General features: G+C 60.8%; 112 protein-coding genes and 1 pseudogene (2 of these 113 only partly in view). 61 read left to right on the top strand and 52 right to left on the bottom strand.

Going from position 1 to position 111,009, the window contains the following annotated elements; genetic code table 11:
- Positions 1-153: the 5' portion of a DUF2790 domain-containing protein gene (locus tag F8N62_RS01970; protein WP_150709374.1), read on the bottom strand. The gene continues 108 nt to the left of window position 1, outside the view; only the first 153 of its 261 coding nucleotides appear in the window; its start codon is at positions 151-153; the stop codon falls past the left edge of the window.
- A 306-nt stretch (positions 154-459) separates the two neighbouring features.
- Here F8N62_RS01970 and F8N62_RS01965 point away from each other — a divergent pair, with 306 nt between their 5' ends.
- From F8N62_RS01965 to F8N62_RS01945, 5 genes are all read left to right on the top strand, one after another.
- Positions 460-1,200: a response regulator gene (locus F8N62_RS01965; protein ID WP_150709373.1), complete on the top strand. Its 741-nt coding sequence runs from the start codon at positions 460-462 to the stop codon at positions 1,198-1,200.
- A complete protein-coding gene (locus F8N62_RS01960) occupies positions 1,197-2,504 on the top strand; it encodes a sensor histidine kinase (RefSeq protein WP_150709372.1) in 1,308 nt (435 codons plus the stop codon). Before F8N62_RS01965 ends, F8N62_RS01960 begins: the two co-directional genes overlap by 4 nt.
- A 144-nt stretch (positions 2,505-2,648) precedes the next feature.
- On the top strand, positions 2,649-3,281 hold the full coding sequence (locus F8N62_RS01955; RefSeq protein WP_150709371.1) for a CDP-alcohol phosphatidyltransferase family protein: 633 nt from the start codon (positions 2,649-2,651) through the stop codon (positions 3,279-3,281).
- Entirely contained in the window at positions 3,268-3,867 is a 600-nt protein-coding gene (locus F8N62_RS01950) for a lysophospholipid acyltransferase family protein (RefSeq protein WP_150709370.1), read from the top strand. Before F8N62_RS01955 ends, F8N62_RS01950 begins: the two co-directional genes overlap by 14 nt.
- Positions 3,864-4,811 (top strand): phosphatidate cytidylyltransferase, encoded by a 948-nt coding sequence (locus F8N62_RS01945; RefSeq protein WP_150709369.1) that lies wholly within the window; start codon positions 3,864-3,866, stop codon positions 4,809-4,811. The genes F8N62_RS01950 and F8N62_RS01945 overlap by 4 nt, the downstream gene beginning before the upstream one ends.
- A 142-nt stretch (positions 4,812-4,953) precedes the next feature.
- Here the strand turns inward: F8N62_RS01945 and F8N62_RS01935 are convergent, their stop codons facing one another.
- The 3 genes from F8N62_RS01935 to F8N62_RS01925 form a co-directional block, all read right to left on the bottom strand.
- The gene (locus F8N62_RS01935) at positions 4,954-5,712 is read right to left on the bottom strand and encodes a DUF2063 domain-containing protein (protein ID WP_150709367.1); all 759 of its coding nucleotides are present in this window, start codon (positions 5,710-5,712) and stop codon (positions 4,954-4,956) included.
- The gene (locus F8N62_RS01930; protein ID WP_150709366.1) at positions 5,705-6,544 is read right to left on the bottom strand and encodes a DUF692 domain-containing protein; all 840 of its coding nucleotides are present in this window, start codon (positions 6,542-6,544) and stop codon (positions 5,705-5,707) included. Before F8N62_RS01930 ends, F8N62_RS01935 begins: the two co-directional genes overlap by 8 nt.
- Before the next feature lie 143 nt (positions 6,545-6,687).
- The gene (locus F8N62_RS01925; protein WP_150709365.1) at positions 6,688-8,016 is read right to left on the bottom strand and encodes an acetamidase/formamidase family protein; all 1,329 of its coding nucleotides are present in this window, start codon (positions 8,014-8,016) and stop codon (positions 6,688-6,690) included.
- A 421-nt stretch (positions 8,017-8,437) separates the two neighbouring features.
- Here F8N62_RS01925 and F8N62_RS01915 point away from each other — a divergent pair, with 421 nt between their 5' ends.
- A complete protein-coding gene (locus tag F8N62_RS01915; RefSeq protein WP_150709364.1) occupies positions 8,438-9,484 on the top strand; it encodes a class I SAM-dependent methyltransferase in 1,047 nt (348 codons plus the stop codon).
- Between the two features lie 157 nt (positions 9,485-9,641).
- Positions 9,642-10,484, top strand: a complete 843-nt coding sequence (locus tag F8N62_RS01910) for an NAD-dependent protein deacetylase (RefSeq protein ID WP_150709363.1) — start codon at positions 9,642-9,644, stop codon at positions 10,482-10,484.
- Here F8N62_RS01910 and thpR read toward each other — a convergent pair.
- Positions 10,466-11,020 (bottom strand): RNA 2',3'-cyclic phosphodiesterase, encoded by a 555-nt coding sequence (gene thpR / locus F8N62_RS01905; RefSeq protein ID WP_150709362.1) that lies wholly within the window; start codon positions 11,018-11,020, stop codon positions 10,466-10,468. The two genes, F8N62_RS01910 and thpR, sit on opposite strands and share 19 nt — an antisense overlap.
- Positions 11,021-11,080: 60 nt before the next feature.
- Here thpR and F8N62_RS01900 point away from each other — a divergent pair, with 60 nt between their 5' ends.
- The gene (locus F8N62_RS01900; protein WP_150709361.1) at positions 11,081-11,275 is read left to right on the top strand and encodes a hypothetical protein; all 195 of its coding nucleotides are present in this window, start codon (positions 11,081-11,083) and stop codon (positions 11,273-11,275) included.
- A gap of 14 nt (positions 11,276-11,289) precedes the next feature.
- Here F8N62_RS01900 and F8N62_RS01895 read toward each other — a convergent pair whose 3' ends face one another.
- On the bottom strand, positions 11,290-11,643 hold the full coding sequence (locus F8N62_RS01895) for a DUF1428 domain-containing protein (protein WP_150709360.1): 354 nt from the start codon (positions 11,641-11,643) through the stop codon (positions 11,290-11,292).
- 18 nt (positions 11,644-11,661) lie between these two features.
- A complete protein-coding gene (locus F8N62_RS01890; protein ID WP_150709359.1) occupies positions 11,662-12,729 on the bottom strand; it encodes a hypothetical protein in 1,068 nt (355 codons plus the stop codon).
- Between the two features lie 437 nt (positions 12,730-13,166).
- On the opposite strand from F8N62_RS01890, the gene F8N62_RS01885 reads away from it, so the two are divergent.
- Positions 13,167-13,427 (top strand): hypothetical protein, encoded by a 261-nt coding sequence (locus tag F8N62_RS01885; RefSeq protein WP_150709358.1) that lies wholly within the window; start codon positions 13,167-13,169, stop codon positions 13,425-13,427.
- Between the two features lie 50 nt (positions 13,428-13,477).
- Here F8N62_RS01885 and F8N62_RS01880 read toward each other — a convergent pair whose 3' ends face one another.
- From F8N62_RS01880 to F8N62_RS01860, 5 genes are all read right to left on the bottom strand, one after another.
- Positions 13,478-14,593: an HlyD family secretion protein gene (locus F8N62_RS01880; RefSeq protein WP_150709357.1), complete on the bottom strand. Its 1,116-nt coding sequence runs from the start codon at positions 14,591-14,593 to the stop codon at positions 13,478-13,480.
- Positions 14,594-14,599: 6 nt separating this feature from the next.
- Positions 14,600-15,403 carry a hypothetical protein gene (locus F8N62_RS01875; RefSeq protein WP_191632333.1) on the bottom strand — a complete coding sequence of 268 codons (804 nt, stop codon included), beginning with the start codon at positions 15,401-15,403 and terminating at the stop codon, positions 14,600-14,602.
- Positions 15,404-15,431: 28 nt separating this feature from the next.
- Positions 15,432-16,760 (bottom strand): glycosyltransferase family 2 protein, encoded by a 1,329-nt coding sequence (locus F8N62_RS01870; protein WP_150709355.1) that lies wholly within the window; start codon positions 16,758-16,760, stop codon positions 15,432-15,434.
- A gap of 3 nt (positions 16,761-16,763) precedes the next feature.
- Positions 16,764-18,152, bottom strand: coding sequence for a diguanylate cyclase domain-containing protein (locus tag F8N62_RS01865; RefSeq protein ID WP_150709354.1), 1,389 nt, complete (start codon positions 18,150-18,152; stop codon positions 16,764-16,766).
- A gap of 464 nt (positions 18,153-18,616) precedes the next feature.
- Positions 18,617-19,513 (bottom strand): LysR family transcriptional regulator, encoded by an 897-nt coding sequence (locus F8N62_RS01860; RefSeq protein WP_150709353.1) that lies wholly within the window; start codon positions 19,511-19,513, stop codon positions 18,617-18,619.
- 136 nt (positions 19,514-19,649) lie between these two features.
- Between F8N62_RS01860 and F8N62_RS01855 the strand changes: the two genes are divergently transcribed.
- The gene (locus F8N62_RS01855) at positions 19,650-21,068 is read left to right on the top strand and encodes an MFS transporter (RefSeq protein WP_150709352.1); all 1,419 of its coding nucleotides are present in this window, start codon (positions 19,650-19,652) and stop codon (positions 21,066-21,068) included.
- A 124-nt stretch (positions 21,069-21,192) separates the two neighbouring features.
- Here the strand turns inward: F8N62_RS01855 and F8N62_RS01850 are convergent, their stop codons facing one another.
- Positions 21,193-21,642, bottom strand: a complete 450-nt coding sequence (locus tag F8N62_RS01850) for a cupin domain-containing protein (RefSeq protein WP_150709351.1) — start codon at positions 21,640-21,642, stop codon at positions 21,193-21,195.
- Positions 21,643-21,935: 293 nt separating this feature from the next.
- Here F8N62_RS01850 and F8N62_RS01845 point away from each other — a divergent pair, with 293 nt between their 5' ends.
- Positions 21,936-23,312: a pyridoxal-phosphate dependent enzyme gene (locus tag F8N62_RS01845; protein ID WP_150709350.1), complete on the top strand. Its 1,377-nt coding sequence runs from the start codon at positions 21,936-21,938 to the stop codon at positions 23,310-23,312.
- Positions 23,309-24,487, top strand: a complete 1,179-nt coding sequence (locus F8N62_RS01840) for a cystathionine gamma-synthase (RefSeq protein WP_150709349.1) — start codon at positions 23,309-23,311, stop codon at positions 24,485-24,487. Before F8N62_RS01845 ends, F8N62_RS01840 begins: the two co-directional genes overlap by 4 nt.
- Before the next feature lie 139 nt (positions 24,488-24,626).
- Here F8N62_RS01840 and F8N62_RS01835 read toward each other — a convergent pair whose 3' ends face one another.
- The gene (locus tag F8N62_RS01835) at positions 24,627-25,730 is read right to left on the bottom strand and encodes a polyamine ABC transporter substrate-binding protein (protein WP_150709348.1); all 1,104 of its coding nucleotides are present in this window, start codon (positions 25,728-25,730) and stop codon (positions 24,627-24,629) included.
- A 723-nt stretch (positions 25,731-26,453) separates the two neighbouring features.
- Between F8N62_RS01835 and F8N62_RS01830 the strand changes: the two genes are divergently transcribed.
- The 8 genes from F8N62_RS01830 to F8N62_RS01785 all read left to right on the top strand — a co-directional run bounded on the left by F8N62_RS01830 (position 26,454) and on the right by F8N62_RS01785 (position 35,982).
- Positions 26,454-26,882, top strand: coding sequence for a nuclear transport factor 2 family protein (locus F8N62_RS01830; protein WP_150709347.1), 429 nt, complete (start codon positions 26,454-26,456; stop codon positions 26,880-26,882).
- A gap of 232 nt (positions 26,883-27,114) precedes the next feature.
- Complete coding sequence (locus tag F8N62_RS01825; protein ID WP_150709346.1) at positions 27,115-28,245, top strand: PAS domain-containing protein; 1,131 nt, start codon at positions 27,115-27,117, stop codon at positions 28,243-28,245.
- Positions 28,242-29,669 carry a sigma-54 interaction domain-containing protein gene (locus F8N62_RS01820; RefSeq protein ID WP_150709345.1) on the top strand — a complete coding sequence of 476 codons (1,428 nt, stop codon included), beginning with the start codon at positions 28,242-28,244 and terminating at the stop codon, positions 29,667-29,669. Before F8N62_RS01825 ends, F8N62_RS01820 begins: the two co-directional genes overlap by 4 nt.
- A 350-nt stretch (positions 29,670-30,019) precedes the next feature.
- A complete protein-coding gene (locus F8N62_RS01815; protein WP_150709344.1) occupies positions 30,020-30,622 on the top strand; it encodes a dimethylamine monooxygenase subunit DmmA family protein in 603 nt (200 codons plus the stop codon).
- On the top strand, positions 30,619-31,587 hold the full coding sequence (locus F8N62_RS01810) for a PDR/VanB family oxidoreductase (RefSeq protein WP_150709343.1): 969 nt from the start codon (positions 30,619-30,621) through the stop codon (positions 31,585-31,587). The genes F8N62_RS01815 and F8N62_RS01810 overlap by 4 nt, the downstream gene beginning before the upstream one ends.
- A gap of 17 nt (positions 31,588-31,604) precedes the next feature.
- Positions 31,605-32,645 (top strand): heme-dependent oxidative N-demethylase family protein, encoded by a 1,041-nt coding sequence (locus tag F8N62_RS01805; protein WP_150709342.1) that lies wholly within the window; start codon positions 31,605-31,607, stop codon positions 32,643-32,645.
- A gap of 211 nt (positions 32,646-32,856) precedes the next feature.
- Positions 32,857-34,395, top strand: a complete 1,539-nt coding sequence (locus F8N62_RS01795) for an APC family permease (protein ID WP_150709340.1) — start codon at positions 32,857-32,859, stop codon at positions 34,393-34,395.
- A 162-nt stretch (positions 34,396-34,557) separates the two neighbouring features.
- Positions 34,558-35,982: a gamma-aminobutyraldehyde dehydrogenase gene (locus F8N62_RS01785; RefSeq protein ID WP_150709339.1), complete on the top strand. Its 1,425-nt coding sequence runs from the start codon at positions 34,558-34,560 to the stop codon at positions 35,980-35,982.
- 89 nt (positions 35,983-36,071) lie between these two features.
- Here F8N62_RS01785 and F8N62_RS01780 read toward each other — a convergent pair whose 3' ends face one another.
- Positions 36,072-36,308, bottom strand: a complete 237-nt coding sequence (locus F8N62_RS01780; RefSeq protein WP_150709338.1) for a hypothetical protein — start codon at positions 36,306-36,308, stop codon at positions 36,072-36,074.
- A gap of 179 nt (positions 36,309-36,487) precedes the next feature.
- Between F8N62_RS01780 and F8N62_RS01775 the strand changes: the two genes are divergently transcribed.
- The 6 genes from F8N62_RS01775 to yghX all read left to right on the top strand — a co-directional run bounded on the left by F8N62_RS01775 (position 36,488) and on the right by yghX (position 43,717).
- Complete coding sequence (locus F8N62_RS01775; RefSeq protein WP_150709337.1) at positions 36,488-38,251, top strand: L-lactate permease; 1,764 nt, start codon at positions 36,488-36,490, stop codon at positions 38,249-38,251.
- 282 nt (positions 38,252-38,533) lie between these two features.
- Entirely contained in the window at positions 38,534-40,033 is a 1,500-nt protein-coding gene (gene glcD / locus F8N62_RS01770) for a glycolate oxidase subunit GlcD (RefSeq protein ID WP_150709336.1), read from the top strand.
- Positions 40,033-41,097 carry a glycolate oxidase subunit GlcE gene (glcE, locus tag F8N62_RS01765; RefSeq protein ID WP_150709335.1) on the top strand — a complete coding sequence of 355 codons (1,065 nt, stop codon included), beginning with the start codon at positions 40,033-40,035 and terminating at the stop codon, positions 41,095-41,097. The genes glcD and glcE overlap by 1 nt, the downstream gene beginning before the upstream one ends.
- 3 nt (positions 41,098-41,100) lie before the next feature.
- A complete protein-coding gene (gene glcF, locus F8N62_RS01760) occupies positions 41,101-42,342 on the top strand; it encodes a glycolate oxidase subunit GlcF (RefSeq protein ID WP_150709334.1) in 1,242 nt (413 codons plus the stop codon).
- The gene (locus F8N62_RS01755) at positions 42,339-42,740 is read left to right on the top strand and encodes a heme-binding protein (RefSeq protein ID WP_150709333.1); all 402 of its coding nucleotides are present in this window, start codon (positions 42,339-42,341) and stop codon (positions 42,738-42,740) included. The genes glcF and F8N62_RS01755 overlap by 4 nt, the downstream gene beginning before the upstream one ends.
- 89 nt (positions 42,741-42,829) lie before the next feature.
- The gene (gene yghX / locus F8N62_RS01750) at positions 42,830-43,717 is read left to right on the top strand and encodes a YghX family hydrolase (RefSeq protein ID WP_150709332.1); all 888 of its coding nucleotides are present in this window, start codon (positions 42,830-42,832) and stop codon (positions 43,715-43,717) included.
- Positions 43,718-43,721: 4 nt separating this feature from the next.
- On the opposite strand, the gene F8N62_RS01745 is transcribed toward yghX, so the two are convergent.
- On the bottom strand, positions 43,722-44,666 hold the full coding sequence (locus F8N62_RS01745; protein ID WP_150709331.1) for an aldo/keto reductase: 945 nt from the start codon (positions 44,664-44,666) through the stop codon (positions 43,722-43,724).
- 570 nt (positions 44,667-45,236) lie between these two features.
- On the opposite strand from F8N62_RS01745, the gene F8N62_RS01735 reads away from it, so the two are divergent.
- Positions 45,237-46,025, top strand: a complete 789-nt coding sequence (locus F8N62_RS01735; protein ID WP_150709329.1) for an alpha/beta hydrolase — start codon at positions 45,237-45,239, stop codon at positions 46,023-46,025.
- A 9-nt stretch (positions 46,026-46,034) separates the two neighbouring features.
- Here F8N62_RS01735 and F8N62_RS01730 read toward each other — a convergent pair whose 3' ends face one another.
- The 3 genes from F8N62_RS01730 to F8N62_RS01720 all read right to left on the bottom strand — a co-directional run bounded on the left by F8N62_RS01730 (position 46,035) and on the right by F8N62_RS01720 (position 47,298).
- Positions 46,035-46,364: a hypothetical protein gene (locus tag F8N62_RS01730; RefSeq protein WP_150709328.1), complete on the bottom strand. Its 330-nt coding sequence runs from the start codon at positions 46,362-46,364 to the stop codon at positions 46,035-46,037.
- A gap of 89 nt (positions 46,365-46,453) precedes the next feature.
- Positions 46,454-46,774 carry a DMT family transporter gene (locus F8N62_RS01725; protein ID WP_150709327.1) on the bottom strand — a complete coding sequence of 107 codons (321 nt, stop codon included), beginning with the start codon at positions 46,772-46,774 and terminating at the stop codon, positions 46,454-46,456.
- 68 nt (positions 46,775-46,842) lie between these two features.
- Complete coding sequence (locus F8N62_RS01720) at positions 46,843-47,298, bottom strand: carboxymuconolactone decarboxylase family protein (protein ID WP_150709326.1); 456 nt, start codon at positions 47,296-47,298, stop codon at positions 46,843-46,845.
- A 196-nt stretch (positions 47,299-47,494) separates the two neighbouring features.
- Between F8N62_RS01720 and F8N62_RS01715 the strand changes: the two genes are divergently transcribed.
- The 3 genes from F8N62_RS01715 (at position 47,495) to F8N62_RS01705 (ending at position 51,290) form a co-directional block, all read left to right on the top strand.
- Positions 47,495-48,148, top strand: coding sequence for an FMN-dependent NADH-azoreductase (locus F8N62_RS01715; protein WP_150709325.1), 654 nt, complete (start codon positions 47,495-47,497; stop codon positions 48,146-48,148).
- Positions 48,114-49,532 (top strand): PLP-dependent aminotransferase family protein, encoded by a 1,419-nt coding sequence (locus F8N62_RS01710; protein WP_150709324.1) that lies wholly within the window; start codon positions 48,114-48,116, stop codon positions 49,530-49,532. The genes F8N62_RS01715 and F8N62_RS01710 overlap by 35 nt, the downstream gene beginning before the upstream one ends.
- Positions 49,533-50,693: 1,161 nt before the next feature.
- Positions 50,694-51,290, top strand: a complete 597-nt coding sequence (locus F8N62_RS01705; protein WP_150709323.1) for a TIGR00730 family Rossman fold protein — start codon at positions 50,694-50,696, stop codon at positions 51,288-51,290.
- Between the two features lie 16 nt (positions 51,291-51,306).
- On the opposite strand, the gene F8N62_RS01700 is transcribed toward F8N62_RS01705, so the two are convergent.
- The 3 genes from F8N62_RS01700 to F8N62_RS01690 form a co-directional block, all read right to left on the bottom strand.
- The gene (locus F8N62_RS01700) at positions 51,307-52,347 is read right to left on the bottom strand and encodes a GGDEF domain-containing protein (protein WP_191632332.1); all 1,041 of its coding nucleotides are present in this window, start codon (positions 52,345-52,347) and stop codon (positions 51,307-51,309) included.
- Positions 52,348-53,401: 1,054 nt separating this feature from the next.
- Positions 53,402-54,676 carry a glucarate dehydratase family protein gene (locus F8N62_RS01695; RefSeq protein ID WP_150709321.1) on the bottom strand — a complete coding sequence of 425 codons (1,275 nt, stop codon included), beginning with the start codon at positions 54,674-54,676 and terminating at the stop codon, positions 53,402-53,404.
- Positions 54,673-56,070, bottom strand: coding sequence for an MFS transporter (locus tag F8N62_RS01690; protein WP_150709320.1), 1,398 nt, complete (start codon positions 56,068-56,070; stop codon positions 54,673-54,675). Before F8N62_RS01690 ends, F8N62_RS01695 begins: the two co-directional genes overlap by 4 nt.
- Positions 56,071-56,176: 106 nt before the next feature.
- Between F8N62_RS01690 and F8N62_RS01685 the strand changes: the two genes are divergently transcribed.
- Complete coding sequence (locus tag F8N62_RS01685) at positions 56,177-57,082, top strand: LysR substrate-binding domain-containing protein (RefSeq protein ID WP_150709319.1); 906 nt, start codon at positions 56,177-56,179, stop codon at positions 57,080-57,082.
- A gap of 160 nt (positions 57,083-57,242) precedes the next feature.
- Here the strand turns inward: F8N62_RS01685 and F8N62_RS01680 are convergent, their stop codons facing one another.
- The 3 genes from F8N62_RS01680 to F8N62_RS01670 all read right to left on the bottom strand — a co-directional run bounded on the left by F8N62_RS01680 (position 57,243) and on the right by F8N62_RS01670 (position 59,906).
- Complete coding sequence (locus tag F8N62_RS01680; RefSeq protein WP_150709318.1) at positions 57,243-57,875, bottom strand: PQQ-binding-like beta-propeller repeat protein; 633 nt, start codon at positions 57,873-57,875, stop codon at positions 57,243-57,245.
- 36 nt (positions 57,876-57,911) lie between these two features.
- Positions 57,912-59,132, bottom strand: coding sequence for a helix-turn-helix domain-containing protein (locus F8N62_RS01675; RefSeq protein WP_150709317.1), 1,221 nt, complete (start codon positions 59,130-59,132; stop codon positions 57,912-57,914).
- Between the two features lie 213 nt (positions 59,133-59,345).
- Positions 59,346-59,906, bottom strand: coding sequence for a MarR family winged helix-turn-helix transcriptional regulator (locus tag F8N62_RS01670; RefSeq protein WP_150709316.1), 561 nt, complete (start codon positions 59,904-59,906; stop codon positions 59,346-59,348).
- Positions 59,907-60,038: 132 nt separating this feature from the next.
- On the opposite strand from F8N62_RS01670, the gene F8N62_RS01665 reads away from it, so the two are divergent.
- From F8N62_RS01665 to F8N62_RS01655, 3 genes are read left to right on the top strand one after another with little or no spacing between them, the layout of a single operon-like run.
- Positions 60,039-60,782 carry a hypothetical protein gene (locus F8N62_RS01665; protein ID WP_150709315.1) on the top strand — a complete coding sequence of 248 codons (744 nt, stop codon included), beginning with the start codon at positions 60,039-60,041 and terminating at the stop codon, positions 60,780-60,782.
- Positions 60,782-61,048, top strand: a complete 267-nt coding sequence (locus F8N62_RS01660) for a DUF2024 family protein (protein WP_150709314.1) — start codon at positions 60,782-60,784, stop codon at positions 61,046-61,048. Before F8N62_RS01665 ends, F8N62_RS01660 begins: the two co-directional genes overlap by 1 nt.
- A 1-nt stretch (position 61,049) precedes the next feature.
- On the top strand, positions 61,050-61,328 hold the full coding sequence (locus F8N62_RS01655) for a Rho-binding antiterminator (RefSeq protein ID WP_150709313.1): 279 nt from the start codon (positions 61,050-61,052) through the stop codon (positions 61,326-61,328).
- Positions 61,329-61,334: 6 nt separating this feature from the next.
- Here the strand turns inward: F8N62_RS01655 and F8N62_RS01650 are convergent, their stop codons facing one another.
- Positions 61,335-61,535: a YbdD/YjiX family protein gene (locus F8N62_RS01650; protein WP_150709312.1), complete on the bottom strand. Its 201-nt coding sequence runs from the start codon at positions 61,533-61,535 to the stop codon at positions 61,335-61,337.
- A gap of 268 nt (positions 61,536-61,803) precedes the next feature.
- On the opposite strand from F8N62_RS01650, the gene F8N62_RS01645 reads away from it, so the two are divergent.
- Entirely contained in the window at positions 61,804-62,766 is a 963-nt protein-coding gene (locus tag F8N62_RS01645) for an EamA family transporter (RefSeq protein WP_150709311.1), read from the top strand.
- Between the two features lie 352 nt (positions 62,767-63,118).
- Positions 63,119-65,374, top strand: coding sequence for a catalase/peroxidase HPI (gene katG, locus F8N62_RS01640; RefSeq protein WP_150709538.1), 2,256 nt, complete (start codon positions 63,119-63,121; stop codon positions 65,372-65,374).
- Positions 65,375-65,795: 421 nt separating this feature from the next.
- Here the strand turns inward: katG and F8N62_RS01630 are convergent, their stop codons facing one another.
- Complete coding sequence (locus F8N62_RS01630; protein WP_150709309.1) at positions 65,796-66,686, bottom strand: LysR substrate-binding domain-containing protein; 891 nt, start codon at positions 66,684-66,686, stop codon at positions 65,796-65,798.
- A gap of 99 nt (positions 66,687-66,785) precedes the next feature.
- On the opposite strand from F8N62_RS01630, the gene F8N62_RS01625 reads away from it, so the two are divergent.
- Complete coding sequence (locus tag F8N62_RS01625) at positions 66,786-67,703, top strand: DMT family transporter (protein WP_150709308.1); 918 nt, start codon at positions 66,786-66,788, stop codon at positions 67,701-67,703.
- Here F8N62_RS01625 and F8N62_RS01620 read toward each other — a convergent pair.
- Positions 67,670-68,845, bottom strand: coding sequence for a carboxylate-amine ligase (locus F8N62_RS01620; protein ID WP_150709307.1), 1,176 nt, complete (start codon positions 68,843-68,845; stop codon positions 67,670-67,672). The genes F8N62_RS01625 and F8N62_RS01620 overlap by 34 nt on opposite strands.
- A gap of 124 nt (positions 68,846-68,969) precedes the next feature.
- A complete protein-coding gene (locus tag F8N62_RS01615) occupies positions 68,970-69,233 on the bottom strand; it encodes a DUF2790 domain-containing protein (RefSeq protein WP_150709306.1) in 264 nt (87 codons plus the stop codon).
- A 203-nt stretch (positions 69,234-69,436) separates the two neighbouring features.
- Here F8N62_RS01615 and F8N62_RS01610 point away from each other — a divergent pair, with 203 nt between their 5' ends.
- From F8N62_RS01610 to F8N62_RS01600, 3 genes are all read left to right on the top strand, one after another.
- Positions 69,437-70,177, top strand: a complete 741-nt coding sequence (locus tag F8N62_RS01610; RefSeq protein WP_150709305.1) for a response regulator — start codon at positions 69,437-69,439, stop codon at positions 70,175-70,177.
- Positions 70,178-70,364: 187 nt separating this feature from the next.
- Positions 70,365-70,751: a hypothetical protein gene (locus F8N62_RS01605; RefSeq protein ID WP_150709304.1), complete on the top strand. Its 387-nt coding sequence runs from the start codon at positions 70,365-70,367 to the stop codon at positions 70,749-70,751.
- A gap of 337 nt (positions 70,752-71,088) precedes the next feature.
- Positions 71,089-71,313 carry a hypothetical protein gene (locus F8N62_RS01600; RefSeq protein ID WP_150709303.1) on the top strand — a complete coding sequence of 75 codons (225 nt, stop codon included), beginning with the start codon at positions 71,089-71,091 and terminating at the stop codon, positions 71,311-71,313.
- 100 nt (positions 71,314-71,413) lie between these two features.
- Here the strand turns inward: F8N62_RS01600 and F8N62_RS01595 are convergent, their stop codons facing one another.
- From F8N62_RS01595 to F8N62_RS01590, 3 genes and pseudogenes are all read right to left on the bottom strand, one after another.
- Complete coding sequence (locus F8N62_RS01595) at positions 71,414-72,850, bottom strand: FAD/NAD(P)-binding protein (RefSeq protein WP_150709302.1); 1,437 nt, start codon at positions 72,848-72,850, stop codon at positions 71,414-71,416.
- Positions 72,851-72,904: 54 nt separating this feature from the next.
- Positions 72,905-73,004 (bottom strand): annotated as a pseudogene (locus F8N62_RS32230) (ABC transporter ATP-binding protein); the annotation flags it as partial.
- 7 nt (positions 73,005-73,011) lie between these two features.
- Entirely contained in the window at positions 73,012-73,575 is a 564-nt protein-coding gene (locus tag F8N62_RS01590) for a helix-turn-helix domain-containing protein (protein ID WP_150709301.1), read from the bottom strand.
- Between F8N62_RS01590 and F8N62_RS01585 the strand changes: the two genes are divergently transcribed.
- From F8N62_RS01585 to F8N62_RS01555, 7 genes are all read left to right on the top strand, one after another.
- Positions 73,570-74,595, top strand: coding sequence for a DMT family transporter (locus F8N62_RS01585; protein ID WP_150709300.1), 1,026 nt, complete (start codon positions 73,570-73,572; stop codon positions 74,593-74,595). The genes F8N62_RS01590 and F8N62_RS01585 overlap by 6 nt on opposite strands.
- A 256-nt stretch (positions 74,596-74,851) precedes the next feature.
- Positions 74,852-77,770: a monovalent cation/H+ antiporter subunit A gene (locus F8N62_RS01580; RefSeq protein ID WP_150709299.1), complete on the top strand. Its 2,919-nt coding sequence runs from the start codon at positions 74,852-74,854 to the stop codon at positions 77,768-77,770.
- Entirely contained in the window at positions 77,770-78,114 is a 345-nt protein-coding gene (locus tag F8N62_RS01575) for a Na+/H+ antiporter subunit C (RefSeq protein WP_003202835.1), read from the top strand. The genes F8N62_RS01580 and F8N62_RS01575 overlap by 1 nt, the downstream gene beginning before the upstream one ends.
- Complete coding sequence (locus F8N62_RS01570; protein ID WP_150709298.1) at positions 78,111-79,796, top strand: monovalent cation/H+ antiporter subunit D; 1,686 nt, start codon at positions 78,111-78,113, stop codon at positions 79,794-79,796. Before F8N62_RS01575 ends, F8N62_RS01570 begins: the two co-directional genes overlap by 4 nt.
- The gene (locus F8N62_RS01565) at positions 79,793-80,281 is read left to right on the top strand and encodes a Na+/H+ antiporter subunit E (RefSeq protein WP_150709297.1); all 489 of its coding nucleotides are present in this window, start codon (positions 79,793-79,795) and stop codon (positions 80,279-80,281) included. The genes F8N62_RS01570 and F8N62_RS01565 overlap by 4 nt, the downstream gene beginning before the upstream one ends.
- Positions 80,278-80,556 (top strand): K+/H+ antiporter subunit F, encoded by a 279-nt coding sequence (locus F8N62_RS01560; RefSeq protein ID WP_150709296.1) that lies wholly within the window; start codon positions 80,278-80,280, stop codon positions 80,554-80,556. The genes F8N62_RS01565 and F8N62_RS01560 overlap by 4 nt, the downstream gene beginning before the upstream one ends.
- On the top strand, positions 80,553-80,915 hold the full coding sequence (locus F8N62_RS01555; protein ID WP_150709295.1) for a Na+/H+ antiporter subunit G: 363 nt from the start codon (positions 80,553-80,555) through the stop codon (positions 80,913-80,915). Before F8N62_RS01560 ends, F8N62_RS01555 begins: the two co-directional genes overlap by 4 nt.
- A gap of 141 nt (positions 80,916-81,056) precedes the next feature.
- Here the strand turns inward: F8N62_RS01555 and F8N62_RS01550 are convergent, their stop codons facing one another.
- The 3 genes from F8N62_RS01550 to F8N62_RS01540 form a co-directional block, all read right to left on the bottom strand.
- Positions 81,057-81,494: a DUF3995 domain-containing protein gene (locus F8N62_RS01550; RefSeq protein WP_150709294.1), complete on the bottom strand. Its 438-nt coding sequence runs from the start codon at positions 81,492-81,494 to the stop codon at positions 81,057-81,059.
- Between the two features lie 161 nt (positions 81,495-81,655).
- A complete protein-coding gene (locus tag F8N62_RS01545) occupies positions 81,656-82,669 on the bottom strand; it encodes an ABC transporter substrate-binding protein (protein ID WP_150709293.1) in 1,014 nt (337 codons plus the stop codon).
- Positions 82,670-82,821: 152 nt separating this feature from the next.
- Complete coding sequence (locus tag F8N62_RS01540; RefSeq protein WP_150709292.1) at positions 82,822-83,292, bottom strand: hypothetical protein; 471 nt, start codon at positions 83,290-83,292, stop codon at positions 82,822-82,824.
- 808 nt (positions 83,293-84,100) lie between these two features.
- Here F8N62_RS01540 and F8N62_RS01530 point away from each other — a divergent pair.
- Positions 84,101-84,331 (top strand): hypothetical protein, encoded by a 231-nt coding sequence (locus F8N62_RS01530; RefSeq protein ID WP_150709290.1) that lies wholly within the window; start codon positions 84,101-84,103, stop codon positions 84,329-84,331.
- 131 nt (positions 84,332-84,462) lie between these two features.
- Complete coding sequence (locus F8N62_RS01525) at positions 84,463-84,702, top strand: DUF2789 domain-containing protein (protein ID WP_054052826.1); 240 nt, start codon at positions 84,463-84,465, stop codon at positions 84,700-84,702.
- Here F8N62_RS01525 and F8N62_RS01520 read toward each other — a convergent pair whose 3' ends face one another.
- From F8N62_RS01520 to F8N62_RS01500, 3 genes are all read right to left on the bottom strand, one after another.
- Positions 84,703-84,906 (bottom strand): hypothetical protein, encoded by a 204-nt coding sequence (locus F8N62_RS01520; RefSeq protein ID WP_150709289.1) that lies wholly within the window; start codon positions 84,904-84,906, stop codon positions 84,703-84,705. It lies immediately after the preceding gene.
- Between the two features lie 741 nt (positions 84,907-85,647).
- Positions 85,648-86,871, bottom strand: a complete 1,224-nt coding sequence (locus F8N62_RS01505) for a methyl-accepting chemotaxis protein (RefSeq protein WP_412071962.1) — start codon at positions 86,869-86,871, stop codon at positions 85,648-85,650.
- Positions 86,872-87,497: 626 nt separating this feature from the next.
- Positions 87,498-87,902, bottom strand: coding sequence for a TraR/DksA family transcriptional regulator (locus F8N62_RS01500; RefSeq protein ID WP_007907888.1), 405 nt, complete (start codon positions 87,900-87,902; stop codon positions 87,498-87,500).
- Positions 87,903-88,273: 371 nt separating this feature from the next.
- On the opposite strand from F8N62_RS01500, the gene F8N62_RS01495 reads away from it, so the two are divergent.
- On the top strand, positions 88,274-88,885 hold the full coding sequence (locus tag F8N62_RS01495; protein WP_150709287.1) for a glutathione S-transferase: 612 nt from the start codon (positions 88,274-88,276) through the stop codon (positions 88,883-88,885).
- A gap of 158 nt (positions 88,886-89,043) precedes the next feature.
- Here the strand turns inward: F8N62_RS01495 and F8N62_RS01490 are convergent, their stop codons facing one another.
- Entirely contained in the window at positions 89,044-89,982 is a 939-nt protein-coding gene (locus tag F8N62_RS01490; protein WP_150709286.1) for a hypothetical protein, read from the bottom strand.
- Between the two features lie 322 nt (positions 89,983-90,304).
- Here F8N62_RS01490 and F8N62_RS01485 point away from each other — a divergent pair, with 322 nt between their 5' ends.
- Together F8N62_RS01485 and F8N62_RS01480 are read left to right on the top strand one after the other, a co-directional pair.
- Positions 90,305-90,988: a response regulator transcription factor gene (locus tag F8N62_RS01485; protein WP_150709285.1), complete on the top strand. Its 684-nt coding sequence runs from the start codon at positions 90,305-90,307 to the stop codon at positions 90,986-90,988.
- The gene (locus F8N62_RS01480; RefSeq protein ID WP_150709284.1) at positions 90,966-92,372 is read left to right on the top strand and encodes a sensor histidine kinase; all 1,407 of its coding nucleotides are present in this window, start codon (positions 90,966-90,968) and stop codon (positions 92,370-92,372) included. Before F8N62_RS01485 ends, F8N62_RS01480 begins: the two co-directional genes overlap by 23 nt.
- Before the next feature lie 109 nt (positions 92,373-92,481).
- Here the strand turns inward: F8N62_RS01480 and F8N62_RS01475 are convergent, their stop codons facing one another.
- From F8N62_RS01475 to F8N62_RS01465, 3 genes are read right to left on the bottom strand one after another with little or no spacing between them, the layout of a single operon-like run.
- The gene (locus tag F8N62_RS01475; RefSeq protein WP_150709283.1) at positions 92,482-92,892 is read right to left on the bottom strand and encodes an SRPBCC family protein; all 411 of its coding nucleotides are present in this window, start codon (positions 92,890-92,892) and stop codon (positions 92,482-92,484) included.
- A gap of 27 nt (positions 92,893-92,919) precedes the next feature.
- Positions 92,920-93,717, bottom strand: a complete 798-nt coding sequence (locus tag F8N62_RS01470; RefSeq protein WP_150709282.1) for an SDR family NAD(P)-dependent oxidoreductase — start codon at positions 93,715-93,717, stop codon at positions 92,920-92,922.
- Entirely contained in the window at positions 93,707-94,765 is a 1,059-nt protein-coding gene (locus F8N62_RS01465) for an aldo/keto reductase (protein WP_150709281.1), read from the bottom strand. The genes F8N62_RS01470 and F8N62_RS01465 overlap by 11 nt, the downstream gene beginning before the upstream one ends.
- A 117-nt stretch (positions 94,766-94,882) precedes the next feature.
- Between F8N62_RS01465 and F8N62_RS01460 the strand changes: the two genes are divergently transcribed.
- From F8N62_RS01460 to F8N62_RS01450, 3 genes are all read left to right on the top strand, one after another.
- On the top strand, positions 94,883-95,782 hold the full coding sequence (locus F8N62_RS01460) for a LysR substrate-binding domain-containing protein (RefSeq protein ID WP_150709280.1): 900 nt from the start codon (positions 94,883-94,885) through the stop codon (positions 95,780-95,782).
- 493 nt (positions 95,783-96,275) lie between these two features.
- Positions 96,276-96,599 carry a DUF6124 family protein gene (locus F8N62_RS01455; RefSeq protein ID WP_150709279.1) on the top strand — a complete coding sequence of 108 codons (324 nt, stop codon included), beginning with the start codon at positions 96,276-96,278 and terminating at the stop codon, positions 96,597-96,599.
- Between the two features lie 253 nt (positions 96,600-96,852).
- Positions 96,853-97,773, top strand: coding sequence for a LysR substrate-binding domain-containing protein (locus F8N62_RS01450; protein ID WP_150709278.1), 921 nt, complete (start codon positions 96,853-96,855; stop codon positions 97,771-97,773).
- Here the strand turns inward: F8N62_RS01450 and F8N62_RS01445 are convergent.
- Entirely contained in the window at positions 97,694-98,287 is a 594-nt protein-coding gene (locus tag F8N62_RS01445; protein ID WP_150709277.1) for a DinB family protein, read from the bottom strand. The two genes, F8N62_RS01450 and F8N62_RS01445, sit on opposite strands and share 80 nt — an antisense overlap.
- 298 nt (positions 98,288-98,585) lie before the next feature.
- Here F8N62_RS01445 and F8N62_RS01440 point away from each other — a divergent pair, with 298 nt between their 5' ends.
- Entirely contained in the window at positions 98,586-98,903 is a 318-nt protein-coding gene (locus F8N62_RS01440) for a DUF2388 domain-containing protein (protein WP_150709276.1), read from the top strand.
- Between the two features lie 116 nt (positions 98,904-99,019).
- Here the strand turns inward: F8N62_RS01440 and F8N62_RS01435 are convergent, their stop codons facing one another.
- Entirely contained in the window at positions 99,020-99,814 is a 795-nt protein-coding gene (locus F8N62_RS01435; protein ID WP_150709275.1) for an SDR family NAD(P)-dependent oxidoreductase, read from the bottom strand.
- Between the two features lie 124 nt (positions 99,815-99,938).
- On the opposite strand from F8N62_RS01435, the gene F8N62_RS01430 reads away from it, so the two are divergent.
- A complete protein-coding gene (locus F8N62_RS01430) occupies positions 99,939-100,877 on the top strand; it encodes a GlxA family transcriptional regulator (RefSeq protein ID WP_150709274.1) in 939 nt (312 codons plus the stop codon).
- A gap of 90 nt (positions 100,878-100,967) precedes the next feature.
- Here the strand turns inward: F8N62_RS01430 and F8N62_RS01425 are convergent, their stop codons facing one another.
- From F8N62_RS01425 to F8N62_RS01405, 5 genes are all read right to left on the bottom strand, one after another.
- Complete coding sequence (locus F8N62_RS01425; RefSeq protein ID WP_150709273.1) at positions 100,968-101,636, bottom strand: HAD-IA family hydrolase; 669 nt, start codon at positions 101,634-101,636, stop codon at positions 100,968-100,970.
- A 144-nt stretch (positions 101,637-101,780) separates the two neighbouring features.
- Positions 101,781-102,188 carry a response regulator gene (locus F8N62_RS01420; RefSeq protein WP_150709272.1) on the bottom strand — a complete coding sequence of 136 codons (408 nt, stop codon included), beginning with the start codon at positions 102,186-102,188 and terminating at the stop codon, positions 101,781-101,783.
- A gap of 144 nt (positions 102,189-102,332) precedes the next feature.
- On the bottom strand, positions 102,333-102,614 hold the full coding sequence (locus F8N62_RS01415) for a pentapeptide MXKDX repeat protein (protein WP_150709271.1): 282 nt from the start codon (positions 102,612-102,614) through the stop codon (positions 102,333-102,335).
- 71 nt (positions 102,615-102,685) lie between these two features.
- Positions 102,686-103,465 carry a molybdopterin-dependent oxidoreductase gene (locus F8N62_RS01410; RefSeq protein WP_150709270.1) on the bottom strand — a complete coding sequence of 260 codons (780 nt, stop codon included), beginning with the start codon at positions 103,463-103,465 and terminating at the stop codon, positions 102,686-102,688.
- Complete coding sequence (locus tag F8N62_RS01405) at positions 103,462-104,082, bottom strand: cytochrome b/b6 domain-containing protein (protein ID WP_150709269.1); 621 nt, start codon at positions 104,080-104,082, stop codon at positions 103,462-103,464. Before F8N62_RS01405 ends, F8N62_RS01410 begins: the two co-directional genes overlap by 4 nt.
- Before the next feature lie 251 nt (positions 104,083-104,333).
- Between F8N62_RS01405 and F8N62_RS01400 the strand changes: the two genes are divergently transcribed.
- Positions 104,334-105,269 carry a class I SAM-dependent methyltransferase gene (locus F8N62_RS01400; protein ID WP_150709268.1) on the top strand — a complete coding sequence of 312 codons (936 nt, stop codon included), beginning with the start codon at positions 104,334-104,336 and terminating at the stop codon, positions 105,267-105,269.
- Positions 105,270-105,461: 192 nt separating this feature from the next.
- Here the strand turns inward: F8N62_RS01400 and F8N62_RS01395 are convergent, their stop codons facing one another.
- Positions 105,462-106,235 (bottom strand): helix-turn-helix transcriptional regulator, encoded by a 774-nt coding sequence (locus tag F8N62_RS01395; protein ID WP_150709267.1) that lies wholly within the window; start codon positions 106,233-106,235, stop codon positions 105,462-105,464.
- 111 nt (positions 106,236-106,346) lie between these two features.
- On the opposite strand from F8N62_RS01395, the gene F8N62_RS01390 reads away from it, so the two are divergent.
- Both F8N62_RS01390 and F8N62_RS01385 read left to right on the top strand, forming a co-directional pair.
- A complete protein-coding gene (locus F8N62_RS01390) occupies positions 106,347-107,450 on the top strand; it encodes a polyamine ABC transporter substrate-binding protein (protein ID WP_150709266.1) in 1,104 nt (367 codons plus the stop codon).
- Between the two features lie 162 nt (positions 107,451-107,612).
- Positions 107,613-108,734 (top strand): P1 family peptidase, encoded by a 1,122-nt coding sequence (locus tag F8N62_RS01385; RefSeq protein ID WP_150709265.1) that lies wholly within the window; start codon positions 107,613-107,615, stop codon positions 108,732-108,734.
- A 240-nt stretch (positions 108,735-108,974) separates the two neighbouring features.
- Here the strand turns inward: F8N62_RS01385 and F8N62_RS01375 are convergent, their stop codons facing one another.
- Together F8N62_RS01375 and F8N62_RS01370 are read right to left on the bottom strand one after the other, a co-directional pair.
- Positions 108,975-109,655 (bottom strand): GNAT family N-acetyltransferase, encoded by a 681-nt coding sequence (locus tag F8N62_RS01375; RefSeq protein WP_150709263.1) that lies wholly within the window; start codon positions 109,653-109,655, stop codon positions 108,975-108,977.
- A gap of 55 nt (positions 109,656-109,710) precedes the next feature.
- Complete coding sequence (locus F8N62_RS01370) at positions 109,711-110,607, bottom strand: LysR family transcriptional regulator (protein ID WP_150709262.1); 897 nt, start codon at positions 110,605-110,607, stop codon at positions 109,711-109,713.
- Between the two features lie 239 nt (positions 110,608-110,846).
- Here F8N62_RS01370 and F8N62_RS01365 point away from each other — a divergent pair, with 239 nt between their 5' ends.
- Positions 110,847-111,009, top strand: the 5' end (the start) of a protein-coding gene (locus F8N62_RS01365) for an alpha/beta hydrolase (RefSeq protein WP_150709261.1). The gene runs 857 nt beyond the window's last position; 163 of the gene's 1,020 nt are visible here — the first part of the coding sequence; the start codon lies at positions 110,847-110,849; the stop codon falls past the right edge of the window.

The following is a 111,009-nucleotide window of genomic DNA, read 5'->3' as shown; positions in this document are numbered from 1 at the left end:
AGCGTCCTGTTTCAGCGACACCACTTTGCGGATATCCAGGTGCGAGCCGTAGGTGTAGGTTTTCGGGGTGACGTCTGCTTCGGCACGGGCCGACAGGGTGCAGATGTTCAGCGCGGCAAACAGGCAGGCGGCGTAGATGGCTTTAGTGTTCATGGCGGTTTCCTCAAGGCTTCAATGGGTCAATCGTTCTATTGAGCCGAGGCGGTTGGGTTTGCCTCGATGGAACCTATTAGAAGGCCGCGAGGTATCCCGTCTGTGTCGAAAACAGGCGCGTGTAAATCGGTACGTATCAAAGCGGCCTGTGGATACACAGCGATACAAAACCAGCGAAATTCGATGTTTTTGCGTTCATGTGTATCCCTCGACACAGCAGATACACTGCAATACAAAGGGGGGCGGGCGAGCGGGCAAAGGCTCGATAGACTGTGCGTCATTCCCCATTCACAGAGGCCTGGCCCCATGGAACACGTCGATCACATTCTCATCGTGGACGATGACCGCGAGATTCGAGAGCTGGTAGGCAACTACCTGAAGAAGAACGGCCTGCGCACCACCGTCGTCGCGGACGGCCGGCAGATGCGCGCGTTCCTGGAGACCACGCCAGTGGACCTGATCGTGCTCGACATCATGATGCCCGGCGACGATGGCCTGATGCTGTGCCGCGAGATCCGCGCCGGCAAACACAAGGCCACGCCGGTGCTGATGCTCACCGCGCGCAACGATGAAACCGACCGCATCATCGGCCTGGAAATGGGCGCCGACGATTACCTGGTCAAACCGTTCGCCGCCCGCGAATTGCTGGCGCGGATCAACGCGGTGCTGCGGCGCACGCGGATGCTGCCGCCGAACCTGGTGGTCACCGAAAGCGGTCGCCTGCTGGCGTTCGGTCGCTGGCGCCTCGACACCTCGGCCCGTCACCTGCTCGACGACGACGGCACCATGGTCGCCTTGAGCGGTGCGGAATACCGGCTGCTGCGGGTGTTCCTCGATCATCCGCAGCGCGTACTCAATCGCGACCAGTTGCTGAACCTGACCCAGGGCCGCGACGCCGACCTGTTCGACCGCTCCATCGATTTGCTGGTCAGCCGCTTGCGCCAGCGCTTGCTCGACGACGCCCGGGAACCGGCCTACATCAAGACCGTGCGCAGCGAAGGCTACGTGTTTTCCCTGCCGGTCGAAGTCCTCGGTGCGGCGTCATGACACGCTCACTGCACTGGCCTCGCACCCTCGCCTCGCGGCTGTCGCTGATCTTCCTGATCGGCCTGATCCTGGCGCAGGCGCTGTCCTTCGGCGCGCAGTATTACGAGCGTTACGAAACCGCGAAAAACACCATGCTCGGCAACCTTGAAACCGACGTCTCGACCTCCATCGCGATCCTCGACCGTTTGCCGGCCGAAGAACGTATGAGCTGGCTGAAACAGCTGGATCGGCGCAACTACCGCTACTTGCTGGATGAAGGTTCGCCCGGTACAGCCATGAACGACACGCCGATTGCGGTGACGTCGATCAAGGACGCCATCGGCAAGGATTACCCGATGACGGTGACCGACATTCCCGGCCCGATCAAACACTTCCAGGTCCATTTGAAACTCGCCGATGGCAGCCCGGTGACCATCGACGTGCGCCCGTCGATGGTGCCGTTGTCGCCCTGGTTACCCGTCGTGTTGCTCGGGCAACTGTTGCTGATGATTCTCTGCACCTGGCTGGCCGTGAGGATCGCTATCCGCCCCCTCACCCGCCTCGCGGAGGCCGTGGAAACCCTCGACCCGAACACCCACGCGGTGCTGTTGGATGAAAAAGGCCCGACCGAAGTGGCCCATGCCGCCATGGCCTTCAACGCCATGCAGGCGCGCATCGCGGCCTATCTCAAAGAGCGCATGCAACTGCTGGCGGCGATTTCCCATGACCTGCAAACCCCGATCACCCGGATGAAACTGCGCGCCGAACTGATGGACGACTGCAGCGAAAAAGACAAACTGTGGAATGACCTCAGCGAGATGGAGCACCTGGTACGTGAAGGTGTGGCGTATGCGCGCAGCGTTCATGGCGCCACCGAAGAAAGCCGCCGCACTGACCTGGATTCGTTCCTCGACAGCCTGGTATTCGACTATCAGGACATGGGCAAAGAGGTGCAGCTCAGCGGCAAAAGCGACAGCGTGATCGACACCCGGCCGCATGCCTTGCGGCGGGTATTGGTCAACCTGACCGACAACGCGCTCAAATTCGCCGGCGCAGCAGAATTGCTGGTGGAATCAAAAACCGGCGGTCATTTGTCGGTGAAAGTGATGGACCGTGGCCCCGGGATCGCCGAAGAGGAACTGGCCCATGTGATGGAGCCGTTCTACCGCGTGGAGAATTCGCGTAACCGCAGCACCGGCGGCACCGGCCTGGGCCTGGCGATTGCCCAGCAACTGGCGCTGGCCCTTGGCGGCTCATTGACCCTGAGCAACCGTGATGGCGGTGGTTTATGCGCGGAGCTAAGATTACCAACCCGCTCTTTGTAGGAGCAGCCGGTCGACGCTCGATTGCTCGCGATGGACGTCAACGATGACGCGTGTAGCCTGGATGAACGCGTTATCGTTTACGTCCATCGCGAGCAAGCTCGCTCCTACAGGAGCACACCGCATCATTTATAGGGATATTAGCGAATGGATGAAAACCGAAGACCCATCAAGTCGCGTTCTGCGGGATGGGCCAGACACGTCACCGACAGGCTGGTGAAAAGAGATATCTCCCCCAATCAGATCTCCGTCGCCAGCATCGCGTTTGCGCTGGCGGGCATCGTGGCGCTGAATATCGATAATGGCGTCATCGGATCAATCCTCTGCGCGATCGGCATTCAATTGCGCCTGCTGTGCAACCTCTTCGACGGCATGGTCGCGATTGAAGGCGGCAAGAAATCCGCCATCGGCAGCCTCTACAACGAATTCCCGGACCGGATCGCCGACAGCCTGCTGCTGGTCGGGCTCGGGTATGCCATCGGCTATTCGGACCTCGGCTGGTTGGCGGCGCTCGCAGCGGCACTGACCGCCTATGTCAGGGTGTTTGGTGGTTCCATCGGCCTTCAGCAGAGCTTCATCGGCCCGATGGCCAAGCAGCACCGGATGGCGCTGATGACCGCAGGACTTCTGCTGAACGCTGTTGAAGCCGGTTTTTACGGCAGTCATTACGTGCTGTTGACGGTGCTGATCATCATTGCCGTCGGCTCCGTCGCGACCTGCGTCACGCGAACGCTGAACATCTCGAAACAGCTCAAAGGTGCCGTCCATGTGGATCAGTAATGCACTGATTTCGGTTCTTCGCTTCCTCATCGGTGTCACCGCGAGGTGGGAGAGCCCACCGGATCTGTCACGCCAACGGATCTATTTCGCCAATCACACCAGCCACATGGACACCCTGGCAATCATTGCCGCCCTGCCCCCCGAAGCCCGGATAAATGTAAAACCGGTGGCCGCCGCCGATTACTGGGGAAAGAACCGCTTTCTGTCGTACATCTCCCAGAAGGGCCTGAATGCCGTGCTGATCGACCGCAACCCGGCGCCCGGCGTCAATGTGCTGGAGCCGATCTTCGATGTGGTGCGCGCCGGCCATTCGATCATCATTTTCCCGGAAGGCACGCGCTCCAGCCAGGCCTTGCCCGGCGAATTCAAATCGGGGCTTTATCGGCTGAGCGAGGCCTTTCCCGACGTCGACCTGGTGCCGATCTACCTGGAAAACCTGCACCGTTCCATGCCCAAGGGCAAACACGTGCCGCTGCCGATTATCTGCACGATCCGCATCGGTAACCCGCTGGAGCGAGTGGCCGGCGAGGAAAAACAGGTATTCCTGGAGCGCGCGCGTGACGCCATTGTGAGGCTGTCGAAATGAGTCTTGAAGCAAAGTTCCTGTGGTTCTTTTTTGCCATCGCCTGCCTGTTGGCGTTGGCGTCGCTGACCGGCCGCCTGCTGGCCCGGCGCGCCAAAAGCGAAAGTTCGATCTCGACCATCGACAATCTCAACCAGCGCGTGAACGCCTGGTGGGGGATGGTGATCATCTTCTTCGTGTCCTACCTGTTGGGCGGGACCGCGACCGTTGTGCTGTTTGCCTTCATTTCACTGTTCGCACTCAGGGAGTTCATCACCCTGACGCCGACCACCCGAGGCGATCACAACGCGCTGTTCTCGGCGTTTTTCGTTCTGATCCCGCTGCAATACCTGCTGATTGGCACCCATTGGTACTCGATGTTCACCCTGCTGATTCCGGTGTACGCGTTCCTGTTGCTGCCGGCGATCGCGGTGCTGAGCCAGGACACCGAGGGTTTTCTGGAGCGCACGGCGAAGATCCAGTGGGGGGTGATGATTTGCATCTATTGCATCAGCCACGCGCCGGCGCTGTTACTCCTGGATCTTGAAGGGTTTCAGGGCCAGAACGCGCTGCTGCTGTTCTATCTGGTGTTCGTCGTGCAGCTGAGTGACGTGTTGCAGTACGTGTTCGGAAAACTCTTCGGCAAGCACAAGGTTGCACCGCTGGTGAGTCCGTCGAAAACCGTGGAAGGCCTGGTCGGTGGCGGCTTGTCGGCGACGCTGATCGGCGGCTGCATGTTCTGGATGACGCCCTTCACTTTCTGGCAGTCGCTGCTGATGTCGTTGGTGATTGTGGTGATGGGTTTCCTGGGGGGCCTGGTGATGTCGGCGATCAAACGCAGCCTCAGCGCCAAGGACTGGGGCACCATGATCAAGGGCCACGGCGGCATGCTCGACCGGATGGACTCAATCTGCTTCGCGGCACCGATCTTTTTTCACCTGACGCGGTACTTCTTCTCCGCCCAGTAAGCCAAGTCACCCCAAAGCTACTGTGGGAGCGAGCTTGCTCGCGAAGGCGGACCTTCAGACAACATCAATGTTGAATGTAAGTCCCTCTTCGCGAGCAAGCTCGCTCCCACAGTGGACCTGGAGTGTCAGGGAGATATCGCAATTATGCGACTACGCCCACCACCCCTTCCCCCTGCATCTGCCGCAACAACGCCGTCCCGCTATCCATGAAATCCTGCGACCCGGCCGCTCCCGCCTCTACCGCTAATCCTTCCAATTGCTCGCGCCCGTTCAGCTCGGGAAACTCGCCAATGCGCTGCAACAACCGCCACGCCAAGGGGCTCAGCTCGGAAAACTTCACGCTCCAGTCGTCCGCCCGACGCACCAGCAGCAACGTCGGTTGGGCCGGTGGCGTGTCAGGCTGATAGTCGGGGCCCACCAACTGCACCGGCCAGGCATACGCCAGTGGCCAGGCCAGCGGTGAAACCTGCAACGGCTGATCCAGCAGAGACCCGGCATCACTCGCCGGCAAAGGCTCGGCGTCGGACTGCTGCAACGCCATCTCGACCCACTCGTAATGCGCCAGCTCCACCATGAATGTGGGCCACGCTCGATCATTCAGAGCCGGCGGTTCTGCGGCGAGAAACGCGACAAACTCCTCGGCAATCTCACCGAATTTCGGCGTGCGCGCGCGGTAGTCCCGCAGGAAAATCCGTACCAGCGCACGCCAGGGTTCATCGCCGAGAATCTTGATCAACACCGGAAAAGTGCCGCTGAGCAACGTCGACAGGTTGGCGAAAATCAAGTCGCGGTACACCTGGGCCCGGGCCACGTCCATGCCGGCCGGCGGCGCGCAATTATCCGGGTCGCGCAGGTAGAGACCGAGCGTGTTTTGCTGCTCGAACAGCGCTGATTTATCCACGGTTGACCCCCTCGGCTTGCAAGCGGCGGATGGTTTGCAATTCGCCGACCAATTCAGCGAACGCGGGGAAATTGAAATCCCGCTCCAGCAGCGTCGGTTGCGCGCCGAACCGGGCGTAAGCCTCGGCCAGCAGCGACCACACCGCCGGTTTCACCGAAGCGCCGTGGGTGTCGATTTTCAGCGTGTCGGACTCATCGAAATGCCCGGCGATGTGCATCGCCACCACCCGCCCCGAATCGATGCCGGCGAGGAACGCATGCGGATCGAAGCCGTGGTTGATCGAATTGACGTAGACATTGTTGACGTCCAGCAGCAGGTCGCAGTCGGCTTCACGCAGTACCGCGTTGGTAAAGGTCAGCTCGTCCATGTCCTGCCGGGGCGCGGCATAGTAGGAAACGTTTTCCACGGCCAGACGCCGACCGAGAATGTCCTGGGCCTGACGAATGCGGGCGGCAACGTGGTGCACCGCTTCCTCGGTAAAGGGCAGCGGCAACAGGTCATAAAGGTGACCGTCATCGCTGCAATAGCTCAGGTGCTCGCTGTACAGCGGCACGTTGTAGTGATCGAGAAAAACCCGCACCTCGTGCAGGAAACCGCTGTCCAGCGGTGCCGGCCCGCCCAGTGACAGGGACAAGCCATGACAGGACAGCGGATAGCGTTCGGCCAGGCCGCGCAACGCCGCGCCATGGGCGCCGCCGATGCCGATCCAGTTTTCCGGCGCGACTTCCAGAAAATCAAAATCACCGGTCCGGGCCGCCTGCAGGTCTTTGATTAAACCGCGACGCAGGCCGAGCCCGACGGTGGCTTTGGCTGAGGGGGTGGGAGTCTGCATGGTGTCGATCTCAAGGTGGCCGGTTCGGAATCACAGTTAACCGAAGCGGTGTATCGGCTCTGTGTTGCGCTGTGGCCGAAATTCGCAGCGGTTGTATCGTCGGCGGGTCTGTACACACTGCGGTACAGACCCGCCTGACGGCGTTACGCGAGGTCGTACTTTTCGCGTACCAGCTGGCCAATGCCGATGCGATCAAGCACGTGCATCGGGCACAGGAACGTCACGCGCACGGTGCCCGGCAAGCGGCTGATGTCGATGGAGCCGGTGATGGTCGCGCGGTTGAGCACTTCGTCATATGGCAGGCCAGTGACCGCAGCGGCGCGTTGCAGGCCGTTCTCCACGGCAACGTTGAGGTTCTCGCCGCTGCCGATGAAGGTGATCGGCCCGCTCTGCTCGATCTCGGTCTGGCCCCAGCGCTCGCCCAGTTCCCGGACCTTCTGCCGCTGCCCGGCGTTCATCGGCCGCGCCATGGGCGGCAGATCGTCGAGGTTTTGCAGGAGGATCGGCCCCTCCAGCGTGAGGTTTTTGATCACCTGCACCTGCACTTCGGTTTCCCCGGAACAATCGGTGGCATGCCCGGCGATTTCGCCGTTGCCCTGCTGGGCATGCATGTCGCCCATGTACACGCCGGCGCCCGGCACTTTTACCGGGCAGATCAGCACGCAACCTTCGCGGATCGAGTTGGTGTCCATGTGGCCGTCGGTCTTGGCCGCATGCAGTTCTTCGCGGGTCATGCCAAAACGGTGCGGCGCGCCGATCAGGTACTGGCCGAAATCGGCGCAGTTGTGCGAGTCCGGCAAATCCCGGGACGGCGTGGTGCCGATGTTGCCGAGGAACGGCCGCATGTGCGCGGCGACGCCGGGGATGTCGGCGCGGGCCAGGGACAGGATCGAATGCTGGGCGGCGAATTCCGGCAGCGCCGACATCTCACTGGCGTTCCCGGCCAGCCGGTTAGCCACGTCCTGATTGACCGTCAGGCTGACCTGATTCTGCGCGTCGAAGACAATCACGTAACCATGACTGAAGCGGAACGCGCTGACCTCGGCGCCGCAGTGGTTGCACCGAATCGAATCCTCGCCGATACCTTCAACGTGGCTGGCCGGGTGTTCGGTGCCGCACTTGCTGCAGAATTTCGCCACGAACGGGTCGCCGTTGTATCGGCCTTCGACAAAACTCATCACCCCGGACGACGTGGCCAGGGAGGTGACGCGCATGCGTTTGATCTTGATGGCCACGGCATCACCGATGTCGGCGCCGGCGATGGCCACCGGTTGCGTGACTTCATGGCCGCCCTCGAAGGCCGGGGTGATCATCGGCCCCCAGCAACCCGGTGGCGTGCCGGTGATCAGAGTGCCGCCGTCGGCCAGCGGGCCTAGCATCGGCTGGCTCGGGCCGATGAGACCGTTGGTGTATTGATCGACGCGCAGGTAATGGACGGGCGTGGGCTGGAGGTCGGATTCAGACGTGGTCATTGGTGTCCCCTTAACGATGAATAGCGTGCCAGACGGCCTTCGCAGTTCATCGCAGGTTTGTATCTGGGCTGTGTTCGGCGCAGGTCGGGAATGCAGTGGAATGTGTCGCGATGGCGTCCAGATACAGTGCGATACACGCCAATCCCTGTGGGAGCGGGCTTGCCCGCGATGGCGGTGTATCAGGCAACAAGGTCGTTGGATGTACCGGCCTCATCGCGGGCAAGCCCGCTCCCACAGGGGTTGTGGTCATTTTGAAAAATGGGCTTTCGTCGCTAAAGGCTGCGGCACACAGCCCGCCAACTAAACTTAATGCACCCAGGACGCACTCATCGTCCTGTTCATTCCCACGACCACCGCCCAGAGCTGAACACCTTTAAAACCAAAGCCTCTGGACCGTGATCCTGCACAAGGAGCACACGTGATGGACGAGGCCAGACTCAACGATTTCATGGGCAAACTGGTGAACGACATGGGCGGCGCGGCGATGCTCGCCAACGTCATCCTCGGCGAAGAGCTCGGGCTGTATCGGGCAATGGCCGACTCTCGGTTGATCACCCCGGAAACACTCGCCGACAAAACCGGCTGCAACCCCCGCCTGCTGCGCGAATGGCTCAGCGCCCACGCCGCTTCCGGCTACATGGAACACCGCGACGGCCAATTCCGCCTGCCCGAAGAGCAGGCCATGGCGCTGGCGAACGAAGACTCGCCGGTCTATATAGCGGGCGGAGTCGGGGTGGTCGCGTCGTTTTTCCATGACAAGGACAAACTGGTCAAAGCCATGCGCGGCAATGGCGCCCTGCCCTGGGGCGATCACCATCCGTGCATGTTCAATGGCACGGAACGCTTCTTCCGCCCCGGCTACAAGGCGCACCTGGTGGCCGAATGGCTGCCGGCGCTGGAAGGCGTGGTGGCCAAGCTGGAGGCCGGCGCCAAGGTGGCGGACGTTGGCTGCGGGCATGGCGCGTCAACCGTGATCATGGCCCAGGCATTTCCGGACTCGCGGTTCGTCGGCTTCGACTACCACGCACCGTCGGTCACCGTCGCTACCCAGCGGGCTGAAGCAGGTGGTGTGTCGGGTCGGGCGCGGTTCTTCCAGGGCACGGCGAAAAGCTACCCCGGCGACGACTATGACCTGATCTGCTACTTCGACTGCCTGCACGACATGGGCGACCCGGTGGGCGCGGCGCGGCACGCCTATGAGTCGCTGAAACCGGACGGCACCGTGTTGCTGGTGGAGCCGTTCGCCAACGACAGCCTCGACGACAACGTCACGCCCGTCGGACGGCTGTTCTATGCGGCTTCGACGTTTATTTGCACACCCAATTCACTGTCGCAGGAGGTCGGTCTGGGGCTGGGCGCGCAGGCGGGTGAAGCGCGGTTGCGCAAGGTGTTTACCGAAGCGGGGTTCAAGACTTTCCGTCGAGCCACCGAGACGCCGTTCAACCTGATTCTGGAGGCGCGTAAATAATCACCGATAATCGAAAATCGATTACCGTAGGAGCTGCCGAAGGCTCGGGCCGCGTTCGGACGATCTTTTGATCTTGATTTGGCGATGCTGAACCTGCTGAAGATCAAAAGATCGCAGCCTTCGGCAGCTCCTACCCGGGCCCAATGGGGGGTTGAATATGCTTGACCGTCGTTTCCGCGAACAACTCGATCGCCTCCAGCAGTTAATGGCCGACCAGCCGTTCGTGGTCCTGACTGGCGCCGGCATCAGCACCCCGTCGGGCATTCCGGATTACCGGGACAGTGAGGGCGTGCGCCGTGGCCGGCAGCCGATGATGTATCAGGAATTTCTCAGCGCCCCGCAATCCCGGCGGCGCTATTGGGCGCGGGCGATGCTCGGCTGGCCACGGGTGCGCCAGGCCCAACCGAATGAAGCGCACGAAGCGCTGGCCAGTCTGCAAAGTACGCAGCAGATCAGCGCGTTAATCACCCAGAACGTCGACACCCTGCATGATCAGGCCGGCAGCCATGACGTCATCGAACTGCATGGCAGCCTCCACCGAGTGCTGTGCCTGGACTGCGGACAGCGCAGTGAGCGCGATGCGATCCAGCACCTGATGGAAGCGCAAAACCCTTACCTGGCCGGTGTTGATGCGGTGCAGGCGCCGGACGGTGACACGCTGCTCGATCCGGCGTTCGAAGCGCGGTTCCAGGTGCCGCATTGCCCGCATTGCGCAGGGGAGCGGATGAAGCCGGACGTGGTGTTTTTTGGCGAGAACGTCGCTCAGCAGACCGCGGCCAGGGCAATGGCAGCCGTGGAAAAAGCGGCGGGCTTGTTGGTGGTCGGGTCATCGTTGATGGCGTATTCGGCATTTCGCTTGTGCCGGGCGGTGGCGGATCAGGGCAAACCGCTGATCGCGATCAATCTGGGCAAGACCCGGGCGGATGACATTCTAGATCTGAAAATCGAGGCTTCGTGCGAACAGCTGTTACCGCTGCTGGCTCAGCGCCTCTCCTCCTGAGCGGGAACGAGGGGCCATTCGGCCAGCGCCCGATAGCGGCCCTTGTGCGATTCAAACAATACAAACCGATCCGCCCGCAGATAAAACTCGGGCGGTGTCGCGGACTCTGGCACCGGCTCCCGATAATCACGCATCAACGTCAAGTGCGGGCGAAACTCCTTCGGCGCGTCCTCAGACCCGAACGGCAGCATCGCCTGCTCCAGCGCATACACCAGCCGCAGCAATTGCGCCGGCGCTTGCTCCGCCGCGAGCACCAGCGCCCCTGCCCTGCGCCATACATCCAGGCGGTCCAGCAAAACGCTCAACGCCACACCCGGCACGCGAACCTCGGCCGCCGCCGCGCAAATTTGTGCAATCTGCGCCACGTTCACCGCGCCCAGAAACAGCAAGGTCAGGTGAAAGTTTTCCACCGGCACCGGGCGGCCACTGCGCAGTTCCAGCGCGCTGCGCCACTGACCGATGGCCTTGCGTTGCTCCGGTGGGCAGCCCAAGGCAAAAAACAGCCGCTTGACCGGCTCCCGGGTTTCGTCGCTCACGCCTGGCACCTCCTGACTGGCACGTTATAGTTGAACCCACCGAATCCACGGGAGGGGGCCATGCGACAGATCATCAGCAAAGAGCCATGGTGGGCGATGCCACCGCAACCGGGGCAGGATGAGTCAGAGCTGGAATGGGGCTGGCTGGTTCACTATAGCGAAGGTGAGCCGCGTTTCGAATTCGTCCGGGAGCGACCGACGGACAGTGAGATCCACCATCGCAAAAGTTGCAGGATCACCCCGGCGTCGGAGTGATCCTGGCGGTGGGGTCAGGCTTTCACGATCATCTCGAAACCACCAAAGATGATGCGTTGTCCATCGAAGGGCATCGGGTTGACGTCCGGCTGCATCCGCGGATCGTTCATCAGTTTGTCCATGCCCGCATCACGGGTGGCTTTGTCTGGCCAAATGATCCAGCTGAATACCACGGTTTCATCGGCCTTGAGTTTCACCGCCATGGGAAACGAGGTGAGCTTGCCGTCAGGCACATCGTCGCCCCAGCATTCCGCGACGCTGAGCGCGCCGCTTTCCTTGAAAATCACGGCGGCGGTTTCGGCGTGCTTCTTGAATTTTTCGCGGTTGGCAGTGGGCACGGCCGCGACGAAGCCATCTACGTAGGACATGGTTTTTTCTCCTTGGGATTACGGGACGGTCTGCTGGTTAGTCGCTTGCGGCGGACTCCAATCGACCGCCCCACTGCCCGAACTGACCGACGGTATCTCGGCGCTCCCGCCCAAATTGCCCTCGATTTGCCCCGCCATGTACAACGTTCCTGCCATCACACCGGTCGTCGGGTTCTGCACCATTTTTATCCAGGCCTTGTCGAACGTGTTGCCCAGGCTGCTGCGAATCAGCGCCTCGCTGTCCGGCCGGTCGCTGGCCTGAATCAATGCGCGAATCCCGGCCACGCCCACGGTAATCAAGCCCCCGGCAAGCTTGCCCGCGGCGGCGGCCACAGCACTGGCGGCACCGCGCGGGGCCATTTCGGCCTCCATTCGCTGGCTGGCGCGCTTGGCCACGGGGGCCATGGCGGTGTCGGTCGAATCAACCCCCTTGTCGCCGCCAGCCTTGTGAATCTTGTCGATCAGCGCCGCGTAGGCCGGCAGCGTGTTCAGCGGTTGGGTGTGCACGACCTGATACAACGAAGCGTCCCGGGCCGACGGCGGTCCCAGGGCGATGGCGGGAATTTTCTGGATCCGGCCGTTGAGCTGGGCCATGGGCACGCCGTAGCGCTGGGAAATCTTTTGCAGTTCCTCCTGAAGAATGTCCACGTAGAACGCGGTGGCCAGGCCCAGAATCTGGTCGGGATCAATCTCGACCGCGACCGGCGCCAGCACGCGTTTCTGGTATTGCTCCAGCAGATAGGCCGCCAGGCGCTTGGCCGAGGCATCCTGTTCGCCCTGGGCGCTGAGGCTGTACCAGCTGACCTTCATCGACAGCCATTCCTGGGTCCAGTAGCTGCTGAACCAGGGGATGAAATTTTCTTCGGTCAGTTGATAGACCCGCGTGCGCCAGTAATCCATGGCCCCGCGCGAATAGATTTTTGCCTGCTCGGTGGCGGATTGGGACGCGGCAACGATGTCCCGGTCCACCTGCTGCCAGGTGCTCTGGGCAATAATTACCGGCGGCGCCGGCGCAGGGGCGCGCGTGGGCGTGACGCATCCCGCCAACAGGATCAGCACGGCGACGATCAGCGAACGCAGGTTCAAGATCGTGGTGTCCTACAGTCTTCCCCGGACCGGATATTCGGGGGTTAAAAGCATTCTGATTTGAGTATAGGCGGTCGTGGAGGGCTATTCGGATGTCGAAGGTGTGGCTGAAGGCCTCTTCGCGGGCAAGCCCGCTCCCACAGGGTTTTATGTCTTAAAGTGAATTGTGCTCCACCACTGATCACTGTGGGAGCGGGCTTGCCCGCGAAGGGGCCCTGCGGAACACCACAAAACCCGACCATCACTTTTATCGATATTCACCATCGCCGCGAATGCCTTCCGCTGAACCACCGTACGGGTAGGATCAACCTCAATCCACCACGAAACCTCGAACCGGAGGGGAATATCATGTTGATCCATCTGCTGACCTGCCTGACCCTGACAGCCGTCACCCTGAGCGTTTTTTCGTGGTATGTCCTGACTGAGGAATGCCCATCATGATCCACTCCGTCACCCTCGCCGTGAGTTTCCCGGTGTTCGGCAACAACTACTATTCGCAGCAGGTCGTCTCGCGCAAAGTGCTGTCGCTGGTGTTCGACAAATCCTTCGAAGCGCTGCTGATGCCGGCCGCCGCCAATCACTTCAGCAACGAAGTGGTCGGGCTCAATGACCAGTTCCGGTTCCTCAACGATGTGCTGACGCAACATTTGCTGGTGACCGAACTCGCCGCTAATGCTCCTCGCAATCAATACTTCTGAGCAGACGATTCAGGCTCCGCCCGTCACCAGCATTCGATCAGCAGTCATGATTAGCGGCTCTCTTGGGCAATCGCAGTCATTCGATCCACCGCGATATAGTCAACGACTTGCTCGACCCATTCGCGGGTGCCCCTGAACATTGCTTGCCAGTCAGTGGGGAAGCGCACGCTCAGCGGCAGTTGGTCGATGCGCCAGCGCGGCGGCAAGGGTTGGTCAAACCGGGCCGCGACCTGCAATCCCATTTCGCTTGCCGCAAAAGGCCCGCGCAATACCGTTGGCGTACGACCGGCGCTGTCCACTGCCTGGACCACGTGGGCAGCCAGCCACTCGCCATCCGGCATGCGTACGCGAATCTGCTGACCAATCGCGGCATAACTGATGTTCATCGGTTCCAGATAGATCCACAGCAGGGGATCATCGAGCCGCTCAACACGCATCAGCACCGTGCCGGCACCGACGTTTTCGCCGGGCGTGACCAGAACCTCCGCCACCCGGCCGCTTTGCGCGGCCTTGACCGACAACGCGGCGAGACGCGTTTTCAACCACTGTTGCTCGGCGCCCAGTTGAGCAATCTCTCGCTCGGCGCTCACCGGTGATAGACGCGCCTGTTGCTCGCGACGCTCATAGGCCAGCAGGTCCGCACGAAACGCATCAAGTTCGGACTCGGCTGCCAGCACTTCCCCCCGAGAGACGGCGCCTCGAACAACCAGCTCTTCGAGTGTTTGCACCCGTTGCTCCGCCCTGCCGATTCGGGTCCGGAGCAACTGACGCTCGCGCCCATCCAGTTTGGGGGTGCCAACGGGCGCCTTGCTCGCCGGCATCGCGGCGATTTGCGAGAGCCGGGCGCGCCATTCCGGGTTGTCCAGATTGACCAACGGCTGATCGACCTGGATCTGATCACCGGCCATGACAAATAGCTGCTCCACCCGACCGGCATCCCGCGCGCGCACCTCAAGAATCGGCAAGCGCAATTGTGCCGGCGCGTCGATCATCAACATGCCGTAAGCCAGTTTTCCGCCCAGCCAGATCAAAGGGCTTGCCACCAGTAGCAGGATCAAATACCAGCGCACGCGAAACGCCATGCGCTTTCCCGGCGCGTAGAGCACCGTCAAACCTTGTTCCTGAGTGGGGTTGAGTTCTTTACGACTGTCGAAACGAATCTTCATGACGGCTCACCGTTTTGGAAAGTCTCGCCAGGCTTGCCAGTCAATACCGGCAATTCCCAGTGGTTGCAGTTGCTCGCGCCAAACGCTGTTCTGGTGCCGCAACTGTTCAGTGGAGGCGCCAGCCCAGGACTCCGTGGCGTCCAATTGGGGCTCCGTGCTTTGCGCCAGACGAAATTGCAGCTTGGGCCAGCGCCTGGCGATCTGCTCGGCCATGCGGGCGCTGTTTTTCGGGTTGCGGGTGTAAATCATCAGACTGACCTGGCGCACACCCGCGTCGGGAAGCGCGCACGGCACACAGGTTTGGCCGGGTTTGGCGTCAGCGAACCAACGATGATGGCTGGAGATTTCCACCGGCCACGGGCTCGCGGTGGAGGCCGCTTTCAAGGAGTCGAGGAAGTCCCGCAAACGCTGATCCGGAACCGGTACGCCCAACTGCTCGACCTCAAGATCCAGGTGCAGGCTGGTGAAGGAAAGTCCCTTCAGCTTCGCCAGTAAATCGGTGAGCTGATGGCGCTCCCCGGGCTCGATCCAGGCCGGATCGCCGAGTAACAGGCTCACCTGCAACCCCTCGCCCGCTGCAGCCTGCAACAGTTGCTCAAGCTGTTCTCGCGTTTTGCCGAGGTCCTTCAACTGCGCGGACTTGAGGCCCAGGTAGATCTTGTCCATCCCCGCTGTGTGCAACGCCGCCAGTTCGCTCGCCCGATGCTCGGGGCTCAGCAGCGCCTCGCTGTCCCAGACATAACTGGCCTGAGACCAGTCACGGGTTTGCCCCTGCAATGCCGGAGCCATCAGCAGCGGTAATACCGTCATTGTCAGCCACCTTGGAATCGGGCGCATATCAAAACCTCGTGGCTCGTTTGAGTACCCACCACGGCGCCATCGATGTTTCCTCATGACCCCGACGGAACATTTCGTTGAGCATGGCCACTGCGCTCCAGCAGCGCAGGAACAGCATGAAAATAGGGAACACAGGCACGAGCAGGCCAAGCGTCATGTCCTGTCGAGGCCGATCGGACACCATCAGCAACAGGGCGCCGAACATCAACGCGGTGATCATCAGGTACAGCAAATAGATCAAGACTGACAAAAACAGCAGCGTGTTGAGCGGCAACACAAAAATCGCGATCAAGGTGTAGAAGAAGATGAGGAAAGGCAGCACCAACTGAAAAAAGAAGCCGCTGAGCAGGATCATCAGAAACGTCTTCCAGCCCAGCAGCGTGGGGCTGATGTTGCGGCTGTGCTTTCTCATATAAAGAAAAAACAGGTCGCCATCCCAGCGTAGACGCTGCATCAGAAACTGGCTGAGCGTCGCCGGTGCGTCGGTGTGGCCGATGGCTTCCGGCTCGAAGGGAATCCGCAAGTCGTGACGTTTGAAATAGCTTTTGATGCGCAACGTCAGGTCCAGATCCTCAGCGGTATGAGTGTTCCAGCCACCAATCTTGACCAGAAAACTGCGGCGAAAAGCCCCGAAGGCGCCCGAGACGTTATTGACCAGGTTCCACTCGGCAAGACCGATTTTCGACATGTGAATCGACAGCAGGTACTCCAGCGCCTGCATGGCAGTGACCCACGAGCCCCAGACATTGCGCACCCGCAGGCTACCCGCCACCGCAGGCACCGAGGGGTCCTCGAAATTGCGCACGATGGCGCTGACCATGTTGTTATCAAACGAAGTGTCACCATCGAGCGCCATCACGATTTCACCGCTGGCCAGCGACAGGCCGGCATTCAACGACGACACCCGCCCACCCCGCTGCCACTTGGCGATGGGACGCAGATGCCGTCTGGGGTACAACTGCGGGTCGACGTTAAAGCTGCGCACGGCACTGAGGGTCGGATGATTCGCCGTCGCCCCATCCACCACTGGAATCATCTCGATGTGGCCGGGGTACGTCTGCTCGCACAGGCTTAACAGCGTGGTCTGTACATCCATTCCCTCGCTGTAGCAGGTAATGATGCAAGAGACCCTCGGCCGATAAGTACTGGTCTTGGGCACCGCTGTGCGCCGACGGACAAACCAGCGCAATACGCCCAGCAGCACCATGATCATCATGGGCAGTTCAAAAATCAGGAATATCGGGAACAGCATGTAAAACAGCCGGCTCAGACCGTCGGGGCCCGTGAGGACGCCGAGTACGTAATAGAGTTGTTCGATTAATGGGCCCATGGGTTACACCAGTTCACTGGCCAGACGCGCCAAAAGCAATTCGCCGTCTTCCTTCTCGAGCAAATCGTCGGGCGCCGTGATGCTGATAACCCGTAGGGAAACGTCGCTGATCTCCGGCGCGGAAAACAGCTCGGCGACCTGACCCAAACGCTGCTTTACGCATTCCAGCCCCTTGCCTTCGGTGTGGGGAAGCATGATCCAAAAGAATTCTTCGGTGCTGCGAGAACAGCGATCCGTATCCCGAACCGATTCTTTCAAGCGTTCCGTCAGGCTATCGATCAACGCATGGCCTCGATGCTCACCCAGGCGAGCCAAGGTAGCGGCCAGGTTGACAAAGCGCAGGCCGATCAAGGAGAACGCCGGTTGCGGGTAGCGCCGCACGACCTGGATTTGCCAGCTCAGAAGCTCATAAAAATCCTTGCCGCCCAACAGACTGAGGCGACCAAAGTGCTGCACCGATCGATCATCGAATTCCTGGCGGCAGCGGAAACGCCCGGCCTCGGACAGGCGGAAATCCCTGACCTCGCGCACCCGCAATTTGTCGGGCGCGTGTGTCAGACCGCAATCCAGGCAACGCGCCTGCACCTCGGCATCGACAAAAAACGCCTGACAGGACCGACACCGATAGTTCTCCATCGGTCGATCATAATCGGTGCCGATGTGGCGCAAACGGTTCAGGCAGTTGGGGCACAACAACACGCTGTCTTTGAGAAATGTTTCCTGCGCCCCCACATGGCCGCAGGTGAAACAGTGCAACGAAGGCTGCCGTGAAATGTCCAGAGCGTGACATTCGGTGCAGACATCGATGTAGTTGAGCCGGCCCGACCCGCAGTCCGAACAGAGGCGGACGCGATCGACCAGAACGCCCTCTTCCAGCCAGTTCTGTTGAACCATCAGGCTGAGCCAGACAAACGGATTGACCGGTTCGTCATCCGCCATGGCGTCCAGCAACGGATATCGATAATGCTGAGGCACTTGCGGATCGCGCAGGGCAAAAAGCCGGGCCTTGTCGCGTAACCACAACCAGGAAAGTACCCGACTTTCGAATCGCTCGGGAACCGATCCCTGACTGAACGTGCGGAAACGCTCCTTCCACATTCCCCACAGACTTTTGATCTCGCTGGATTCCACAGGGCACGCCCCGTCACCCAAGGCTTCACACCAGTCATTCTGATCACGGCAACAAAAAATCAGGGAGTAGCGATAGGCAGGCACCGTGCGCAGCTTTCGAAGTGCGCGCCCGGCATAAGCAGCCGGCATGTCGAGCAACACGACATCAATGGCCTTGGCGGCCACTAAGCTGCCCAGATCAGAAAAATGCTCCAGCTCTCGAAGATTCAAACCTGTCACTCTATTACCTAGCACCGCAATTCTTGGATTTGGAATAGGCATGACGCTCGACCTGCAGGCAGTTAGCGTGGAGTTGCTCGAAGACATGCAACACTAGCACTGCATTGAGGAAACGCACTTTCTTTTGGCGCCTTATAATTACATACGCGACGAACGCGACAGGCCGAACATACAATCTGCTGGTTGACGATCATTCCAAACAGCCTTGAAACAGATAATTAATCGTTTTATTTCATTCACTTATGTAACTAAACACGAAGCTTTTACAATTATATAAATACTGGTTAATTGCCACCAGGAGTAGCATTGCGCCACACTCCAACGCCTGACTTGCAATAAGGTTAATTGGATCCACTACTTGGAAGGAGATACAAAATGATAAGAAATAAGTTCAGAAAGTGTTTATACCAAATAACCAGTTACCGCTCCCACCCTACAACCTCCAGACATATAGCTACGTACGCGTAACACTTTTTAGAGCGGCTTAATTGATATCAATATGATTACTAAATGCCGCCACTACAAACCTCGCGCAAACAACTGCGCAACCAGCGATGCACGGGATCGGCGTCCAGTCGCGGGTGCCAGAGCATCGCGACGGTGAACGCCGGCAATTCGAACGGCAACGCAAAGCTGTGCAGGTCCGTGCGCAGGTTTTCGGTGTGGCGTTCCGGCACGGTGGCTATCAGGTCGGTGGCCCGGGCGAGTGCCAGCGCGGTCGAGAAACCGGCGACGATAGTCACCACCTGACGTTCCAGTTCCGACGTCGCCAATGCGTCATCGACAGGCCCTTTATCGAGCCCGCGCCGGGACACGCTGATATGCCCGCCCGCCGCATAACGCGCAGGGGTGATTTCGCCTCGGCTCAGTGGGTGTTGATTTCGCACCACCCCGATAAAGCGGTCGCGAAATAAACCCTGGGTGCGCAATTCCGGGCTTGCAGCCTTGCCCACCACACCGGTTTCAAGATCAACGGTGCCGTCGCGAAGTGCGGCGCTGTCCTTGTCAGGCTTGTGCATGAAACGCAGGCGCACGCCGGGGGCTTGTCCGGCAATGCGGGCGATCAGCGGCGCACCGAAGTTCTCCACGAAACCCTCGCTGGTGCGCAACGTGAAAGTGCGGATCAGCCGTGTCAGATCAGGCTGTTCGGCCGGACGCAGCACTGCCTCCGCCTCCTGCACCAGCTGGCTGACTCGCTCGCGCAATTCCAGCGCCCGGGGCGTGGCGACGAGCCCGCGTCCGGCGCGGACCAGCAGCGGATCGCCGGTGGTTTCGCGCAATCGCGCCAACGCCCGACTCATCGCCGAGGGGCTCAGGCCCAGGCGTTTAGCGGCGTGCGCCACGCTGCCTTCGGCGAGCAATACGTCGAGGGTGACGAGCAGATTGAGATCGGGCGTAGACATTGGCGTGCCTCGAAGTAACGTGGGATGGCGTTAAACGCATGAATACAGTGCAACCCGTGCGCCTTCCGCCATGTTAGGCGCCGGCGTAGATTTCTGACAGCTCCACTTCCGGAGTGGCCTGATCAGGAAGGACCGAATGAAGTCGTCAATGACCGTTGCGACCAGCACCCCGCAGACACCCGCCGTGCGATGGGCGCTGGCCAGCCTTGCGCTGTCGATGTTGCTGTCTTCGCTCGGCACCAGCATCGCCAATGTGGGATTGCCGACGTTGGCCCAGGCGTTCGAGGCAACCTTTCAGCAGGTGCAATGGGTTGTCATCGCCTATTTGCTGGCCATCACCACGCTGATCGTCAGCGTCGGCCGCCTCGGTGACATCGTCGGTCGTCGACGGTTGCTGGCCGGCGGCATCGGCGTATTCACGCTGGCCTCGATCCTCTGCGGTCTGGCGCCAACGCTGTGGCTGTTGATTGGCGCACGGGCGCTGCAAGGCCTGGGCGCGGCGATCATGATGGCGCTGACCATGGCGTTCGTCGGCGACACGGTGGCGAAGGCCAGAACCGGCAGCGCCATGGGGTTGCTCGGGACGATGTCGGCGATTGGCACGGCGCTGGGCCCATCGCTGGGTGGGTTGCTGATTGATGGATTCGGCTGGCGCGCGATTTTTTTGATCAGTGTGCCGCTGGGGCTGTTGACGTTGCTGCTCGCCTATCGTTACTTGCCGTCCGACCGGCAACCCGCCACGACCGGGCGCGCCGGGTTCGACTCGATCGGCACGCTGCTGCTGGCGTTGACGCTCGCAGCGTATGCACTGGCCATGACCCTCGGGCGCGGGCATTTCGGGCCAATCAATATCGGTTTGCTGCTGGCGGCAGGGTTCGGCGCGGGGCTTTTCGTGTTCGTCGAATCGAAAGTCGACGCCCCGCTGATACGTTTGGCGATGCTGCGCAACCCACTGCTGAGCGCCAGCCTGGCCATGAGCACGCTAGTCGCAACGGTGATGATGGCGACGCTGGTGGTCGGGCCGTTTTATCTTGCCCAGGCACTGGGGCTGGATGCGCTCAGGGTCGGACTGGTATTGGCGGTCGGCCCCTGTGTAGCGGCATTGACTGGCGTCCCCGCTGGCAAAATCGCTGATCGTTTCGGCGCGCAACGCATGACCGTCGCCGGGCTGATCGCGATGGCCGTCGGTTGTCTCTCACTGGCGCTGTTGCCGCAATCGTTGGGCATCGCCGGTTATGCCGCGCCGATGGTCGTGCTCACCCTCGGCTATGCGCTATTCCAGACGGCCAACAACACCACAGTCATGAGCGATGTGCAGCCCGATCAACGTGGCGTTATCTCGGGCATGCTCAATCTGTCGCGCAACCTCGGTCTCATCACCGGCGCCACGGCAATGGGCGCAGTGTTTGCGTTGGCTTCGCAAGCGGCCGACATCAGCGCTGCGCAACCCGAAACCGTTGCTCACGCAATGCACGTGACCTTCGCGGTAGCGCTGGGTTTGATCGTGGTTGCACTTTACGTAGCGCCGGGCCCCGACGCCCAGAACCCCGCGTAGGAGCTGCCGCAGGCTGCGATCCCTTGATCTCGATCTTCGGCGGCTTCGAACCCGCCCAGAATCAAGGTCAAGGGATCGCAGCCTTCGGCAGCTCCTACCGGGAAATATGTGGTGTGTGTCGGCGTTACTGCTTGATCACCACCAGCGGCTCGCCTTTTTTCACGATGTACGTCGCCAGCTCGGAAGCGCTTTTGGTCCCGACGTTTTTCGCGATATGCGCGACGCCGGCCGGGATGTACAACGAGTCGCCGGCCTTGAGGGTGATGGGCGGCTGACCTTCGAGCTGGTACTCGAACGTGCCGTCGATCACGTGAGCCACTTCGACGCCGGGGTGCGAGTGGTTAGGGGAAGCGACACCCGGTTCGAAACCGACCAGCACCTGAATCACCTCGCGCCCTTCGACGTCGAGGTCCTTGCGCAGCAGATCGGTGCGGTGCAGCCCGGCCTGCCAGTTTTTCGCAGGAGTTTTCACTTCCTCGGCCTGGGACACGCCAGAGAAAGCGCTGAGCGCGGCGGCGGTTGCCACGGCGACGCCGAACATTTTTGCAGTGTGACGAGCGTTGATACGGAACATGGCATTTCTCCGGTGTGGACCGTTGGGGGTGTCACCATTAGAGCGCCCTCGTGTATCTCGCACGTGTCGCGCAGGCCATGGTTTTGTATGCGAACTTGGCCAGGGCCACCGGGGATACGTAGGGATACAAACAGGCCCGTTTTCGCCTGACTGAACCTGACCGGCTGGCCGCACAAGGTTGCGAGAGACGCAATCGCGGCCTATGGTCCAAGCGATGCCTTGCTGGCGACTGGCGCGAATGGATCGCCGCCGATTGCTGCTCACCCGTGCGAAGTTTCCCAAAGAGGTGACACATGCCGAACGATTCCCGCCCTGCCGTACTTGAACTGATCGGCAATACCCCACTGGTTCGCGTCAGCCGTTTTGACACCGGGCCCTGCACGCTGTTTCTCAAGCTCGAATCGCAGAACCCGGGCGGTTCGATCAAGGACCGCATTGGCCTGGCAATGATTGACGCCGCCGAGCGCGACGGTTCGCTCAAGCCCGGCGGCACCATCGTCGAGGCCACCGCTGGCAATACCGGCCTGGGCCTGGCGCTGGTCGGTCGCGCCAAGGGCTATCGGGTGGTGCTGGTGGTGCCGGACAAGATGTCCACCGAAAAAGTCCTGCACCTCAAGGCCATGGGCGCCGAAGTGCACATCACCCGCTCCGATGTCGGCAAGGGCCATCCCGATTATTACCAGGACGTTGCCGCGCGGCTGGCGCTGGAGATTCCCGATGCGTTTTTCGCCGACCAGTTCAACAACCCGGCCAACCCGCTCGCCCACGAGTGCAGCACCGCGCCGGAGATCTGGGCGCAGACCCAGCATGATGTGGATGCCATCGTCGTCGGTGTCGGCTCGGCGGGCACGCTGACCGGGTTGACCCGTTTTTTCAAGCGCGTGCAGCCCGATCTGGAAATGATCCTGGCCGATCCTGTCGGTTCAGTGATGGCCGAATACAGCCGCAGCGGCACCATGCAAACCCCCGGTTCGTGGGCAGTGGAAGGCATCGGCGAAGACTTCATTCCCTCGATTGCCGACCTGTCCAGCGTGCGCCACGCCTATTCGATCAGCGACGAAGAGAGCTTCGACCACGCCCGCCAACTGCTGCGCGCCGAAGGCATTCTCGGCGGCTCGTCGACCGGCACCTTGTTGGCGGCGGCCCTGCGCTATTGCCGCGAGCAAACCGAGCCCAAGCGCGTGGTCAGCTTCGTCTGCGACACCGGCACGCGTTATCTGTCGAAGGTCTACAACGATCAATGGATGAACGATCAAGGCTTGCTGGCGCGCAAACCCTATGGCGATCTGCGCGATGTGATCGCACGGCGGTTCGAGGATGGCCGGGTGATCAGCGTCGGCCCCGACGACACCCTGCTGACGGCGTTCCAGCGCATGCGCCTGGCGGATGTCTCGCAATTGCCGGTGCTGGTGGACGGCCAGCAACTGGTCGGCGTGATCGACGAATCCGACATTTTGCTGGGCATGCAGGAAGACCCTTCACACTTTCGCTTGACCGTGGCCAGCGCCATGACCGACAAAGTGGAAACCCTGCCAGCCAGCGCGAGCATGGCCAAGCTCCAGGAAGAACTCGACCGCGGGCTGGTGGCGATCATTGCCGACGACTCGGGCTTTCATGGCCTGATTACCCGCGTCGACCTGCTTAATCATTTGCGGAGATCCCTTGCATGAGTCAACACTATGAAAACGCCGCGCCACACGGCTTTGCCACCCGCGTGATTCACGCCGGGCAAGCGCCGGACCCGACCACCGGGGCGTTGATGCCACCGATCTATGCCAACTCGACCTACTTGCAACAAAGCCCCGGCGTGCACAAAGGCTTCGATTACGGACGCTCGCATAACCCGACGCGCTTTGCCTTGGAGCGTTGCGTCGCCGACCTTGAAAGCGGCACTCAGGCCTTCGCCTTCGCCTCCGGGCTGGCGGCGATTTCCACCGTGCTGGAACTGCTCGACGCCGGTTCGCACATCGTCTCCGGCAATGATTTGTACGGCGGTACGTTTCGCCTGTTCGACAAGGTGCGCAAACGCAGCGCCGGGCATCGCTTCAGCTTCGTCGACCTGACGGACCTGTCGGCGTTCGAAGCGTCGTTGCAGGACGACACGCGGATGGTCTGGGTCGAGACCCCGAGCAATCCTTTGCTGAGCCTCACCGACCTCGCCGCCGTGGCACGCATCTGCCGTGCGCGCGGCATCATCTGCGTGGCTGACAATACGTTTGCCAGCCCGTGCATCCAGCGGCCGCTGGAGCTGGGTTTCGACATCGTGCTGCACTCGACCACCAAATACCTCAACGGCCACTCCGACGTGATCGGCGGCATCGCCGTGGTCGGGCAGAACCCGGAACTGGCGGAGCGACTGGGCTTTCTACAGAACTCGATTGGCGCAATCGCCGGACCGTTCGACGCGTTCCTGACCCTGCGCGGGGTGAAGACGCTGGCGCTGCGCATGGAACGTCACTGCAGCAATGCGCTGGAACTGGCGCAATGGCTGGAACGTCAGCCGCAGGTGGCTCGCGTCTACTATCCGGGCCTGGCGTCGCACCCGCAGCATGAGCTGGCGAAACGGCAGATGCGCGGTTTCGGCGGAATGATTTCGGTTGATCTGAAAAGCGATCTGGCGGGCGCCAAACGCTTCCTTGAGAGCGTGCAGATCTTTGCGCTCGCCGAGAGCCTGGGCGGCGTGGAAAGCCTGATCGAGCACCCGGCGATCATGACCCACGCCACCATCCCTCCTGACACTCGTGCTCAGTTGGGTATCGGCGATGGCTTGGTGCGATTGTCCGTGGGCGTCGAGGATGTCGAGGACCTGCGCGCCGACCTGGCTCAGGCGCTGGCACGAATGTAAACGCACATTGTGGTGAGGGGATTTATCCCCGTTGGGTCGCGAAGCGGCCCCAGCATCCGGCAAAACCGGCTGACGACTGCTTCGCAGCCGAACGGGGATAAATCCCCTCACCACAGGAAAGACATTTCATGCGCGAGGGTTACTTGTCGGACTTGATGCTGGTCCACACCCGCGTACGAACCCGCTCAAGTTTCTGCGGCAACGGTTGCACCACGTAGAGGGTTTTCAACGCTTCGCTGGTCGGCGTCAGGTTCGGGTTGCCGGTGATTTCCTTGTTGATCAGCGCAATCGAGTCTTTGTTGGCGTTCGGGTAGCCGAGGAAGTCACTGATCGGGGCGATGACTGTCGGCTCCAGCAAAACGCTATTCAGAAATTCGTGGGCCTCTTCAACGTTTTTCGCGCTTTTCGGGATGGCGAAGGTGTCGAACCAGATCGGCGCGCCCTCTTTCGGCAAGCGCCAATCGACCACCACGCCGTTGCCCGCTTCCTTGGCGCGATTGCCGAACTGGTAGAAGCTGCCGGAGTAGCCGATGGCGACGCAAATATCGCCGTTGGCGATGTCGGTCATGTACTTGGCGGAGTTGAAGTAGGTCACGTAAGGGCGAACCTTCATCATCAGCGCCTTGGCTTTTTCATAGTCATCCGGGTTCTGGCTGTTGGGGTCCAGCCCAAGGTAGTGCAGCGCAATCGGCAGGATTTCCGACGGTGAATCAAGCATCGCCACGCCGCAGGATTTCAGCTTTTCCATGTACTCGGGTTTGAACACCAGGTCCCAACTGTCCACCGGCGCATTCTTGCCCAGCGCCGCTTCCACCTTCGCCGGGTTGAAGCCGATCAGCACGGTGCCGTACATGTAAGGCACGCCGTACTGGTTGCCGGGGTCGTTCTTGTCCAGCAACTTGAGCAGTGCCGGGTCTTGGTGCGACCAGTTGGGCAACTTGGACTTGTCCAGTTTCTGGAACACGCCGGCCTTGATCTGGGTTTCGATGAACTGATTGGACGGCACCACCAGGTCGTATCCGGAGTTGCCGGTGAGCAACTTGGCTTCCAGCGATTCATTAGTGTCGAAGGTGTCCCAGGTCAGTTTGATGCCGGTCTTGTCGGCGAAGTCCTTGGGCACGGACGGCAGGATGTAATCCGCCCAGTTATACACGCGCAATTCCCGCTGTTCGGCGTGAACGGCGCTGGCCAGCAGCGTCAACCCGCAAACGGTGGCGCCCAGTATGCTTTTCATCGTGACCATGAATGACTTCCCCAAGTGTGTACCGCTCTGGTTTTTATGTTTTGTACACGGCAGGCCTTACGAAATTGCCAAAGGTGATGCTGAGAAGATTCTAGTTGTGGTTTTGCCGGGCGTGACTGGATTGGCCATGCTGTTCTGATTCTTGCTGAGGCACTGGGTGGTTCATAGAGTGAGGTCGGCCAAAAGGGGATCTAAATGGCCAATATCGGTGTCCCTGTTGATCCGGTTGTTGGCGGATGAATCACCCGGTGTACTCCCACAAAAAAAGCCCGCCATAAGGCGGGCTTTGTGGGTTTGAGTAGGTGGCCGGTGCTGGTCTCCGGCTTACAAGGTTTATCAGGACTCTCACAGAACAGTTTTGTGCTCTTCTGCTTCACACGGCATAAGGGCTGGATCTCAGCGCGGAGATCTTTCTAACCGTGTACCCTTCGGAACGCGCCCCACGTGTCCTTGCCATCCGCTTGCGCATCAGTCTGCGTCTTCACCTACAAGTTCAAGCGTAGTACAGCGCACACACCTCGGCCCGGCGTTTTTAGATCGATTTTTCCCCCAACCGGAATTCACAGAAAGCAAACACGCTAACGGCACGCGCATACCTGAAAATCCGGCACCAATGTGTCAGCCATTGACCATTTGAATGCATCGTCATAAGCAGCCACCCGCACCTGTTGGGATACAGTCGCTGGCAACACTTGCAGAACCACAAAAAAACAGGAGTTGACCATGTCGCAACTGAACCTGCACCCCAATGCTGCCGCCTCTCTGGAGCAATGGCACAAGATGATTCACAGCGGTGAATTTCAAGACTTGCCTGCTTTGCTCGACCCGAAAGCCGTGTTCCGCTCGCCGATGGCGCATATGCCCTACTCCGGCGCTGCGGTGGTCACCATGATTCTCGGCACGGTGTTCAACGTGTTTGAGGACTTCAAGTACCACCGCGAACTGGCGACCGGCGACGGGCTGAATGTGGTTCTCGAATTCAGCGCCAAGGTCGGCGGAAAAGAGCTCAAGGGCATCGACATGATGCGCTTCGACGAGCGAGGAAAGATCGTCGAATTCGAAGTCATGGTGCGGCCGATGAGTGGGTTGCAGGCGTTGGGCGAAGAGATGGGCAAAAGGCTCGGTGCCTATCTGGCGGCCAGTAAAACCTGATCGTGATCCGGTCATTGATCGATTAACTTCAACCTCTCCCACCAGCGGACTACGCTCAGGGTAAGCGCTGCAAAAATGCACATTTCTTTGCATTATTGCAGCGCCCACCGGGGCCGCCTGTTCGCCCGTGTCCCTGTCCGCCACACATTCCAGTTGGCATGCGATATGCCCCGCATTGTCTGCCTGAGCGATTTCAGCCAGGTCCCACTAGCCAAATCGAGCCGATCCACCGATGGATATCCTGAACTTACTGGGCAATAAAGCGCAGCCGCTGTCCAGCACCCTCAGCGCCGACGGGCAACTGGTCAGTCTGTCTGCGAGCCTGAGCGATCAACTGGGCTACGCCCCCGAGACGCTGCTAAATCAGCCGATCGAGCGCCTCTACAGCGTCGAGTCGGTGCGCGCCTTGCGATCGCTGTTTGCCAATCCGCCCGCTGACGAGCAAGTCCCCAGCCTGGAGCTGAGCCTGATTCGCCGGAACGGCGGCCTGTTGCACGTGGTTGCCTGCGGACTGCTGGAATGGCGCTCGGTACAAGCGCCGCGCCTGCACCTGCTGAAAATCCCCCTTGGCGCATTGGGCTATCGACTGCGGGAAATGCACAACGCCAATGAAGTGATGAGCCAGATGTTGCAGAGCGCCAAGGTTGCCTACTGGTGCATTGAATTCGCCGAAGCGGTGGACATCAACACATCACCGGATGAAATCGTGCGCCAGGTGTTCGAAAACGACTCCCACTGGCGGCTGTGCAACCGCGCCATGGCGGATGTGTACGAGATGCCCTCGGATGTCGATTTCAACCAGCAACCGGTGCGCCTGTACTGGCCGCGCAGCCCGGCCAACGAAGAGTTTGTGCGGCGCCTGATCGAGGCCGGGTTCAGCGTCGACTGCGCGCTGTCGGTAGACCGCCGGCACGACGGCTCGCCGGCCTACGTCGAGAACGACGTGCGCGCGACCATCGTCAACGGGCACCTGTTGCGCATGTGGGGGAGCATTCGCGATGTCAGCCAGGAACTGCGTATGCAGCATGACGCCGAGCAACGGATCGATGCCTTGCGCCGGGTCTTCGATGCGGTGCCCGACGCCGTGTTGGTGATCGATGAACAGTTGCAACCGCAATGGCGCAACGCTGCCTTCGAAGAGACTTTTGGCATCACTCAGGGCGACGGCATCGCTCGGCTGTTGCTGGACAACGCCCTGCCCGAGCGCACCTGGCACAGCCTGCCGCTGCCCGACCTGAGCGGGCGCGACGTGCATTTCAAGGTGCATTGCTCGCGTATTTTGATTCGTGAAGGCGTGGCCTGGCGGGTCGCGGTGTTTCGTGAAAGTCAGGGCGTGCGCCGCGCCGAAGAGCTGCACCCATGAAAGACAAAAACCTGCCACCGACCTTGCAGATGGGCATGCGCTCTTCGGTCAACGTCAGCAGCGAAGTGCTCGGCGCACTGCTGGAAACTCCTGCGCTGCATGCGTTGCTCGACAGCTTCAGCGAGGCGCTGATCGTGACCGACGGCGAAGGTCGGGTGCGCCTGCTCAACCTGGCCGCCGAACGCGTCAATCGCCTGCCCAGGCAGCAAGCCGTCGGACTCTCTGACGGTGAGTTTTTTCAGCGCTCGGCACTCAATTATGAAGACTTTCAAGCGGCGCTGAATCGTGGCGGCAATAGTGCGTTGACCCGTTCCCGGGAAGGCCGGGTATTGCTCAGCAGCACCCACGCCATTCCCACCGGCGCCTATGAAAAACCGTTCAGGATGCTCACCCAGAAAGACTTCGACGGCAGCCAGCCGCAACGTCGAGCTTCGCTGGGCAACCGGCCGGTGGAACCCCAGGGCCTGCGCGATCCGCAGGACAATGCGCTGCACATGTCACCGCAGCTCTCGAGTATCGCTGACACAGGCGTGCGCGCCTTCCGGCGCCGGGCGCGTTTGTTATTGCTGGGAGAGCCGGGGGTGGGCAAGACCGCCATCGCCCGGCATATCCATCGCGCCGCCGGTTGGGGTGATCGCCCGTTCATTCACGTCAACTGCGGGAGCATCCCGGAGAGCCTGTTCGAGTCGGAGATGTTCGGCTACGAGCGCGGTGCGTTTACCGGCGCGTTGCAGGGCGGCAAGCAGGGCTACATCGAGGCGGCTTCGGGGGGGACACTGTTCCTCGATGAGATCGGCGAGATTCCCCTGCACGTGCAAGCCAAACTGCTGAAGTTTCTCGAAGACAGCACCATCCAGTCGGTCGGTTCACCGCTGAGCAAAACGGTGCAGGTGCAAGTCATTGCCGCCACCAACAAGGACCTGCGCCATCTGGTGAGCATCGGTGAGTTCCGCGCCGACCTCTACTATCGCCTGGCGGTTTTGCCGGTGGAGATTCCGCCGCTGCGCCAGCACCGCGACGACCTGCCGTTTCTCATCGACATCCTGCTGAGCCGCATCAATGCCGATCGCGAGCCATCGCTGAGCCTGTCGGCCGGTTGTCGCAAGCGGCTGTTGGGTTACGACTACCCCGGCAACATCCGCGAACTGGTGAACATCTTCGAACGGCTGGCGGTGCTCGCTGACGATGAAGCGCAGGAACATCATCTGCCAGCGGAACTGCTCGAACCGGTGCGGCATCAGGAACCGGTGAGACCGGTGGTGGCCGACGACGATGATTCGCAGCAAAACCTCAAGCTGCAGGTTCAGCATTTCGAGCGCCAGGTGATCCTCCGGGCCGTGCACCTGTGCGGCAGCAAACGCAAGGCGGCGGTGCATTTGGGCATCGACATCGGCACCCTCATCCGCAAACTCCAGCGCGACTGACCCCAGGAGCTGCGTAGGAGCTGCGTAGGAGCTGCGTAGGAGCTGTCGAGTGCAACGAGGCTGCGATCTTTTTGCAGCTCGATAATTTCAAGATCAAAAGATCGCAGCCTCGTTGCACTCGACAGCTCCTCCATAGCTCCTGCTTGCTGCGAACAGGCGCTGCAAAAACGCATACACACCAGGTTACTTTTGCCTGTCCCTCTCCGCCGACGAATAAATAATCCGTTTAATTTCAACAAGTTAAACAACTGGCACGACCTGTGCTCCTGCTATCTGCAACCCACTATCGATGGGCATTGCACAGGGCCGGCTTTTATCAGCCGTGCCGGTAGCCAGGAGGAATAATAAAAATGTTGATCACCGGGATCAAAAGCCGACCGGTTTATGACCAGTTGCAACCGCTGCCAGGCGGTATCCGGCACATCATTGCCGGGCAAGGCAGCGGCGGTCGCGCCATGCTGCGCTTGCTGGAGGACATGGCCGAAGTGGATCGGCCGATCACCTTGCTCTACTCACTGGAATCCTTCTCCGGCCAGGATTTTCTGACGCAGTTGCAGCAGCACCCCCAGCACCCGCTGCATGTGCATGCGACCAATCAATCACTGATCGAAGCGCTGAAAAATCTGCTCGGCGAGGCGCGCATGGGCACCCGCCTTTACCTCGCTGGATCGGAAAGTTTCCTCGGCAGCGCCATGCAAGTGGCCACCCATTTCGACCTGAACCGCGACGAAGTCCTGCGCGAGCACTCCGGCACCCTGGTACGCCGGGTCTGGTGCGTGCACTGCGACACCTACACCGAAAACGTCACTCAACGCGTTTATGACTGCCCCGGTTGCGGCGTGACGCTGGTGGTGCGCGATCATTATTCCCGGCGTCTGGCAGCTTTTCAGGCGGTCAAGGCCGATGCCGAAGTCCCGGGTGAATTGCCCGAAGCCGAGGAACTCGACACATGAGCCAGAACAACGGCACGTTGAATCTGCGGGTGGCGCGGATCGAAACGGTCACCCCGGAAATCAAGCGCTTCACCCTGGTGTCGCCGACCGGCGCGCACCTGCCGGCTTTCTCCGGCGGCAGCCACGTCGTGGTGCTGATTGGCAATCAGCAGAACACCTTGCGCAACCCGTATTCGCTGCTGAGTTCGCCCTACGACACCAGCAGTTATCAGATTGCCGTGCGTCGCGTGGACAGCGGTCGCGGTGGCTCGGTTTCGCTGCACGACACCGTCGCTGAAGGCGATCTGATCGAAGTTACGCCACCGGTCAATCTGTTCCCGCTGATCAAACAGGCGCGCCTGCACCTGTTCATCGCCGGTGGTGTCGGCATCACGCCGGTGATTTCCCAGCTTGAAGAATTGTCGCTGAGCAAGGTGCCGTTCGAGCTGCATTACGCGGTGCGCGGCGAAGCGCATGCGCAGCTCGGCAAAGAGTTGCAGGCCACCTACGGCGAGCAGGTTCACCTGTACCGCAAGGGCATTGAATCGCGCATGGAGATCGGCCAGGTGCTGGCCGACCGCCCATTGGGCAGCCACGTCTATGTCTGCGGCCCCGACAGCATGATCGACGCCACGCTGGCCTGCGCCCGCGACCTCGGCTGGACCGACAGCCACGTGCACTTCGAGCGTTTCCTCGAGCAAAGCAGTGGCGGCGAAGCCTTCAGTTTCACCCTTGGCCGCAGCGGCGCGACGATTGAAGTCTCACCCGACCAGACCATGCTCGAAGCGGTCGAAGCTGCCGGCTACAGCATGCCGTACCTGTGCCGCGGCGGCGCTTGCGGGCATTGCGAAACCCAAGTGCTGGAACTCGATGGCGAGTTGCTGCACAGCGATGACTGGCTGTCCGACGACGACAAGGTCGGCGGCAAGAAAATCATGCCCTGCGTATCCCGCGCCAAGTGCAATCGCCTGGTCATCGACCTCTGATCGACGGAGAAAAAACCATGAATATCAAATTCAATCCCGACGAAACCTATCGCGACGACTACACCTTCGCCAACAGCCCGGAAACCATCGCCCGCGCGCCCTTCCCGTTCCCCGATGACGATTACATGTATTCGATGAACCTCGAACCGCATGTGTCGGTGGGCGACGGTGCGTTTCGCGCCGCGTTCGATATCGACGAGCATTACATCAGCGAATGCCGCGACCGCGCGATCACCCTGGAGAAAGATCCGGGCATGCACTACGTCTCGGCGCCGCACATGATGGAGGCGCAATGGGATTTGCTCGAGCTGATCATGGAATCCTATGCCCGGGACTATCCGCAGTACTTCAGCCTGGCGCGTGAAGGCCGGCAGTGGCACTGGACCAACCGGCTGCTGGACATCGACGACCATTTCACCTTCGGCGATCCGGCGACCCTGCCCTACGAACCGATGGAGTACGTGACGCGCCAGGCCCAGGGCGACTGGGTGTTGCAGGAAGAACGTGACGGCACGTTGTATTGGGGTGCGGGGATCGCCACCCAGCGCGCCGATTATTCCCTGCGTTTCAACCTCGGCATGAGCTGGGAGGAGTTTCACGGGCCGGTGCCGCTGGTCAAGGAAATCGGCATGCTCGACCGCGCCCTGAAGTTCCTCCTGCGCCTGCGCACCGGCCATCCGGTGCGGCGCCTGAACTGGTCGCTGACCGTCAACCCGCGCCTCGAAGTGTCGGCCGAAAGCCTGCCGGAATGGGCGCCGGACCGGACCATCGTGACTGCAGAAAACGCCGGCAAGCTGGTTTACCTGCGCATTGAGTTGCAACCGCTGCATCGCCTGCCGCGCAGCAACGCGATTGTTTTTCCGATCCGCACTTACCTGCTCAGCCTCGAAGACATCGCCACCAACCCGGCATGGGCCCGACGCATGCACCGCGTGCTGCGGGATTTGAATCAGCAACTGGTCGATTACAAAGGCTTCAGTCGCTATCGCGATGCGGCGGTCGAGTGGCTGTCGCAGTACGACGATGGGCGCGATAGCGACACCAAAAAACAGGCGTGAACCCACAACCCCTGTGGGAGCGAGCTTGCTCGCGAAGAGGCCATTACCTTCAACATTAATGTTGGCTGATACGCCGCTATCGCGAGCAAGCTCACTCCCACATTGGGCCAGGGCAAACCTGCAAGGAACTGAAAACAACAAGCTCAAACGAGCAACGGCGGGGCAACCCGCCAGCATCACCCCCCACTGCCATTGATAATGAGGAAATAAAATGAGTGGCTCACCCAACGCGCGTGCAAGCGTCAGCGCCGATCAGGATGCGGAACAGCTCCGCGCCCTCGGCTACAGTTCGGATTTCAACCGCAGCATGAGCCTGTGGGAGAACTTCTCCCTGGGCTTTACCTACCTGTCGCCGGTCGTCGGCGTCTACACCTTGTTTGGCTTATGCCTCGCCGCAGGCGGCCCGCCGATGTTCTGGTCATACCTGCTGATCGGCGCCGGCCAATTGCTGGTGTGCCTGATCTTCGGTGAAATCGTCTCGCAGTTCCCGATTTCCGGTGGCGTCTACCCGTGGGCCCGTCGCCTGGTGGGCAAGCGCTGGGCGTGGATGGTCGGCTGGGTGTATGCCTGGGCCTTGTGCGCCACGATTGCCGGGGTTGCGGTGGGCGCGGGGCCGTATCTGGCGATCATGCTGGGCTTCAGTCCCGGACCCGAAGCCAACATCTACATTGCCCTGACAATCATCCTGCTTTCGACCGCACTCAATCTGGTGGGCACCAAGCTCCTGGCGCGGGTGGCGATGTTCGGTTTCCTGTGCGAACTGGTCGGTGCGATTCTGGTCGGCGGCTATCTGCTGATCTTCGAGCGTCATCAGCCGTTCAGCGTGCTGTTCGACACCTTCAACCTTGAGGTCAACGGCTCGTACTTGCCGGCGTTCCTCGCGGCCTCGCTGGCCGGCCTGTTCCAATACTACGGTTTCGAAGCCTGCGGCGATGTCGCTGAAGAAACCCCGAACCCGGGCAAGCGGATTCCGAAAGCGATGCGCATGACCATCTACATCGGTGGCGCGGCGGCGATGTTCGCCTGCCTGGCGCTGATCCTGTCGGTGCCGGACATGGCCAAGGTACTGGCCGGCGAAGACACCGATCCGGTGGCGACCATCCTCGCCAACGCCTTCGGCCCGGTGGGCTCGCGACTGGTGATGGCGGTGGTGATGGTGTCGTTCATCTCGTGCGTGCTGAGCTTGCAAGCGGCCGCCAGCCGTCTGTTGTTCGCCTATGCCCGTGACGAAATGATCATCGGCAGCTCGCTGCTCAAACGCCTTTCGGGCAACCACGTGCCGTCCTTTGCGTTGCTGATCAGCGGCCTGGTGCCAGCGGCGATTGTCTGCCTGGGCATGTTCATGGCAGACGCCGTGGCGACCATCGTCGGCTTTGCCGCGATCGGCATCTACGTGGCGTTCCAGTTGATCGTCGTCGCGGCCCTGATCGCCCGCGCCAAGGGCTGGCGCCCGAACGGGCAGTTCACGCTCGGCGCCTGGGGTATCTGGGTGAACCTCGCCGCGCTGATCTACGGCGTGTGCGCCATCGTCAACATGGTTTGGCCACGCGCGCCGGATGCGCCTTGGTACATCAACTACTCGATGATTTTGACCACGCTGGTGGTGATGGGCGCCGGGCTGGTCTACATGCTGCTCGGCAAGCCATACGACAAAGGCACGGCGCCGGCGGGGGATGCGTGGAAGTTTTCAAAACCGTTGGCTAAGGCCGTTGATGTCTCCGGCACAGCGGTAAACAGACCGACAATCTGATCACGATCATCCCTGTCGAAACCGAACCCTGTAGGAGCTGCCGAAGGCTGCGATCTTTTGACTTTGCTTTTGCAGATCAAGATCAAAAGATCGCAGCCTTCGGCAGCTCCTACGGGGATTCGGTTTCGATAGAAAAATAATAGCTTCGAAGAGGAGATGAACATGCAGACCCAACTCTTGATCAACGGCCAACTCATCACTGGCGATGGCCCCGCCCAACCAGTATTCAACCCGGCCCTCGGTCGTGTGCTGGTGGAAATCAACGAAGCCAGCGAAGCCCAGGTTGACGCCGCCGTGCGTGCCGCCGATGCCGCATTCAACGGCTGGTCGCAAACCCCGCCGAAAGACCGCTCGTTGCTGCTGCTCAAACTCGCCGACGCCATTGAAGCCCACGGCGAAGAGCTGGCGAAACTCGAATCGGACAACTGCGGCAAACCCTACAGCGCCGCGCTGAACGACGAGATCCCGGCGATTGCCGACGTGTTCCGCTTCTTCGCCGGCGCCAGCCGTTGCATGAGCGGTTCTGCCGGCGGTGAGTATCTGCCGGGCCACACCTCGATGATCCGCCGCGACCCGGTGGGCGTGATCGCCTCCATCGCGCCATGGAACTACCCGTTGATGATGGTCGCCTGGAAAATCGCCCCGGCCCTCGCCGCCGGTAATACCGTGGTGCTCAAGCCGTCGGAACAAACCCCGCTGACCGCGTTGCGCCTGGCCGAACTGGCGTCGGAAATCTTCCCGGCCGGCGTGCTCAACCTGGTCTTTGGTCGTGGTCCTACGGTTGGCAGCCCGCTGGTCACCCACCCGAAAGTGCGCATGGTCTCGCTGACCGGCTCCATTGCCACCGGCTCGAACATCATTTCCAGCACCGCCGACAGCGTCAAACGCATGCACATGGAACTGGGCGGCAAGGCCCCGGTGATCATCTTCGACGACGCCGACATCGATGCCGCCGTGGAAGGCATCCGCACCTTCGGTTTCTACAACGCCGGCCAAGACTGCACCGCCGCCTGCCGCATCTACGCGCAGGCCGGCATCTACGAAAAATTCGTCGAGAAACTCGGTGAGGCGGTCAGCAGCATCAAGTACGGCTTGCAGGATGATCCGGCGACCGAGCTCGGCCCGCTGATCACCGCGCAGCATCGTGACCGCGTGGCCGGGTTTGTCGAACGCGCCGTGGCGCAATCGCACATCCGCTTGATTACCGGCGGCAAGGCGGTGGAAGGCAACGGTTTCTTCTTCGAGCCGACGGTGCTGGCCGATGCGCAGCAGGATGACGAGATCGTCCGTCGCGAAGTATTCGGGCCGGTGGTCTCGGTGACGAAATTCAGCGATGAGGCGCAGGTGCTGGGTTGGGCCAACGATTCGGACTACGGCCTGGCCTCGTCGGTGTGGACCGCCGATGTCGGCCGCGCGCATCGCCTGTCGGCGCGCTTGCAGTATGGCTGCACCTGGGTGAACACCCACTTCATGCTCGTCAGTGAAATGCCCCATGGCGGTCAGAAATTGTCCGGCTACGGCAAGGACATGTCGATGTATGGGCTGGAGGACTACACCGTGGTGCGGCATGTGATGTTCAAGCATTAAAAAGCGAAAAGATCGCAGCCTTCGGCAGCTCCTACGGGATGTACGCCGTTCCTGTGTAGGAGCTGCCGCAGGCTGCGATCTTTTATGTCCTACAACGTCCGCTGCCCGTTGCCGATCTTCCGGGCTTCCTCAATCCCCCATTCCATCGCCGCCTCCATGTCGAGAAAATGCAGCGCTGGATGGTCGTTCTCTTCTATGGCCGTGTCATCAGGCAGGTAGACACCTATGAACATTCCCAACGAACCGTCCCGCAGGATCTCGGCCTTGACCTTGATGGTGCATCCGTTCGACAGCGTTTCCGTATGGAGCAAATGGCGTTCAGTCATGGTTGCGTTCCTCCAGGTATTGAAATCGGTCAACGCGTCCCGCAGCCCTTATTGTTAAGGCCAACCCCGCCCAAAGGCCTGTTTCAACGGCGACAAGACAGCGGCGCAATGCCACCTATACTACTAGCCACCGCCCCCTCGGGGTCTGCACTCCCAACAATAAAAAGCAGAGGTGGAGCATGGTCTGGCAGCAAATCTACGATCCGTTCGGCAACCCGGTCTTTTCAACCATCATGGCAGCAGTGCCGGTCGTGGTCATGCTGGCAGCCCTGGCGTTTTTCCACATCAAGGCGCATTTGGCGGCGCTGCTCGCCCTCGCCTCTGCACTGGTCATCGCCATCTTCGCCTTCGGCATGCCGGCGAACATGGCCGGTTCGGCCGCTCTGTATGGCGCCGCCAATGGCTTGCTGCCAATTGGCTGGATCGTGCTCAACATCATTTTTCTGCACCGACTGACCACCGAGAACGGCTCGTTCAAGGTACTTCAGGATTCCCTGGCGCGCATCACTGACGACCGGCGCCTGCAATTGCTGTTGATCGCCTTCTGTTTCGGCGCCTTTTTCGAAGGCGCGGCCGGTTTCGGTACGCCAGTGGCGGTGACGGGAGCAATCCTGATCGGCCTGGGCTTCTCGCCGCTCGCCGCCTCCGGCCTGGCGTTGATCGCCAACACCGCGCCGGTGGCTTTTGGTGCGCTGGGCACGCCGATCATTACTCTGGCAAAAGTCACTGGCCTGGATGAAATGGAGTTGTCGATGATGGTCGGTCGGCAACTGCCGTTTTTCTCGGTGATCGTGCCATTCTGGCTGATCTGGGCGTTTGCCGGCTGGCGCAAGATGCTGGAAATCTGGCCCGCCATCCTGGTCGCCGGCGTCAGTTTTGCGGTGCCGCAATTCGTCGTTTCCAACTACCACGGGCCGATGCTGGTGGACGTGATCGCCGCGCTGATTTCCATGGCCTGCCTCACCGGTTTCCTCAAAGTGTGGAAACCCGCGACCGTGCACACCTCGGCCGCGCTGTCCGGGCGTGTCGACAACTCCAAGATTGCCGAAGAGCATGACGAAAAACCCGTCGCCAGCGCGACGTTCGCCAGCGACGCCCAACCCGCGGTAATGCGCGCATGGATGCCGTGGATCATCCTCACGGTGTTCGTGTTCGCCTGGGGCACCCAGGGTTTCAAAAACATGTTCGATACCCGCCCGGCGATGGATCCGGTCACGCACTCGGTGAAGCTCGACCCGCAGGGCAAACCACTGCGCGAAGCCAACCCGATCTTTGCCCCGGTGATCACGTTCGGCACCATCCACCAGCAAATCGAGAAGGTTCCGCCGGTGGTGCCTGCGCCTAAAACCGAGGAAGCGGTCTACAAGTTCACCTGGCTCACCAGCACCGGCAGCGGCATCTTGCTGGCAGCGATTCTGGGCGGGTTGCTGATGGGTTATTCGATTCCGCAGTTGATCAAACAGTACCTGCGAACCATCTGGGTGGTGCGCTACTCGCTGATTACCATCGTGGCGATGCTCGCCCTCGGTTTCCTCACGCGGTATTCGGGACTCGACGCCACGATGGGTCTGGCCTTTGCGGCGACAGGGATTTTCTATCCCATGTTCGGCACGTTGCTGGGCTGGCTTGGCGTGGCGCTGACAGGTTCGGACACGGCGTCCAACGTGCTGTTTGGGGGTTTGCAAAAAGTGACCGCCGAACAATTGGGGCTCAGCCCGGTATTGATGGCCGCGGCCAACAGCTCTGGCGGGGTCATGGGCAAGATGGTCGACGCCCAGTCAATCGTGGTGGCCTCGACGGCGACGCGCTGGTATGGGCATGAAGGGGAAATCCTGCGTTATGTGTTCTTCCACTCCATCATCCTGGCGATTCTGGTGGGTGGGTTGGTGACGTTGCAGGCGTATGTGTCGCCGTTTACGCAGATGGTGGTGGGTGGGCATTAAGTGAAGCATCAAGCCGGCGCGCTTCGCTGGTTTTGTCGTGCACATATTCCGGACTGAGGAGGATTCCCTGTGGGAGCGAGCTTGCTCGCGATAGCGGAGTGTCAGTCGACATCAATATTGAGTGTGAGTCCGCCATCGCGAGCAAGCTCGCTCCCACAGGTTTCTTTGTTGGCCATCGCATGGGTATTCACCGTTCGCCGCCGAGTAACTGACTAGACTAACCGTCAGGTCGGCTCTCAGGCGCCGCCCGGCGTTCCCCGAACGGAGTATCGTAAAACGACTATGAACATCCTCTACGATGAACGCGTCGACGGTGCGCTACCCAACGTCGACAAGGCCGCACTCCTCCAAGCCCTGCAAACCCGTTTGCCGGATCTGCAAGTGCTGCATCAGCAGGAAGAGCTCAAGCCCTACGAATGCGATGGCCTCTCGGCCTATCGCACCACGCCGCTGCTGGTGGTGCTGCCGCGCCATCTCGATGAAGTGCAAGGCGTGCTCAAGCTCTGTCATGAAATGCAGGTCCCGGTGGTTGCCCGCGGCGCCGGCACCGGTTTGTCCGGCGGCGCACTGCCGCTGGAAAAAGGCGTGTTGCTGGTGATGGCGCGCTTTAACAACATTCTTCACATTGACCCTGCCGCCCGCACCGCGCGGGTCCAGCCCGGTGTGCGCAATTTGGCGATTTCCCAGGCGGCCGCGCCGTTCGGGCTGTACTACGCGCCGGACCCGTCTTCGCAAATCGCCTGTTCGATCGGCGGAAACGTCGCGGAAAACGCCGGCGGCGTGCATTGCCTGAAGTACGGCCTGACCGTGCACAACCTGCTCAAGGTCGACATTCTGACCGTCGATGGCGAGCACCTGTCACTGGGCGCAAACGCCCTCGATTCGCCCGGTTTCGATCTGCTGGCACTGTTCACCGGCTCCGAAGGCATGCTCGGGGTGATCACCGAAGTCACGGTAAAACTGCTGCCCAAACCGCAGACCGCCAAGGTGCTGCTGGCGGCATTCGATTCCGTCGAAAAAGCCGGCCGCGCCGTCGGCGACATCATTGCCGCCGGGATTATTCCGGGCGGTCTGGAAATGATGGACAACCTGGCGATCCGTGCCGCCGAAGACTTCATCCACGCCGGCTACCCGGTGGACGCCGAAGCCATTCTGCTGTGCGAACTCGATGGCGTCGAAGCCGATGTCCACGACGACTGCAACCGTGTGCGCCAGGTGCTGGAGCAGGCCGGCGCCACCGAAGTGCGCCAGGCCCGCGATGAGGCCGAGCGTGTGCGTTTCTGGGCCGGGCGCAAAAACGCGTTCCCGGCGGTGGGACGCCTGTCGCCGGATTACTACTGCATGGACGGCACGATCCCGCGCCGTGAATTGCCCGGTGTGCTGCAGGCGATTGCGGCGCTGTCGGCCGAATACGACTTGCGCGTGGCCAACGTATTCCACGCCGGCGACGGCAACATGCACCCGCTGATTCTGTTCGACGCCAATCAACCGGGCGAGCTGGATCGCGCCGAAGCATTGGGCGGAAAAATCCTCGAATTGTGCGTAAAGGTCGGCGGCAGCATTACCGGTGAACACGGTGTGGGCCGAGAGAAAATCAATCAGATGTGCGCGCAGTTCAACAGCGATGAGTTGACGCTGTTCCATGCGGTCAAAGCCGCGTTTGACCCGAGCGGTTTGCTCAACCCCGGCAAGAACATTCCGACCCTGCACCGCTGCGCCGAATTTGGCGCCATGCATGTACACATGGGCGCACTGCCCTTCCCTGAGCTGGAGCGTTTTTGATGGGCGGCGAACCGGATTTCGATGACAGCCACGCCCTGCTCGAGCAGGTCAACCGGGCATTGGAGAACGCCACGCCACTGCGCATTCAGGGCGCCAACAGCAAGGCGTTTCTGGGGCGCATTGTGCCGGGCGAAGTGCTCGACACCCGCGCCCACCGCGGCATCGTCAGTTACGACCCGACCGAACTGGTGATCACCGCCCGTTGCGGCACGCCGTTGTCCGAGTTGAACGAAGCGCTGGAGGCGGCCCAGCAAATGCTGCCCTGCGAACCGCCCTCCTTCGGTGACGACGCCACCGTCGGCGGCATGATCGCCAGTGGCCTGTCGGGGCCACGCCGCCCGTGGTCAGGCTCGGTGCGCGACTTCGTGCTTGGCACACGGGTCATCACCGGCCACGGCAAGCATCTTCGTTTCGGTGGCGAAGTGATGAAAAACGTCGCCGGCTACGACTTGTCGCGCCTGATGGCCGGCAGTTTTGGCGCGCTGGGCGTAATCACCGAGGTCTCGCTCAAGGTCCTGCCCAAACCCCGGCAATGCCTGAGCATCAGCCTGGAAATGGACACTGAACGCGCCTTGCTGCGCCTCGCGGAATGGGGCCAGCAACCGCTGCCGATCAGCGCCGCGTGCCACGACGGAGAGAATCTGCACCTGCGGCTTGAGGGTGGCGATGGCTCGGTGACGGCGGCCCATGACCGCCTGGGTGGCGAACCGCTCGACAGTGTCTACTGGGCGGACCTCAACGAACATCGCCTGAGTTTTTTCGACGAGGACCAGCCACTGTGGCGCCTGTCCGTGCCGCACAACACGCCGCGGCTTTCCCTGCCCGGCCGGCAACTGATCGACTGGGGCGGTGCCCAGCGCTGGCTCAAGTCAGACGCCGAAGCCGGGTTTATCCGCAACATCGTCGAAGAGGTCGGCGGCCACGTCACCTGCTACAGCCATGGCCTGATCGACAGCCCGTTCCAGCCGTTGCCCGCCGCCCTGTTGCGCTACCACCGCAGCTTGAAGCAACAGCTCGATCCCCGGGGCATCTTCAACCCCGCACGCCTGTACGCGGAGCTTTGAACCATGCAGACGACCCTGAGCGAAACCGCCCGCCAGCTGCCCCGCGCCGAAGAAGCCGAAAGCATTCTGCGCAGCTGTGTGCACTGTGGTTTTTGCAACGCCACGTGCCCGACGTATCAATTGCTCGGTGACGAACTGGATGGACCGAGGGGCCGCATCTACCTGATCAAACAGGTGCTGGAAGGCAACGAAGTCACCCGCAAGACCCAGGAGCATCTGGACCGCTGCCTGTCGTGCCGTAACTGCGAAACCACCTGCCCTTCCGGCGTCGACTATCACAACTTGCTCGACATCGGACGTGCGGTGGTCGATGCGGCCGTTCCGCGCTCACTGGAACAACGAATGCTGCGCGAGGGATTGCGCAGCGTCGTCCCCAATCCGGGCCTGTTCAAAGCGCTGGTCAGCAGCGGCCGGGTGTTCCGGGCGTTGCTGCCCAACACCCTGCAGGCCAAGTTACCGCGTCACGTTTCACCGGCCGGCGTCCGTCCGGTCACGCGCCACGCCCGGCAGGTGTTGATGCTCGAAGGCTGCGTGCAGCCGAGCCTGTCGCCCAATACCAATGCCGCCGCCGCGCGGGTCCTGGATCGGTTGGGCATCAGCGTCGCCGCGACCCGCGAGGCCGGGTGCTGCGGGGCCGTGGATTATCACCTCGACGCGCAGGCCGCCGGCCTCGACCGCGCCCGCCGCAACATCGATGCCTGGTGGCCGGGCATCGAGCGCGGGGCTGAAGCCATCGTGCAAACCGCCAGTGGTTGCGGCGCCTTCATCAAGGACTATGGTCATTTACTGGAACATGATCCGGCCTATGCGGACAAGGCGAAAGCCGTCAGTGCGCTGGCCAGAGACCTGGTGGAAGTGCTCGGGGTCGAACCGCTGGAAAAGCTCGGCGTGCACAGCGACCAGCGTCTGGCCTTCCATTGCCCCTGCACCTTGCAGCACGCACAAAAACTCGGCGGCGCCGTGGAAGCGATCCTGACTCGCCTCGGTTTCAACCTCACGGCCGTGCCCGACAGCCACCTGTGTTGCGGTTCGGCGGGCACCTACTCGATCACTCAACCCGTGCTGTCCCGGCAATTGCGCGACAACAAGCTCAACGCGCTGGAAAGCGGCCATCCCGACGTCATTGTCACGGCCAATATCGGCTGTCAGTCCCACCTCGACGGTGCGGGTCGAACCCCGGTCCGGCACTGGATCGAACTGGTCGAAGCCGCGCTGCCCTCACCCGTAACCGGAGAGTCCCGATGAAAAGCAAAGCCGTCCTGAGCCAGACCGAAGTCAGCCAGATCCTCGCGGCCGCACGCGCCGAAGCACAGACCAACCAGTGGGCCGTGACCATCGTGGTGGTCGACGACGGCGGCCACCCCCTCGCCCTCGAGCGTCTCGACGGCTGCGCGCCCATCGGCGCCTACATCGCCACCGAAAAAGCACGTACCTCGGCACTCGGCCGGCGCGAGTCCAAGGGCTATGAAGAGATGGTCAACGGTGGGCGTTATGCGTTTTTGTCGGCGCCGTTACTGACGTCGCTGGAAGGTGGTGTGCCGATCATCGTCGACGGTCAGGTGATCGGCGCGGTCGGCGTGTCCGGGGTCCAGGCCGAGCAGGATGCGCAAGTGGCGCGGGCGGGGGCGCAGTGTTTGGGCTGATCGATCATCGGCCAACCGGGCACCTGCCAAAACCCCGTTCATGCGCTTAACTGACAGGGACCGACCAACGCCCGACAGGAAACGCACCGATGCCCCGTCTCACTGCGAAGGACTTTGCCCCGGAGCTGCTTGAGCTCTACGACTACTACGCCCACGGCAAGATCGACCGGCGCGAGTTTCTCGACCGTGCGGCGTTGTTCACCCTGGGCGGTTTGACGGCCGGCGCATTGCTCGCGGCGCTGAGCCCGAACTATGCGTTGGCCGAGCAGGTGGAATTCACCGACCCGGAGATCGTCGCCGAGTACATCACCTACCCTTCGCCCAAGGGCAACGGAACGGTGCGCGGTTATCGGGTGCGGCCGGCGAAAACCACAGGCAAAGTCGCGGCGGTGGTGGTCGTGCATGAAAACCGTGGGCTCAACCCGTACATCGAGGACGTCGCGCGGCGTCTGGCCAAGGCCGGCTTCATCGCCCTCGCTCCCGACGGGTTGACCTCGGTGGGCGGTTACCCCGGTAACGATGACAAAGGGCGGGAACTGCAAGCCACCGTGGACCCCGAGAAGCTCATGAACGACTTTTTCGCCGCCATCGAGTGGTTGATGAAACACGACGCGACCAGCGGAAAAGTCGGCATCACCGGGTTCTGCTACGGCGGTGGCGTGACCAACGCGGCCGCCGTGGCGTATCCGGAACTGGGCGCTGCCGTGTCCTTTTATGGTCGCCAGGCTGAGGCCAAGGATGTCCCCAGCATCAAGGCACCGCTGATGCTGCACTACGGCGAACTGGACACACGGATCAATGAAGGATGGCCCGTCTACGAGCAGGCGTTGAAGGCCGCAGGCAAGACCTATGAGGCCTACGTTTATCCCGGCGCCAACCACGGCTTCCACAACGATTCCACGCCTCGATACGACGATGACGCCGCCAGACTGGCCTGGGACCGGACGCTGGGCTGGTTCCGCCGTTACCTGGTTTAGCGGGCTAGCCGACCACGTCAATCAACTGCTCGCGCTGCGCCCCCGTCAGCGTCGGGCCGAAACCTGCGCCGGCATTGTCCGCCATGTAGCGCGGGTTGCCGGTGCCGGGAATCACGCAGGTTACCGCCGAATGCGCGAGCAAGAACTTGAGCGCCAGTTGCGGCCAGCTGTTGACGCCCACTTGCGACGCCCAACCCGGCAGCGGTTTGCCCTTCAACCGGGCGAGTAAATCGCCGCCGCCGAACGGCCGGTTACAGATCACTGCCACGCCCCGCTCGCGACACAGCGGCAGAATGCGTTTCTCCACGCCGCGATCATCCATCGCATAGTTGATCTGCAAGAAATCCAGCGGCTCGGCCTTTAGTACGGCTTCGACTTCTTCGTACGCCGACGCGGTGTAATGGGTGATGCCGATGTAGCGAATGCGCCCTTCTTCCTTCCATTGGCGCAGGGTGGGCAAATGGGTTTTCCAGTCCAGCAGGTTGTGAATCTGCATCAGGTCGATGCGGTCGGTTTGCAGCAGTTTGAACGACTGCTCCATCTGCGCGATGCCTTCCTCACGACCCCGGGTCCAGACTTTGGTGGCGAGAAAGGCCGGTGAGCGCGGCCGGTGGATCGACAGCAGTTCGCCAGTGCTCTGCTCGGCGCGACCGTACATGGGCGAGCTGTCGATCACCGTGCCGCCCTTTTCGAACAATGCATCAAGGACGGCGGGCAGATTTTTGTAGGCCGGATCGGACGGTGCAACATCAAAACCGCGATAGGTGCCCAGGCCGACGATGGGCAATGGCTCGTTGCTGGAAGGAATGGCGCGGGTCAGCATGTTCTTGCCTCCTGTGTCCTTCGTCGGCGCGGTGGCAGCGAAGGCCGGATCGAAAGTGAGCACCGCCGAAGCACCGGCAGCCAGCGTGAGTATTTGTCGACGCGTGTATCCATCAGTGTGGCTCATGGTGTTGCCCTTCCACTTCTTTAACATCAGCCGAGTCAGCCCGGATCATGCCTGTACGCCGACCCCAATGTGGGAGCGAGCCCGCTCGCGAAGGACGACAACGATAACGCGTGCTGTCTGAATGAACGCGTCGTCCAGACGTTTTTCGCGAGCAGGCTCGCTCCCACAGGCGTACCAGTAATCTGCGCAAGCCCGGATCATGCCTGTACGCCGACCCAAATGTGGGAGCGAGCCCGCTCGCGAAGGACGACAACGATAACGCGTGCTGCCTGAATGAACGCGTCGTCCAGTCGTTTTTCGCGAGCAGGCTCGCTCCCACAGGCGTACCAGTAATCTGCGCAAGCCCGGATCATGGCTGTACGCCGACCCAAATGTGGGAGCGAGCCCGCTCGCGAAGGACGACAACGATAACGCGTGCTGTCTGAATGAACGTGTCGTCCAGACGTTTTTCGCGAGCAGGCTCGCTCCCACAGGCGTACCAGGAATTGTCGCAAGCCACGCGCGTCGCTGTCGCTCGACTACACTCTGAAAGCGTTCCAGCACTCGCCGCTTTCAGGCCCCGAGCAGTCAATGGCCCCCACTAACGTTAGCCGAATGTCGCGCACCCTGATGGTTATCGTCGTCATCGTCGTTGCGCTGTACCTGGCGCTGTGTGTCGCGCTGTTCGTGTTTCAGCGCGCGCTGATCTACTTCCCGCAACCCGCCGCGCTCGCGACGCCACAGACGATGCTCACGCTGGCGGTGGCCGATGCACGGGTACAGGTCAGTGTGCGGCCCCACGCCGGGCCGAATGCGTTGATTTATTTTGGGGGGAATGCCGAGGATGTTTCGCGCAATTTGCCGGAGTTTTCAGAGGCGTTTCCCGACCACGCGCTGTACTTGCTGCACTACCGGGGTTTCGGTGGCAGCAGTGGCTCGCCCTCCGAAGAGGCGATTGCTCAGGATGCGCTGACGTTGTTCGACAAGGTCTACGACACGCATCCGCAGGTGGCCGTGGTCGGTCGCAGCCTGGGGTCGGGTGTCGCCGTGCGCCTCGCCAGTCAGCGCCCGGCCGCGCGGCTGATCCTGATTACGCCCTACAACAGCCTGGAAGACCTCGCGGTGCGCCAGTACCCGGTGTTCCCGGTGAAATGGTTACTCAAGGACCGGTTCGAATCGTGGAAGTACGCCGAACATATCTCGATCCCGACCTTGCTGCTGGCGGCTGAAGACGACGAAGTGATCCCGCGTTCGAGCACGGAAGCACTCTTCGGGCATTTCGCCAAAGGCGTCGCGTCGCTCAAGGTGATCCCCGGCGTGGGGCACAATTCGATTTCCGCCAGCCCCGAGTACCTGAAGCTGATGGAAGCAGGGTTGTAAGTCACGTGTTCATTTGCGCGCCAATTTGAACCGCACGCAATCGTCGTAAAAACTCTGGCGCAAGGCCGCCGGTTTAATCCGTGACGGACTGTCGTACGTCTGCTCGGTGATGCCCATCGCCGTCATGCGCATCCACGGCTTGGTGAACTTGTAGGTCTGCAATTTCTGGCGGGCGGCGTACAGCGAAACGCCCGCCAGCTTGAGTTCCTGGGCTCTTGCTGCGGTACCTGCGCCCCAGCTGCACATATACCGGTCGTTGGTTTGCAGCTCTTTGGCCAAGGCTGGGGCGGCAATACCTGCCAGGCCCAGCGAAACCAGGGTGATCCATACAATGCGCATTTAAAGCCAGCCCTAACCGCCTGAAATTTAAGCGATTCTGGCGGTAAGTTTGAGGCTTGGGGGCCAGCAAAATGCCTTCTCGCACCGCCTCAGTTACCCGAGACCAGTTTGAGCCCGATGACTCCGCCGAGGATTACTGCGATGCACAAGATCCGCAGCAGCGTGGTGGCGTCGCCCAGCACCGCCATCCCCAGAATGGCAGTGCCCGCCGCACCAATCCCGGTCCACACCGCATAAGCCGTGCCCACCGGCAGGGTTCGCAGCGACAGTGACAGCAGGAAGACGCTCGACAAGCCCGTCGCGGCCGCCAGCAGTCCGGGGGTTAATCGGGTAAATCCGTCTGAGCCCTTCATGAAGAAGGCGAAGGCAATTTCGAGAATGCCTGCGAGGCCGAGCAGTGACCATGCCATGGTAATGACTCCTTTGGTTGACCCGCCGAGCCTGACAGCCCGGCGAGCGTAGGTGATCAAGGGGAGATTCAGGCCTTGCTGGCCGCCGCCGGTTTCGCCCGGAACGCCACGCCGAAGCGGTTGAAGGCGTTCATCAGGCCGATTGCATAGGTCAGGTCCGCGAGTTCCTTGTCGCCGAACTCGGCAGCCGCGTCGGCATAGTCCGCATCCGGAACGCCGGTCTCTGCCACGCGGGTGACAGTCTCCGCCCAGCTCAGCGCGACACGTTCGCGGCGGCTGAAGACTTCGCCGGCATCGCGCCACACCGGCACCAACACCAGTTTTTCTACGCTGACACCGAGCTTGCCCAGATCGCGGGAATGCATGTCGATGCAAAAGGCGCAGCCATTGATTTGCGACACCCGCAGGTAGACCAGATCGATCAATTCGTGGGACAGGCCACTGTTTTGCAGGTAGACGTAAACCCCGCCGAATGCCTTGTAACCTTCCGGTGAAGCCTTGGCGTAGTCGAGACGATTACTCATGATGAGTTCCTGTGTTTGTTGATTGAGGAACGTCATCGTCAGTTGTTTTGGTCTAGCTGATAAGGTCCATGATTAGCCTTTAGCACTGGGCCATAAAACACCCATCATGGCCCAGTGAATAATGCAATTCATGGCTCTTTGGCCTGGGTCATGGGCTTCATAGAATGATCCCCTCTCACATTCCATCGGGTGCATCATGAAAATCCTCCACGTCACTTGCAGCCCTCGCGGCGAAGCCTCTGAAAGCTATCGACTGTCGAGCATCATTGTCGGTTTACTGCGGGAGGCCGATCCGCAAGCCAGCGTGATCAGCCGGGTGGTCGGTGGCGACGCGCTATCCCCGATCGACGCGCCCTACGCGATTTCCCAGCAAGCGTCCGCCGACGTCAGCAGCACCGGCTCGATCGCCCGATCCGACGCATTGATCGATGAACTGCACAGTGCCGACGTGCTGGTGATTGGCACGCCGATGCATAACTTCACGATTCCCTCGACACTCAAACTATGGATTGACCATGTCGCTCGGGTACGGCGCACGTTCAATGTCGGCGCCCAAGGCAAAACCAGCCTGTTGCGCGATCGCCCGGTGTATGTTGCCGTGTCCTCGGGTGGGCGGTTTTCCGGAGTGACCCCGCGTCAGCCGGATTTTCTGACGCCCTACTTGAAAGCGGTGCTGGGTATGATCGGGCTGCACGACGTGAATTTTTTCTCTGTCGAAGGCACGGCCATGGGCCCGGAAGCCGTCGCCGCCGCCCGGCACAAGACAGACCAGGCGCTTCAAGCGCATTTTTCTGCGACCTGCACCGGTGAGGCCGATGACTCTGCACATCAAACACTTTTCACCCCTTGATCCGGCCTCCCCGGAACCGATTTACCGGCAAATCTACTGGCGGTTTCGGGGGGCGATCAGCGATGGATTGCTCGCCCCCGGAGAGCGAATTCCCGCCGCCCGGGCGCTGGCGAAAGAGCTTGGCCTGGCGCGGGGCACTATCGACACCGCGTATTCACTGCTGACGGCGGAAGGCTATCTGGTGTCGCGGGGCCAGGCGGGCACGGTGGTCGCGCCGGGGGTCAGCGTCAAAAAGGCCCCCGCTCACGCGGATCAACCTTTCAATACTGCCGCGAGCGGTTCGATCAGGCACAAGGCGCCGGTCCTGCCCTTTCAAATGGCCTTGCCGGCGCTGGACGCCTTTCCGCGAAAAATCTGGGCACAGATCGGCGCCCGCTGCGTGCGTGCCACGCGCATCCCGGACATGGCCAATCCTTCGGTGCTGGGCCTGGCATCGTTGCGCACCGCGATTGCCACTTACCTGCAAGTGGCACGGGGCATCAACTGTTCGCCGGCGCAAGTGTTCATCACGGCGGGTTACCGCAACACGCTGGCGCTGATCGCCCACTCACTGCTGCAACCCGGGGACCGCGTGCTCGTTGAAGACCCCGGCTACCTGCCGACCCGCCAGTTACTCGCGCACCTGCAAATCGAGGCAGTCCCGGTGCCGGTGGATCAGGACGGCATGCAAGTCGCGCAAGGCGTCAACAGTGCCGTGGAGGCGAGAGCGGCCGTGGTCACGCCGGCGCACCAAAGCCCCCTGTGCGTGTCGCTGTCGTTGCCGCGACGGTTGGCGTTGCTGGAGTGGGCGACCCGGCAGCAGGCCTGGATTGTCGAGGACGATTACGACGGCGAGTACCGTTACATCAGCCGTCCGCTGCCGGCGCTGAAAAGCCTGGATCGCGATGGCCGGGTGCTCTACGCCGGGACGTTCAGCAAGGTGCTGTTTCCGGGCATCCGCCTGTCGTATCTGGTCGTGCCGCCGGCGCAGGTCGAACGCTTCGAACACGTCAGCGAGACGTTCCTCGGCGGCTGCCCGGAACTGACCCAGGCCATCGTCGCGACGTTCCTCACCGAAGGCCATTTCGCGCGCCACATCCAGCGCATGCGCAAGCTCTACGGCGAACGCCGGGAAGCGACGGCGCGCGGATTGAAGAAAGCCCTCGGCGAGCGAATTCACATCGACCCCCTGCCCGGCGGCATGCACCTGATCCTGCGTCTGACGCCGCCACAGTCCGACCGTGCGCTGGTCGAGCGTTTGCTGGCAGCGGGTATCTACGCCGAAGCGCTGAGCGATTGGGGGGTTCGTGGAGAGACCGATTCGGCGCTGCTGCTGGGGTTTGCCAATGTCGAATCGGAGGACAGCGCGGAGCAGTTGGGCAAGCGGATTCTGGCGTTGATGTAGCGGCCAGATTCGAGGGCCTCTTCGCCAGCAAGCCGGCTCCCACAGGGAATCTGCTCGGCGCAGAGGTTGTACACGGTCAGATCAGCGCAGCGCGCCCGCTTGATACCCCGGTCGGCCCGCAGGCCGCCGCGGTTGTGATTTTGATTTTGACTTTGATTTTGATCTGAGGCGCCCCGTTAAACCACGCTGGCCGAACGCAGGCATTGCGCAGCGGGGAAACCGGCAAGGATGCCGGTTTAGCCGCGCTGGGCCAGGGATGGCCCTTCGCGGCGACCCGCGGAGCAATGCCGGAGTGAGGGCACACTGAGCCAGAGCGAGGTGCCGAGTGGTGGGGCAAGAGCGTTTGGTTACTTTGTGCTGTTCAAAGTGACTCGCCGTAAGGGCGAAACCATTAGCCGCCGTGGCCGCAGAAAATGGATATGTACACCCTCAAAAAACTTGTCGCCTGACACACCGCCATCGCGAGCAAGCTCGCTCCCACAGGGGGTTTGCATCAGGCCAGAGGTTGTGCACGGTCAGATCAGCGCAGCGCGCCCGCTTGATGCCTCGGTCGGCCCGAAGGCCGCCGCGGTTTTGATTTTGATTTTGATCTGAGCGCCCCATAAAACCACGCTGGCCGAACGCAGGCATTGCGCAGCGGGGAAACCGGCAAGGATGCCGGTTTAGCCGCGCTGGGCCAGGGATGGCCCTTCGCGGCGACCCGCGGAGCAATGCCGGAGTGAGGGCACACCGAGCCAGAGCGAGGTGCCGAGTGGTGGGGCAAGAGCGTTTGGGTTACTTTTGCGCTTTTCAAAAGTGACTCGCCGTAAGGGCGAAACCAATAGCCGCCGTGACCGCAGGAATGGATATGTACACCATCAAAAAACTTGTAGCCTGACACACCGTCTTCGCGGGCAAGTCGAATCGTCGCACCGCCGCTACAGGGTCTGGGTACATCTGCGGGAGATGTGTCGGCTGTGAGGTCATCTTCGCGAGCAGGCTCGCTCCCACAGGATGTACTGACGCGCACCCGAATTTGTAGGAGCCGGCTTGCTGGCGGTGGCAGCTGGAAGCCCCACACAATAGACCCATCATGGCCCACTCAAACACCTGACTCTTGGCTCTGTCTAGCCTCTGCGCAGCTCCGCATCATGGGCATTTTCCACTACGCGGAATCATCCGATGCCCACCTCCTCGCCACTGCGCAGCATTGCCGTTTTCTCCGGCTCCAACTTCGGCTTCAACCCCGACTACATCGCCGGCGCCCAGGCCCTTGGCCGCGAAATCGCCAGACGCGGCATTCGCCTGATCTACGGCGGCACCGACAAGGGTCTGATGGGCGTCATGGCCGATACCGTGCTCGCCGAGGGCGGTGAAGTGGTCGGCATCATCACTCGCCTGCTGGCCGACCTCGGGCATTTGCACCCCGGCCTGACCGAACACGAAGTGACGCCAGACATGCGCAGCCGCAAAACGCGCATGAGCGAGCGCGCAGACGCGTTCATCGCACTGCCCGGCGGGCTGGGTACTTTTGAAGAGTTGTTTGAGGCGGCGACCCTGACGCAACTGGGTGAGCATCACAAAGGCGTCGCCTGCCTGAACATCGGCGATTTTTTCAACCCGGTGCGCAACCTGCTCGATCATGCCGTGAAAGAGGGCTTCATGAAAACCGCGCACAGCGAGATGCTGGTGTTTAACGCCGACCCGGCGGCACTGATCGACGCGCTGGAACAGTGGCAAGCGCCGACCGTGGGCAAGTGGATCGGCCCGGCAGCCTGACACGCCGTTTCAGCGGTTAGCGATGCACCCGGTTGCGCCCGGTTCGCTTGGCTTGATAGAGCGCGTCGTCGGCACGGGTCAGCAGGCTGTCCTGCTGCTCACCGGCTTGCGCGAAGGCGACACCGAAGGACGCGGTGATGGTGTCGAGCACCTTGCCGTCGATCCGCGCCTTGATCCGCAAGGCCTGGACCTTCACTCGCAGTAACTCGGCGAACGCCGCGGCGCTCTCCAGGTCGGCGCAGTGTTCCAGAATCACGCAGAACTCCTCACCGCCGTAGCGTGCCGCCGTCGCGTGAGGTGGCAGCGAACTGCGCAGCACCTGCCCGACATGTTGCAGCACCCGGTCACCCAGCGGATGGCCGTATTGATCATTGAACAGCTTGAAGTGGTCGATATCGAGCATGACCAGCGCCACACCTTCGGCAGGCTTGCGCAGCGCCTGCGCCAGCAAACGGGTGAACGCGGTGCGATTGAGCAGCTCGGTCAGGCCATCGAGTGTCGCCGCCATCTGGGCGCGTTCGAGCTTGCTGCGCAGGGTTTTGATCTCGTCCTGGGCCGAGTGCAACTGAGTGAGGAAGCGCTCCTGCTGGTTCTGCATCTGCTGGGTGCTGTGTTTCAGTTCGCTCAAAATACCCGGCAGGTGGTCGTGGGTCGGCGTCTCGAGCATTTCCATGCAGCGGCCCAGGCTGTTCTGAAAATCGAGACTGCCTTCGACGCTGCGCGTGACGTCGCGCTGCATGTCGTCCACCAGGTTGATCGCCTGTTGCTGCCCGGCGCGTGCCTCGGCCAGCTCATCGCGAATGATGTAGTCGCGAAACAGGCGCGTGGCGGACTCCGGGGGAAACCCGTCGAAGTCTCTGATCACCCGGTCCAGATGACGATTGAGCTCGGGATCCTGGCCTTTGCTGTAGGTGTACCAGAGCGCGTAGTGCACCGGGTTGGGTGCAATGTTGTGACGTACCATCAGCGGGATGGCTTGTTTGAGCAGAGCCGCGGCCTCGCGGGAGTCTTCCGGGTACAGCGCCAGGGCAGTCGCACGCGTCTCTATTGGGCTCATGACATCACTGTGGTTGTTAATGATTGGCAAATGCAAAACATTGCGAGCATAACCAGACGCGTGGCAAAGGGCTATCCCCCTCCTTTACAGAAGCGAATTTGTTGTACAGGGGTGGTGAGTTGGGGTTTGGTTGGGTTGGGTTGGGTACATATCCATTTCTGCGGTAACGGCGGCTATTGGTTTCGCCCTTACGGCGAGTCACTTTGAAAAGCGCAAAGTAACCCAACGCTCTTGCCCCACCACTCGGCACCTCGCTTGGGCTCGGTGTGCCCGAACGCAGGCATTGCTCCGCGGGTCGCCGCGATGGGCCATCCCTGGCCCAGCGCGGCTAAACCGGCATCCTTGCCGGTTTACCCGCTGCGTAATGCCTGCGTTCGGCCAGCGTGGTTTAACGGGGCGCCTTAGATCAACATCAACATCAAAACCTCGGCGGCCTTCGGGCCGACCGGGGCGTCAAGCGGGCGCGCTTCGCTGGTTTTTGCCGTGCACCACTCTCGATTTGCAATAAGCCCCTGTGGGAGCGAGCCTGCTCGCGAAAAACGCCCACACGCCGCGTTGATTCAGACAGCCCGCGTCATCGTTAACGTCCATCGTCGGAACGCCGCCCGGAGCAAGCTCGCTCCTACAGTGGTGCGCGTACGATCAAAGAGCCAGGTCGGCTTTAAGGCCGCCTCGCGGGCTTTTGATTTGGCTGTTGATCTTCTTGCCCCATCGAGAGGCCGAGCGCAGGTTCTGCGCAGTGGGTAACCCGGCAAGGATGCCGGGTTAGCCGCCCTCGGCCATGGATGGCCGATGGCGGCGGGCCCACGGAGCAGGACCGGAGCGAGGGTATGCCGAGCATTAGCGAGGCACCGAACGACAGGGGCAAGAGCCCTTGGTTACTTGGGGTCGGGCGGCGTTCCGTTTTTCCAAGTGACTCGCCGTAAGGGCGAAACCAATAGCCGCCGTTACCGAAGAAACGGATATACACCCCAACTGCGCCCCAAATCGCCCCCCTCGGTGAGTCTGCTCAGCACGTGGGAACTGGCTCAGCTCGAGCGTTTGCTGAGCGCCTTCAAAAGCGCGGTTTGACCGCCTTCCAGTCAGGTTTGTAGCGCTGCATCTGTTTCACGTCATCACGCTGACGGATACCGCACGTCAGGTATTGATCGTGCAGCTTGCCCAGTTGATCGTGATCCAGCTCCAGGCCCAACCCCGGCGCACGGGTGATTTTCACGCAGCCATCGATGATCGGCAGCTTGCCACCCTTGATCACTTCTTCGTCCGGTTCCTGCCACGGGTAATGGGTGTCGCAGGCGTAATCGAGATTGGGCACCGCAGCGGCCACGTGGGCCATCGCCATCAAGCTGATGCCCAGGTGCGAGTTGGAATGCATCGATACGCCGAGGCCGAAGGTGTCGCACATTTTCGCCAGCGCCTGAGTGTCGCGCAGACCGCCCCAGTAGTGGTGATCGGCGAGGACGATTTGCACGCTATTCAATGCCACGCTGCGCCGGAACTCGTCGAAATCGGTGACCACCATGTTGGTCGCCAGCGGCAGCCCGGTGCGTTTGTGCAGCTCGGCCATGCCGTCGAGGCCCGGGGTCGGGTCTTCGTAATACTGCAGGTCATCACCGAGCAATTCGGCCATGCGAATCGAAGTTTCCAGTGACCAGTTGCCATTCGGGTCGATGCGCAGCGGGTAACCGGGGAAGGCTTTTTTCAAGGCCTTGATGCACGACACTTCGTGCTCCGGCGGCAGCGTGCCGGCCTTGAGTTTGATGCTCTTGAAGCCATAGGCCTCGATCATCCGCCGCGCTTGGGCGACGATCTGTTCTTCGTTCAGCGCCTCGCCCCAGTTGTCCGGTTTGTAGGGCGAATCGACATGCTGTGCGTATTTGAAAAACAGGTAGGCGCTGAACGGAATCTCGTCGCGAATCGCCCCGCCCAGCAGGTCTACCAACGGCACATTCAACGCGTGGGCCTGCAAATCCAGGAACGCCACTTCGAACGCCGAATACGCATTGCTCACCGCTTTGCTCGCATGGGAGCCGGGGGCCAGTTCCGCGCCGGCAATGCTCGCGGGTTTGTTCGCCGCCACAGTGGCCTGGACGATCCGGCGCAGCTCATTGAGGTTGAACGGGTCGAGGCCGATCAGTTGCGCTTGCAGCTGTTGCTGGATCAACAAGGCCGGAGCGTCGCCGTAACTTTCACCGAGGCCGAGGTAGCCGTTGTCGCTTTCGATCTCGATGATCGAGCGCAGCGCGAAGGGTTCGTGGATGCCGCTGGCGTTCAGCAGCGGCGGATCGCGAAACGCGATGGGGGTGACGGTGACGCGTATGATTTTCAAGAGGCTGCTCCCTTTGGACCTGAGCTCAAGGCGTGATGACTGACTGTTGGTTGTGGCGCCGCGACGTCGGCAGGTGTGCCGCTCAGCGCGGGAATGGGATCGCCTCGAGGTGCGGTGCGGGCGAAGAAAATCACCACTGCCGCCACCAGTGAAGTGGCCGCCAGACCATAGAGGCCGCCTTCGATGGAGCCGGTTTTCTGTTCGAGGAAACCGAAGGCCGTCGGGGCCACGAAACCGCCGAGGTTGCCGATGGAGTTGATCAAGGCGATCACCGCAGCGGCGATACGAGCGTCGAGATAGCCTTGTGGAATTGGCCAGAACAATGCCGAGGCCGCCTTGAAACCGATCGCGGCAAAACAGATGGCGACGAAGGCGAAAATCGGTCCGCCGGTGGTGGACATGAACATGCCGAACGCGGCAATCACCAGCGTCAACGCCACCCAGGCTTGCTGGTGTTTCCATTTGCCGGCCATGGCCGCAAAGCCATACATCGCGACAATGGAAATCAGCCAGGGAATGGAGTTGAACAGCCCCACCTGAAAATCGCCGAGGTTGCCCATTTTCTTGATCATGCTCGGCAGCCAGAACGTGGCACCGTAAATGGTCAGGGCGATGGAAAAGTAGATGAAGCAGAACAACGCGATCTGCTTGTCCGCCAGCAGTTTGAACATCGACGGCTTGACCGTCTGCGTGGCCTCGCGGGCCTGTTGTTCCAGGGCAATGGCGCCGATCAATGCGTCCTTTTCTTCGGCGCTGAGCCAGGTCGCCTGGCGCGGATGGGACTGCAACCAGAACCAGACAAACCCGCAGAGCACGATCGAGGCAAAGCCTTCGATCAGGAACATCCACTGCCAACCATGCAGGCTCAGACCGCTGACGTTGAGCAAGGCACCGGACACCGGTCCGGAAATCACCGAGGCAATCGCCGAGCCACTGAGGAATATCGCCATGGCCTTGCCGCGGTCGGTCGACGGCAGCCATTGGGTGAAGTAATAAATGATGCCGGGAAAGAAGCCGGCTTCGGCGGCGCCCAGGATGAAACGCAGGACATAGAAGCTGGTTTCACCCTGCACGAACGCCATCGCCATGGCCGCTGCGCCCCAAGTGAACATGATGCGTGTCAGCCAGGCGCGTGCGCCGTAGCGTTGCAGCAGCAGGTTGGAGGGCACTTCGAAGATCGCGTAACCGATGAAGAACAACCCGGCACCGAGACCGTAAGCGGCCGCGCCGATACCCAGATCGGTTTCCAGGTGACTGCGCACGAAGCCGATGTTGACCCGGTCGATGTAGTTGACGATGAACATCACCACAAACAGCGGCAACACGTGGCGTTTGACCTTGGACGCTGCGCGGGCGAGCACAGTCGGGTCCGGCGGACTCTGGAGGGTATTCAAGGGGCAACTCCCGTTCATTGTTTTTTTAGGGACGGGCCGATCATGGACGCCGACATTGATCCCGTCTAATCTAACTTGGTATTCGATTGATACCTGGATTAGATCAATGTTTGAACTGACGCAATTGCGCTGTTTCACGACGGTGGCGACCGAACTGAATTTCCGCCGCGCCGCCGAACGCCTGAACATGACGCAACCACCGCTCAGCCGACAGATTCAATTGTTGGAGCATCACCTGGGCGTCGAGCTGTTCACCCGCACCACGCGCAGCGTCGCCCTGACCGCCGCTGGGCGGGCTTTTTTCATCGAAGCGCAGAACCTGCTGGAGCGCGCCCAGCAAGCAGCGGCCACCGCACGGCGCTTTGCCGAAGGCGATATCGGCTCGGTGAACATCAGTTTTGTCGGCAGCGCGGTGTATGAATTTCTGCCCAAGGTCATCGCCGAAGCGCGGCTGAAACAGCCTCACGTCAAAATTGATTTGTCGGAAATGAACACCTATCAGCAACATGAAGCCCTGCGCGCGCGACGGATCGACCTGGGCATCGTCCGTGCGCCGTTGCTGGAACCGGGCTACGCCACCGAGTGCCTGGTGCGCGAACCCTTTGTGCTGGCGGTGCCGGGTAATCATCCGCTGGCCAGCGCGCCCACCGTGTCGGTCAACGACCTCGATGCGCAGCCGTTTCTAATGTACTCCCACGCGGCTTACCCGCCGTTCAACGAACTGCTGACCGGTATGCTGCGCTCTGCGCGAGTGGCCCCGGAGTATGTGCAGTGGCTGGGCTCGTCGCTGACCATTCTGGCCATGGTCAACGCCGGCATGGGCCTGGCGCTGGTGCCGCGCTGCGCGACCAGCGTGGTGTTCAAAAACGTGGTGTTCAGGGATATCGACCTGGGCGAAGGGGTGCAGAGCGAGTTGCATTTGATCTGGCGGGAGAACAATGACAACCCGGCGTTTGCGATGCTGCTGGAGGGGATTCGCCGGGCGGTGCGGGAGGGTTGGGGACTGATTTGATTTTGTGGGTGTCTGGACTGCCGCCTTCGCGGGCAAGCCACGCTCCCACAGGGTTGGCGGCGTTCATCAACTGCTGTTTCAACCCGGTCCTGTGGGAGCGTGGCTTGCCCGCGATGACAATCGTGCTGTCACCATCGCCAGCAAGCCTGGCTATTATTGATCATTCAGGCCGGCGCACCACCCTCACCGTCCCGCTGCCGCCCCCGCCGCAAAAGAATTGATCGCCGCCGTCGGATTCCAGCCCGGACACGCCCACTCCGGCCGGCATCGTGATGCTGTGCAACACCTCTCCGGTTTGCGCATCGACACGGCGCAACTCGCTTTCATCGCCCTCCCACGTCCCGTGCCACAGCTGCCCCTCGACCCAGGTCACGCCGGTGACAAAGCGGTTGGATTCAATCGTGCGCAAAATCGCTCCGGTCTGCGGATCGATCTGGTGAATTTTTCGGTCGCGATAACGCCCGACCCACAGTGAACCTTCGGCCCACGTCAGCCCGGAATCATTGCCGCCGCCCGGTGCCGGGATGGTGTTGAGCACCTTGCCGGTCGGCGGGTCGATTTTCTGGATGCGATCAGCGGCGATCTGGTACAGGTGCTGGCCATCGAACGCCGTGCCCGCATCGGCCGTGACATCGATTGAACGCAAGGCCTTGCCACTGGCCGGGTCAAGGGCGATCAGTCGTTCGCCACTGGCAAACCAGACGCGCTCACCGTCCCAGGTCACGCCATGCACGCTGTCGACACCGGCGAACGGGCCATATTCACGAAGAATCTCTGCGCTTGAATGTTTCATCTCGGTGTTCCTTCTCTGGGGTACGTGGCGCTCATCCTAGTCACTTGGCAGTGGCGCCGGGAGTAACAAGGTCGTCGCGAAACCCGGCACTGGCGGGGTCATCCAGCGCCGCGCCCGGCCGTGACCGAACGACTGCACCTTGCCTGCCGCCGCCAACGTGTCGAGTGCCCGTTGCACCGTGCGCTGACTGCTGCCGAGCGCCAGCGCCAACGCCGAACTCGCCCATGCTTCACCGTCCGCGAGAAAGGCAAACAGCATCGCGTGCTTTTCTTCGACCGGTTGCGCCAGCACCACCACGTCGGATGAAACCAACGCCACCAAAGCAAACCCGCGCTGGGTGGCGACGACCCCGGCCAAGGGTTTCAGCGCCGCGCGCAAGCGCCCGATTTCGACACGCAGCCGCGCCCGATGGGACTCATCCGACAGTTTCAAACGGAACGCCTGAGCGATCAGCATTTCCCTCGACACGTCACCCGGCCAGGCTTCGGCTAACACCCGAGCCAGGCGGAACAACACCGGACGGGTGGCGAGGGAAACCGACATGCCGGCGCCGCGCACCGCGTATCGACATGCGTCCACCACCAGCGAGGTTGACCCGAGCAAGGTTTCCACTTCTTCCAGCAACACCGGCCTCTGTTCGCCATAGGCAATCAGCCGCGCGGCCGGTGAATTCAGGAGCCGCGATGCGCTTTCGACTTCCGCACTGAGCGCCGGGATGCCGGCCTCAGTCGCAGCATGTGCGGCCCGGTCGAGTGCACGCTGGGCCGTTTGCGATTGCAGGCGGCGAATGGCAATGCCCGCCACCACCAATTCATGGGCGGCGCGCAACACTGGCGGCAACGGTGCGGGATCCAGCCCGGCCAGCATCACGTCGGCCTCGTCGAGGTGGCCGATCAGCAACAGCCGCCGGATCTGCAGATACCGCGCATGCGCGGCGTTGACCCGATCGCCGTGCGCCTCAAGCGTGACCCGCGCCGCTTCGAGGGTTTTCGGCGGCCAGCCCAGCTCCCGGGAAGCCAACGCGATCTCGGCTTCGGCGACCGCACAGCGCGCCCGTGCCACGACTTCTTTTGGCCCGAACGCCCGCGCCGCACGTTTCACCAGCGCCCGCGCCCGCACCAGATCGCCGAGCTGCGCCATCGCAATGCCGCGTAGCGCGAGCGCCGGCGCGTCGTCACGCAACGCCACCCGATCCAGTGCCCCCAACGGGTCACCGGCCACCAGCGCGCGCGCCGCTGCCGTAATCAACGAGTCCATAAGAGTGGCGCCACTGTCGTTGCTCCTGCCGCTGGGTAACCTTGGTGAGTCTAGTCACGGGACCGAGTGGGGACGGGGCGCGATTGTTTGCGTTTGTAAGGGCCTCTTCGCGAGCAGGCTCGCTCCCACAGGATTTGTGCAAAATGTGATCCAGCACCAATCCCCTGTGGGAGCGAGCCTGCTCGCGAAGAGGCCCTACAAACACCGCAAGACTTAAACCTCTGTGATGTCCGGCACCCCATACTCCCGACAGATCAACTCGATTTCGACCGATTCCAGTGGCTCTTGCGTCAACCCACAAAAGGCCGCCCCGTCCACCGTCTGGTGAAAGCGGCACGTTCGGCACAAGCCGAAACCCGGCACGTTTTCCCCTCGCTGAATGGTGCGTAACAGCTCCAGCAGCAAAACCTCCAGATCCTCTGCCCGCGCACCCATGCGCTGGGCGGCGGCCACCAGGAAATCTGGTGGCGTCACGGCGTCCAGAAGTGCCCGGGCCGGTGCCGTCAGTGCCAGGTGCACGCTGCGTTTATCCCGGGTGTCCGGGGTTTTGATCAGCAGGCCTTTGGCTTCCAGGGCCTTGAGCGATTGCGACACGGTGCCCTTGGTCAGCCCGAGGTATTCGGTGACCGCCAATGGCGTATTGGAGTAGCGATTACAGCGCCCGAGGTACATCAGCGCGCTCAACTGAATCGGCTGCAAATCCGTCAGCTTCGGGTGTTCGCGGAACCAGACACGCGTGAGGCTCGACAGCCTCTCTAACAGATCGAATAACACGGGTATTACCTGATCAAGAACGTTGATTAATAGTATCGAATAAAAACCATATTGACAAAGGTCGTCATTACAGTAGGATTTTACGTGTCGATTCGAAACTAGATATCAACTCACTTTGACTGGGAGACATCCATGAAAACCGCACTGGCTCTGACCGTCACCGCCCTTCTCGCTTCACAGGCTTGGGCACACGGTCCGCAAGGTATTCACAGCGAAAAAAGCAGCAAGGCAGACGCGGCGTTCGATCTCGTGCACACGCGTGTTTTCAAAGAAGGCAATAACCTGGTGTTCGAGCAATTAGTGGATGGCAAGGCCGGCAGCCGGGTGCCCGAGGCCAAGGGCTCTTTCGCGGGCGCCGAGGTTTACAGCTATGTCTGGCCGACCAGCCTGGACAGTTCGGTGGTCGGGTTTGATCCGAAGTCGGGCATTCTCGCCCTGGCGTTGACCTCGCACCCCGACTTTGACGACACCCCGCAACTGGATGAAAACAAGGACGGCAAAAAAGACAACGACGGCGGCCTGTGGCATTCCCACTGGGTGGTTCTGACCAAGGATGAAAGCTGCGGGCCCGGTGGCCTGAAAGTGCGCGACATTCCCAAGGACGCCAAACCCAAGTTACCGGCGACCTGGCCCGGCGCACCGATCTACATCGACTCCCCCGGTTACGACCTGAGCGTCGCGAAAGATTCCGCACAGATTCGTGTACCGCTGGCCGCCGTGGGTTTCCCTGAAAGCTTCAACTACGACGGCGTCACCGCGGCCCTCAAAGTCAACGCCGACCTGCACAACCCGTTGCTGTGCGTCAGCAGCGTGTACGACATCGCCTCGGGTGACCTGTCCCTGCCCGGCACCTGGAAACTGAAGGAGAGCAAATGATGAACAACGTTAAAGTGTTCGATACCCACGTGCGCACCAAAGACGGCCGCTACCTGCATTTCGATGTATTGATCGATAGCAATGACCCCGAGCTGGCGAAGGCCTACGCCCGTCGATTCCTTGATGAACAAGGCGTGCAGGAAGAAGATATTTCCCAGAATGAATGCCGCTTCTGCCACGTTGAACCGACCAATCCGGTGGTGACCGAGGCCATCAGCCAGCAAGGTCACTTCATCATCAAACTGCAAGGTTGCCAGGAGTCATGAGATGAATGCGTATCAGCCTTTGAACTGTGATCTGCACGACTATCTCGAAATTGCCTGCATGCAGGGTTATCGACTGGACGTCGAGTTGATCGACGGCGGGCGTCTGGTCGCAAAAGCGCTGACCACGCGGACGTCCAGCGACAAGGAAGAATTCCTCTGCGTGGAAACCGTCGACGGCCAACAGGAGATCCGTCTGGATCATCTGTTGGCGGTGACACCGCTGGACGACAACGCCCGGTTCGGGCGGGTCGTGTTACAGAGCGCGGCCTGTTCTTTCTAGCTTTTTTCAGCAGCAACGCGTTGTGCAGCTGCGGCTGCCGTAGCGGGCTTCCTGACGTTCGCGAAAAAACGCTGAATGACTCATGACCGGTTGGTCCGGGTGATTCAGCGCCATTTGCGCGACGTAATTATCATAATCCGGCACACCCACCATCAGGCGCGCGCTCTGGCTGAGAAACCGGACGGCGTGCTGCAATTTGCGGAACATGGCGAAAGCCTCTTTCGGGTTTGGACGCTGCCATGAAACCGCACTCATGTATCTGCAATGTGTCCGCACCCTCGGATTTTGTAAGCCTGTGTAGAACATGTCATCGTACGACCTCGCCTAGTATCACCCATCAACATTTTGCTCATAGAGGCTTCAGAGTCGCGCCTGAACAATCAAACGCCCTTGTCCGGCGATTGCAAATACGGTACAAACCCCTCAAGTTGTACGACAACATAATAAAAATCCCAAGACCGCTTGAGAACCTGCCATGACTCGCCTGTCCGCTCCACCCCCCTTCCCCCGCCACATCGCCGTGCTGATTTTGCTGTGCATGGGCTGTGCGTTTGCCGGCAACCATGTCGCGGCTCGCGTGGCGTTCGATGACGGCGCCGGGGTGCTGCTGGCGATTCTGATGCGCTCGGGCGGGACGTTGCTGGTGCTCGCAGGATTAGTCGTGTGGCAACGCCAGAGCCTGCGCCTGCCGCCAGGTGCCTGGCGTTGGCAGTTGCTGCTCGGGCTGTTGATCACGGCGCAAAGCCTGTGCCTGTATTCCGCTGTGGCTCGGGTGCCGGTGGCGCTGGCGCTGCTGGTGGCGAACGTTTTCCCGATCCTGCTGGCGCTGCTCACCTGGGCGCTGGGCGGACCGCGTCCTACCGCGCGCACCGCAACGCTGATGGGTCTGATTCTGCTGGGGCTGGTGTTTGTGCTGGACGTACCGGGGCGCCTTGCCGCCAATAGCAGCGTCGGCCCGGAATGGTTGCTGGGTGTCGCGCTGGCGTTCTGCGCAGCGAGCGTGTTTGCCGGTGCGCTGTGGATCACCGATCACAAGTTGTCGCCGGTGCGGGGTTCAGTGCGCAGCCTGCTGACCATTTTCATCGTCTTCAGCAGCGTCAACCTCGCCGGTCTGACCGGCGCCCTTCCCGGCGGCCTGAACCTGCCCGCTACCGATACCGGCTGGTGGGCCCTGGCGACTTTGGTGGTGCTCTATGGAACCGGGTTCATCGTGCTGTTCATTTCAGTGCCGCGGCTGGACATGCCGCGTAATGCTCCGGTGATGAACATCGAACCACTGGCCACGTTGTTGATGGGCTGGATCGTGCTGGACCAGATGCTCAGCGCCGGCCAGGTGATCGGCGGCGCCATCGTCGTGACTGGCATTGTGTTGCTGACTTATCGCAAGGCTGCGCCCGTGCGCGCTGAAACGCCGGAAGGATCGACACGCAGCGTTTGATAGATCGCGGGCTCGCTGCATGTCGATGGCTTCAGCGAGAGATTTTGCCTATCAGGCCCTAACACTGCCCCTATTAGCTGACTCCGACACTCGGGTCTAACCTTAGTCTGCGCTGGCGTCACAAGCCGGCCGGATTAGCGCTGAACAGGAGTCAGGAATGAGCCCGGAGCTTGACTAAGCCCGTAGACCACCGAGCAGGCCACTCGTCTGTTGTTGTCCTCAATGCCCGTGTGGTCGCCCTTCTCAGTTGATCCAGTGCTCGCTCTGCCGATGTCATTGATTCCGCTCGTCGCTATTTTTTGCCCGCATCGGGCCTGATAGCCGGATGAACACGACCGAAGGTAGCTCGCACATGGCCAATGAATCGAAATGCCCGTTCAATCACGCCGCTGGCGGTGGCACGACCAACCGCGACTGGTGGCCTGACCAACTGAATCTGAATATCCTGCACCAGCACTCGTCCCTGTCTGACCCCATGGACGAGGGCTTCAACTATGCCCAGGCGTTCAAAACGCTGGACTTTGCAGCGGTCAAGCAAGACCTGACGGCGCTGATGACCGACTCGCAGGACTGGTGGCCGGCGGATTTTGGTCACTATGGGCCACTGTTCATTCGCATGGCCTGGCACGCAGCAGGCACCTATCGCACCGGCGACGGGCGTGGCGGCGCGGGCTCCGGTCAACAGCGCTTCGCTCCGCTCAACAGCTGGCCGGACAACGTCAGCCTCGACAAGGCGCGCCGGCTGCTGTGGCCGATCAAGCAAAAATATGGGCGCAATATCTCCTGGGCTGACCTGATCGTCCTGACCGGCAACGTCGCGCTGGAATCCATGGGCTTCAAGACCTTTGGCTTTTCCGGCGGTCGTGCCGACGTTTGGGAACCGGACGAAGATGTGTATTGGGGTTCGGAAAACAAATGGCTGGGGGGTGATACCCGTTACGGCAAGGACAACGAGCCCATGCAGGAGCCCGGTGAAGGGCCGCTGGTGGCCGAGCCGGGAGAAAACGAAGAGAGCCGGACCGAACAGGGACGCAACCTGGAAAACCCGCTCGCCGCCGTGCAAATGGGCCTGATCTACGTCAACCCGGAAGGCCCTGAAGGCAATCCCGATCCGGTCGCTTCCGCCAAGGACATTCGCGAAACGTTCGGGCGCATGGCGATGAACGATGAAGAAACCGTGGCCTTGATCGCCGGCGGCCACGCCTTCGGTAAAACCCATGGCGCCGGACCCGCCGACAACGTCGGTGCCGAGCCCGAAGCGGCCGGCCTCGAAGCCCAAGGCTTCGGCTGGAAAAACAGCTTTGGCACCGGCAAAGGCCCGGACACCATCACCAGCGGCCTGGAAGTCACCTGGACCACTACGCCGACAAGGTGGAGCAACAACTACCTGGAAAACCTGTTCGGCTTCGAGTGGGAATTGAGCAAAAGCCCCGCCGGCGCCAACCAGTGGGTGGCCAAAAACGGTGCCGGTGCCGGGACCATTCCGGATGCCCACGACCCGGCTAAACGGCGCAACCCAACGATGCTGACCTCGGACCTGGCGCTGCGCTTCGATCCGATCTACGAACCGATTGCGCGGCGCTTCCTGGAGAATCCTGATCAGCTCGCCGACGCCTTCGCCCGCGCCTGGTTCAAGTTGATCCACCGCGACATGGGGCCCCTTTCACGCTACCTCGGCCCGGAAATGCCCAGCGAAGAACTGCTCTGGCAAGACCCGATTCCCGCTGTCGACCATGCACTGATCAACGACAGCGACATTGCCGAACTCAAGAGCAAAATCCTTGCCTCGGGCCTGAGCGTCTCGCAGCTGGTTTCCACCGCCTGGGCGGCGGCTTCCACCTTCCGGGGCTCGGACAAACGCGGCGGCGCCAATGGCGGGCGCCTGCGCCTGGCCCCGCAGAGATTCTGGCAAGCCAACCAGCCTGAGCAACTGGCCAATGTGCTGGCGAAACTCGAAAGCATCCAGAACGAGGTCAGCAACAGCGGCAAGCGAATCTCGCTGGCGGACCTGATCGTACTGGCCGGCAGTGCCGGGGTCGAGCAAGCCGCGAAAAACGCCGGGCACAGCGTGACGGTGCCGTTCACCCCGGGGCGGATGGACGCCTCGCAGGAACAAACCGACGTGGAATCCTTCGGCTTCCTCGAACCGATTGCCGACGGTTTCCGCAACTACAGCAAAACCCACTACCGCGTACCCGCCGAGCATCTGTTGATCGACAAGGCGCAACAGCTGACCCTCAGCGCGCCGGAAATGACCGCGTTGATTGGCGGCCTGCGGGTGTTGAACACCAATGTCGGACAAACCCGGCATGGCGTCTTCACTCAGCAGACGGAGGCATTGACCAACGACTTCTTCAAAAACTTGCTGGACATGGGCGTGGAATGGAAACCGGTCTCGGAGGCCAACGAAGCGTTTGAAGCACGCGATCGCAAAACCGGTGAAGTGAAATGGACCGGCACCCGGGTTGACCTGGTCTTCGGCTCGCATGCGCAGCTGCGTGCGCTGGCGGAGGTCTATGCCAGCAGCGACGGGAAGGACAAGTTTGTGAAGGACTTTGTGGCGGCGTGGACCAAAGTGATGAACCTGGATCGGTTTGATCTGGGGTGACAGTGGACTGCAACGCCTCCTTCGTGGAGGCGTTGTGTTTTTTGCATCAAGCGGGCCCGCTTGGCTGGTTTAATCGTGCACACACATCCGACTTGCAATGAGTACCTGTGGGAGCGAGCCTGCTCGCGAAGGCGTTGTTTCAGTCCACATCAATGCCGAATGTGAGTCCGCCTTCGCGAGCAGGCTCGCTCCCACAGGTTTTTGTCGGGCATGGCAGAGGGTTTTCACTTGAATATGTACACCCATTGAAGGCTAAACCGGCGAGATCGTCGCCAACGCACCAATCAAAAGGGTCAGCAGCAAAAAACCACCGAGGAAAATGCTCATCCTGGCCATGAGGCCTCCTGTCTTACGAATGTGGCGTCATTGTCCAGCGCCAGCGCGGTGCAATACAGCGTCAGATTGCGCAGAAAAATACGGATCAGCGATTCTCCTGAAGGGCTCCCAGCTGAAAGCCATCGCCAATCAACCCCACCAACACCTCCCCCGCTTCACTTAACTCACCCGGCGCGCGGACCAGTCGCAATTGGTGCGGCGGCAGTTGCGGAAATCCATCGGCTGCACTCAGGATGCGCATGCCTTGACGCACTTGAGCGCGGTCGACAATGCCGATGGCCAGGCCGGCTTCGATGGCAGTTTCCAGCGCCGTGACACCGGCGCTCATGATCACCGCTCGCCAGCGTCGACCCTGGCCTGTCAGCGCATCGACTGCCACGCTTCGATAAGGGCAGCCCTTGCCGTGCAACGCCAGCGGCACCGGTTTGGCGAGGTCCGGCGTGAAGTCGTGAGCAGCCACCCAGACCGGCTGGGTCAGGCCGAAGGTTTTGACACAGCGTGAGTCCGCCGGCATGCCGTCCACCGGTTCCACCAGCAGCGCCAAGTCCAGTTGCCCACGTTGCAGGCGCATTTCAAGGCGTCCACTGGAGCCCGTCTCGACCTCCAGTTCGATGTGCGGAAAATCCGCCGTCAGGCGCGGCAACGTACACCCCAGCAGCGCCCCGGCGTACTCCTCGGAAATCCCCAATCTGACCCGGCCACTCACCACCGGCGCAGTGAAACCGGCAAGCAAGCGGTCATGCAGCTGCAGCAACTCGGCACTTTGCAGCGCAAAGCGCCGGCCCAGCGGTGTCAGGTTGACGGTCTGGTTATCCCGCTCCAGCAAGCGCCCGCCGGCCAACACTTCAAGACGGCGAACATGCAGGCTGACCGCCGATGGACTTTTGTGCAGAAAACTCGAGGCGGCAAGGAATTGACCAAAGCGCACGACCGCGTGAAAGGTCCGCAGCAGTTCTATATCGAGGGTGTCAGTCATGGTTCACGAATCCTGCATCAGTTGTGCTGATCGTATCGTTTGATTGCATCATCGCTCCATCCATACCATCGAAGTCAGCCCCTTGTCAGGTGACATTCGATGAACGCACACAAAACCCGTTTATCCCTGTTGGCCAGCGCTTTTCTGCTGTTCGCCATGGTCCTCAGCTGGAGCTCCGGTTTCATCGGCTACCGCTATGTCGCCGACCAGGGCAGCGTCTACCTCGCCTCATTGTGGCGCTTCATCCTCGCCGCGGCCGTATTGCTGCCCTTCGCCTGGGCGGGCTTGCGGCAAGTGCGGCGCCGCGATGCGCTGCATCAAGGGTTGCTGGGATTGTTCGCCATCGCCGGTTACATCGGACCGATTGCCGGCGCCATTCAGTTGGGCATGACGCCCGGCACGGCCTCGCTGATTGCCAATCTGTTGCCACTGACGATTGTCGTGATGGCCGCCGCCGTGCCCGGCCAGCGCACCCGCGGCTGGCAATGGCTGGGCCTGGCGGTGTGTCTGACCGGCATGCTGGTCGCCAGCGATGCCAGTGTCGAATGGGCGGCCACCGACATTCTGGTTTACAGCTTGCCACTCCTGGCAGTGCTCTCTCTCGCGGCGGCCACGCTCTACGAAAAAGCCGCGCCCGGTGCGCCGATGCCGGCCCCAGCCGCGCTGTTCATTCAAGTCTGCGCGGTGATCCCGGTTTTTGCCGGGCTGGCGTTTCTGGAAGGCGGCATACGCCCGATCTTCAGCACTGGTTTTGCAGGCGGAGTGGTTTGGCTGGTGATGTTTTCGACGCTGGGGGGTTACGGTTTTTACTGGCTGTGCCTGCAGCGATTCAGCATTCAGCGCATCAGTGGCGCGCTGTTTCTGACGCCCCCGGTGACGATGATGTGGGCATGGTTGCAGTTTGGCGATCCGTTGACCCTGAAAGCCATGGCGGGCGTCGGATTGATCCTGCTCGGACTGCCACTGCTGGGCATCCGCCAGGCCTACGCCATACCCGCCGCGGAGGAAGTTTGCTGAATACCACCGTGGAAACACGGCGCCTGTGCGGTTTCCAGCAGCAACTGATCCACCACCTGCGCGAGCGCGGCATCGACCTCTTCGCCGTTGCGCAAGGCGCGCTGATACACCGTCCGTTGCCGCTGCGCACTGGTGCCGTCACGAAGCATCCGGCGAACATCGGAAAAAACCGACTCGACGCCCAATGCCCGTGCCGTGCCGCCGAGCATTTGCTCCGCCCTGAACAGCCACTGATCCATCGAAAACGGCCGGTCGTAGCCCTCAATAATAAACGAGGCGTGAACCCCGTGACGTTTCGCCCGCCAGCGGTTTTCCTTGAGAATCCATTGCGAGGTTTGCGAATACGCAGCACCGGGTTGCGGTTGATCGATGGCATGCGCCACCACCAATCGAAAGAAAGAAGCCAGGCATAACGCATCGTCCAGACGCGGGCAGGCATCGGTCATGCGCAGCTCCAGCGTCGGATACTTCGCGGCGGGTCGCAAACCCCACCAGATATCGCCGGCTTGGCGCACCGTGCCGGTGCGAATCAGCATCGCCAGGTAAGCATCATAAGCGGCCTGATTTTCGAGGAACTCCGGAACGCCCATGCGCGGCCATTCATCACACGCTGTTTGCCGGTAACTCATGAAGCCGCTGTCGGCGCCGTCCCAGAACGGTGATGACGCGCTCAGCGCCAATAACGGGGGCAACCACGGCAGTACCTCATTCATGACCTGAATCCGGTCGAGGTGCCCCGGCACTTCAACATGCACGTGCAGCCCGCACAGCACGCTGCGCCGGGCGACACGCTGGTGGTCTTCAAACAATTGCAGAAAGTGCGCTTGCTCGGTGGGCCGTTGTCGGCGCCAGTCAGCCAACGGATGACTGCCGACACTCAGCAGTCCGAGGCCATGAGGTTCAAGGATTTTTCGCAACGTTCCGCGAGCATGATCCAGGTACTCGGCCGCGTCCGTGAGGCAGTTGAAAACCGGGGAAGCCACTTCGATTTGCCCCTGGAACATTTCATAGGCAAAACACGGCGCCAATGCACCCGCGCACGCGTCAATCGCCGCGCCGGGAGGTTGTTCCGACAGGCGACGGGTGTTCAGGTCGGTGAGGAAGTATTCCTCTTCAATCCCGAAATTGAGCAGTGGATTCATCAAGGTCGCCTCGGCGTCCGTCGTTTCGCACCTGAGTGTTTATCTGGCAGGTGTAACGTCTGGACTGCCGGGCGACCTCGAAGTTTCGATTGTTTGCGCTGCCGTGCCATCAGGGTTCAACCGATCAGCTGCCCTGGTTGCCACAGTCGGCAAACTTGCTGTAATCGAGCACCTTTTGCACGCCGCTGGAGTCCAGGTAAGTCATCCGTGCATTGACGATCCCACAAGCGCTGCCGCCGGTTTCTACCGTGGAAATGACTTTCTTGATGTCCAGATGAGTGCCAGCGGCGTGGGTCTGCGGCGGGCTCTGTACATCGGCGTGGGCGGAAAACGCAGCGACGTTCAGGAGGGCAAAGACGCTGGCGGCGATGATTGTGTTCAGTTTCATGATGATTTCCTCAAGGTTTGAATGGGTCTTCGGTGAGAGACAAGTGCGCTTGTCTCGATGGAAGCCATTCAATCGTCCCGAGGTATCTGCGTTGTGTCGTAAAACAGTGGTTTTCAGGCGTAACGTGTCACAGCGGACTTTAGATACACTTCGATACAACCGCGGCTGAAAAAGCACTGTCCGTATAACAAGAGGCTTGAGTGATGGAACATGTGAACCACATCCTGATCGTCGACGACGATCGCGAGATTCGCGAGCTGGTGGGCAATTACCTGAAGAAGAATGGCCTGCGCACCACGGTGGTTGCCGATGGCCGGCAGATGCGCAGCTTTCTCGATGGCAACACCGTGGACCTGATCGTGCTCGACATCATGATGCCCGGCGACGATGGCCTGCTGCTGTGCCGCGAATTGCGCTCAGGCAAACATAAAGCCACACCGATCCTGATGCTCACCGCACGCAACGACGAAACCGATCGCATCCTCGGCCTGGAAATGGGTGCCGACGATTACCTGACCAAACCCTTCGCCGCCCGCGAACTGCTGGCGCGGATCAACGCCATCATGCGCCGCACGCGGATGCTGCCGCCTAACCTGCTGATCAGCGAAAGCGGCCGGTTGCTGGGGTTCGGCCGCTGGCGCCTGGACACGACGGCCCGTCATTTGCTCGACGAGGACGGCACCATGGTCGCCCTCAGTGGTGCTGAATACCGCCTGCTGCGAGTGTTTCTCGATCACCCGCAACGCGTCCTGAGCCGTGACCAGTTGCTCAACCTGACCCAGGGTCGCGACGCCGACCTGTTCGACCGTTCCATCGATTTGCTGGTGAGCCGTTTGCGCCAGCGCTTGATGGATGATTCGCGCGAGTCGACTTACATCAAAACCGTGCGCAGCGAAGGCTATGTGTTCTCTTATCCGGTGGAAATGCTCGGCGCGGAGTCGTGAAGTCTTGCCCCTGAGTTGATTGTTGACCGGGGGTTTGTATCTGTTTGTATAAGAACCCGCGACAGATACGCAGACAGCGATTTCAGGCCGTTCACACACACATCAGCGATACACCCGGGCGTTTAACTGTGATCACCGGATAGCAGCGGCTACCGACCACTCAAACTAAACGCACGGAGATTCAACCATGTTCAATTTCTCGAAAGTCTCGTCCCTGGCACTCGGTCTGGCACTGGTCGGCGGTCTCGGTCTGTCGAACCTGGCTTCGGCCAGCACCGCAAGCGCGCCATCCCACAGCCAGATCCAGCCGTTGCTGGTGGAAGGGGGTTCGGACCGTCTGCAACAGAATCGCGTGGCTGAGGGCGGTGCCGATCGTCTGCAAGAGCTGCGCGAGCGTGTGGCTGAGGGCGGCTCCGATCGCCTGATCGAAAACCGCGTCGCTGAAGGCGGTGCGGATCGTCTGCAGGAACTGCGTGAGCGTGTCGCCCTGATCAGCCCAGGCAACGCCGTGCGCGGCGGTGTGGTGGTGGCGGACAACCGTGCCGAATTCGGTTCGAAATATCAGCGGTATTGATTGCGCAGAACCTGAAACACCCAAAAGCCCGGATTGCCCGCAATGCTGTTCACTTAAGACATCTTGAGCCGAGCGAGATACCTGTGGCGAGGGAGCTTGCTCCCGCTGGACTGCGCAGCAGTCCCTTTTTTGGGGCCGCTTCGCGGCCCAGCGGGAGCAAGCTCCCTCGCCACAGAGTCAGCGTTGCGCTTATGTGAACAGCATTACGGATGGCCCGGGCTTTCTGCTGTGTGATGGATCAACGTTCTTGATATCGACTATGCGTCAGGGTGTTTTTTCATCGTGAGGCTTCAGCTCTACAGTGGACCCATCTTCTCCCCACTTCTGGAGCTACATCATGAAAAACATTATCGGTCTTGGTTTCGCCCTGTCGGTTCTTGGTGCTACATCGGCTATCGCGGCGCCCCACGCGACTTCGCAGGTTGTTGCTGCGGCGAAGGTCAGCCAGCCGGCTACGTTGAATGTGAATACGGTGGGTGTTGATCAGAAAGACGTCCAGGCGAGCAAGCTTTACGTCGCTGACAACCGCCCTGAGTTTGGTTCGAAGTATCAGCGTTATTGATTGATGCGTTCGTGTTGCTCAACACAGGAAATCCCCGGGAAGATTCGGTCTTTCCGGGGATTTTTCTTGTCTGGACAGCCATCCGTTTCCGCGGTTACGGCTATGTACTCGATTCCGAAGCCAAACGAGCAGCCAAAGCCTTGGCCTGACTCGCCACATCCGTCACCGCCGTACTCTCCCACCACATCCCCCGCAACGGCGGCCCCATCGCAAACAGTCGCGTGGCCACCTGTCCATCGCCCGCCAGTACAGCGCCTTCCACCGCCGCCGCAATCCCCAACGCCAACGGCCCCGGCCGCACCAACCCGCGCGCCAGCAACTGTTGCGGCAACGGTCGCGCCACCCGACGCCAGTCATATTCAATCCCGCTGGAATTGATCAACGCTGCACCACTGACCACCACCGTTGCCGTTTCACCACGACGACGAATGCGAATACTGACCCCGCTCGCCGCAGGCTCCAGCCCCTTGAACGATGCCGCCTGAATCCGCAACCGCCCTTCTTCGTGCAGACGCGCCACCAACTGCGCACTCAACGGCGGCGAGCGGTGGTGATGGCTCTCCCACCACGGCCGCACATGCCGCACAAACTGTCGCCGCTGCACGTCCGTTGCCTGATGCCACAAGCGCCCGATGTGCGCCCGGACGGTGTCGAGCGGCGCCTGCCAGTCGATACCCTGCGCGACCGCGTCCCGACACTGCCGCCGCAGTGCCCGCACCAACTGTCGCGGGGTACGAATGCTCTGATCGTTGGCAAGAAAATCCACCCATTCCGGTGGTTGTCGGCGCACATGCGGCAACAGCCCGTGGCGCGAAAATACCTCGATCGGCCCGCGATGCCCGGCCTGTTCCAGCGAGACCACCGCATCAACCATGGTCAAACCGGAACCGATGATCAGCACCGTCGATTGCGCATCGAGTTGACGCATGGCCGCGACGTCCCAAGGATCGAGCGCTGCGGCGTTCAAACCACTGGATTCGGTCTGCGGCGTGCGCGCCGCCGGGAACATGCCCGTCGCCAATACCGCATAAGCCCCCTGCAAGCGCTGCCCGTCACTCAAGCTCAAGCGCACCGAATCGTTGAGCGTTTCCAGGTCCACCGCTTCGGCCCGCACATGCTCGACCGTCGAGCCATTCAACGCGCCCAGCGCTTGCGCCTCGGCCAGACGCTGCTGCACGTACAGGCCGAAAATCCCCCGAGGCGGAAACAATTCGCTGACCGGCACATGCTGCTCATCGGACTCGGGCCAGCCGCCGGCCGCGATGTACGCGGTCAGCCATTGGGTCAGGTCGTCGGCGTTGTCCGGGTCGACGCTCATGCGCGCGGCGTTGCCGTTCAGCGTGTGGCCCAACTCGACCGCGCTGTACGCCTCGCCCCGGCCAAGCTCGGCGCGGGGTTCGATCACCAGCAGTGAACGTTTGCCGGGAAGACGCAACAACTGCGCCGCCAGCATGGCGCCGCTGAGGCCACCACCGATGATCAGGATGTCTGCGTGGCGGATGACGTCGGTCTCCTGTGCGCTTGGGGTTTGAGTCATGGCGCTCTCAATGATCAGTGTTTGCCTGAATGGAAGTCATGCAGATTGCCCCGCATCGCCGCGATTGAGCTGGGCGACGTTCTCGAAAAATCTCCTGGACGATAATAGGCGCCAAACCCACCGAAGGTTCATCAAGCAATACCAAAGTAGGACGGCCACAGTCAGATCACTACGTTTCTGACGAATCGAGCGGCTACCGTTCCGTCATTGCGATAGGAATGGGGCTGGTTGCTCGCAAACATGTAGAACTCGCCGGCGGCAATCTCGTGGGGCGTGTCGCCGAGGGTCAGGGTCAGGCAGCCTTCGAATACAAAGATCTGTTCGCTCCAGCCTTCGGCGTCCGGTTGCGACGGGTAAATTTCCCCCGGTTGCAGGCACCATTCCCACTGCTCCACTTCGCGAGTGGCGGTCGCCTTGGACAGCAGAACGGCCTTGCTGCCCGGAATCAATCCGGCCCAGGCCAGCTCATTGATGCGGCTCGGGTCGCGGGCATCCGGCGCCTGGATCAAGTCACTGAAGGCCACGTCCAGCGCTTCGGCGACGCGGTCGAGGGTGGTCAGGCTGACGTTCTTCTCGCCGGCCTCGATCGCCACCAACATCCGGCGGCTGACTCCGGACTTTTCCGCCAGCGCGGTCTGGCTCATGTCGGCGGCGTGGCGCAAACGTCGAACGTTCAAACTGACGTGCTGGAGGACCGAAGCCCGTGGGGGAGAATCTTTGTGCACTATATTGCTCACTTGGTGGGGTTGGGCAGTATACTGCGCAACTTTCGACGCATTGTGCGTCGCCCTCAGGTAGCGCGCAAGGTCATGACGTCGTTAAACACCTCCCCGGCTTCTTCCCGTTTCTCCCGGTTCAGCAAGGCCGAGTGCGTGCTGGTAGTGATCACCATGGTCTGGGGCGGCACCTTCTTGCTGGTGCAACACGCGATGACCGTCAGCGGCCCGATGTTCTTCGTCGGCCTGCGCTTCGCGGCGGCAGCAATTATTGTCTCGCTGTTTTCCTGGCGCCACCTGCGGCAAATGACCCTGTTCGAACTCAAGGCCGGGGCTTTTATCGGCGTGGCGATCATGCTGGGCTACGGCTTGCAGACCGTCGGCTTGCAGACGATTCCCAGCAGCCAGTCGGCGTTTATCACCGCGCTGTACGTGCCCTTCGTGCCGTTGTTGCAATGGCTGGTGCTGGGGCGGCGTCCGGGGTTGATGCCGAGCATTGGCATCATGCTGGCGTTCACCGGTTTGATGTTGCTGTCGGGGCCCGCCGGCGCCTCGTTCAATTTCAGCCCCGGTGAAATTGCCACGCTGATCAGCGCCATCGCGATTGCCGCCGAGATCATTCTGATCAGCACCTACGCCGGCCAGGTCGATGTGCGGCGGGTGACGGTGGTGCAATTGGCAACCACCTCGGTGCTGGCGTTTCTGATGGTGGTGCCGACCCGGGAAGTGATTCCCGGCTTCTCATGGTTCTTGTTGGCGAGCGCGCTGGGGCTCGGTGCGGCAAGCGCAGCGATTCAAGTGGCGATGAACTGGGCGCAGAAAAGCGTTTCACCGACCCGGGCGACGCTAATTTATGCCGGTGAGCCGGTGTGGGCCGGGATTGTCGGGCGGATCGCCGGGGAACGCTTGCCGGCGATTGCCCTGGTGGGCGCGGGGTTGATTGTGGCGGCGGTGATTGTGAGTGAGTTGAAGACTAAGGGTAAGGCTGTGGCAGCGGTGGACAGGTTGGAGCGGGAAACTCAGGGTTGAACCGCGATTACAACGGTGTTTGCTAAACAGCTATCGCGGGCAAGCCCGCTCCCACAGGGTTAGCGCAATCCTTGGGAGCGGGCATGCCCACGGCGGTATTAAGGCGAAGGGCCGGCATAGGAGAAATCACTGTTCCTGTAACAATGTGAATCAGGCTTTTTCCGTCTACCTTGTAGGATTCTGCCACAGCTTGCCGTTTGGCGATCTGGGGACTGGCACGTATGATGCTTCACAAACTTCCGCAGATTAGAAGCCTATGTCCCTGATAGTTCTACTGCTTCTGCCCTTCGTCGGCAGCTGTGTCGCGGCCTTGCTGCCGCATAACGCGCGTAACACCGAATCCTTGCTGGCTGGTGTGGTTGCCTTGATCGGCACTATCCAGGTCGCCCTCCTGTACCCGCAGATAGCCCATGGTGGCGTCATTCGCGAAGAGTTTTTCTGGTTGCCCAGCCTGGGCCTGAACTTCGTCCTGCGCATGGACGGGTTTGCCTGGCTGTTTTCGATGTTGGTGCTGGGCATCGGCACGCTGGTGTCGTTGTACGCCCGCTATTACATGTCGCCGGATGATCCGGTGCCACGGTTTTTCGCATTTTTCCTGGCGTTCATGGGCGCCATGCTCGGGTTGGTGATCTCCGGCAACTTGATCCAGATCGTGTTTTTCTGGGAGCTGACCAGTCTTTTCTCCTTCCTGCTGATCGGCTACTGGCACCACCGCGCCGATGCGCGGCGCGGCGCCTACATGGCGTTGATGGTCACAGGCGCGGGTGGTTTGTGTTTGCTGGCGGGGGTCATGATTCTCGGCCATGTGGTCGGCAGCTATGACCTGGACAAGGTCCTGGCCGCCGGCGATCTGATTCGCGCACATGCCCTTTACCCTGTTCTGCTGCCCCTGATTCTGATCGGCGCCCTGAGCAAAAGCGCGCAATTCCCCTTCCATTTCTGGCTGCCCCACGCAATGGCGGCGCCGACACCGGTCTCGGCCTATCTGCACTCGGCGACCATGGTCAAGGCCGGGGTTTTTCTGCTGGCGCGCCTGTGGCCGTCGTTGTCCGGCAGTGAAGAATGGTTCTACATCGTCAGCGGCGCCGGCGCCTGCACGCTGTTGCTCGGCGCGTACTGCGCGATGTTCCAGAACGACCTGAAAGGCCTGCTCGCCTATTCGACCATCAGTCACCTCGGCCTGATCACCCTGCTGCTGGGCCTGAACAGCCCGCTGGCTGCCGTCGCCGCGGTGTTTCACATTCTCAACCACGCAACTTTCAAGGCCTCGCTGTTCATGGCCGCGGGAATCATCGACCACGAAAGCGGCACCCGTGACATTCGCAAGCTCAGCGGCCTGATCAAACTGATCCCCTTCACCGCCACCCTGGCGATGGTCGCCAGCGCCTCTATGGCGGGCGTGCCGTTGCTCAACGGCTTCCTTTCAAAAGAAATGTTCTTCGCCGAAACCGTGTTCATCAACGCGACCGCCTGGATCGAGATGACGCTGCCGATCGTCGCGACCATCGCCGGGACATTCAGCGTCGCTTATTCGCTGCGCTTCACCGTTGACGTGTTCTTCGGTCCTACCGCCACTGACCTGCCGCACATCCCGCACGAACCGCCACGCTGGATGCGTGCGCCGGTGGAATTGCTGGTGTTCGCGTGCCTGATCGTGGGGATATTCCCGGCGCAGGTCGTCGGCCCGTTGCTCGCGGCGGCGGCCCTGCCCGTGGTCGGCGGCACGCTGCCGGAGTACAGCCTGGCGATCTGGCACGGCTGGAACGCGCCGATGATCATGAGCCTGATCGCCATGACCGGCGGCATCGTGCTTTACCTGTTGCTGCGCAATCAGCTCAAGCGCGGACGCTTCAAATATCCGCCAGTGGTCGGCCACTTCAACGGCAAGCGAATGTTCGAGCGAAGCCTGGTGATCATGATGCGCCTGGCCCGTCGCCTGGAACGGCGGACCAGCACCAAACGCCTGCAAACCCAATTGTTCCTGATGGTGCTCGCCGCCGTGCTGGCCGGGCTGACCCCGATGCTTCACAGCAGCCTGAGCTGGGGCGACCGGCCGAAAATCCCCGGCTCGATCGTGTTCGTGACCTTGTGGCTGCTGGCGATTGCCTGCGCGCTCGGTGCCGCGTGGCAAGCCAAGTATCACCGGCTCGCCGCCCTGACCATGGTCAGCGTCTGCGGCCTGATGACGTGCATCACCTTCGTCTGGTTCTCCGCGCCGGACCTGGCGTTGACGCAACTGGTGGTCGAAGTGGTGACCACGGTGCTCATCCTGCTGGGCCTGCGCTGGTTGCCGCGACGGATCGAAGAGGTCTCGCCGTTGCCGAGCACCCTGCGCAAGGCACGCATCCGCCGCCTGCGCGACTTGCTGCTGTCGGTCGCGGTGGGTGGCGGCATGGCGCTGCTGTCGTACGCGATGCTGACGCGGCAGACGCCCAACGACATTTCCTCGTTCTACCTCAGTCGCGCCTTGCCCGAAGGCGGTGGCAGCAATGTGGTCAACGTGATGCTGGTGGACTTCCGTGGCTTCGACACCCTCGGCGAAATCACCGTCCTGGCGGCGGTGGCGCTAACCGTGTTCGCGCTGTTGCGCCGCTTCCGTCCGCCCAAAGAAAGCCTGCAATTACCCGCTCAACAGCGTTTACTCGCGCCCGACGTGGTCACCGACCTGGTCAACCCGCGTTCGGCCAGCGACACCGCGCTGGGCTTCATGATGGTGCCGGCGGTGCTGGTGCGTCTGTTGTTGCCGATTGCCTTTGTAGTGTCGATCTATCTGTTCATGCGCGGGCACAATCAGCCCGGCGGCGGCTTCGTCGCGGGGCTGGTGATGTCGGTGGCGTTTATCCTGCAATACATGGTTGCGGGCACGCAGTGGGTCGAGGCACAAATGAGCCTGCGGCCGCTGCGCTGGATGGGCACCGGTTTACTGTTTGCCACCGTCACCGGGCTCGGTGCAATGGCGGTCGGTTATCCGTTCCTGACCACCCACACCTGGCATTTCTCCCTGCCGGTGTTCGGCGACATTCACATCGCCAGCGCGCTGTTCTTTGACATCGGCGTGTACGCGGTGGTCGTCGGCTCGACTTTATTGATCCTCACCGCCCTCGCCCACCAATCGGTACGCGGGCACAAAACGGCGGCCCTGCCCAAGTCCGTCGCCATGAAAGGAGCCGTCTGATGGAAGAAGTCATCGCAATCGCCATCGGCGTGCTGGCGGCATCCGGCGTCTGGCTGGTGCTGCGGCCACGGACGTTTCAGGTGGTCATGGGGCTGTGCCTGCTGTCCTATGGCGTCAACCTGTTCATCTTCAGCATGGGCAGCCTGTTCATCGGCAAGGAACCGATCATCAAGGACGGCGTGCCGCAAGACCTGCTGCATTACACCGACCCGCTGCCACAAGCGCTGGTGCTGACCGCCATCGTGATCAGCTTTGCCATGACCGCGCTGTTTCTCGTGGTGCTGCTGGCATCACGCGGCTTGACCGGTACCGACCATGTGGATGGCCGGGAGCCTAAAGAATGAATGCAATGACGCACCTGATCGCCGCGCCGATTCTGCTGCCGCTGCTGACGGCCGCCGTGATGCTGATGCTGGGCGAGAAACACCGCCCGCTGAAAGCCAAAATCAATCTGCTCTCCAGTCTGCTGGGCCTGGGAGTTTCGGTGTTGTTGCTGCAATGGACCCAGAGCACCGATGTGCCCGGCTCCATCGGCGTGTACCTGCCGGGCAATTGGCAAGTGCCGTTCGGCATCGTCCTGGTGGTCGATCGCCTGTCGGCATTGATGCTGGTGCTGACCGGAATCATCGGCGTCAGCGCCCTGCTGTTCGCCATGGCCCGCTGGGACGGCGCCGGTTCAAGTTTCCACGCGCTGTTCCAGATTCAGCTGATGGGTTTGTATGGCGCGTTCCTGACGGCGGACCTGTTTAACCTGTTCGTGTTTTTCGAGGTGCTGCTGGCCGCATCCTACGGCCTGATGCTGCACGGTTCGGGCCGGGCGCGGGTGTCGTCGGGGTTGCATTACATCTCGATCAACCTGCTGGCGTCGTCGCTGTTCCTGATTGGCGCTGCGTTGATCTACGGGGTCACCGGCACCCTGAACATGGCTGACCTGGCGCTGAAAATCCCGCTGGTGCCGGAGGCCGATCGCGGCCTGTTGCATGCTGGCGCGGCGATTCTGGCCGTGGCGTTTTTGGCCAAGGCCGGGATGTGGCCGCTGAACTTCTGGCTGGTGCCGGCCTATTCCGCAGCCAGTGCACCGGTGGCGGCGATGTTTGCGATCATGACCAAGGTCGGCGTCTACACCTTGCTGCGTCTGTGGACGTTGCTGTTTTCCGGTCAGGCCGGCGCCTCGGCGTACTTCGGTGGCGACTGGTTGATTTACGGCGGCATGGCGACCATCGTTTGCGCGGCCGTAGCGATGCTCTCCGCGCAACGGCTGGAGCGCATGGCCAGTCTGAGCATTCTGGTGTCGGCGGGGATTCTGCTGTCGGCCATCGGGTTCGCCCAACCCAACCTGATCGGGGCGGCGTTGTTTTACCTGGTCAGCTCGACCCTGGCGTTGAGCGCGCTGTTCCTGCTGTCCGAGTTGATCGAGCGTTCGCGTTCGGCCAATGAAATGCCGCTGTACGACGACGGCGATCTGATCGCGCGGCCCCTCGAATCCTTGCAACCGCCCAAAGGCATCAACCTCGATGACGAGCAGAAAGCCGTCGTCGGTCAGGTGATCCCCTGGACCATGGCGTTCCTCGGTTTGAGCTTCATTGCCTGCGCATTGCTGATCATCGGCATGCCGCCGCTGTCCGGGTTCATCGGCAAACTGGGCTTGCTCAGCGCGCTGCTTAACCCGCTGGGCCTGGGCAATGGCGCCGATGAACCGGTGTCGAACGCCGCATGGGGACTGCTGGCGTTGCTGATTCTTTCCGGGCTGACGTCGCTGATTGCTTTTTCCCGGCTGGGCGTCCAGCGCTTCTGGACCCCTGAAGAGCGGCCTTCGCCCTTGCTGCGCCGCTTTGAATGCGTGCCAATCATTGCTCTGCTCGGCCTGAGCATTGTGCTGACGTTCAAGGCTGAACCGCTGTTGCGCTATACCCAGGCCGCGGCTCAAGCCTTGAACAATCCGGAACAATACGTGATGGCCGTGCTCGGCACGCGCGCCGTTCCCGGTCCGGACGCCCAGGCCGCCGTCGCAGAGGTGCAGCCATGAAACGTCTGTTTCCCGCACCGTGGCTGTCTCTGGCGCTGTGGTTATTGTGGCTGGTGCTGAACCTGTCGATGAGCCCGGGCAATCTGCTGCTGGGCGCGGTACTCGGATTCTGCGCGCCGCTGATGATGCGCAAATTGCGACCCTTGCCGATCCGCATTCGCCGCCCCGGGGTGATCCTGCGCCTGTTCTTCATCGTCGGTCGCGACGTCTTGGCGTCCAACCTCGCCGTGGCCTGGGGCGTGCTCAACGCCGGCCGTCGCCCGCCACGCTCGCGGTTCATCAAGGTGCCACTGGATCTGCGCGACGCCAACGGCCTGGCGGCGCTGGCGATGATCTGCACAGTGGTCCCCGGTACAGTCTGGTCGGAACTGGCGCTGGACCGCAGCATTCTGTTGCTGCACGTGTTCGATCTGGATGACGAAGCGCTGTTCATCGAGCATTTCAAGGTGACCTACGAGCGCCCGTTGATGGAGATCTTTGAATGAGCCCGTTGCTGTCGAATGCGATTTTGCTGAGCCTGTTCATTTTTTCCCTGGCGATGACATTGACATTGATCCGTCTGTTCAAAGGACCGTCGGCGCAGGACCGGGTTCTGGCGCTGGACTACCTGTACATCATCGCCATGCTGATGATGCTGACCCTGGGTATTCGTTATGCCAGTGACACCTACTTCGAAGCGGCGTTGCTGATCGCGCTCTTTGGCTTTGTCGGCTCGTTTGCCCTGGCGAAATTCCTGTTGCGTGGCGAGGTGATCGAATGAACGCTGAACTGTCTCTGTGGGTGGAGATTCCTGTGGCGACGCTGCTGGTGCTTAGCAGCATTTTCGCCCTGATCGGTGCGATCGGTCTGGTGCGCATGAAGGATTATTTTCAGCGCATGCACCCGCCGGCGCTGGCCTCGACACTGGGTGCGTGGTGTGTGGCGCTGGGTTCGATCATCTATTTTTCGGCGCTCAAGTCAGGGCCGGTGCTGCATGCCTGGCTGATTCCGATTCTGCTGGCGATCACGGTGCCGGTCACCACCTTGCTACTGGCGCGGGCGGCGTTGTTTCGCAAGCGTATGGCCGGGGATGATGTGCCGGCTGAGGTGAGCAGTCGGCGCACTGAAAGCGGGAGTTAGGATCGTAAGGGTGTGTTGATTGACCGGCCCTCTTCGCGGGCAAGCCCGCTCCCACAGGATCTTCAGTGTTTACACGAACCCTGTGGGAGCGGGCTTGCCCGCGATAGCAATAGATCGGCCAACATGAAAGCTCGGTTAACCTCAAATCCAGGCAACTGCCAGTAGTCCCGCCCCCAACACCACACACAACGGCGAATACACCCAGGTGTCCAGCCGCGCAAACCTCGATCCCTTGACCTGCTTGAAAAACCCCACCAGGTTCGAATCGCCAATCGCCCGGGCGAACATCAGCATTGCGATGGCACTGATCACCCATTGCAGTGACTGATGCGGCACCGCTGGCACCCACCAGCCAACGCGCAAACATACCAGCGCAGCAATCAGCAGCAGCCCGAACGCCACGAGCAACGTCAGCCGCCCCGAAGGCTTGAACGCGGGCCGCAATGTCCCGCTACCCTCCTCTGGCAACTGCGGCACCGCCACCACGGCCGCCCAACGGCCTCCCAGCCCCCAATAGACATGCACCAGGGCAATCACCGAGAAGATCGTCACCAGCCCTTGAGCCAACACGAATGTCATGGTCGAGAATCCTTGAAAGGGATTTGAACAGAATCATCCTAGTCGGCATTTTCAAAATGGCACGCTTTGCGTTGGAGCTGCCGAAGGCTGCGATCTTTAGTTTGATGATTTCTCCCAAGATCAAAAGATCGCAGCCTTCGGCAGCTCCTACGGGGATGTGTTTATTTCAAGTCGGCGGTGACTTTATCCGCCACATCCTTCGGCACCCACGCCTGCCACACATCAGGGTGCGCCTTCATGAACGCCTCTGCAGCCTGACGCGGCGGGGTGTGTTTTTCGCTCATTTCGGCCAGTGCCTTGTTCAGCGGATCAATCGGGAAATCCACCTTGCTGAAAAAGTCGGCAATCTGCGGGTATTGTTTTTGAAACGGCGTGGACACCCCGATCGACAGCTTCGAAGCCAGCGAACGGGTGGGTTTCGGATTGGGGTTATCAGCGTCGGTCAGGGTTTTCCACGCTTCGGCGTCGAACGGCGGCTCTTCCAGCTGAATCAGTTTGAAGCGACCCAGCAAGGGTGTTGGCGACCAGTAATAGAACAGGACCGGCTTGCCGCGACGAATCGATGAACTGATTTCCGCGTCAAGCGCCGCACCCGAGCCGCTGCGGAAATTCACATAGCTGTCATTCAGTCCATAAGCGGTGAGCTTCTGCTTGTTCACCACCTCAGAGGTCCAGCCAATCGGACTGTTGAGAAAGCGCCCCTTGCCTGGCGATTCAGGATCACTGAACACGTCCTTGTATCTGGGCAGGTCAGTGACACTGCGCAAGCCGGGGGCCAGTGGCTTGATGCCTTTCGCCGGGTCGCCCTTGATCACGTACTCGGGCACCCACCAGCCTTCAGTGGCGCCCTTGACCGTATCGCCAAGGCTGACGACCTTGCCCTCGGCTTCGGCCTTGACCCAGACCGGGCTGCGACCGGCCCATTCTTCGCCAATGACCTGGATGTCATTGTTCGCCAGCGCAGTCTCCAGGGTGATGGTCGTGCCCGGCAGCGTATCGGTGGGCAGCCCATAGCCCTTCTCGACGATGATCCGCAGGATGTCAGTGATCAAACTGCCGCTTTCCCAGTTCAGGTCAGCGAAGTGGATCGGTGCCTGAGCGGCAAATACCGGGATAGGCAAAGCCAGTCCGCAGGTGACCAGGACAGCGGTCAGCAACCGTCGAAATCCGTTCATGCTTTTGCACCTCGTGCTGTTCACAGCAATAGCAGGATGGCCTGGCAGAAGACCGCAAGCCTCAAAATACTCAGTCCACTGACTGTAGTAGAGGTTCCTGCTTTCGAGGGGCGGGGATTAAATTTCGGAAAAGTCCTGCAAGCCCGAGGCCATTACTCACTGGCCTTGAAGGTCACCAGTTCACCCTTGCGCCACTTGGCTGCCTTGGCCGTCACGGCCTTCAGGGTTTTGGTCAGGCCTTCCTGCAATTGTTGGTGGGCGGCAAACACCATCACCACGCTATGCCCTTCCTTGAACACAATCGCGTGACCGTCGGCCGTTGTCACAAACGCGTAATCGCCAAGGCCGTACACCGTGAGTTTGATGTCGCGAAACTTGATTTCCAGTTTTCCGCCTTCGCGGCTGGGCAAAACAGAAGCGCTGAAATGATCGCCGACCTTGAGTTTCAGGCCCGGCTTGTCGTCCACCACCAGCGCTGATTCGGTGTCGAGTTCGGCAATGTAAATGCCTTCAGCGTTCTGTTCGGTGACATAAACAAAACGTGACTGGAACTGCTTGACCAGCTTTGCGCGCAAATCACCCAGCACGAACAAAGCATGCATATCGAGATTACTTACTGCCAAGGAAACATCCCCACATCTGAAAATGATGCTGCACGCGGACAACCCGCGCACAGCAGAAATAAGCGGCAATGCCAAAGGTGTCGCCAAATGACCCGGGTGGTAATCCTGAACAAGCAGAGGGGCTCATTCATCGCGAGGCGCAGGAAGACTAATGGAAAGTCTGACGCGTCGTCTTGCCTGGTATTCGTCAGGGCTTGAAGGAAAACGCCCTCCTGACGGCCAGAAAAAAGCGGACTACCTACCTTAGGGAAAAAACTCTCAAAAAAAAGCACTTTTCCGACATATCGCCCGCAAGAAATTGCTTTAGATGAACATCTATCACCCAACGGCCTTGGTGATTCTAGAGCAGCGATGCTCACCGAGACTACCCAAAACGACGTACACACGTCGGCAAATCCATGAAAAGGACTTCATATGTGCACCCTGACACACTTCGCACCTCACACACGCCAGCCGTCGCCACTGCTGCCGACGATGTTCCGGCCCACCGATTTCGAACCCGCAGAGCCAGCCCCGCCGCGTTTTCAGGTGTTACTGGCCGGCAATTGCTTCTTTCATATCAAAGAAATTTCGACGGGCCATGTAAGAGGTTTCCGCAGCAACCATAACGAAGCCTGCGCGCTCGCCCGTGCGCTTGAATCACGCGCCTGAACGATCCGGTTTGCACCTTCCCATAGACGTTTCGTCATGCCGACGACTTAACTCAGCCGTCGGCATGCAACTACTGCCATACTGCCGAACCCATGAAACCCGATCCCAGGCCGGACGGCGCTCATCACAACAAATATTTCCAAGGGAAGGCTGCTACGTGACGGAATTTGATATCGGTGAATTTTTTATCCGGGGCGAAGCCAGAGAAGTCGAAGGCGAATTCCAGGCGGTCATCATCATGCGCGCCAAACCGCCGCTGACCACGGTGACCTATCACCAGGTCGAGAAAGACCGCTGGTTCAAAACCTCGGACGTCGCCGCCGTCGCCGCACGTGAAGCAGCCCAGGCCTTGAAGCTTGCCGTCGATCAAGGTGCATTGAAAGCCTGATCAGCCGGTTCGCAGTCTATGCTCATTCCTGCTTTCGAACATCGCTATCGAACTCCTGAAGCGCGGCTCCCTCAGATGCTATGCAGCCGCACCTCAGATCTCGCACCCGCGCGACCAGCAAGGAGATGAAGATGGATTCACCTACGCACGACTTGAAAGGCTTGTTCGACCAGCTTGGCCTGGACTCCAGCGAAAAAGCCATCGACGATTTCATCGCCAGCCATTCCCCGCTTCCCGACGATAAAAAACTCATCGACGCCGAGTTCTGGACGCCGCAGCAAGCCGGCTTCCTGAAAGAGCAATTGCGTGAAGACGCTGATTGGGCGCGGGTGGTTGACGACCTCAATTTGCGTATGCACCAGGTTCATTGATCAATGCAGGCTGTCGGGTGCTTCGGCACTTAATTGCGCCAACCAGGCAGCCCTGCACTCCTCCGCTTCATCGCGACTGGAGAATGCCGTCCCCCGGCGTTCTCCGTTCAGTAACACCACCCAGCACACACTGCGCCCCAGCGCGCGCAAATTGGCGGGTACTCCGGTGCCGATCATCACCGCGACATCGACTTTGCTCTGCATGCTGACCTCTTGATTTCATTAGCCTGCTAACTATGTAGGTATGGTAATGAGATCAGCGGCGAGGAAACAGCGACTGTGGTGCACAGATTAATTGCTGGAAACGCAATAATGGTGAAGCCTTTGGGTTGGGTTTAGGTGCATACCCGTTGTTGCTCGCCGCAACAGCATCCGCCGCGACCTGCGAGCCTACATGGACATCAAGCGGGCGCGTTTCGCTGATCTGACCGTGCACAACCTCTGGGCTGAGCAAATTCCCTGTGGGAGCGAGCTTGCTCGCGATAGCGGTGTGTCAGCCGACATTGATGTTGGGTGATAAATAGCCATCGCGAGCAAGCTCGCTCCCACAGGGGATTGTTGTCGGCCATGGCATTGGTGTGAGCGCCGATGGTGCTGATCGAACTCACCGCCAGGTCGGCTATCAGGCCGCCTCGGTTTAGATTTTGATTTTGATCCTGAGCGCCCCATAAAACCACGCTGGCCGAACGCAGGTATTGCGCAGCGGGGAAACCGGCAAGGATGCCGGTTTAGCCGCGCTGGGCCAGGGACGGCCCTTCGCGGCGACCCGCGGAGCAATGCCGGAGTGAGGGCACACCGAGCCAGAGCGAGGTGCCGAGTGGTGGGGCAAGAGCCCTTGGTTACTTGGGGCTCTTCCAAGTGACTCGCCGTAAGGGCGAAACCAATATCCGCCATCACCCAATAACGGATATTCACGCAACCCCCAACCCCCAACCCCCAAACCAATCAGCGAGGATCCTCAGGCTTATACCCCAACCGCAAACCACCCCAATGCCGCCCCTTGACTATGATCGGCACCGAAAGGTCATGCATCAATTCCCCAGTATCGCGCGTGTAAGTCTGCAACAGCACCGCCTGCTGATGGCTCCCACAACGAATCCCGGTCCGGTCGGCAAACTTGCGTTTGGTGCGGTTCTGCAGCGTATCAACCTGCGCATCCCCCGTCAGTGGCTGGCTGAACACCTTGTTATGAGTCGGCACATACCCCTGCTGAGTACAAGCGATGGCAAACACCAACCCTTCATGGCGTGGCAACAACGGTTCCTGAATCGCCGGCAATACCTGATCGGTGTAGCGATCAAAACGCGTCTGAAACCTGGCCGGGCTGGTGTCCGGAATCGCCTGGTAATTGCGATCAAACAAGTCATCGAGGCTGACACGCCCCTCGGCAATATCCGCCTCGAAACGCGCAGAAATCTGACTCGCACCTTCACGGGCCAGGTCGTAGATCCGCTGGTGATAATCATCCAGCCCGACCTCTGCGAGACGTTCACTGATGGTTTCCGCCTGACCTTCCATTTGCACAGCCGCCTGGGCCAGACGCTGGGTCTGTTGATCGCTGATCGCCAAATCGCTGCGCATTTGCTCGATGGCGTGGAACAGGCTGTCGAGTTGCTCGCGATTGGTATCGGCGCCCCTGGCGATTTCGCCGACCTGGCTCTCGACGCTGGCCGCCAGGCGTGCAATGTTTTCCAGGTGCTGACCGGTGTGTTCGACCTGCGTGACACCCACGTCAAGGTCGCTGGACAACTGGCGTATTTGTTCCACCACTTGCGCGGTGCGGTGCTGGATGTCGGCGACCATCTCGCCGACTTCACCGGTGGCCGTCGCCGTTCGCGCGGCCAGCCCGCGAACCTCATCCGCGACCACCGCAAAACCACGGCCGTGCTCACCGGCCCGGGCCGCTTCGATCGCCGCGTTCAACGCCAGCAAATTGGTCTGGCTGGCAATCGACTGAATCACCAACGTGACTCGCTGGATATCGTCGCTGCGCAGGCTCAGGGCCTCAATCAATTCACGGCTGTTGCTCGCGCGCAGGCTGAGCTGATGCATGCGGCTGATCGACTCGCTCAACTCCGTGCGCCCTGCCGCGCTGCTCTGATGCGCTTCGCTGGCGGCACCGAGGGCGGCGCGACTGAGGGTCGACGTGGCCTGCTCGGTGGCAATCATCACTTCGGCGTTGCTGACAATTTGCGCCGCAGCGCCGAGTTGCGATTGCAGTTTATCGGCCAGTTGCTTGACCGAAAAAGCCACGCCGGCGGCGGACAGTGCATTGTGACTGGTGGTGTAGGAAAGATCGCGAGTCAGCTCGGCAATCGCGGCGGCGCTGTCGACGATGGCGGCTTCAGGAATGGCGCGGGTACGCAGGCGAGGCAGCCAGATGATGCAGACGGCCAATGGCAGGCCGACATAAAGCGACCAGCCGCCGAGCGTCATGCCGCACAACACAAGCGTCAGCGCGATGCTTTGCAGCGTGGGCGTCAGCCAAAGGTTTTTCGGTAAAAGCACGGGAGCAGGCACTGCTCCGACCAGCGATCCATCTCGCGTCATTTCGTCACCCCACGCACTTCTAATTGTTGTCCCGGCATTAAACGCCACTACATGGCCATTATCCATGGTCCATTAGTAGTGGGTGTGCAGTGGATCAATAGAAGCTTGCAGGATTTTTTGCGGACGGCCGAAAGCAAAGATCGCAGCCTTCGGCAGCTCCTACAGGTTACGCGAACCTTTGTAGGAGCTGCCGAAGGCTGCGATCTTTTCAGGCAACCCACATCAAATGGGGTTGCCTCGCAGAATCAGGCCTGACGCTGGTGCTTGTCGATCTGTTCGTGACGCTCTTGCGCTTCGATGCAGTATTTGGTGGTCGGGCTGATCAGCAGGCGTTTCAGGCCAATGGCCTCGCCGCTGTCGTCGCACCAGCCAAAGCTGTCTTCTTTGATGCGTTCCAGTGCCTGTTCCAACTGAGGCAGCATGCGCTGATCGCGGTCGATTGCATTCACCAACCAAGTGCGCTCTTCCTCGACGGAAGCCGCGTCAGCCGGATCGGCCGGGGTGTCCAGGCTCTCGATGGCGATGCGATTCTGTTCGATGCGCTCGTGGGTTTCGACTTTCATGTTCTGCAACAGCTCAGAGAAAAAAGCATGTTGCTCGGCATTCATGTAGTCATCCGCCGGCATGGCCAGCAACTTGTCCTTTGTCATTGATATCTCTATAAAAAAACGTGCATTAAGGCGAATTAGGGAGCGTTCCGGCGGACCTCGCAGGGCCATCGGAACGGCGCCGTTTATTCCAAGCGCCACCCGGCACTCAATTTACGAGGGGCGGCAGTCTAAGGCCGACTTGAGGCCCCAGCAACTGAAAAGTCAGCGAATTCGTCCGACAAAGCACCGAAAGTGCTCTATGTCAGTCTTTGTGGTGTTTATCGGAGTGCGTTTATAGCAAGAAATTCAACTGAGCGGCTGTATATAGAAGACAAACGGCCTCGGCACCGGAGTTATCGACTGCATTTGCAGGAAGGTGAGCCTCAGCTAAGGTTGTCTGTCCTCAACGGGCTATCTGAAGGAGCGGTTCAATGAAGCTGATCGGCATGCTGGATTCACCCTACGTGCGACGCGTCGCCATTTCTGCCAAATGCCTGGGCATCGACCTCGATCACCAATCGGTTTCCGTGTTTCGCCACTTCGAGCAGTTCCAGCAGATCAACTCGGTGGTCAAGGCGCCGACGCTGGTGCTCGAGGACGGTGAGGTGTTGATCGACTCAACGCTGATCATCGACTACCTGGAAGCATTGGCCGGACCGGGTAAAAGCCTGATGCCCGGCGAGCTGGATCAACGCCTGCGCTCGCTACGCCTGATCGGCCTGGCACTGGCAGCGTGTGAGAAGTCCGTGCAGCTCTATTACGAACGCAACCTGCGTCCGGCGGAGATTCAATACGAGCCTTGGGTGGAACGGGTCGAGGGGCAACTGGCGGCGGCTTATTCGGCGCTGGAGCGGGAATTGGAACTGCAACCGCTGAAGACTGACGGCTCGATCGCTCAGGACGGGATCACGCTGGCGGTGGCCTGGAGTTTTAGCAAACTGGTAGTACCTGAGCAGGTTGATACCGAGCGGTTTCCGCAGATCAGCGCGTTCACGGCGTATGCCGAGGGGCTTGCAGCGTTTGTAAGTACACCGATCGAATAAAACATCCGATTAAATGCCCCTTCAAAAAAAAACCGCTTCTACCAGAGGCAGAAGCGGCAGAGGCATTAGCCTCACGTGAATAGGGCGATCAGGATAATGATCGGGATAGGGATGCCGAGAAATAACAGCAGTAATGAGCGCATGAGGATTCTCCTGAATTAGCGGACAGGTGTTTGTGTTTGGGTCACGTAGGTGTCGGTTTCCAGATACTCCACGGCATCCCGACGACGACCGCCGAAGGTTGCGGCAAGGCTGGCGAAGAACGCACCGATCAACAGCGCGATAAACATCCACAACGCGGTCCAGGCAGCAACTTTGGCGGCGGTATCGGCAGCCTGTTTAGCGGCCAGTTTGGCGTCGGCAACGGCTTTCTGGGTGCGGGCGTAGACTTCATCGACACGACGTTCGGCGTCCGCCTGACTCAGGTTGGTCCGTTGGGCAACCATTTGCGCGAGGTAGGTGCGGTCTTCTGCAGCCAGTTGACCTTCGTTGCTCAGCGAGCGCACGAAGATGCGGGTGACGGTGCTGCGGGCAGCGTCATCACTGACAGCGGCCGGACTATCAGCGCGGAACAGACTGTCGACGAAATAGCCGTACTGGTCGCCGTCGGTATTACCGGCTGCAGTGCCAGCCGCTTGAGTCGCAGCACTTGCAGCGCCGCCGACCACGTTTGCACCGGCCTGAACACCGCCGCTGACAATACTGCTGACCGAGCCGACGACCAGCGTCGCAGTCACCAGTGTCGCGACGCACCAGGCGAGGAAGCCGTGGGCGGTATCGCGGAAGTAGACTTCATCGCCATGCATGTTGGCCCATTTGACCCGCAGACGACCGGCGATGTATCCGCCCAGTCCGGAAGCAACAATTTGCGTCGCGGCCAGCCAGATAATGGTTGAAATGCCCAGGCCCTTGGCGCTGACGCCCTCATTGGCCCAAGGGGATACTGCCGAAAAGCCCAACCCGAAACCGAGCAATACCAGGATCAGCGACAACGCCGCCGCAGCAGCGGCCCCGGCGAATATCGCGCCCCAGGAAACGCCCGACTGCGCGCTTGACTCCTCTGAGACAGGATAGAAACCATCAGGGGATCTATTCATTATTGTGTCGCTCCAGGCAGGAAAGATAATGTTACAACTCGTCAGATGAACAATTGCAGTCAGCGTGCCAGTCGCTGCTTTTAGATAAGTCGTTAAATTTCAACAGCTTATAAATTTTGAACTTCCGAAAATCATGCAAATTGCAACAAGCAGCCAATATCAGCGGGTTTTATGCATGCGTTGGAGGTAAAAAGATCGCAGCCTTCGGCAGCTCCTACGCAGGCACAGATCTGGTGCTGAAAATGAAGTTTTATTTAAAAAGCCCGCGGCCATTTATTGGCAAAATGCAGCGCACCATTGCGAACAACTGACCAGGCCTCCTATGCCCCGCATTTTGACCATCGAAGACGACGCCGTGACCGCCCGGGAAATCGTCGCGGAATTGAGCAGCCACGGCCTCGACGTGGACTGGGTCGACAACGGCCGCGAAGGACTGGAGCGCGCAGTCAGTGGCAACTACGACCTGATCACCCTCGACCGCATGCTGCCCGAGCTCGATGGTCTGGCGATCGTCACCACCCTGCGGACCATGGGCGTGGCGACGCCGATTCTGATGATCAGCGCCCTCTCCGATGTCGATGAACGCGTGCGCGGTTTGCGTGCCGGCGGTGACGACTACCTGACCAAACCCTTCGCCACCGATGAAATGGCCGCGCGCGTCGAAGTGCTGCTGCGCCGGCAGAACACCGTGACCGCCCAGGCCACCACGCTGCGGGTGGCGGACCTGGAGCTGAACCTGATCAGCCATGAAGCGAGCCGCGACGGCAAGTTGCTGACGCTGTTGCCCACCGAATACAAGCTGCTGGAATTCCTCATGCGCAACACCGGGCAGATCCTGTCGCGGATGATGATTTTCGAGGAGGTCTGGGGTTACCACTTCGACCCCGGCACCAACCTGATCGACGTGCACATCGGCCGCCTGCGCAAGAAAATCGACCCGCCCGGTAATGTCCCGTTGATCCGCACCGTGCGAGGCTCGGGCTATGTCATTGCCGAACCCCTCTAAAGGCTGGCGTTCTTCCAGTAGCCGGTTGCTGGCGCTCTACAGTTCGTTGTTCGTGCTCTGGAGCGGGATTCTCATGGGGGTCATGTACTACGAGGTGTCCGCTTACCTCGACAACCTGGCCAAGCATTCGCTGATGCAACGTCAGCATTTGTTCTCGCGGTTTTCCGGCGAACAACTGGTGGACGCCCTCGCCGTCAGCATGACCTTCGACATTCGCGGTCTCGACGCCTACGGCCTGTTCGATGCCGAGCAGCGCTACCTCAGCGGCGCTCTGCGGCACATACCCGCTGGCCTGCCGCTGGACGGCAAGATTCACATGCTCAGCGATTGCGCCGACACCGACGATCCGACCTTGCCCAGCGACAGTTGCGACGCCGTGGCGACCCAGACCGATGATGGGCGCTGGCTGATATTGCTCCGCGACAACGGTTCGCTGTTCGCCGTGACGCGGATCATTCTCCACGCGCTGCTCTGGGGCATGAGCCTGACCATTTTGCCCGGCATCATTGGCTGGCATCTGTTGCGGCGCCGCCCGCTGCGGCGCATTCGCGGGATTCAGGCCAGTGCCGAAGCCATTGTCGCCGGCGACCTCACTCGGCGTTTGCCACTGTCCAATCGCCGTGACGAACTGGACATGCTCGCCGCCATCGTCAACGCCATGCTCGAACGCATCGAACGCTTGATGAACGAGGTCAAGGGCGTGTGCGACAACATTGCCCATGACTTGCGCACCCCGCTGACCCGCTTGCGCGCGCAGTTGTACCGCATGCAGCAACAGGCGGGCGAAGGGTCCCAGGAAGCCTCGCAACTGGATTCAGTGCTCGCCGAAGCCGACACCTTGATGGCGCGCTTTCGCGGGTTGCTGCGCATTAGCGAGCTGGAAGACCGGCAGCGGCGTTCCGGTTTTGTACTGCTCGATCCGGTGCCGCTGTTGCAGGAATTGCACGACTTCTATCTGCCGCTGGCCGAGGAAGGCGAGTTGACGTTTGAGCTGCAACTGCCTGAAACCCTGCCGCCGCTGAATGGCGATCGGGCCCTATTGTTTGAGGCAGTGGCAAACCTGTTGAGCAACTCGATCAAATTCACACCGCCCGGTGGGCAGGTGATTTTGCGCGGGATCAATGAAGGTGGGCATACGCGGATCGAAGTACTCGACTCCGGCCCCGGCATTGCGCTGGCGGAACGCGAGGCGGTGTTTCAGCGCTTCTATCGTGCGGAGGGTGGGAATCAGCAAAGCGGGTTCGGGCTGGGGCTATCGATCGTTGCGGCGATTGCCGGTTTGCACGGGTTCACCCTTGAAGTCGCTGATAGCGAGTTGGGTGGTGCGCAGTTGGTGCTCGATTGTCGGCAGAGCGTAATGCCCGATCTCCAAAACACAGACTAACCCTGTGGGAGCGAGCTTGCTCGCGATGGCGGAGTGTCAGACAACAACTTTTTGCCTGTAAGACCGCTATCGCGAGCAAGCTCGCTCCCACAGTGGGTTCGTGGTGTGTTTAGGTTGGGTAGTTGGCCCGCAGCGCTTCGAGGCCGCCCTGATAAATCCCGCCAAACAACGCCACCACTTCTTCCTCACTCACCCCGACCGGCGCGAACTCTCCCGACCACGTTACCCGGGCACCGTCGCCCTGCGCCTCCACGCGAATCATCGCCAGGTAATCGGTCGCCGGAAACGGCGCCTGCACTATCGTGTAGCTGTACGTCTTCGCCGCGTCATCAAACGTCTGAAGCCGCTCAACCACTGCCGCGCCGTCCGCCGTCTGCAGACTGCGTACGCGCCCGCCTTCGCTCAGCTCGCTGTGGGTGATAATCGGCAGCCAGTTCGGCAGCGAGTTAAAGCCGCCAATCAATTGCCATACTTCTTCGGTGGACGCCGGAATATCAATAAACGCTGATGCAGTTGCCATGTAATGCTCTCTCTCAATCAGAAATGTTCAGATCGCCATGCTGTCGACAACACCGCCGTCAACCCGCAGCGCCGCGCCCGTGGTGGCCGACGACAGCGGCGAGGCGATGTAGGCCACCAGATTCGCCACCTCCTCGACATCCGCCACGCGCTGGATGATCGACGTCGGCCTCGCCTTGCGCACGAACGCGTCAGCTTCTTCACGGACGCTGCGTCCCGATTCGGCCGTGGCGTCCTTGAGCATGTGTTCCAGGCCATCGGTCAGGGTCGGGCCGGGCAAAATCGCATTCACCGTCACGCCGGTGCCCGCCAGCCGTTTGGCCAGGCCATGAGACACCGCGAGGTTAGCGCTTTTGGTGACGCCATAGTTGAGCATGTCGGCAGGAATGGCGATGCCGGATTCCGAAGACAGGAAGATCACCCGCCCCCAGCCTTGCTTGACCATGTCCGGCACGTAATGCCGCGAAAGGCGCACACCGGAGATCACGTTGACTTCGTAGAACCGCGTCCATTCGCTGTCCGGCGTGTCGAAAAAATCCACCTCGCTGAAGATGCCTAGGTTGTTGACCAGGATGTCGGCGCGCGGCTCGGCGGCGAACAACTGCTCCGCGCCTTCGGCAGTGCCCAGGTCCGCAGTCAAACCGCGCAACTGCGCGCCCGGAACGCTCTGGCGAATGCTCGCCAGCGCTTGTTCGACCTTGGCGGCTTCGCGGCCGATCACCACCACGGTGGCGCCGGACTCGGCCAGTGCCTTGCTGATGCCCAAACCAATGCCGGCGGTGCTGCCGCTGACGATGGCGAGGTTTCCAGTCAGATCAATCTTCATTTTCACCACCTTTGTAGGAGCTGCCGAAGGCTGCGATCTTTTGACCTGGCAACGGCGCCCGCTCAGAAATTAAATCAGCCTCACGCAGCGCACGCCAAAAATCTCCTGGAATAACCGCCGACAACGCAGCCACATCCTCAGCGATCCGATCCGGACGGCTGGACCCGGGAATCACCGCCGCGACAGCAGGGTTAGCCAGGGAGAACTGCAATGCAGCCGCTTTAATGTCAACACCGTGAGCCGCAGCAATGCGCTTGATCTGCTCGACTTTATGAATGATCGCCGGGCTCGCCTTCTGATATTCAAAGTGCGCACCACCCGCCAGAATCCCCGAGCTGTAGGGACCGCCAACCACGATTTCGACGTTCTGAGCCAGCGCGGCGTCCATCAAACGCTGCAAGGCACGGTCGTGATCGAGCAACGTGTAGCGCCCCGCCAACAGAAAACCGTCGGGCTGGGCTTCGGTCAGATCCAGCGTCAACTCGCACGGCTCGACCTTGTTCACACCCAAACCCCAGCCCTTGATCACGCCTTCTTCGCGTAGACGGGTCAGCACTTTGAAGGCGCCAGTGCGGGCCTGATTGAAGTACTCCAGCCACTGATCGCCGTAGAAATCCTGCGCGATGTCATGCACCCAAACGATGTCCAGACGATCGGTTTGCAGGCGCTTGAGGCTGTCTTCGATCGAGCGCATCGTTGCATCGGCGCTGTAGTCGTTGACGATCTTGTTCGGGCGGCCGTGTTCGAACACCCCGCTCTTCTCGCCCAGATCACGGGCCGCCGCGTCTTCGACTTCATCGAGAATCACCCGGCCGACCTTGCTGCTCAGCACATAGTCGTCACGCTTGTAATCGGCCAGCGCGGCGCCGAGGCGGATTTCCGACAGGCCTGAGCCGTAAAACGGCGCGGTGTCGAAATAACGAACGCCCGCCTCCCACGCGGCGTGAACGGTGGCCAGCGCCTCTTCTTCCGGAATGGCGCGGAACATGTTGCCCAACGGCGCGGTACCGAAACCCAGCGCGCCGGGCAGTTTGTCTTTCAAGCTCATGAATAAATCCTCTTGGCGTCAGTGGTCAGCTCAACTGACCGATGAGCCCATCCTAGGTTGCCGGGATCGGACCGTCCAAGACATAATCAGCAGCACTTGAGTCCCTATAGGTCTGACATGATCGACATCCGCCAATTGCGCTACTTCGTGGCCGTCGCCGAAGAAGAACACGTCGGTCGCGCTGCCGAGCGCCTGCACATTTCTCAATCACCGCTGAGCCGGCAGATTGCACAGCTCGAAGAACGCCTGGGCCTGACCCTGTTCGAGCGCAGCCAGCAACGGATTCGCCTGACCCGCGACGGCCAGACGTTTCTCGCTGAAACCCGCGCCCTGCTGACCCACGCCAACCGCCTCGAATCCCTCGGCAAACGCCTCGGTCGCGGCGAAGAAGGCGGCTTGTGCATTGGCTACATCGAGAACGCGATGCATGCCGGCGTGCTGCCCAATGCCCTTCGCGTGCTGCGAGTCGACCGGCCGAATGTGCACGTCGCGCTGTACAACCTGAGCTCCGCCGAACAACTCGAAGGCCTGCGTCAGCGTAGTCTCGATATCGCCCTGGTCAGTGAACCGCCCGTCGCCGACGATCCGGATCTGCTGGGTTTTCAGGTGCTGGACGACCCGATGCTGCTAGCCCTGCCCGAGCACCATCGCCTCGCCGACCAAGCGACACTGAGCCCGGCAGACCTCGCCGATCAGGAATGGATCGGCGTGCAACACCGTCAGAATTGCGCAAGCCGCGACGACTTCATCAGCGCCTGCATCCGCGCCGGTTTCACCCCGGACATTCGCATGGAAGCCACCGAACCCTTCACCGCTTTGGGGCTGGTGGCGTCGGGGCTGGGGATTGCGATGGTTCAGAAAGGCCTGAGCCGCAATGCGCCGCCGGGCGTGGTGCTGCGGGAAGTGCCGTGGATCTCCTTCACCACACCGCTGTGGGCGGCGTGGCATCGGGTCAATTTGCGGCCGTTGGTGGAGACGTTCAGGAAGGTGCTGACAGAGCCCGGTTCGGCCGTTTAGAGAATCATCAGCGGCGAAACGCAGTACCTGTGGGAGCGAGCCTGCTCGCGAAAGCGGTGGTTCAGTGAACTGTGATGTTGACTGACACACCGCTTTCGCGAGCAGGCTCGCTCCCACAGTTAGATTGGGGTTAAACAGTGCTTGAGGGGGTATGTTTAAAAGCGCTGCAAGTAACTTGATGAAAGCTACAGCGTCTTGCGTAACGGCCTACGGTTACTCCAGAATCCGCCGGCTTGTGCGCCTTGGGCCTGGGCTTTATCGTTTTCCGGTCGCTGAAAATCAGTGATCGGGTTTGGTAGCCCGGAGTACTGCGCACTAAGCCTCATTAAGCTGACGCCCGTTCAGGTCGTAGCTTTTATGGTGGTCGTGCGCAGGGCCTTTTCGGAGGCGCCGGTTCCAGTACTCCGGTCTACCAACCTGTGCATGGCCACCACCCTTCGTTTGGTAGCGAAAAAGTGATGGCTCCATTTAGTCAGTATTGGAGTTCTACCTAATGCCAAAAGTAACCCCCAACCCGCCGGAAAATGATCCGACATCACATTCCGAACAATCCAACTCAACCACCCCCTCCGCCGCCGATATCCAGGCCACCCCACGCACCCCGTCCACGATGTACGTCCTCAATCCGCAGGTCGATACCGAAACCCTGTTGGGCGATGCCTGCGAATCACTGGCCTCGGCCCACGTCATGACCCTCGATCTGGCAGACCGCACCCATGGCCCGAGTCGCAACACCCTGCTGGGCATCGCGCAAGTCATTATGCTGAGTGAACTGAACGTCAACCGGGCGCTGGATCAACTCGACCCGATCGCATAGCCACTGAATCCTGTGGCGAGGGAGCTTGCTCCCGCTGGGTCGCGCAGCGACCCCAAAATGGCTGCCGGTGATGATTCTGACAAACCGCGTGCCGGGGTTTTGCGACTGCTGCGCAGCCGAGCGGGAGCAAGCTCCCTCGCCACAGTGAATTCTATAATCACCGTAAAACACCACCGCATGGGGCTTCGGCTCCCACTCCAAGGGTTTGCTGCTTTACTGAACAAACCCCAAAAGCCCTTGCGAGTAGCCCCGTATGAACCGCAACGACCTGCGCCGCGTGGACATGAACCTGTTGGTGATTTTCGAAACCCTGATGTTCGAAAAAAACCTGACCCGGGCCGGGGAGAAACTGTTTCTCGGCCAGCCCGCCGTCAGTGCCTCGCTGGCGAAGTTGCGCGATCTGTTCGACGACCCGCTGCTGGTGCGCAACGGTCGTGTGCTGGAACCCACTCAGCGGGCCTTGATGATTCTCAAAGAGTTGCAACCGGCGATGGACACCATTTCCGGCGCGGTCAGCCGGGCCAAGGATTTCGACCCGGCCACCAGCCGCGATGTGTTTCGCATCGGCCTGTCCGATGACGCCGAGTTCGGTCTGTTTCCGCCGCTGCTCAAGCAGATCCGCGAAGAGGCGCAGAACGTCGTAGTCGTCGTGCGCCGGGTGAATTTCCTGCTGATGTCATCAATGCTCGCCAGCGGCGAGATTTCCGTCGGCATCAGCTACACCACCGAACTGCCAGCCAACGCCAAGCGCAAGAAACTGCGCGACTTGAGTGTGAAGATCCTGCGCGGCGACAACCGTCCCGGAGCGCTGACGCTGGATGACTACTGCGACCGTCCCCACGCGCTGGTGTCGTTTTCCGGGGACCTGACCGGCGCCATCGACAATGATCTGGCACGCATCGGCCGCTCTCGGCGCGTGGTGCTCGCGGTGCCGCAATTCGCCGGGCTGCGCGCGCTGCTGGCCGGCACCGACATGCTCGCCACCGTCCCGGATTACGCCGCGTGTGCGCTGATCGAAGGCAGCAGTCAGCTGCGGGCCGACGACCCGCCATTCGACATCAACCTGTCCGAGCTGTCGATGGTCTGGAACGGCGTCAACGATAACGATCCGGCAGAACGTTGGTTGCGCTCGCGAATAGCCCAACACATGTCGGCGTCACTGCCGGTGGGGTGATCGCATTGAAGGACGGATCGGTCTCGCGCAGGTAGATCGGCATGTCGGTCATCGGCGGCATGGCCGGAATGTCGAAATACATCTGGATCACCCAACCCCGGTGATAACTGGCGTGATTGACCACGTGCATCAGCATCGCGCCAGCGCTCATGGTGCCGCTTTCGCCCGAGACAAAGGTGAACTCGACCGGTTTATCCAGCGACGCCTCGGTCTGCCGTTCGCTCCAGGTGCAATACCAGTGATTGATAGTCTTCTGCGCCAATTGCAGTTCAGCGAGATCGGGATGCAGCAGATCATGCGAAGTCTTGAAGCCGTGCCCCCGGCCCTCAAGGTGGGCTTGCCAGATGCAGTCCACAACGTAGATGTGATTCAGGGTGCCGATCATGTTCTTGAACACCGAGACCCGTTCTTTATTGACCTCGCCCGGCGGTAACGCCGCCAGGCTGTCAAAGAGGCGCTGATCGGCCCAGCGTTTGTAATCGGCCAGCATGCGGGCCGTGCGTACGTTGATCATCAGAGGTCTCCCATTGTGATGGGCGCATTGGCAAGCATAGTCCGCGTGGGGCGTGGTGGAGTTGGGGCTGATCATCGGTCGGGACAGTGGATGAACAGATCAGGGGTATAGGTTTCCAGGGCGAGGTTATTCATGGGGTTGGAATACCATATCCCCCACCACGTGACTACTGACACAAATGACAGGTAACGCGTGCTCTTCAAGCAAATGTTTGGGGAACGAGGAACTCCTGACAGGCGTCGCGCATCCTAAGTTATGTGGTACTTCCTTTACGCTTCACGCTCCGGAGGACACCGTCATGCGCCGTCTGATCATCATCTCTTCCCTTGTGTTGTGCTTACCCTTTGGCTCGGCTTTCGCGAAAGTGGATGCCGGCGATGTGGCGACCTCGGCCGGGGTTTCTGCTTCGCTGTACTCAACCTTTAAAGACGACAAACTCATGATCCCTGCCCGGGATGACGCCTCCAGTTTCGTCGCCAGTGACGGTGCGATCCGCGGCGTGTATCTGGAATCGGTCATGCAGCGGATTCGTCAGGACAACCCCGGGCTGAATGCCAGCGATGAAGAGTTGGCCAGGGCTATTCTCATCCAGGATGGCGTTGCGGCCGGGCAATAACGGCGAATGAAGCGGTTGGAAGATCAAAAGATCGCGGCCTCGCTGCGCTCGTCAGCTCCTACGGTTGAACGCGAACCTGTGTAGGAGCTGTCGAGCGCAGCGAGGCTGCGATCTTTTCATTTGCGATAACGCGGTGCCGCTCGCGAGTTCCCGAACAAACCCGACAACGTTTGTCGTTGCGCCTCATGCCGTTCCCACTGCTCGCCATCGTGCAGGCCCGGAATTGTCACCACTTCTCCGCTCGCAAGCCCGACCAGCGCCGCATCGACCATGTCTTCGGCGGACATGACGATTTCCTGCGGCAGGTTTTCCACCGGGTTGCCGGCTTCGCTCCAGAAATCGGTGGCCGTCGCGCCGGGCAACACCGCCTGGATGCGAATGCCTTTATCCGCCAGTTCATGGTGCATGGATTGACTCAGGCCCAGCACAAAGGCCTTGGTGCCGCCGTACACGCCGTTGAGAATTTCCGGCGCAATCGCGACGATTGAAGAAATGTTGATCACGGTCCCGTTACCGCGCGCCACGAACCCCGGCGTCACTGCGTACGCCAGGCGCATCAGCGCGGTGACGTTCAGCGTGATCATGTCCTCCATCTCATCCACCGGGCTGCCCAGCAACGGCATGACAGCGCCGACCCCGGCGTTGTTGACCAGCAAGGTGATGCTGGCGTCTGTGCGCAAGACGTTCTCGACCCGGCGCAGATCGACCTTGTCTTTGAGGTCTGCCGCGACCACTTCCACCGTGCGTCCGGTTTCGTTGCTCAGGTGGTTGGCCAGCGCGTTCAATTTTGCCTGACTGCGGGCGACCAGAATCAGGTCGTAGCCCTGACGGGCGAGACGGTCGGCGTAGACTGCGCCGATGCCGGAAGAGGCGCCCGTGATCAGGGCGGTGCCTTTGGTAGAGAGAGCCATGTTCGATGTCCTTCACAGTGAGGCGAGAGGTTCGCCGGGTGTGATCATTTATAAAGAGACTGACGCTCGTCTCAAATGACGTTTAAAGTACGTTTTTAGGACGCACTCTATCGAGGGCTGATCGATGACTTCTGTCGCGTTTGTAGTGTTTGAGGGTTTCCAGTCCATGGCGCTCGCGGCCATGCCGGTGTTCGAGTACGCCAACTTCAGTGCCGGCGAGCCGCTGTACGAGGTGTGCGTGCTGTCCGAAAACGGCGACACCTTGCGCGCCTCCGGAGGACTGACAGTCGGCACCGAGGCATTTGATCAGCGGGTGTTCGATACAGTGATTGTGGTCGGCGGCGATGCCATTCTCGAGCAGGCGCCCGAAGGTGTATTGGATTACCTGCGCGCCAGCGTTAAAACCGCGCGGCGTACGGCGTCGATCTGTTCCGGGGCGTTTGTGCTGGCCCAGGCCGGTTTGCTCGAAGGGCGGCGCGCCACCACGCATTGGGCATACGCCCGAGAACTGCAGGTGCGCTTTCCGGCGATCAAGGTGGAAGAAGACCGCATTTACGTCATCGACGGTTCGATCTGGACGTCGGCCGGCATGACCGCCGGCATCGACCTGGCGTTGGCCATGGTCGAAAAGGATCACGGCGCCGAACTCGCCCGATCCGTGGCGCAGAAACTGGTGATGTACCACCGACGTGCGGGCGGCCAGTCCCAGCATTCGGCGTTGCTGGACCTGGCGCCCAAATCCGACCGCATCCAGACCGTGCTCGGCTACGCCCGGGAACACCTCGCCGAAACCTTGTCGGTGGAGCAACTGGCGCAGGTCGCGAGCCTCAGCCCCCGGCAATTCAGCCGTGCGTTCCGCGCCGAAACCGGCCAGTCGCCGGCCAAGGCTATCGAAAACCTGCGCCTGGAAGCCGCCCGACACATGCTCGAACGCGGACGACTGACGCTGGATCAGATCGCCGGCGAGACCGGGTTCAGTGATCGTCGGCGTATGCGTGAAGCTTTTCTCAGGGCCTTCGGCCAGCCGCCGCAGGTGATCCGGCGTAGCGCCCGTTCCGATTAATGTGGGAGCGAGCCTGCTCGCGAACGCGGCGTATCAGTCGACATCATTGTTAGCTGATACACCGCTTTCGCGAGCAGGCTCGCTCCCACATTAGATTGTGTTGAGAAGCAAATGGCCGCTGGGGTCTACGGCTGCGCTTACCGACTCATAACTGGCCAGCGTCGCATGTGCCGTTTCGAGCGGATGGGCGTGGGTCGAGGTGATGATCAGAAGATCCGCCTTCGCCGCCTCCGCGGCTTGAATTCCAACCGTGGCATCTTCGAAAATCAGGCAGTCGGTGACCTCGACGCCCAAGCGCTGAGCCGCCAGTCGATAGCCCGCTGGATCCGGTTTTCCGGCACTCACATCTTCCGCCGTCACCATCACTTCTGGTGCCGGAATACCCGCCGCCGCCATCCTGCGCAGCGCCAATGCTCTGGGTGCAGATGTCACGATGGCCCACTGATGCGCCGGCAACGACTTCAGAAAAACCGCCGCACCGGCCACCTCGACAATCCCCTCGACGTCTTCGATTTCCGCTTGGGTAATCCACGCGGCTTCAGCCTCGGCATCGACACCGGGCAATGCCTGGCGGTTAACGGTATCGACGGCCCGGGCGCCATGAATAGTCGGCAGGAAAGACTCGACGTCCACCCCGTGGCGCAATGCCCAGGTCGTCCAGATGCGCTCGGCCGCAGCGATGGAGTTGAGGACGGTGCCGTCCATATCAAATAGAAATGCACGGTAAGGCGTGTTGAAAACGTTTTTTTCAGCTGACAAGGATAAGATTCCTTTCGCAAAAGTTTGTCAGCAATGTACACGACCCCGGTTCCGGGTAGGAGCTGCCGAAGGCTGCGATCTTTTGATCCTCTTTTTAAGCAACGTCAAAAGATCGCAGCCTCCGGCAGCTCCTACGGATTACGGTCAGGTTGCGCGATTGGCCTTTAGCGCGCCTTCCACACAATCGAGCAAATGCCCCAACGCCCAGGGTTTCTTGATGAAGGTCACCTCATGCCGAACCCCTGACGTTTCCGGGGTTTCGAAGCCGGACATGATCATGATCGGTTTGTCCGGCCAGCGGTCGCCAAACTGATTGGCGAGGTCTGCGCCATTAAATTTGCCGGGCATGGTGATGTCTGTGAGCAGCAGCGCGACTTTGTCTGCGTGCTGCTCGAGATAACCCACTGCAGCATCCGCACTGATCTGCGGTTCCACTACAAAACCTTCTTCCTGCAGAATTTCACAGAGAAACTCCAGGATCAGCGGGTCATCCTCAACTACAAGAATCAACCCGCCAGGAAGATGCTCGCCCGCCGTCGATACTGGACACATGACTTTGCCACTCCCTGATTGCCTAATGATTTCGCGGGCTTAAATCCGCGGCTTACAGGTATGAGCAGCGGGCTCGGCGGAAATTCATTTTTGATACAACCAGATGTGAAAGTCAGATCATCACGGCGCACGCCAGCGTTCAAATCACTGGGACATGGCGTCCTTTTTCATCTCGTCCTTCTTCATTTCATCCTTCTTCATCGAGTCTTTGGACATCGTGTCTTTCTTCATCGAGTCCTTGCTCATGGAGTCCTTGTGCATGCCGTCCTTTTTCATCGCGTCGTTCTTCATGCCGTCCTTCGACATCGAATCCTTGCTCATGCTGTCGTTGCTCATGCCGTTACCGGTGGACGTATCGGCAGCAAACACACTGGCGGCGCCGACCGCGAGGCACATGGACAGTACGACGGTAGTTAATGTTTTCATGTTGAAACTCCTTGAAACGCAGGTTGCGATTGAACGCAGCGTGAGCTGCGCGGTGAAGGTTGCCGGCGCCGTCAGCTGCCACCGAACCAGTTGTAGCCCTGGTCTTCCCAGTAGCCGCCGCTGAACGTGTTGCTGACGAAAATCGCCTGAATGTGTTTGGGGTTCTTGTAGCCGAGCTTGGTCGGCATGCGCAGCTTCATCGGGAAGCCGTATTCGCGGGGCAGCACCGCGCCGTCGTAGGTCAGCGCCAGCAAGGTCTGCGAGTGCAATGCGGTGGCCATGTCGATGCTGGTGTAATAGTCGTCGGCACATTTGAAGCCGACGTATTTCGCATCGGTGTCGGCGCCGATCCGTTTCAGGAAGTCGCTGAACCGTACGCCGCCCCAGCGGCCGATCGCGCTCCAGCCTTCAACACAAATATGCCGGGTGATCTGTTCGTTCTGCGCCATCGCACGCAACTCTTCGAGGCGCCAGCTGCGCTTGTCGGCGACCAACCCGGTGACCTCCAGTCGATAACTGTCTTCTTCGACGGTGGGTGCCTCGTCGATGCCGTAAAAAGCGTTGAAGGGAAATGGCCGGGTGATCATCGACGCCGGATAAGTCGGTGCCAATGCGTCGGGGTTGAACAGCCAGCCCTGCACCCGATCGTTGAACCGTGACATCGACGACAACGCGGTCTCGACGCTGTCGTTATCGGTGATGTTGCAGCCGGACAACAGGGCCACGCCGCCGAGCGTCAGGCTGCGCATCAGGAACGAACGGCGCGAGCGGTCGGCTATCTGCGGGGCAATTATTTTTCGGGCGTCGGACAGAATCGTTGCCTCGTCCAGACCTTCGACAGGCTTTTTCATACGGGCTCCTTGTGACCGACGATCATGGCCAACAGCGTTTTGGGCACCAGCGCGACCATCACCAGGTGCACCGCCACAAAGGCCATCAACAATGCCATCGCAATAAAGTGCACATGCCGCGCGGCGTCGTAGCCACCCATCAATTCACGCAGCAGCGGAAACTGGACGGACTTCCACAACACCAGCCCGGAGACCACCAGCAGCGCAATGTCGAGCATCACGAACAGATAGGCGAACCGTTGCACCTGGTTGTAATGACTCAGGTCGGCATGCCCCAGCCGCCCGCGCAATGCGGCCCACACGTCATGCAGAAACCCTTTGGGCGATACCGGGAAAAAGCGTCGCGACAAGCGGCCACTGACGAGGTTGATGATCAGGTAGACAAGGCCATTTAGGGCTAGAAACCACATCGCAGCGAAGTGCCACTGCAACGCGCCGCCGAGCCAGCCGCCCAGGGTGATGCCCTTGGGAAAGCTGAAGTCGTACAGCGGGGAGGCGTTGTAGATGCGCCAGCCGCTGGTGACCATGACCAGCACCGCGAGGGCGTTCAGCCAATGGGTCAGGCGCAGCCAGCGCGGGTGAGTGCTGACCGTTGGCGAAGCAGGTGAGCGCGACATGATGGCTCTCGGCATTGGTTGTTCGTTGGGGCCGAGTATGGGAGCCGAGTGATCGCCAAATCCTCACGTAAAGTTAAATTAAATGTGATAACTCTTCCTAATAACCTGTGGGAGCGAGCCTGCTCGCGAAAGCTGGGTATCAGTTGGTATGGATGTCGACTGACACTGCGCTTTCGCGAGCAGGCTCGCTCCCACAGTGTTTGCGCATTTGTGGTTAAAATGCCGCCCCCTCAAATAACCGATCCGACCCGATGAACTCAGAAGCGCTGACCACCCTCCACGATCATCTGCTGACCGCCCTGGCAACGGCCCCTGCGGAAACCCGCCGGCTGTTTCACGGGCGCGGTCGATGCTGGCCGGGGCTGGAGCAGTTGACCGTCGACTGGTTGCAAGGCGTGGTGCTGGTGTCGCTGTTCAAGGAACCCGAAGCCGCGCAACTCGATGAGCTGAAACAGCGGCTGATGGCAATCACCCGGTCAGCGCAATGGACGCAGGCTGGCGCGCACACCCTGGCGTTGCAGCATCGTTACCTGCTGCAAAGCACCACTGAATGGCTGGTCGGGGAAGTGATCGAGGACATGACCATCACCGAGGGCGGTCTGCGTTATCGCGTGGATCTGGGCCGCAAGCAGAACACCGGGTTGTTCCTCGACATGCGCTATGGCCGCGATTGGGTGCGCGCCAATGCTGAAGGAAAACGCGTGTTGAACCTGTTTGCCTACACCTGCGGTTTCTCAGTGGCGGCCATCGAGGGTGGCGCGGAGCATGTGGTCAACCTCGACATGTCCAGCCCGGCCCTGAACCGCGGGCGCGACAATCACCGGCTCAACGGCCACGACATGAGCAAGGTGAGTTTCCTCGGCCATGACCTGTTCAAGTCCTGGGGCAAGGTGATCGGCAAGGGGCCGTATGATTTGGTGATCATCGACCCGCCGTCGTTTCAGAAAGGCAGTTTTTTGCTGACCAAGGACTATCAACGCGTGCTGCGTCGGTTGCCGGAATTGCTCAGTCCGCAGGGCACGGTGCTGGCCTGCATGAACGACCCGGCGTTCGGTGCGGATTTCCTGATTGATGGCGTCATGCGCGAGGCCCCGAGCCTGCGGTTTGAGCAACGGCTGGAGAACCCGCCGGAGTTTGCGGATGCCGATGTTGAGTGTGGGTTGAAGGCGTTGGTTTTTCGGCAATAGAACCGCGTTTCATCACGCCGGGAGCGGCCTGTGTGGCGAGGGGATTTATCCCCGTTCGGCTGCGTAGCAGTCGCAATCTCGGTCAATGCAGTGTGTCTGAGACATTGCATTCATTGGTATTGGGCCCCTTCGCGCCCCGACGGGGATAAATCCCCTCACCACAAAACTCTGCTCCCCCAGTCTTCTAATATCTCAACGCGGCCGCAACACCAGCGCAAACAACTCGCCATGCCCGTTCACATTGAGCTTGTGATAGACATTGCGTCGATGCACCTTGACCGTTTCCGGCGAAATCCCCAGTTGCTGGGCAATCGCCTTGCTGGAGAAACCCTGAAGAATCAGGCGCGCCGTTTCGATTTCCCGCACCGTCAGGCGTGCATCGAAGCGATCCAGCAAAGTCGCCAAATCCCCCGCCACTGCTTCGGCGACCGGACCTTCGGTCGGCGTCAATTGCAGGTGGTGGCGCATCGCGGCCAGTACCCAGTCACGTACACAGAGCAGGCGGCCCTGCTCTTCCAGGGTGAACCGCGCCGCGCGCCCGAGTGATAAACCGAGCACGGCACCGTCGAGGTTGATCATGAATTGCAACTCGTCGCCACCGACCACGGAACGGAAGTAGCTCAGGTAATACTCGCTCTGCTGAAACTGGTCCGGCGCCAGCGCATCGAGGCTGTGCAAACCGTCGGCGATACCGGCACAGGCCGCCTGATAAAACGGATCGAGCAGGTACATGCCGGCGCTGTAGTCGGCCAGTTCTTCAGCCTCGTCGCCGCTGCCCCGAGTGTCAAAATCGATCAGCAGGCGCGGCACTCGCCCCGGCCGCATCACCGCGACCAAGGCGTTATCCAGCGGCACCAGCAACCGCAGCGTATCGACCAGCGCGCGCCAGAAACCGTCCTGGCCCAACGCGCCAAATACCCGCGCCAGACCTTGATGCACCGGTAATTCCCTCAGCAACGCGTCCACGCTCTACCCCTTTCGAGTAACCCATGATGGGAATGGGTCGATCCCCGGCCTGGCGATACGCTGCAAGCACCTGTTCATCACCGGCCTGCAGCAGGCCAGGAGTGCCGCATCATGAGTCGTCCCCGTCAACAGATCAATCTCGGGCTGAGCGCCTGTCTGTGCGTCTCGCTGTCGGCGATCGCCGCCGAGGGGCCGACGGTTCATGTCTACAACTGGTACGACTACATCGGCCCCACCACGTTGCACGACTTCAAGCGCGACACCGGGATCGAACCGGTTTACGACACGTTCGACAGCGCCGAAGTGCTGGAAGGAAAACTGCTCACCAGCCGCAGCGGGTATGACGTGGTGGTGGCCAGCAACTTCAGCTTGCCGACCCTGATCAAGGCCGGTGCCCTCGCCCCGCTGCCGCATGCGCAGATGCCTGATTTCAAAAACATGGACGCCGGCCTATTGGCCAAACTGGCCAACAACGACCCGGGCAATCAGTACGCCGTGCCGTACCTGTGGGGCACCAATGGCATCGGCTATAACATCGACAAAGTCCGCGCCGCGCTGGGCGACAAGGCCCCGGTGGATTCCTGGGACCTGGTGTTCAACGAAGCCAACCTGGCCAAACTCGGCCAGTGCGGCGTGGCGATGCTCGACTCGCCGGCCGAAATGCTGCCGGTCGCCCTGCACTACCTCGGCCTGCCGCCCAACAGCACCAACCCCGCAGACTACAAAAAGGCCGAAGCACTGCTGCTCAAACTGCGTCCGCACATTGCCTACTTCAACTCGTCGAAATTCATCAGCGACCTGGCCAACGGCAACATCTGCGTGGCGGTGGGCTGGTCTGGCGCGATGCTGGAAGCCAAGACCACCGCCGAGCAAGCCAACAACGGCGTGAAGATCGCCTACAGCCTGCCCAAAGAAGGGGCGCCGGTATGGTTCGACACCCTTGTGCTGCTCAAGGACGCGCCGCACCCGGAGCAAGGGTTGGCGTTCATCGAATATCTGATGCGCCCCGACGTCATCGCCCCGGTCACCGATCACCTGTCCTACCCCAACGGCAACCGCAGCGCCACGGCGATGGTGGCCGAGGCGACTCGCAACAACCCGGCGGTGTACCCGTCCGCTGAAGCGCTGGCCACGTTGTTCACCCTCCAGCCGCTGCCGCCCGCGACCGAACGAGTGCGGACGCGGATCTGGAGCAAAGTCAAAAACGGCCAGTAACGGCACCACAAAAACCTGTGGGAGCGGGCTTGCCCGCGATGAGGACAGCCTGGTCAACACAGATGTTGCCTGACACTCCGCCATCGCGGGCAAGCCCGCTCCCACAGGGTTTGCGTCCAGCCTTACCACCTTTAATAACCACGAATCGAGATGAGAACAATGATGAAACCACGTGCCCGCGACCTGAATATCCACTTCGGCCAACTGCAACCCGGTCCGCTCAATGCCATCACCGATGTGCCCGGCGTTCGCGTCGGTCACAGCAATGTGCGCGGCCGCACCGCGAACGGTCGCGACATTCTGACCGGGGTCACCGTAATCGAGCCGCGTGCCGGCTCTACCAGTCAGCAGCCGTGCTTCGCCGGCGTGCATGTGCTCAACGGCAACGGCGACGCCACCGGCCTGGAGTGGATTCGCGAAGCTGGGCTGTTGACCAGCCCGATTGCCTTCACCAATACCCATAGCCTCGGGGTGGTGCGCGATGCGTTGATTGTGCTGGACCGTGAGCAACAACCCGACGACGGGAGACTGTACTGGAACATGCCGGTGGTGCTTGAAACCTTCGACGGCTTGCTCAACGACATCAACGGCTTCCACGTGAAGCCCGAACATGTCGCCGAAGCCGTGCGCACAGCAACAAGCGGGCAGGTGACTGAGGGCGCGGTGGGCGGTGGCAGCGGGATGATCTGTCACGAATTCAAGGGTGGCATCGGCACCGCTTCGCGACGTTTGAGCAGCGCCCAGGGTGGCTGGACCGTCGGCGCGATCGTTCAGGCCAACCATGGCATACGTAACGAATTACGCGTGGACGGTTACCCCGTGGGCCGCTACATGGAGAAGGCCGACTCGCCGTTTCTCAAGGCCTCATTGCCCTGTCCGGGCATGGGTTCGATTGTCATTTGCCTGGCCACCGATGCGCCGTTGCTGCCGCACCAATGCACCCGCCTCGCCCAGCGCGCGAGCTTAGGGCTGGCGCGCACGGGTGGCGGGAACGAGGACCACAGCGGCGACATCTTTATCGCCTTCGCCACCGGCAACTCTGTGCCGCCGGCCGCTTATGAAAGCAAACGCGCGCCGACGTGCGACGGCCTGAGCATGGTCAACAATGATCACATCAGCGAATTGTTCCTGGCTGCGACCGAAGCGGTGGAGGAAGCGATCATCAATGCCTTGCTGGCTTCTGATTCGGCTGAAGGGAATGGCCATGCGGTGCCGGGGCTCGATGCGCAAACGTTGCTTGAAGCGTTGCGTCGGGCCGGATGGTCGGCGGATTCGGCTGTTTAAAGTAGAAACGGTGAACGGTAACTTGGATAATTCGGGTAATTCGGGTAATTCGGGTAATTCGGGTAATTCGGGTAATTCGGGTAATTCGGGTAATTCGGGTAATTGTAGGAGCGAGCTTGCTCGCGAAAAACGTGTAAACAACGCGTTCATTCAGGACGCACGCGTTATCGTTGACGTCCATCGTCGGAACGCCGCCCGGAGCAAGCTCGCTCCTACAGAGGATGCATAGGTCGAAACGAGTTACCCCAACCGCTCACGCACACATTCATTAGCCTTGTACGTCAGTTGATCCAGATGCCGATCCCGCTGTTTCTCCGCATCAACCATCGCCCGCTTGCCGTGCTTTTGCAGCAGGTACGTATGAATTTGCCGCACTTCCAGCGAACTGTAGATCGGCGCCACATCCAGCAGCCCCATCAGCCCGGCAGAACGATGATCGCGGGTGCTCATCAACACCTGCGTGCCGCGAACACCCACCACCTGAAAGCCCATCGCCTCAAACCACGGCACCTTGGCCACCGCGCACGTCAGTTCGGCATGCGGGTAGCGCCCGACCATTTCCCGCAGCATCTTGCGCGCCACGCCCTGACGTCGATGGCCGGCGTGCACCGCCATGTACGCCACACCGCACGCGTCGGGATCGTCCTTGATCGGCAGGTACAACAGGAAACCGATGACCTGTTGCGGATCATCCACGTCCGTCGCGACAATCAGTTCCACCGCAATCCCTTTTGCCCCGCTCAGTGCCTCCAGGTACAGGTGAACCTCATAGCCGATCGCATACTGGTACACGTTGTACAACAGGTTGCTGGGCGGGATCGCGACCATGCTGATGTCGGTCAGGTTGTCGACGACCATCTGCAGGATCTGGCTGGTGAGGTGCTCGGGGCACGGGGTTTTGAAGTGGGTGATCTGGGGCATTGCAGTGGCTGACTCCGTGGAGGGCGATGTTAAGCATCCATCGCGAACATGCCCATCATAACGCGCCTTGCGCCTGATCCAGCCGCTCACGCAAAAACCCGATCAACGCCTGCACCGGTCGCGAGCTCTGGCGATGTTGCGGATACACCGCCGATAACGTCAGGGGCACCGGGCGAAACTCATCCAGCACCGGCACCAGCCGTCCATCCTTCAGTGCCGCGCCGACGATGAACGTCGGCAAGTACGTGATCCCCATCCCGGCCACCGCCGCGTCCCTGAGCAACTCACCGTTGTTGACCCGCATCCGTCCGGTGACGCTGACCGCCAGAGGCTTGCCCGGCCCTTCAAAACGCCATTGCACCTGACGACCATGGCCGTACGGCAGGCAATCGTGGTTGTGCAGGTCTTCAGGTTTGCGCGGCGTGCCGCGCTCGGCCAGGTACGCCGGGCTGGCGCAATACACGCGCTGGATCTCGGCAATGCGTCGGGCGATCAGCGTCGAGTCCTCGAGGACGCCGATGCGCAGCGCCAGGTCGTAGCCTTCACTGAGCAAATCCACCGGGCGATCACTCAAGTCCACTTCCACCGTGACATCGCGATAGCGCTGCAAGAATAACGGCAGCAGACACCCCAAATGGGCCACCGCGAACGACAACGGCGCACTCACACGAATCGTCCCGCGCGGCTCGGTGGTCTGGCCGGCGATGCCCTGCTCCACTTGCTCGACTTCACCGAGCAGGCGCAGGGCCGATTCGTAATAGCTCTGGCCCAACGGCGTGACATCCAGCCGTCGAGTGGACCGGTTGAGCAGCCGCACGCCCAGGCGTTCTTCGAGTTGCATCAAGCGTCGGCTGACGAATTGCTTGGACAGCCCCAACTGATCGGCGGCCGCGGTGAAGCTGCCGGACTCCATCACCTGGCAAAAAATACGCATGTCTTCGAACGGGTTCATTGTCACGCCTTGGTTGACAGTTAAACGCTTTATAGCGGCTTTTTCTCCTTTCAGCACCCTATTAATCTGTGTCCATGGTGCTGATGAAGCGCTGACCTACTCCGGTAGGAGCTGCCGAAGGCTGCGATCTTTTGATCTTTGATCTTGGTGATCGTTGAAGATCAAAAGAAAGATCAAAAGATCGCAGCCTTCGGCAGCTCCTACGGGGAACGCCTACATAAATTTAAAAGGATTTGCTTATGAACATCGTCAAAAAAAATCTCGCCGCTTCCCTCCTCGCCCTTGCTGTCGGCAACGTGTTCGCCGCGGGCAGCCCGGGTGTCGAACACACTACTCAGGCTTTCCTCGAAGCCCTCGCCGCCGGTGGTGGCAAGCCGCTTGAGCAACTGAGCCCGAAAGACG

It is taken from the genome of Pseudomonas fluorescens, assembly GCF_902497785.1.
Taxonomy (GTDB): Bacteria; Pseudomonadota; Gammaproteobacteria; order Pseudomonadales; family Pseudomonadaceae; genus Aquipseudomonas; species Aquipseudomonas fluorescens_BO.
The sequence above is the reverse complement of the archived record's forward strand: the minus strand, read 5'-3'. Positions and strand labels throughout refer to the sequence as shown.

What these genes read in the sequence shown, in the direction of transcription:
- F8N62_RS01965 (WP_150709373.1), top strand. Translation starts at nt 460, where the DNA reads ATGGAACACGTCGATCACATTCTCATCGTGGACGATGACCGCGAGATT.
- F8N62_RS01960 (WP_150709372.1), top strand. Translation starts at nt 1,197, where the DNA reads ATGACACGCTCACTGCACTGGCCTCGCACCCTCGCCTCGCGGCTGTCG.
- F8N62_RS01955 (WP_150709371.1), top strand. Translation starts at nt 2,649, where the DNA reads ATGGATGAAAACCGAAGACCCATCAAGTCGCGTTCTGCGGGATGGGCC.
- F8N62_RS01950 (WP_150709370.1), top strand. Translation starts at nt 3,268, where the DNA reads ATGTGGATCAGTAATGCACTGATTTCGGTTCTTCGCTTCCTCATCGGT.
- F8N62_RS01945 (WP_150709369.1), top strand. Translation starts at nt 3,864, where the DNA reads ATGAGTCTTGAAGCAAAGTTCCTGTGGTTCTTTTTTGCCATCGCCTGC.
- F8N62_RS01930 (WP_150709366.1), bottom strand. Translation starts at nt 6,544, where the DNA reads ATGCAGACTCCCACCCCCTCAGCCAAAGCCACCGTCGGGCTCGGCCTG.
- F8N62_RS01925 (WP_150709365.1), bottom strand. Translation starts at nt 8,016, where the DNA reads ATGACCACGTCTGAATCCGACCTCCAGCCCACGCCCGTCCATTACCTG.
- F8N62_RS01915 (WP_150709364.1), top strand. Translation starts at nt 8,438, where the DNA reads ATGGACGAGGCCAGACTCAACGATTTCATGGGCAAACTGGTGAACGAC.
- F8N62_RS01910 (WP_150709363.1), top strand. Translation starts at nt 9,642, where the DNA reads ATGCTTGACCGTCGTTTCCGCGAACAACTCGATCGCCTCCAGCAGTTA.
- F8N62_RS01900 (WP_150709361.1), top strand. Translation starts at nt 11,081, where the DNA reads ATGCGACAGATCATCAGCAAAGAGCCATGGTGGGCGATGCCACCGCAA.
- F8N62_RS01895 (WP_150709360.1), bottom strand. Translation starts at nt 11,643, where the DNA reads ATGTCCTACGTAGATGGCTTCGTCGCGGCCGTGCCCACTGCCAACCGC.
- F8N62_RS01885 (WP_150709358.1), top strand. Translation starts at nt 13,167, where the DNA reads ATGATCCACTCCGTCACCCTCGCCGTGAGTTTCCCGGTGTTCGGCAAC.
- F8N62_RS01880 (WP_150709357.1), bottom strand. Translation starts at nt 14,593, where the DNA reads ATGAAGATTCGTTTCGACAGTCGTAAAGAACTCAACCCCACTCAGGAA.
- F8N62_RS01875 (WP_191632333.1), bottom strand. Translation starts at nt 15,403, where the DNA reads ATGACGGTATTACCGCTGCTGATGGCTCCGGCATTGCAGGGGCAAACC.
- F8N62_RS01870 (WP_150709355.1), bottom strand. Translation starts at nt 16,760, where the DNA reads ATGGGCCCATTAATCGAACAACTCTATTACGTACTCGGCGTCCTCACG.
- F8N62_RS01865 (WP_150709354.1), bottom strand. Translation starts at nt 18,152, where the DNA reads ATGCCTATTCCAAATCCAAGAATTGCGGTGCTAGGTAATAGAGTGACA.
- F8N62_RS01860 (WP_150709353.1), bottom strand. Translation starts at nt 19,513, where the DNA reads ATGTCTACGCCCGATCTCAATCTGCTCGTCACCCTCGACGTATTGCTC.
- F8N62_RS01855 (WP_150709352.1), top strand. Translation starts at nt 19,650, where the DNA reads ATGAAGTCGTCAATGACCGTTGCGACCAGCACCCCGCAGACACCCGCC.
- F8N62_RS01850 (WP_150709351.1), bottom strand. Translation starts at nt 21,642, where the DNA reads ATGTTCCGTATCAACGCTCGTCACACTGCAAAAATGTTCGGCGTCGCC.
- F8N62_RS01845 (WP_150709350.1), top strand. Translation starts at nt 21,936, where the DNA reads ATGCCGAACGATTCCCGCCCTGCCGTACTTGAACTGATCGGCAATACC.
- F8N62_RS01840 (WP_150709349.1), top strand. Translation starts at nt 23,309, where the DNA reads ATGAGTCAACACTATGAAAACGCCGCGCCACACGGCTTTGCCACCCGC.
- F8N62_RS01835 (WP_150709348.1), bottom strand. Translation starts at nt 25,730, where the DNA reads ATGGTCACGATGAAAAGCATACTGGGCGCCACCGTTTGCGGGTTGACG.
- F8N62_RS01830 (WP_150709347.1), top strand. Translation starts at nt 26,454, where the DNA reads ATGTCGCAACTGAACCTGCACCCCAATGCTGCCGCCTCTCTGGAGCAA.
- F8N62_RS01825 (WP_150709346.1), top strand. Translation starts at nt 27,115, where the DNA reads ATGGATATCCTGAACTTACTGGGCAATAAAGCGCAGCCGCTGTCCAGC.
- F8N62_RS01820 (WP_150709345.1), top strand. Translation starts at nt 28,242, where the DNA reads ATGAAAGACAAAAACCTGCCACCGACCTTGCAGATGGGCATGCGCTCT.
- F8N62_RS01815 (WP_150709344.1), top strand. Translation starts at nt 30,020, where the DNA reads ATGTTGATCACCGGGATCAAAAGCCGACCGGTTTATGACCAGTTGCAA.
- F8N62_RS01810 (WP_150709343.1), top strand. Translation starts at nt 30,619, where the DNA reads ATGAGCCAGAACAACGGCACGTTGAATCTGCGGGTGGCGCGGATCGAA.
- F8N62_RS01805 (WP_150709342.1), top strand. Translation starts at nt 31,605, where the DNA reads ATGAATATCAAATTCAATCCCGACGAAACCTATCGCGACGACTACACC.
- F8N62_RS01795 (WP_150709340.1), top strand. Translation starts at nt 32,857, where the DNA reads ATGAGTGGCTCACCCAACGCGCGTGCAAGCGTCAGCGCCGATCAGGAT.
- F8N62_RS01785 (WP_150709339.1), top strand. Translation starts at nt 34,558, where the DNA reads ATGCAGACCCAACTCTTGATCAACGGCCAACTCATCACTGGCGATGGC.
- F8N62_RS01780 (WP_150709338.1), bottom strand. Translation starts at nt 36,308, where the DNA reads ATGACTGAACGCCATTTGCTCCATACGGAAACGCTGTCGAACGGATGC.
- F8N62_RS01775 (WP_150709337.1), top strand. Translation starts at nt 36,488, where the DNA reads ATGGTCTGGCAGCAAATCTACGATCCGTTCGGCAACCCGGTCTTTTCA.
- glcD (WP_150709336.1), top strand. Translation starts at nt 38,534, where the DNA reads ATGAACATCCTCTACGATGAACGCGTCGACGGTGCGCTACCCAACGTC.
- glcE (WP_150709335.1), top strand. Translation starts at nt 40,033, where the DNA reads ATGGGCGGCGAACCGGATTTCGATGACAGCCACGCCCTGCTCGAGCAG.
- glcF (WP_150709334.1), top strand. Translation starts at nt 41,101, where the DNA reads ATGCAGACGACCCTGAGCGAAACCGCCCGCCAGCTGCCCCGCGCCGAA.
- F8N62_RS01755 (WP_150709333.1), top strand. Translation starts at nt 42,339, where the DNA reads ATGAAAAGCAAAGCCGTCCTGAGCCAGACCGAAGTCAGCCAGATCCTC.
- yghX (WP_150709332.1), top strand. Translation starts at nt 42,830, where the DNA reads ATGCCCCGTCTCACTGCGAAGGACTTTGCCCCGGAGCTGCTTGAGCTC.
- F8N62_RS01745 (WP_150709331.1), bottom strand. Translation starts at nt 44,666, where the DNA reads ATGAGCCACACTGATGGATACACGCGTCGACAAATACTCACGCTGGCT.
- F8N62_RS01735 (WP_150709329.1), top strand. Translation starts at nt 45,237, where the DNA reads ATGGCCCCCACTAACGTTAGCCGAATGTCGCGCACCCTGATGGTTATC.
- F8N62_RS01730 (WP_150709328.1), bottom strand. Translation starts at nt 46,364, where the DNA reads ATGCGCATTGTATGGATCACCCTGGTTTCGCTGGGCCTGGCAGGTATT.
- F8N62_RS01725 (WP_150709327.1), bottom strand. Translation starts at nt 46,774, where the DNA reads ATGGCATGGTCACTGCTCGGCCTCGCAGGCATTCTCGAAATTGCCTTC.
- F8N62_RS01720 (WP_150709326.1), bottom strand. Translation starts at nt 47,298, where the DNA reads ATGAGTAATCGTCTCGACTACGCCAAGGCTTCACCGGAAGGTTACAAG.
- F8N62_RS01715 (WP_150709325.1), top strand. Translation starts at nt 47,495, where the DNA reads ATGAAAATCCTCCACGTCACTTGCAGCCCTCGCGGCGAAGCCTCTGAA.
- F8N62_RS01710 (WP_150709324.1), top strand. Translation starts at nt 48,114, where the DNA reads ATGACTCTGCACATCAAACACTTTTCACCCCTTGATCCGGCCTCCCCG.
- F8N62_RS01705 (WP_150709323.1), top strand. Translation starts at nt 50,694, where the DNA reads ATGCCCACCTCCTCGCCACTGCGCAGCATTGCCGTTTTCTCCGGCTCC.
- F8N62_RS01700 (WP_191632332.1), bottom strand. Translation starts at nt 52,347, where the DNA reads ATGAGCCCAATAGAGACGCGTGCGACTGCCCTGGCGCTGTACCCGGAA.
- F8N62_RS01685 (WP_150709319.1), top strand. Translation starts at nt 56,177, where the DNA reads ATGTTTGAACTGACGCAATTGCGCTGTTTCACGACGGTGGCGACCGAA.
- F8N62_RS01680 (WP_150709318.1), bottom strand. Translation starts at nt 57,875, where the DNA reads ATGAAACATTCAAGCGCAGAGATTCTTCGTGAATATGGCCCGTTCGCC.
- F8N62_RS01675 (WP_150709317.1), bottom strand. Translation starts at nt 59,132, where the DNA reads ATGGACTCGTTGATTACGGCAGCGGCGCGCGCGCTGGTGGCCGGTGAC.
- F8N62_RS01665 (WP_150709315.1), top strand. Translation starts at nt 60,039, where the DNA reads ATGAAAACCGCACTGGCTCTGACCGTCACCGCCCTTCTCGCTTCACAG.
- F8N62_RS01660 (WP_150709314.1), top strand. Translation starts at nt 60,782, where the DNA reads ATGAACAACGTTAAAGTGTTCGATACCCACGTGCGCACCAAAGACGGC.
- F8N62_RS01655 (WP_150709313.1), top strand. Translation starts at nt 61,050, where the DNA reads ATGAATGCGTATCAGCCTTTGAACTGTGATCTGCACGACTATCTCGAA.
- F8N62_RS01650 (WP_150709312.1), bottom strand. Translation starts at nt 61,535, where the DNA reads ATGTTCCGCAAATTGCAGCACGCCGTCCGGTTTCTCAGCCAGAGCGCG.
- F8N62_RS01645 (WP_150709311.1), top strand. Translation starts at nt 61,804, where the DNA reads ATGACTCGCCTGTCCGCTCCACCCCCCTTCCCCCGCCACATCGCCGTG.
- katG (WP_150709538.1), top strand. Translation starts at nt 63,119, where the DNA reads ATGGCCAATGAATCGAAATGCCCGTTCAATCACGCCGCTGGCGGTGGC.
- F8N62_RS01630 (WP_150709309.1), bottom strand. Translation starts at nt 66,686, where the DNA reads ATGACTGACACCCTCGATATAGAACTGCTGCGGACCTTTCACGCGGTC.
- F8N62_RS01625 (WP_150709308.1), top strand. Translation starts at nt 66,786, where the DNA reads ATGAACGCACACAAAACCCGTTTATCCCTGTTGGCCAGCGCTTTTCTG.
- F8N62_RS01620 (WP_150709307.1), bottom strand. Translation starts at nt 68,845, where the DNA reads ATGAATCCACTGCTCAATTTCGGGATTGAAGAGGAATACTTCCTCACC.
- F8N62_RS01615 (WP_150709306.1), bottom strand. Translation starts at nt 69,233, where the DNA reads ATGAAACTGAACACAATCATCGCCGCCAGCGTCTTTGCCCTCCTGAAC.
- F8N62_RS01610 (WP_150709305.1), top strand. Translation starts at nt 69,437, where the DNA reads ATGGAACATGTGAACCACATCCTGATCGTCGACGACGATCGCGAGATT.
- F8N62_RS01605 (WP_150709304.1), top strand. Translation starts at nt 70,365, where the DNA reads ATGTTCAATTTCTCGAAAGTCTCGTCCCTGGCACTCGGTCTGGCACTG.
- F8N62_RS01600 (WP_150709303.1), top strand. Translation starts at nt 71,089, where the DNA reads ATGAAAAACATTATCGGTCTTGGTTTCGCCCTGTCGGTTCTTGGTGCT.
- F8N62_RS01595 (WP_150709302.1), bottom strand. Translation starts at nt 72,850, where the DNA reads ATGACTCAAACCCCAAGCGCACAGGAGACCGACGTCATCCGCCACGCA.
- F8N62_RS01580 (WP_150709299.1), top strand. Translation starts at nt 74,852, where the DNA reads ATGTCCCTGATAGTTCTACTGCTTCTGCCCTTCGTCGGCAGCTGTGTC.
- F8N62_RS01575 (WP_003202835.1), top strand. Translation starts at nt 77,770, where the DNA reads ATGGAAGAAGTCATCGCAATCGCCATCGGCGTGCTGGCGGCATCCGGC.
- F8N62_RS01570 (WP_150709298.1), top strand. Translation starts at nt 78,111, where the DNA reads ATGAATGCAATGACGCACCTGATCGCCGCGCCGATTCTGCTGCCGCTG.
- F8N62_RS01565 (WP_150709297.1), top strand. Translation starts at nt 79,793, where the DNA reads ATGAAACGTCTGTTTCCCGCACCGTGGCTGTCTCTGGCGCTGTGGTTA.
- F8N62_RS01560 (WP_150709296.1), top strand. Translation starts at nt 80,278, where the DNA reads ATGAGCCCGTTGCTGTCGAATGCGATTTTGCTGAGCCTGTTCATTTTT.
- F8N62_RS01555 (WP_150709295.1), top strand. Translation starts at nt 80,553, where the DNA reads ATGAACGCTGAACTGTCTCTGTGGGTGGAGATTCCTGTGGCGACGCTG.
- F8N62_RS01550 (WP_150709294.1), bottom strand. Translation starts at nt 81,494, where the DNA reads ATGACATTCGTGTTGGCTCAAGGGCTGGTGACGATCTTCTCGGTGATT.
- F8N62_RS01545 (WP_150709293.1), bottom strand. Translation starts at nt 82,669, where the DNA reads ATGAACGGATTTCGACGGTTGCTGACCGCTGTCCTGGTCACCTGCGGA.
- F8N62_RS01525 (WP_054052826.1), top strand. Translation starts at nt 84,463, where the DNA reads ATGGATTCACCTACGCACGACTTGAAAGGCTTGTTCGACCAGCTTGGC.
- F8N62_RS01520 (WP_150709289.1), bottom strand. Translation starts at nt 84,906, where the DNA reads ATGCAGAGCAAAGTCGATGTCGCGGTGATGATCGGCACCGGAGTACCC.
- F8N62_RS01505 (WP_412071962.1), bottom strand. Translation starts at nt 86,871, where the DNA reads ATGATTGCCACCGAGCAGGCCACGTCGACCCTCAGTCGCGCCGCCCTC.
- F8N62_RS01500 (WP_007907888.1), bottom strand. Translation starts at nt 87,902, where the DNA reads ATGACAAAGGACAAGTTGCTGGCCATGCCGGCGGATGACTACATGAAT.
- F8N62_RS01495 (WP_150709287.1), top strand. Translation starts at nt 88,274, where the DNA reads ATGAAGCTGATCGGCATGCTGGATTCACCCTACGTGCGACGCGTCGCC.
- F8N62_RS01490 (WP_150709286.1), bottom strand. Translation starts at nt 89,982, where the DNA reads ATGAATAGATCCCCTGATGGTTTCTATCCTGTCTCAGAGGAGTCAAGC.
- F8N62_RS01485 (WP_150709285.1), top strand. Translation starts at nt 90,305, where the DNA reads ATGCCCCGCATTTTGACCATCGAAGACGACGCCGTGACCGCCCGGGAA.
- F8N62_RS01480 (WP_150709284.1), top strand. Translation starts at nt 90,966, where the DNA reads ATGTCATTGCCGAACCCCTCTAAAGGCTGGCGTTCTTCCAGTAGCCGG.
- F8N62_RS01475 (WP_150709283.1), bottom strand. Translation starts at nt 92,892, where the DNA reads ATGGCAACTGCATCAGCGTTTATTGATATTCCGGCGTCCACCGAAGAA.
- F8N62_RS01470 (WP_150709282.1), bottom strand. Translation starts at nt 93,717, where the DNA reads ATGAAGATTGATCTGACTGGAAACCTCGCCATCGTCAGCGGCAGCACC.
- F8N62_RS01465 (WP_150709281.1), bottom strand. Translation starts at nt 94,765, where the DNA reads ATGAGCTTGAAAGACAAACTGCCCGGCGCGCTGGGTTTCGGTACCGCG.
- F8N62_RS01460 (WP_150709280.1), top strand. Translation starts at nt 94,883, where the DNA reads ATGATCGACATCCGCCAATTGCGCTACTTCGTGGCCGTCGCCGAAGAA.
- F8N62_RS01455 (WP_150709279.1), top strand. Translation starts at nt 96,276, where the DNA reads ATGCCAAAAGTAACCCCCAACCCGCCGGAAAATGATCCGACATCACAT.
- F8N62_RS01450 (WP_150709278.1), top strand. Translation starts at nt 96,853, where the DNA reads ATGAACCGCAACGACCTGCGCCGCGTGGACATGAACCTGTTGGTGATT.
- F8N62_RS01445 (WP_150709277.1), bottom strand. Translation starts at nt 98,287, where the DNA reads ATGATCAACGTACGCACGGCCCGCATGCTGGCCGATTACAAACGCTGG.
- F8N62_RS01440 (WP_150709276.1), top strand. Translation starts at nt 98,586, where the DNA reads ATGCGCCGTCTGATCATCATCTCTTCCCTTGTGTTGTGCTTACCCTTT.
- F8N62_RS01435 (WP_150709275.1), bottom strand. Translation starts at nt 99,814, where the DNA reads ATGGCTCTCTCTACCAAAGGCACCGCCCTGATCACGGGCGCCTCTTCC.
- F8N62_RS01430 (WP_150709274.1), top strand. Translation starts at nt 99,939, where the DNA reads ATGACTTCTGTCGCGTTTGTAGTGTTTGAGGGTTTCCAGTCCATGGCG.
- F8N62_RS01420 (WP_150709272.1), bottom strand. Translation starts at nt 102,188, where the DNA reads ATGTGTCCAGTATCGACGGCGGGCGAGCATCTTCCTGGCGGGTTGATT.
- F8N62_RS01415 (WP_150709271.1), bottom strand. Translation starts at nt 102,614, where the DNA reads ATGAAAACATTAACTACCGTCGTACTGTCCATGTGCCTCGCGGTCGGC.
- F8N62_RS01410 (WP_150709270.1), bottom strand. Translation starts at nt 103,465, where the DNA reads ATGAAAAAGCCTGTCGAAGGTCTGGACGAGGCAACGATTCTGTCCGAC.
- F8N62_RS01405 (WP_150709269.1), bottom strand. Translation starts at nt 104,082, where the DNA reads ATGTCGCGCTCACCTGCTTCGCCAACGGTCAGCACTCACCCGCGCTGG.
- F8N62_RS01400 (WP_150709268.1), top strand. Translation starts at nt 104,334, where the DNA reads ATGAACTCAGAAGCGCTGACCACCCTCCACGATCATCTGCTGACCGCC.
- F8N62_RS01390 (WP_150709266.1), top strand. Translation starts at nt 106,347, where the DNA reads ATGAGTCGTCCCCGTCAACAGATCAATCTCGGGCTGAGCGCCTGTCTG.
- F8N62_RS01385 (WP_150709265.1), top strand. Translation starts at nt 107,613, where the DNA reads ATGAAACCACGTGCCCGCGACCTGAATATCCACTTCGGCCAACTGCAA.
- F8N62_RS01375 (WP_150709263.1), bottom strand. Translation starts at nt 109,655, where the DNA reads ATGCCCCAGATCACCCACTTCAAAACCCCGTGCCCCGAGCACCTCACC.
- F8N62_RS01370 (WP_150709262.1), bottom strand. Translation starts at nt 110,607, where the DNA reads ATGAACCCGTTCGAAGACATGCGTATTTTTTGCCAGGTGATGGAGTCC.